This is a genomic window from Alphaproteobacteria bacterium (genome assembly GCA_019635875.1).
In the GTDB taxonomy this organism is placed as follows: domain Bacteria; phylum Pseudomonadota; class Alphaproteobacteria; order Reyranellales; family Reyranellaceae; genus JAFAZJ01.
Map to the genome: position 1 here is coordinate 57,672 of JAHBYP010000013.1, position 87,177 is coordinate 144,848.

The 87,177-nt window shown below is 68.9% G+C and carries 89 protein-coding genes and 1 pseudogene (1 of these 90 cut by a window edge); 44 read left to right on the plus strand and 46 right to left on the minus strand.

Annotated features, from left to right (window positions below; genetic code table 11):
- The 3 genes from KF889_29215 to KF889_29225 all read left to right on the plus strand — a co-directional run.
- Positions 1-456: the 3' portion of a class II aldolase/adducin family protein gene (locus KF889_29215; GenBank protein MBX3503541.1), read on the plus strand. The gene continues 294 nt to the left of window position 1, outside the view; 456 of the gene's 750 nt are visible here — the last part of the coding sequence; the start codon falls outside the window, past its left edge; it ends in the stop codon at positions 454-456.
- Positions 457-498: 42 nt separating this feature from the next.
- On the plus strand, positions 499-864 hold the full coding sequence (locus tag KF889_29220) for a hypothetical protein (GenBank protein ID MBX3503542.1): 366 nt from the start codon (positions 499-501) through the stop codon (positions 862-864).
- A gap of 68 nt (positions 865-932) precedes the next feature.
- Positions 933-1,145, plus strand: coding sequence for a dodecin domain-containing protein (locus KF889_29225; protein MBX3503543.1), 213 nt, complete (start codon positions 933-935; stop codon positions 1,143-1,145).
- On the opposite strand, the gene KF889_29230 is transcribed toward KF889_29225, so the two are convergent.
- Together KF889_29230 and KF889_29235 are read right to left on the minus strand one after the other, a co-directional pair.
- Positions 1,126-1,533, minus strand: coding sequence for a DUF126 domain-containing protein (locus KF889_29230; GenBank protein MBX3503544.1), 408 nt, complete (start codon positions 1,531-1,533; stop codon positions 1,126-1,128). The genes KF889_29225 and KF889_29230 overlap by 20 nt on opposite strands.
- A gap of 199 nt (positions 1,534-1,732) precedes the next feature.
- The gene (locus tag KF889_29235) at positions 1,733-2,986 is read right to left on the minus strand and encodes an aconitase X catalytic domain-containing protein (protein ID MBX3503545.1); all 1,254 of its coding nucleotides are present in this window, start codon (positions 2,984-2,986) and stop codon (positions 1,733-1,735) included.
- A gap of 61 nt (positions 2,987-3,047) precedes the next feature.
- On the opposite strand from KF889_29235, the gene KF889_29240 reads away from it, so the two are divergent.
- The gene (locus KF889_29240) at positions 3,048-4,169 is read left to right on the plus strand and encodes a CoA transferase (protein ID MBX3503546.1); all 1,122 of its coding nucleotides are present in this window, start codon (positions 3,048-3,050) and stop codon (positions 4,167-4,169) included.
- Positions 4,170-4,236: 67 nt separating this feature from the next.
- Complete coding sequence (locus KF889_29245; protein MBX3503547.1) at positions 4,237-5,388, plus strand: MFS transporter; 1,152 nt, start codon at positions 4,237-4,239, stop codon at positions 5,386-5,388.
- Here KF889_29245 and KF889_29250 read toward each other — a convergent pair.
- A complete protein-coding gene (locus KF889_29250; protein MBX3503548.1) occupies positions 5,330-5,977 on the minus strand; it encodes a TetR/AcrR family transcriptional regulator in 648 nt (215 codons plus the stop codon). The genes KF889_29245 and KF889_29250 overlap by 59 nt on opposite strands.
- 86 nt (positions 5,978-6,063) lie before the next feature.
- Between KF889_29250 and KF889_29255 the strand changes: the two genes are divergently transcribed.
- On the plus strand, positions 6,064-6,423 hold the full coding sequence (locus KF889_29255) for a nuclear transport factor 2 family protein (GenBank protein MBX3503549.1): 360 nt from the start codon (positions 6,064-6,066) through the stop codon (positions 6,421-6,423).
- Between the two features lie 15 nt (positions 6,424-6,438).
- Here the strand turns inward: KF889_29255 and KF889_29260 are convergent, their stop codons facing one another.
- Together KF889_29260 and KF889_29265 are read right to left on the minus strand one after the other, a co-directional pair.
- Positions 6,439-7,089 carry a glutathione S-transferase family protein gene (locus tag KF889_29260; protein MBX3503550.1) on the minus strand — a complete coding sequence of 217 codons (651 nt, stop codon included), beginning with the start codon at positions 7,087-7,089 and terminating at the stop codon, positions 6,439-6,441.
- Positions 7,090-7,114: 25 nt separating this feature from the next.
- Positions 7,115-8,266 (minus strand): DSD1 family PLP-dependent enzyme, encoded by a 1,152-nt coding sequence (locus tag KF889_29265; protein MBX3503551.1) that lies wholly within the window; start codon positions 8,264-8,266, stop codon positions 7,115-7,117.
- A 328-nt stretch (positions 8,267-8,594) separates the two neighbouring features.
- Here KF889_29265 and KF889_29270 point away from each other — a divergent pair, with 328 nt between their 5' ends.
- The 3 genes from KF889_29270 to KF889_29280 are packed head-to-tail and all read left to right on the plus strand — an operon-like array spanning position 8,595 to position 10,686.
- Positions 8,595-9,698, plus strand: a complete 1,104-nt coding sequence (locus tag KF889_29270; GenBank protein ID MBX3503552.1) for an LLM class flavin-dependent oxidoreductase — start codon at positions 8,595-8,597, stop codon at positions 9,696-9,698.
- Between the two features lie 3 nt (positions 9,699-9,701).
- A complete protein-coding gene (locus KF889_29275; GenBank protein MBX3503553.1) occupies positions 9,702-10,472 on the plus strand; it encodes an acetoacetate decarboxylase family protein in 771 nt (256 codons plus the stop codon).
- A gap of 37 nt (positions 10,473-10,509) precedes the next feature.
- Positions 10,510-10,686 carry a hypothetical protein gene (locus KF889_29280; GenBank protein MBX3503554.1) on the plus strand — a complete coding sequence of 59 codons (177 nt, stop codon included), beginning with the start codon at positions 10,510-10,512 and terminating at the stop codon, positions 10,684-10,686.
- 321 nt (positions 10,687-11,007) lie between these two features.
- Here KF889_29280 and KF889_29285 read toward each other — a convergent pair whose 3' ends face one another.
- Complete coding sequence (locus KF889_29285) at positions 11,008-12,888, minus strand: AMP-binding protein (protein ID MBX3503555.1); 1,881 nt, start codon at positions 12,886-12,888, stop codon at positions 11,008-11,010.
- Between the two features lie 104 nt (positions 12,889-12,992).
- On the opposite strand from KF889_29285, the gene KF889_29290 reads away from it, so the two are divergent.
- Positions 12,993-13,922 (plus strand): GNAT family N-acetyltransferase, encoded by a 930-nt coding sequence (locus KF889_29290; protein MBX3503556.1) that lies wholly within the window; start codon positions 12,993-12,995, stop codon positions 13,920-13,922.
- Between the two features lie 56 nt (positions 13,923-13,978).
- Positions 13,979-14,634 (plus strand): annotated as a pseudogene (locus KF889_29295) (DMT family transporter).
- Here KF889_29295 and KF889_29300 read toward each other — a convergent pair.
- Positions 14,624-15,118: a YbjN domain-containing protein gene (locus KF889_29300; GenBank protein MBX3503557.1), complete on the minus strand. Its 495-nt coding sequence runs from the start codon at positions 15,116-15,118 to the stop codon at positions 14,624-14,626. The pseudogene KF889_29295 and the gene KF889_29300 overlap by 11 nt on opposite strands.
- Positions 15,119-15,337: 219 nt before the next feature.
- Here KF889_29300 and KF889_29305 point away from each other — a divergent pair, with 219 nt between their 5' ends.
- Positions 15,338-16,561, plus strand: coding sequence for an acyl-CoA dehydrogenase family protein (locus KF889_29305; protein MBX3503558.1), 1,224 nt, complete (start codon positions 15,338-15,340; stop codon positions 16,559-16,561).
- Between the two features lie 246 nt (positions 16,562-16,807).
- On the opposite strand, the gene KF889_29310 is transcribed toward KF889_29305, so the two are convergent.
- The 8 genes from KF889_29310 to KF889_29345 all read right to left on the minus strand — a co-directional run bounded on the left by KF889_29310 (position 16,808) and on the right by KF889_29345 (position 23,648).
- Positions 16,808-17,239, minus strand: a complete 432-nt coding sequence (locus KF889_29310; protein MBX3503559.1) for a FixH family protein — start codon at positions 17,237-17,239, stop codon at positions 16,808-16,810.
- A 5-nt stretch (positions 17,240-17,244) separates the two neighbouring features.
- The gene (locus KF889_29315; GenBank protein MBX3503560.1) at positions 17,245-18,153 is read right to left on the minus strand and encodes a branched-chain amino acid ABC transporter permease; all 909 of its coding nucleotides are present in this window, start codon (positions 18,151-18,153) and stop codon (positions 17,245-17,247) included.
- A gap of 15 nt (positions 18,154-18,168) precedes the next feature.
- Positions 18,169-19,056: a branched-chain amino acid ABC transporter permease gene (locus KF889_29320; protein ID MBX3503561.1), complete on the minus strand. Its 888-nt coding sequence runs from the start codon at positions 19,054-19,056 to the stop codon at positions 18,169-18,171.
- Between the two features lie 19 nt (positions 19,057-19,075).
- Positions 19,076-19,795: an ABC transporter ATP-binding protein gene (locus KF889_29325; protein ID MBX3503562.1), complete on the minus strand. Its 720-nt coding sequence runs from the start codon at positions 19,793-19,795 to the stop codon at positions 19,076-19,078.
- 8 nt (positions 19,796-19,803) lie between these two features.
- Positions 19,804-20,610 carry an ABC transporter ATP-binding protein gene (locus KF889_29330; protein MBX3503563.1) on the minus strand — a complete coding sequence of 269 codons (807 nt, stop codon included), beginning with the start codon at positions 20,608-20,610 and terminating at the stop codon, positions 19,804-19,806.
- Entirely contained in the window at positions 20,546-21,457 is a 912-nt protein-coding gene (locus tag KF889_29335; GenBank protein MBX3503564.1) for a branched-chain amino acid ABC transporter permease, read from the minus strand. Before KF889_29335 ends, KF889_29330 begins: the two co-directional genes overlap by 65 nt.
- Before the next feature lie 16 nt (positions 21,458-21,473).
- Entirely contained in the window at positions 21,474-22,364 is an 891-nt protein-coding gene (locus KF889_29340) for a branched-chain amino acid ABC transporter permease (GenBank protein MBX3503565.1), read from the minus strand.
- Between the two features lie 87 nt (positions 22,365-22,451).
- Positions 22,452-23,648 carry an ABC transporter substrate-binding protein gene (locus KF889_29345; protein MBX3503566.1) on the minus strand — a complete coding sequence of 399 codons (1,197 nt, stop codon included), beginning with the start codon at positions 23,646-23,648 and terminating at the stop codon, positions 22,452-22,454.
- 200 nt (positions 23,649-23,848) lie between these two features.
- Here KF889_29345 and KF889_29350 point away from each other — a divergent pair, with 200 nt between their 5' ends.
- Positions 23,849-24,523 (plus strand): Crp/Fnr family transcriptional regulator, encoded by a 675-nt coding sequence (locus tag KF889_29350; protein ID MBX3503567.1) that lies wholly within the window; start codon positions 23,849-23,851, stop codon positions 24,521-24,523.
- Positions 24,524-24,827: 304 nt separating this feature from the next.
- On the plus strand, positions 24,828-26,582 hold the full coding sequence (locus KF889_29355) for a long-chain-fatty-acid--CoA ligase (GenBank protein ID MBX3503568.1): 1,755 nt from the start codon (positions 24,828-24,830) through the stop codon (positions 26,580-26,582).
- 13 nt (positions 26,583-26,595) lie between these two features.
- Here the strand turns inward: KF889_29355 and KF889_29360 are convergent, their stop codons facing one another.
- From KF889_29360 to KF889_29380, 5 genes are all read right to left on the minus strand, one after another.
- Positions 26,596-27,213, minus strand: a complete 618-nt coding sequence (locus KF889_29360; protein MBX3503569.1) for a hypothetical protein — start codon at positions 27,211-27,213, stop codon at positions 26,596-26,598.
- 99 nt (positions 27,214-27,312) lie between these two features.
- On the minus strand, positions 27,313-28,020 hold the full coding sequence (locus KF889_29365; GenBank protein MBX3503570.1) for a DUF2182 domain-containing protein: 708 nt from the start codon (positions 28,018-28,020) through the stop codon (positions 27,313-27,315).
- Positions 28,017-29,486, minus strand: a complete 1,470-nt coding sequence (locus KF889_29370) for a tyrosinase family protein (protein MBX3503571.1) — start codon at positions 29,484-29,486, stop codon at positions 28,017-28,019. Before KF889_29370 ends, KF889_29365 begins: the two co-directional genes overlap by 4 nt.
- Before the next feature lie 153 nt (positions 29,487-29,639).
- Complete coding sequence (locus KF889_29375) at positions 29,640-30,062, minus strand: cupin domain-containing protein (protein ID MBX3503572.1); 423 nt, start codon at positions 30,060-30,062, stop codon at positions 29,640-29,642.
- Positions 30,059-30,715 (minus strand): helix-turn-helix domain-containing protein, encoded by a 657-nt coding sequence (locus KF889_29380; GenBank protein MBX3503573.1) that lies wholly within the window; start codon positions 30,713-30,715, stop codon positions 30,059-30,061. The genes KF889_29375 and KF889_29380 overlap by 4 nt, the downstream gene beginning before the upstream one ends.
- A 92-nt stretch (positions 30,716-30,807) precedes the next feature.
- On the opposite strand from KF889_29380, the gene KF889_29385 reads away from it, so the two are divergent.
- On the plus strand, positions 30,808-32,082 hold the full coding sequence (locus KF889_29385) for an amidohydrolase/deacetylase family metallohydrolase (GenBank protein ID MBX3503574.1): 1,275 nt from the start codon (positions 30,808-30,810) through the stop codon (positions 32,080-32,082).
- Between the two features lie 203 nt (positions 32,083-32,285).
- Entirely contained in the window at positions 32,286-33,782 is a 1,497-nt protein-coding gene (locus KF889_29390; GenBank protein ID MBX3503575.1) for a CoA-acylating methylmalonate-semialdehyde dehydrogenase, read from the plus strand.
- Positions 33,783-33,964: 182 nt separating this feature from the next.
- Here the strand turns inward: KF889_29390 and KF889_29395 are convergent, their stop codons facing one another.
- The 3 genes from KF889_29395 to KF889_29405 form a co-directional block, all read right to left on the minus strand.
- The gene (locus KF889_29395) at positions 33,965-36,148 is read right to left on the minus strand and encodes a hypothetical protein (protein MBX3503576.1); all 2,184 of its coding nucleotides are present in this window, start codon (positions 36,146-36,148) and stop codon (positions 33,965-33,967) included.
- 231 nt (positions 36,149-36,379) lie between these two features.
- On the minus strand, positions 36,380-37,954 hold the full coding sequence (locus tag KF889_29400; protein ID MBX3503577.1) for an ABC transporter substrate-binding protein: 1,575 nt from the start codon (positions 37,952-37,954) through the stop codon (positions 36,380-36,382).
- 152 nt (positions 37,955-38,106) lie between these two features.
- Positions 38,107-38,925 (minus strand): mechanosensitive ion channel family protein, encoded by an 819-nt coding sequence (locus KF889_29405; protein ID MBX3503578.1) that lies wholly within the window; start codon positions 38,923-38,925, stop codon positions 38,107-38,109.
- 65 nt (positions 38,926-38,990) lie between these two features.
- Between KF889_29405 and KF889_29410 the strand changes: the two genes are divergently transcribed.
- Positions 38,991-40,154: an iron-containing alcohol dehydrogenase gene (locus tag KF889_29410; GenBank protein ID MBX3503579.1), complete on the plus strand. Its 1,164-nt coding sequence runs from the start codon at positions 38,991-38,993 to the stop codon at positions 40,152-40,154.
- A 4-nt stretch (positions 40,155-40,158) separates the two neighbouring features.
- Here KF889_29410 and KF889_29415 read toward each other — a convergent pair whose 3' ends face one another.
- The 3 genes from KF889_29415 to KF889_29425 form a co-directional block, all read right to left on the minus strand.
- Positions 40,159-40,470, minus strand: a complete 312-nt coding sequence (locus tag KF889_29415; GenBank protein MBX3503580.1) for a helix-turn-helix domain-containing protein — start codon at positions 40,468-40,470, stop codon at positions 40,159-40,161.
- Positions 40,471-40,547: 77 nt separating this feature from the next.
- Positions 40,548-40,739 carry a hypothetical protein gene (locus KF889_29420; protein ID MBX3503581.1) on the minus strand — a complete coding sequence of 64 codons (192 nt, stop codon included), beginning with the start codon at positions 40,737-40,739 and terminating at the stop codon, positions 40,548-40,550.
- A 7-nt stretch (positions 40,740-40,746) separates the two neighbouring features.
- Positions 40,747-41,013, minus strand: a complete 267-nt coding sequence (locus KF889_29425) for a hypothetical protein (protein MBX3503582.1) — start codon at positions 41,011-41,013, stop codon at positions 40,747-40,749.
- 282 nt (positions 41,014-41,295) lie between these two features.
- Between KF889_29425 and KF889_29430 the strand changes: the two genes are divergently transcribed.
- Positions 41,296-42,777, plus strand: coding sequence for a hypothetical protein (locus tag KF889_29430; protein MBX3503583.1), 1,482 nt, complete (start codon positions 41,296-41,298; stop codon positions 42,775-42,777).
- Here the strand turns inward: KF889_29430 and KF889_29435 are convergent.
- Positions 42,750-42,992 (minus strand): Lrp/AsnC ligand binding domain-containing protein, encoded by a 243-nt coding sequence (locus KF889_29435; protein ID MBX3503584.1) that lies wholly within the window; start codon positions 42,990-42,992, stop codon positions 42,750-42,752. The two genes, KF889_29430 and KF889_29435, sit on opposite strands and share 28 nt — an antisense overlap.
- Positions 42,992-44,767 (minus strand): DEAD/DEAH box helicase, encoded by a 1,776-nt coding sequence (locus KF889_29440; protein ID MBX3503585.1) that lies wholly within the window; start codon positions 44,765-44,767, stop codon positions 42,992-42,994. Before KF889_29440 ends, KF889_29435 begins: the two co-directional genes overlap by 1 nt.
- A 206-nt stretch (positions 44,768-44,973) precedes the next feature.
- Between KF889_29440 and KF889_29445 the strand changes: the two genes are divergently transcribed.
- The 8 genes from KF889_29445 (at position 44,974) to KF889_29480 (ending at position 51,884) form a co-directional block, all read left to right on the plus strand.
- The gene (locus KF889_29445; protein ID MBX3503586.1) at positions 44,974-45,642 is read left to right on the plus strand and encodes a haloacid dehalogenase type II; all 669 of its coding nucleotides are present in this window, start codon (positions 44,974-44,976) and stop codon (positions 45,640-45,642) included.
- Positions 45,639-46,913, plus strand: a complete 1,275-nt coding sequence (locus KF889_29450; protein ID MBX3503587.1) for an FAD-binding oxidoreductase — start codon at positions 45,639-45,641, stop codon at positions 46,911-46,913. The genes KF889_29445 and KF889_29450 overlap by 4 nt, the downstream gene beginning before the upstream one ends.
- A 51-nt stretch (positions 46,914-46,964) precedes the next feature.
- Complete coding sequence (locus KF889_29455; protein ID MBX3503588.1) at positions 46,965-47,420, plus strand: MaoC family dehydratase; 456 nt, start codon at positions 46,965-46,967, stop codon at positions 47,418-47,420.
- Between the two features lie 4 nt (positions 47,421-47,424).
- The gene (locus KF889_29460; GenBank protein MBX3503589.1) at positions 47,425-48,744 is read left to right on the plus strand and encodes a VOC family protein; all 1,320 of its coding nucleotides are present in this window, start codon (positions 47,425-47,427) and stop codon (positions 48,742-48,744) included.
- Positions 48,745-48,750: 6 nt separating this feature from the next.
- Positions 48,751-49,215 carry an acyl-CoA thioesterase gene (locus KF889_29465; GenBank protein ID MBX3503590.1) on the plus strand — a complete coding sequence of 155 codons (465 nt, stop codon included), beginning with the start codon at positions 48,751-48,753 and terminating at the stop codon, positions 49,213-49,215.
- Complete coding sequence (locus KF889_29470) at positions 49,212-49,658, plus strand: PaaI family thioesterase (GenBank protein ID MBX3503591.1); 447 nt, start codon at positions 49,212-49,214, stop codon at positions 49,656-49,658. Before KF889_29465 ends, KF889_29470 begins: the two co-directional genes overlap by 4 nt.
- The gene (locus KF889_29475; GenBank protein MBX3503592.1) at positions 49,655-50,563 is read left to right on the plus strand and encodes an aldo/keto reductase; all 909 of its coding nucleotides are present in this window, start codon (positions 49,655-49,657) and stop codon (positions 50,561-50,563) included. The genes KF889_29470 and KF889_29475 overlap by 4 nt, the downstream gene beginning before the upstream one ends.
- A gap of 112 nt (positions 50,564-50,675) precedes the next feature.
- Positions 50,676-51,884 carry a CoA transferase gene (locus KF889_29480; GenBank protein MBX3503593.1) on the plus strand — a complete coding sequence of 403 codons (1,209 nt, stop codon included), beginning with the start codon at positions 50,676-50,678 and terminating at the stop codon, positions 51,882-51,884.
- Here the strand turns inward: KF889_29480 and KF889_29485 are convergent.
- The 4 genes from KF889_29485 to KF889_29500 all read right to left on the minus strand — a co-directional run bounded on the left by KF889_29485 (position 51,873) and on the right by KF889_29500 (position 55,922).
- Positions 51,873-51,983, minus strand: coding sequence for a DUF2474 domain-containing protein (locus KF889_29485; protein ID MBX3503594.1), 111 nt, complete (start codon positions 51,981-51,983; stop codon positions 51,873-51,875). The genes KF889_29480 and KF889_29485 overlap by 12 nt on opposite strands.
- A gap of 142 nt (positions 51,984-52,125) precedes the next feature.
- Positions 52,126-53,133, minus strand: coding sequence for a cytochrome d ubiquinol oxidase subunit II (gene cydB / locus KF889_29490; GenBank protein ID MBX3503595.1), 1,008 nt, complete (start codon positions 53,131-53,133; stop codon positions 52,126-52,128).
- Entirely contained in the window at positions 53,130-54,533 is a 1,404-nt protein-coding gene (locus KF889_29495) for a cytochrome ubiquinol oxidase subunit I (GenBank protein MBX3503596.1), read from the minus strand. The genes cydB and KF889_29495 overlap by 4 nt, the downstream gene beginning before the upstream one ends.
- A gap of 210 nt (positions 54,534-54,743) precedes the next feature.
- Positions 54,744-55,922 carry an FAD-dependent monooxygenase gene (locus tag KF889_29500; GenBank protein ID MBX3503597.1) on the minus strand — a complete coding sequence of 393 codons (1,179 nt, stop codon included), beginning with the start codon at positions 55,920-55,922 and terminating at the stop codon, positions 54,744-54,746.
- A gap of 179 nt (positions 55,923-56,101) precedes the next feature.
- Here KF889_29500 and KF889_29505 point away from each other — a divergent pair, with 179 nt between their 5' ends.
- From KF889_29505 to KF889_29515, 3 genes are all read left to right on the plus strand, one after another.
- On the plus strand, positions 56,102-57,301 hold the full coding sequence (locus KF889_29505) for an acyl-CoA dehydrogenase family protein (protein ID MBX3503598.1): 1,200 nt from the start codon (positions 56,102-56,104) through the stop codon (positions 57,299-57,301).
- Between the two features lie 149 nt (positions 57,302-57,450).
- On the plus strand, positions 57,451-58,650 hold the full coding sequence (locus tag KF889_29510) for an acyl-CoA dehydrogenase family protein (protein ID MBX3503599.1): 1,200 nt from the start codon (positions 57,451-57,453) through the stop codon (positions 58,648-58,650).
- Between the two features lie 44 nt (positions 58,651-58,694).
- Positions 58,695-59,837, plus strand: a complete 1,143-nt coding sequence (locus KF889_29515; protein MBX3503600.1) for an acyl-CoA dehydrogenase family protein — start codon at positions 58,695-58,697, stop codon at positions 59,835-59,837.
- 143 nt (positions 59,838-59,980) lie between these two features.
- Here the strand turns inward: KF889_29515 and KF889_29520 are convergent, their stop codons facing one another.
- The 3 genes from KF889_29520 to KF889_29530 form a co-directional block, all read right to left on the minus strand.
- On the minus strand, positions 59,981-60,943 hold the full coding sequence (locus KF889_29520) for a hypothetical protein (GenBank protein ID MBX3503601.1): 963 nt from the start codon (positions 60,941-60,943) through the stop codon (positions 59,981-59,983).
- 110 nt (positions 60,944-61,053) lie between these two features.
- Complete coding sequence (locus KF889_29525; GenBank protein MBX3503602.1) at positions 61,054-61,353, minus strand: HigA family addiction module antidote protein; 300 nt, start codon at positions 61,351-61,353, stop codon at positions 61,054-61,056.
- A 23-nt stretch (positions 61,354-61,376) separates the two neighbouring features.
- On the minus strand, positions 61,377-61,655 hold the full coding sequence (locus tag KF889_29530; GenBank protein MBX3503603.1) for a type II toxin-antitoxin system RelE/ParE family toxin: 279 nt from the start codon (positions 61,653-61,655) through the stop codon (positions 61,377-61,379).
- 277 nt (positions 61,656-61,932) lie between these two features.
- Between KF889_29530 and KF889_29535 the strand changes: the two genes are divergently transcribed.
- The 5 genes from KF889_29535 to KF889_29555 all read left to right on the plus strand — a co-directional run bounded on the left by KF889_29535 (position 61,933) and on the right by KF889_29555 (position 66,645).
- Positions 61,933-63,375 (plus strand): hydroxymethylglutaryl-CoA synthase family protein, encoded by a 1,443-nt coding sequence (locus KF889_29535; GenBank protein ID MBX3503604.1) that lies wholly within the window; start codon positions 61,933-61,935, stop codon positions 63,373-63,375.
- Between the two features lie 60 nt (positions 63,376-63,435).
- Positions 63,436-64,635 carry an acetyl-CoA acetyltransferase gene (locus KF889_29540; GenBank protein MBX3503605.1) on the plus strand — a complete coding sequence of 400 codons (1,200 nt, stop codon included), beginning with the start codon at positions 63,436-63,438 and terminating at the stop codon, positions 64,633-64,635.
- 191 nt (positions 64,636-64,826) lie between these two features.
- Entirely contained in the window at positions 64,827-65,288 is a 462-nt protein-coding gene (locus KF889_29545; GenBank protein MBX3503606.1) for a MaoC family dehydratase N-terminal domain-containing protein, read from the plus strand.
- A gap of 10 nt (positions 65,289-65,298) precedes the next feature.
- Positions 65,299-65,721: a MaoC family dehydratase gene (locus KF889_29550; GenBank protein MBX3503607.1), complete on the plus strand. Its 423-nt coding sequence runs from the start codon at positions 65,299-65,301 to the stop codon at positions 65,719-65,721.
- A gap of 99 nt (positions 65,722-65,820) precedes the next feature.
- On the plus strand, positions 65,821-66,645 hold the full coding sequence (locus KF889_29555) for an SDR family oxidoreductase (GenBank protein MBX3503608.1): 825 nt from the start codon (positions 65,821-65,823) through the stop codon (positions 66,643-66,645).
- A 58-nt stretch (positions 66,646-66,703) separates the two neighbouring features.
- On the opposite strand, the gene KF889_29560 is transcribed toward KF889_29555, so the two are convergent.
- Entirely contained in the window at positions 66,704-67,939 is a 1,236-nt protein-coding gene (locus KF889_29560) for an MFS transporter (GenBank protein ID MBX3503609.1), read from the minus strand.
- A gap of 87 nt (positions 67,940-68,026) precedes the next feature.
- Between KF889_29560 and KF889_29565 the strand changes: the two genes are divergently transcribed.
- Positions 68,027-69,850, plus strand: coding sequence for a patatin-like phospholipase family protein (locus KF889_29565; GenBank protein ID MBX3503610.1), 1,824 nt, complete (start codon positions 68,027-68,029; stop codon positions 69,848-69,850).
- A 141-nt stretch (positions 69,851-69,991) separates the two neighbouring features.
- On the opposite strand, the gene KF889_29570 is transcribed toward KF889_29565, so the two are convergent.
- From KF889_29570 to KF889_29590, 5 genes are all read right to left on the minus strand, one after another.
- Positions 69,992-70,516, minus strand: a complete 525-nt coding sequence (locus KF889_29570; GenBank protein ID MBX3503611.1) for a hypothetical protein — start codon at positions 70,514-70,516, stop codon at positions 69,992-69,994.
- Positions 70,497-70,937 carry a hypothetical protein gene (locus KF889_29575; protein ID MBX3503612.1) on the minus strand — a complete coding sequence of 147 codons (441 nt, stop codon included), beginning with the start codon at positions 70,935-70,937 and terminating at the stop codon, positions 70,497-70,499. The genes KF889_29570 and KF889_29575 overlap by 20 nt, the downstream gene beginning before the upstream one ends.
- 113 nt (positions 70,938-71,050) lie before the next feature.
- The gene (locus tag KF889_29580) at positions 71,051-71,653 is read right to left on the minus strand and encodes a 2-hydroxychromene-2-carboxylate isomerase (protein MBX3503613.1); all 603 of its coding nucleotides are present in this window, start codon (positions 71,651-71,653) and stop codon (positions 71,051-71,053) included.
- 49 nt (positions 71,654-71,702) lie between these two features.
- Positions 71,703-74,798, minus strand: a complete 3,096-nt coding sequence (locus KF889_29585) for an efflux RND transporter permease subunit (GenBank protein ID MBX3503614.1) — start codon at positions 74,796-74,798, stop codon at positions 71,703-71,705.
- Positions 74,799-74,973: 175 nt separating this feature from the next.
- Positions 74,974-76,203, minus strand: coding sequence for an efflux RND transporter periplasmic adaptor subunit (locus tag KF889_29590; protein MBX3503615.1), 1,230 nt, complete (start codon positions 76,201-76,203; stop codon positions 74,974-74,976).
- Positions 76,204-76,542: 339 nt separating this feature from the next.
- On the opposite strand from KF889_29590, the gene KF889_29595 reads away from it, so the two are divergent.
- The 4 genes from KF889_29595 to KF889_29610 all read left to right on the plus strand — a co-directional run bounded on the left by KF889_29595 (position 76,543) and on the right by KF889_29610 (position 79,233).
- The gene (locus KF889_29595; protein MBX3503616.1) at positions 76,543-77,124 is read left to right on the plus strand and encodes a DedA family protein; all 582 of its coding nucleotides are present in this window, start codon (positions 76,543-76,545) and stop codon (positions 77,122-77,124) included.
- A gap of 2 nt (positions 77,125-77,126) precedes the next feature.
- The gene (locus KF889_29600; protein MBX3503617.1) at positions 77,127-77,957 is read left to right on the plus strand and encodes an MBL fold metallo-hydrolase; all 831 of its coding nucleotides are present in this window, start codon (positions 77,127-77,129) and stop codon (positions 77,955-77,957) included.
- Between the two features lie 114 nt (positions 77,958-78,071).
- Positions 78,072-78,524 carry a disulfide bond formation protein B gene (locus KF889_29605; protein MBX3503618.1) on the plus strand — a complete coding sequence of 151 codons (453 nt, stop codon included), beginning with the start codon at positions 78,072-78,074 and terminating at the stop codon, positions 78,522-78,524.
- Positions 78,525-78,663: 139 nt separating this feature from the next.
- Positions 78,664-79,233 (plus strand): demethoxyubiquinone hydroxylase family protein, encoded by a 570-nt coding sequence (locus KF889_29610; protein MBX3503619.1) that lies wholly within the window; start codon positions 78,664-78,666, stop codon positions 79,231-79,233.
- A 565-nt stretch (positions 79,234-79,798) separates the two neighbouring features.
- Here the strand turns inward: KF889_29610 and KF889_29615 are convergent.
- The 4 genes from KF889_29615 to KF889_29630 form a co-directional block, all read right to left on the minus strand.
- Positions 79,799-80,209, minus strand: a complete 411-nt coding sequence (locus KF889_29615) for a type II toxin-antitoxin system VapC family toxin (protein MBX3503620.1) — start codon at positions 80,207-80,209, stop codon at positions 79,799-79,801.
- Positions 80,206-80,454 (minus strand): plasmid stabilization protein, encoded by a 249-nt coding sequence (locus KF889_29620; GenBank protein MBX3503621.1) that lies wholly within the window; start codon positions 80,452-80,454, stop codon positions 80,206-80,208. Before KF889_29620 ends, KF889_29615 begins: the two co-directional genes overlap by 4 nt.
- 294 nt (positions 80,455-80,748) lie before the next feature.
- On the minus strand, positions 80,749-81,879 hold the full coding sequence (locus KF889_29625) for an AAA family ATPase (GenBank protein ID MBX3503622.1): 1,131 nt from the start codon (positions 81,877-81,879) through the stop codon (positions 80,749-80,751).
- The gene (locus KF889_29630; protein ID MBX3503623.1) at positions 81,876-82,751 is read right to left on the minus strand and encodes a toprim domain-containing protein; all 876 of its coding nucleotides are present in this window, start codon (positions 82,749-82,751) and stop codon (positions 81,876-81,878) included. The genes KF889_29625 and KF889_29630 overlap by 4 nt, the downstream gene beginning before the upstream one ends.
- A gap of 281 nt (positions 82,752-83,032) precedes the next feature.
- Here KF889_29630 and KF889_29635 point away from each other — a divergent pair, with 281 nt between their 5' ends.
- Positions 83,033-83,509, plus strand: a complete 477-nt coding sequence (locus KF889_29635) for a hypothetical protein (GenBank protein MBX3503624.1) — start codon at positions 83,033-83,035, stop codon at positions 83,507-83,509.
- Positions 83,510-83,695: 186 nt separating this feature from the next.
- Positions 83,696-84,166 (plus strand): response regulator, encoded by a 471-nt coding sequence (locus KF889_29640; protein ID MBX3503625.1) that lies wholly within the window; start codon positions 83,696-83,698, stop codon positions 84,164-84,166.
- Between the two features lie 22 nt (positions 84,167-84,188).
- Here KF889_29640 and KF889_29645 read toward each other — a convergent pair whose 3' ends face one another.
- Positions 84,189-84,593 (minus strand): hypothetical protein, encoded by a 405-nt coding sequence (locus KF889_29645; protein MBX3503626.1) that lies wholly within the window; start codon positions 84,591-84,593, stop codon positions 84,189-84,191.
- A 691-nt stretch (positions 84,594-85,284) separates the two neighbouring features.
- Between KF889_29645 and KF889_29650 the strand changes: the two genes are divergently transcribed.
- From KF889_29650 to KF889_29660, 3 genes are all read left to right on the plus strand, one after another.
- Complete coding sequence (locus KF889_29650) at positions 85,285-85,581, plus strand: antibiotic biosynthesis monooxygenase (GenBank protein MBX3503627.1); 297 nt, start codon at positions 85,285-85,287, stop codon at positions 85,579-85,581.
- A gap of 36 nt (positions 85,582-85,617) precedes the next feature.
- The gene (locus KF889_29655) at positions 85,618-86,448 is read left to right on the plus strand and encodes a hypothetical protein (GenBank protein ID MBX3503628.1); all 831 of its coding nucleotides are present in this window, start codon (positions 85,618-85,620) and stop codon (positions 86,446-86,448) included.
- A gap of 75 nt (positions 86,449-86,523) precedes the next feature.
- Positions 86,524-87,057: a hypothetical protein gene (locus KF889_29660; GenBank protein MBX3503629.1), complete on the plus strand. Its 534-nt coding sequence runs from the start codon at positions 86,524-86,526 to the stop codon at positions 87,055-87,057.
- Positions 87,058-87,177 lie beyond the last annotated feature (120 nt).

The following is an 87,177-nucleotide window of genomic DNA, read 5'->3' on the forward strand; positions in this document are numbered from 1 at the left end:
CGCGTGGTGATGCACACGCACACCCGCGCCGGCATGGCGGTGTGCGCGCTGAAGGACGGTCTGCTGCCGATCTCGATGGTCTCGACCGCCTTCCACGGCAGGCTGTCGCAGCACGACTACGAGGGCCCCAGCCTCGATCTCGACGAGCGCGGCCGCTTGCTCAAGAACCTTGGCGACAACCAGGCGATGATGCTGCGCAACCACGGCCTGCTGGTCACCGGCCGCTCGGTGCCTGAGGCCTTCCTGCGGCTCTATCGCCTGGAGCGCGCCTGCCAGATCCAGATCGACGCCGCGGCCGCCGGCGCGCTCAACGTCATGGGCGACAACCTCGCCGCCAAGTCGGGCGCCGACATGGATTCGTTCTCCGAGCGCGAGAGCGCCAACGGCGTCGGCGATCTCGAGTTCGCCGCGCTGATCCGCAAGCTCGACAAGACCGATCCCGGCTGGCGGCACTGACGGATGGCGAGCATGCGGATGCTCCTCGGCGGATTCGCAACGATGGTCTGGCTGGCCGCCACCGCGGCGTCCGGCCAGACCCTGGACGCGCTCTCGACGCTGAACGGGAGGTGGTTCTCGGAGGGCGCCCATTGCGCCAAGGGAAGCACGGAGCTGCGGGTCGCCGCCGATCGTCGAACGATGGCGTCCGATGGAACGTACGAGGGCAAGGCGTACAGGAGCACATACCTGATCCTCGCCGTCGAAGCGCGGCGCGTGCTGACCTTCATCCAGGGCGAAGCCCGCCTGACGGCCACCGGCGACCCGGTGATCTGGTGGGCGATGATCCTTGGCCCGGATCGCTTCGCGTGGCGTCGGTATGACTGGCCCCGCGACAGCATGACGCCGGCGCGGGTGCGCCGCTGCTGAGCGCGATCCCGCTTCTTCATCGCTGCGCGTCGCGTTGAGCACCGCGTTGGCTCGCGAAGGAGGCAACCATGGCGGACAGCGTCTACAAGGTGATCGAGGTCATCGGCACCAGCACCGAATCCTGGGAGAAGGCGGCCAACGCCGCCGTCACGCGCGCCAGCAAGACGCTGCGCGACCTGCGCGTCGCCGAGGTCGTCGAGCTCGACATGGCGATCGAGAAAGGCAAGGTCTCGGCTTACCGGGCCAAGGTGAAGCTGTCGTTCAAGTTCGAAGGCGACTGATCGCGCCCGCGGCGTCGATGCCGATCTCGGCGCCGTCATCGATCGCGGCCATCTCCCGCGGCGCCAGCTCGTAGAGCGGGATCGCGGGCCAGCCCATCTCGCGCGCCACGACGATGCCCAGGCCGAGGATGGCGTCGACGCGGCCCAGCACGATGGCCGATGGCGCCTGCCCGTTGCGCAGCAACTCGAGCATGACCGCGCTCGAGGACGAGGACCCGCGCGGCTCGGCGACGAGCAGCACGCGGCCGGCGATGCGTTCGCCGTGATGGGCGATCGCCGGATCGGTGAGCGCGCCGGTATCGGGATCGACGCCGCCCCAGAAGCTCAGCGCCGCGACCTTCAGCGCGCGGCCCGAGGCAGTGCCCGGCAGGATGACGCGCGCGCGCATCACGGTGTCTCTCCGCCGCTTCCCTTGTGGGGGAGGGCGAACGCAAATGGTGCTTTCCTCCCTCTCCCCGCGAGCGGGGAGAGGGTCGGGGTGAGGAGTGGTTTCAGGTTGGGCACTGCCGTGGTGCGCCACCTGCGGCAGCCCCTCACCCCAACCCTCTCCCCGCTCGCGGGGAGAGGGAGCATGAGCGAGCGGCGGGTCATCGCCACAACGACGTATCACGCACGAGGCGGCCGGCGGCGGCGGATTCCGCCACGTCGCTCAGCGAGCCGAACACCACGTCGTAGCCGGTGTTGGGCCGCGTGTAGTGCGCGAACTTGCCGGAATTGGTGAGCAGCGTGGCGCCTTCGATGTCGGGCAGGATCGGCGCGACGACGACGCAGGTGTCGGCGACCAGCGTGATGTTGGCATCGGTGAGCGCGCCGAACAGACCTTCGCGCTGCAGCGCGGCGAGCGTGTGGCGACCCGTGCAGGCGTAGAACGGCAGGCGGCTGGGCCGGCCCCTGAGCAGCGCCAGCAGGCGGCGTATCTCGTCGAGCGAGAGATGCGGGCTGCCGATGGCAATGGCGTCCAGCCTCGCGCCTGATGTCGTCGAGAGCCGATCGTAGCTCTCGTGCAGCATCGCGCCGCTGAGCGTGATCATCTCGGCCGGCGGTACGCCGCCGAAGGCAGCCGCGATGTCGGGTGCTTCCGGCGTGACGCCGACGACGTGGAACAGGCCGATGGCGCCGCTGGACGCGGCGGCGGCGCCCAGCGCTTTCAGGCGATCTTCGGATGTGTCGCGCGGCAGGCCGGCGAAGGCGGCGATGCGGCCACCGGCCATGCGGCCGAGCCAGGCGCCGAGCACGGGGTAAAGCGCGTCCTCCGCCAGCAGGCGCGGATCGAGGCCGCCGCACTCGACCAGCAAGGTGGCGCGGCGGTTGGCGTCGCGATGCAGGCCGTAGTCCGGCGCGCGTGCGGCGATCGCGGCGCAGATGTCAAGCAGGTCGCCGTAGCGTTCGGTGCGCGCGCCCAGCACCGAATTGCAGAAGGCGACGGCGTTGCTTTCGCCCCAGGCGACATGCGCGCCGGCGCGCGGCCGGTGGCCGGCCTGGTAGGGCGCGCAGGTCCAGGTCGGCTGGCAGCCGAGCGCGACATAGGCCTCCATCATGCGCCGCGCCATGGCCGCCTTGTGCGCGTCGAGCTTCACGCGGCCGGCATGCAGCAGGTCGAGCGCGCCGACATTGAGCGTCGCGGGCACGCCAGTCCGGCCGCCGCCTTCGACCAGCTTCTCCGCGAACAGGGTGCCGGAATCACCGTGATAGAGGCAGCCGTCGATATGCGCGGATTCGATGGCTACCAGACCGCCGGCACCCATCATGCGCGCGGCCTCCGACACCACGCGCATCGCCAGCGCGGCGGCCGGCCCGTCGCGACCATCGAGCGCGGCGCGTTCGTCCATGGAAAGCTGCATGGCCGCACCATAGCATGTATGGTGCGCCGCTTTCAGGCAGGACAGGACAAGAGGAACGGGCATGCCCGGCGCGCTCGACGGCATTCTGGTGGTCTCGGTGGAGCAGGCGGTGGCCGCCCCCTATTGCGCGGCGCGGCTGGCCGATTCCGGCGCGCGGGTGATCAAGGTCGAACGGCCGGAGGGCGATTTCGCGCGCGGCTACGACACGCATATCAGGGGCGACAGCGCCTATTTCGTCTTCCTCAATCGCGGCAAGCAGTCGGTGACGCTCGACTTCAAGAAGCCGGAGGACCTGGCGCTGCTGCATCGCATGATCGGCAAGGCCGACGTGCTGATCCAGAACCTGGCGCCCGGCGCCGCCCGGCGCGCCGGCTTCGGCGCCGAGGACATGCGCAGGCTCAACCCGCGCCTGATTACCGTCGACATCTCGGGCTACGGCGATTTCGGTCCCTACAAGGACCGGCGCGCCTATGACCTGCTGGTGCAGGCCGAATCGGGCTTGGCCTCGATCACCGGCTCGCACCATGCGCCGGGCCGCGTCGGCATCTCCGCCACCGATATCGGCACCGGCATGTTCGCGCATGCCGCGGTGCTCGAGGCGCTGATCGCGCGTGGCCGCGACGGCAAGGGCCGCCACATCGAGCTCTCGCTGTTCTCGGCCATGGCCGAGTGGATGGCGATCCCGCTGATGTCGTGGGAGTACAACGGCTACGACTGGCCGCGGCTGGGGCTGACGCATCCCTTCATCGCGCCCTACGGCGTCTATCCCACCGGTGACGACGTGCCGGTGCTGATCTCGATCCAGAACGACAACGAGTGGCGAAGGCTGTGCAATGGCGTGCTCGGGCGGCCCGACATGCCCGACGATCCGCGCTTCGCCTCGGGCGTCGCGCGCAACGCGGTCCGCGACGAGACCAACGCCATCGTCTCGGAGGTCTTCAGGCGCCACACCTGGGACAGCATCACCGCGAAGCTGGAGAAGGCACAGATCGCCTATGCCCGCGTCAGCTCGGTGAAGGACCTCGGCGGCCATCCGCAGGTGCGTCGTACGACCATCGCCACCGACAAGGGCGATGTCTCCCTGCCGGCGCTGGCCGCGACCTTCGACTGGGAAGTCCGGCCCCTGGGCAAGGTGCCGGCGCTGGGCGAGCACAGCGACGCGATCCGCGCCGAGTTCAAGTGAGGTCTTCCTTGGGACCGCCGGCGTCCCGCCGGCCTCATGGTGCCAGCGGGACACCGGCGGTCCCAGCATGATTCCAGCTCGCCTTGCGTACTTCTTCGCCGCCTACTTCTTCGCCGGCGGCGCGGCGCTGAGCTACTGGGCGGTATGGCTGCGCGACCGCGGCGTGGGCGATGCCGAGATCGGCACGATCTACATGGCGCGCCAGTTCGTCACCGTGGCGGCGACCATCGCCGTCGGCTGGATCGCCCAGCGTCTCGCCGGCACCCGCGGGCTGATGCTGGCGCTGCTGGCCGGCGCGCTCGCCATGGCCGTCGCCTACGAATTTTCCTACGGCTTCTGGCCCAACCTGATCGTCACCATGATCTGGGGCGCGATGTGGCACCCGCTGCTGTCGCTGGGCGACGGCAACGCCGTGGCCGTGACACGCGAGCGCGGCATCGACTACGCGCGCGTGCGCGTCTGGGGTTCGGTCACCTTCATCGGCGGCGCGCTGGCCGCCGGCATCGCCGTCGATCGCTGGGGCCCGCCCTGGGTGCTCTACCTGCTGGGCATCGGCGTGGTGCTGACGATCCCGGCCGCGCTGTGGCTGCCGATGCCGGCCGCGCGCGGCGCGCCGGCCGATCGCGGCACGGCGCGCGCCGGCGAGCTGCTGCGCAACCCATCCTTCGTGCTGTTCCTGGTCGCCTGCGGCTTCTGCCAGGCGAGCCATGCCGTGCTCTACAGCTTCGGCACCCTGTCGTGGCGCGGCGCCGGCATCGACGACGTGGTGATCAGCCTGCTGTGGGGCGAGAGCGTGCTGGTCGAGATCGGCCTGTTCATGATCGGCGGCGCGCTCACGGCGCGCTTCGGGCCGGTGGGCATGCTGGCGCTGGGCGCCGGCGGCGCATTGATCCGCTGGGCGGCGATGCCCTGGCTCGGCACCGATGTCGCCGCGCTGGTCTTCCTCCAGGCGCTGCACGCGCTCACCTTCGGCGCCACGCATCTGGGCGCCATGGCCTTCCTGCGCCAGGCGATCCCCACGCATGCGATGGCGCTGGCGCAAAGCCTGTACTACGGGCTGGCGAGCGGCCTGGTGATCGCCGTGGTCTTCCAGGTCTCCGGCACGCTCTACGCCCGCTTCGCCGGCAACGCCTTCTTCGCCATGGCGGTGCTGGCGGGCATCAGCCTGCTCGCGACGATCGCCCTTTCGCGCCGCTGGAAGGGCGAGTCGTTGCTGTAGCCGGCTCCGCGAGCAGCCGGTCGATCAGCCGATGCAGCGACAGGCGCGCCGACTGCGCAGCGGTCGAGGGCCTGTCGGCGCGCGCCACGACCAACGCCAGCTCCATCATCGAGGCCAGCAGCACGTGCGACAGCGGCTCGACCATCGCGGCGTCGAGGCGGCCGGCCTTGCACAGGTTCTTCAGCCCGGCCTTGATCAGGCCGAAACCGAAACGCGCGTCGATCTCCCGCCATTTCTGCCAGCCCAGCACCGAAGGCGCGTCGATCAGCACGATCTGCCTTACCGCGGGATCGCGGCTGAGCTTGAGCCAGGCGTCGCCGCCGGCGCGCATGGCCGCGACGGGATCGCCGATGCCGAGCGACGCCGCGCGCAGCGTGCGGGCGATGTCCGCTTCGATCGCCTCGAGCACCGCCTCGAACAGGGCCGCCTTGTCCGCGAAGTGGTGATAGAGCGCGCCGCGGCTGATGGCGCTCTTCGCCAGCACGGTCTCGATCGAGGTGGCGTCGTATCCGGCGCCGGCGAACAGGCCGGTGGCGATCTCGACGATCCGCGCCCGCGTCGCGCGTCCCTTGGCGTACTTGCCGTCCACAGCATCCTTCCATCGGCGCTTGACAGACTGTCAGTCGGTTTTTACAGACTATCAGTCTGTTTTACCGACCCGCAGGGGAGGAGACAATGTCGAAGGCCGACCACGAGGCGCTGGCGGCGCTGAACGACGACTACATCCGCTCGGTGCAGCATTGCGACGTGAAGCGCTTCGACGAGATTCTGGCGCAGGATTTCCGCTGCTCGAATCCCGACGGCTCGCTGCTCGACCGCGCCGGCTTCCTCGTCCAGACCGCCAAGCCGGTGACGATCAGCGGCCTGCGCACCGAGGACGTCGAGATCCGTCTGATGGGCGACTTCGCCATCATCCACGCGCGCACACTCTACACCCTGGCCGATGGCCGGCCGGGCCGCGGGCGCTACACCGATGTGTGGGCGAAGCAGGGCGGCAGGTGGCTCTGCGTCTCCGCCCACGTCACCCGGAACTAAGGGCGAGGACGCCCTTCAGTCCGAGCTCTTTACCGTTCTCTTCTGATCGGCCGCCTCGAAGAATCCGATCTGGTCGGCGCGGGCCTTCCTGAATGCGGGGCGATCGGTCGCACGGCTTACATAGGCCTCGCTCGCCGGCCGGTGGCCGAAAGCGCGGACCTTCGGAACCCGCAGCACATCCGCCATCAGCAGGTCGGCGACAGTGAAGCGGTTTGCCACGAGCCACTCTCGCTCGTTCAGGACCTTCTCGAGCTGGTCGAGGCGCTTGCCCATCCATCCGGTGAGTTGATTGTCCTCGTCGCCGGAGATTGCCAGGAACCACCACGGCACGCTGACCATCTCGATCGAGTTCAGCGCGGCGATCACCCATTGCAGCGTTTGCGCCTGTCCAGCCGGATCCGGCGGCATCAGCCTGTCGCTCTTGCGCGCCAGATGCAGCAGCCCGGCGCCGCTTTCGAATATCTCCAGCCCTCCGTCGTCGAGGAACGGAATCTGGCCAAACGGCTGGCGCGCAAGATGGTTGGTCTCGCGATCGTCGAATGGGATCGTTCGGACGGCGTAGTCAAGACCGGCTTCCTCGCACGCCCATCTCAGCCTCAGGTCACGCACAAAGCCACGCGGGCCTTTAGGCACCCAGTCGTAGGTCCAGATGGTCAGTTCGCTCATCGCGGCGAGCCTGTGCTGGTCTGGATCAGCGCGAGCGGCCGCGGCCGGCGATCGTCCAGATGTCGACCAGCGTCTCGCCTTTGACGATGTGATAGGCGTCGTAGAGGTTCACGGTCGGATCGCAGTGCGGCGGCACCAGCACGACGCGCGCGCCCAACGCTGGCGCCTCCTGGCCCTCCGGCGCGATCACGGCGCAATGCTCGTCGCCCATGAAGCGCGTCGTGCTGCCGTCCACCGCACCGGACAGGATCTTCGGCGGTCCCGCCTCGGTGGCCATCGACTTCAGGCCCGAATCCATCGTCGCCATGCCCTGGGTGTTGCGGCTGACCACCCGCGCGTCGATCTGCAGCGACTGCTCGAAGGTCGGCCGGTTCTCGCCGCGCAGGTCGCAGATGTTGTACTGGTGGTCCATGAAGACGTAGCTGCCGACCTGCAGCTCGGTGAAGACGCCCAGCTCGGCGTCGATCTGGTGCGTGCCGGTGCCCGAGCCGGTGATGATGCCAGGCTTCAGATTGGCCTTGGCCAGCAGGTCGAGGATGCCCTTGAGATATTCCGTGCGCTCGATGATCTGCTTGCGGCGTTCGGCGTAGTCCTCGATGTGCTGATGCCGGCCGCAATAGAACTGCACGCCGGCGTAGCGCAGCGAGGGCAGGCCGGCGATCTTCTTCGCCAGAGCCACGACGGCCTCGGGTGAGGCGACGCCGGTGCGGTGGATGCCCGGATCGATGTCGATGATCACCGTCAGCACCTGCTTCGCCGCCTTGGCCGCGTTGGCCAGCGCGTCGACATTGTCGGGATGATCGACGCAGACCATCAACCCTCTGGCCCGCGCGTTGAGCGTCACCAGCCGCTCGATCGCCGGCTGGGTGACGACCGGCGACGTGATCAGCAGCCCGTCGATGCCGCCATCGGTCAGCGCCTCGGCCTCGCCCAGCTTGGCGCAGCAATTGCCCAGCGCGCCGGCTTCGATCTGGCAGCGCGAGATCTCCGGGCATTTGTGCGTCTTGGAGTGCGGGCGCAGCGAGACGTTGTGCGCCTTGGCGAACGCCGCCATGGAAGCGATGTTGCGCTCCAGCATTTCCAGATCGAGCGACAGCGCCGGCGTGTTGAGCAGGCCGCGCGAGCCCTGCTGGCCGATCAGGTGGGCGTGCAAGCGGTGCGAATCGGTGGGATGCATTGAACTCTCTTCGGGCCGCGCCGCTCCAGCGGCGCTCTTCAGGTTACCCTAGTACGGAATCATAGGTGAGTGACACGCCCCCATTGTCACCCGAGCGTAGCGAGGGATCTTTCCTGCGGCCTCAAGGACCCCTCGCTGCGCTCGGGGTGACAGCCGTGAGTCACCCTTCAGCAATAGTCGGTATTAGCATGAGCGCCGCTGGAGCGGCGCGGCCCGAAGATGTCTGCCACGCGAAAGTTGGTGGCCGGTCCCGGTTGCCGGGGCGGCGCCGGGGTGCCTATCGTGGACGGCAGAACGAGTGTTCGATTGTTCGATTGCGGAGGACGCCATGAAGTTCGGCCTCTTCTATGAAATCTCCATTCCCCGGCCGTGGACGCCCGAACGCGAGCGCGAGGTCTACAACAACTGCCTGGAGCAGGTGAAGCTGGCCGACCAGCTGGGCTTTTCCAACGTCTGGGCGGTCGAGCACCACTTCCTCGAGGAGTACTCGCACTGCTCGGCGCCGGAGCTGTTCCTCACCGCCTGCGCCATGGTCACGAAGAACATCCGCGTCGGCCACGGAATCGTGGTGTGCGTGCCGGAGTTCAACCACCCGATCAAGATCGCCGAGAAGACGGCGACGCTCGACCTGCTGTCGGGCGGCCGGCTCGAGGTCGGCACCGGCCGCTCGGCGACGTGGACGGAGCTGGGCGGCTTCCGCGCCAACCCCGACACGACGAAGAAGAGCTGGGACGAGTTCGTGCGCTGCCTGCCGAAGATGTGGACGCAGGAGACCTTCGCCTACCAGGGCGAGTTCTGGTCGATGCCTGAGCGCACCATCCTGCCCAAGCCCTACCAGAAGCCGCACCCGCCGATGTGGGTCGCGGTGACCAGCCCGGGCACCGAGATCGACGCCGCCGATCGCGGCCTGGGCAGTCTCGGCCTCTCCTTCGCCGGCTTCGAGGAGCAGGAGAAGAAGATCAAGGAGTACCGCCGGCGCATCCAGCTCTGCGAGCCGGTCGGCGCCTTCGTCAACGAGCAGGTGGCGACCACCAACTTCCTGTTCTGCCACGAGGACGAGAAGATCGGTGTCGAGACCGGCAAGCGGCTGGGCAACACCTTCAACTATCTCGCCACGCAGCTGATCTCGACGCGCGAGGTGTTCTCCTCGCCGTCCTACCAGTCGCTCGGCCTGCTGCCGGCGCTGCGCCGCGCCGCCACCGGTCCCGATGCCTCGGAGCAGCAGACCGAGGGCATGGCCTACGGCGATCCCGCGCGCATCATCCGTGCGGTCAAGCACTGGGAGTCGCTGGGCGTCGACTGCATCAACTTTATCCTCAACGCCAACGAGACGATCCCGCAGGAGCAGGTGATGGCGAGCCTTCGCCTGTTCGCCAGGGAAGTCATGCCAGTCTTCGCCCAGAAGCCGGCCAATGTCGCCGCGGCGGAGTAGGCCATGCCCCTCTACGGAACGCTCGACATCACGCAGGACCCCAGGCGCCTGCCCACGGTCGCCAACCTCGATACCGAGGCGTGGAGCCTGCCCAAGGCCGAGATGATGCAATTGCTGATCGAGGTGCCGCGCAGCTCGACCGACGGTCTGCTGCCCAAGGCGATGCATCCGGCGCTGCCGTCCTACGTCATCGCCGCCTTCACACGCTATCCCGAGAGCCCGGTCGGCGCCTTCAACCTCGCGGTACTGCGCCTGGGCAGCCGCGCCGGCGCGCATCCGCGCGGCTTCCTGCTGGGTGCGCTGGCCAGCACTGAGGCGGCGGCGAAGGAGCTGCGCAGCCGCTGGGGCTTTCCGGGCGAGCACGGCGAGGTGAAGTTCACGCGCCGGCACGATCGCGTCATGGGCACGGCGAAGAAGGACGGCAAGACGGTGCTCGAGTGCGCGCTGGTCGACCCGCAGCCCGTCGCCGGCTCCGACGTGCAGTACATCAACTGGGTGACCGCGGCCAACGCACCGCTCGACGGCCAGACCGCGCCGCTGCTGATCCAGGTCGATCCGAAGTACACCTTCTACAAGGCCGAGCGCGGCAAGCCGCAGGTCTCGGCCTTCGACGCCGCGGCGTGGAACGCCGGCGGTATCACGCTCGCCGATCCGATCGTCGGCACCTGCTGCACCGTCGACACCGACCTGCCGCGCATCCGCTTCGTGATGGATCCGCTCAAGCCGGTGTTCCAGGGAACCCGGCGCATTCGCGAGTCGCGGGTGGAGGAGTAGCCGGCAGCCGAGTGACCGGCATCTTCGGGGGGACGTCGTGACGCTGAACAACGCCAAGGACATTCATCTGGTCCTTCACGCGGTCCACAAGCAGCGGCGCCTGCATGGTGGTGCCGGTGAGTTCCTCTGGTCCACCGAGGCACGCAGCGAGGGCGAGTTCGCCGCGTGCCGCCTCCCAGGTTTGGGAGACGACGCGCGGCTGCATCCGTCTTAAGAACCTCGATCTGGAACGCCTGGCGAAGGTGCTCGACTACACGACGCACATGGGCGGCGCTGCACTGCTTAACCGTGGACTGGACGCTCGGTCCTGGCGCCCAGGCAGTTTGAACCACATCTCCACCCTGCCCTGGGTGACGCCACGGCAGGTCAACGCCGCGCCTGGAAAGAAGGCGCCGAGCCGCTGATCGACGCCAGAGCAACGAGCGACAAGTCAAACGCACCTGTCATCCCGAGCGCAGCGAGGGATCCAGGGAAGCTGCCTGGATCCCTCGCTGCGCTCGGGATGACAGGTGACTTCAAGACTGGGCTCGCTGCTCTAGTCGATGACGATCACGTCCGGATCCGGTGGATCGGCATAGAGCTTGTCGACCAGCGCCTTGCGCCGCGCCAGCGTGGCGCGCTGGTTGATGTAGCCCTTGTCGGTCAGTTCGTGGCCGTCGACCGAGGGCGGCTCGATCATCAGGAGTGCGCGCTTGACCTGCATCGAGGAGCCGCGCGCGTCCCGGTTCATCGCGGCGATGCCGTCCTTCAGGCGGGCGATGACCGCGGGATGGCGCAGCAGGCCGGCGAGCGGCAGCTTGCCCTCGCTGTCGCCGGCGAGCAGGCGGCAGGCGGCGATGTTGGGGAAGCCGAGGATGGCGACATAGCCCTTGTCCTGCCCGGCGATCACCGCGTCCTGCAGCACCGGCGTGGCGGCGGCGATCACCGTGGTGCGCAGCGTGCCGACCAGCACGAAGGTGCCGGACATCAGCTTGAAATCCTCGACCACGCGGCCGTCGAAGACCAGGCCCTGCGCTGGATCGTCGGGATCGACGAAGCGGCCGGCATCGCCGATGCGGTAGAAGCCCTCCTCGTCGAGCATCGTGGCGGTGAGCTCGGGCTGCCGGTGATAGCCCGGCGTGACGATGATGCCGCGCAGGCGCAGCTCGTAGCGACCGTCCTCGCCGGCCGGGATCATCTTCAGCTCGACGCCGGGGAAGGGCAGGCCGATCAGCCCGACGCGTTCGCTTGCCCAGTGCACGCTGGTCGCCGTCGGCGCCGTCTCGGTGCAGCCCCAGCCGGTGACGAAGGGGATGCGATAGCCGGTATGGCGCACCGCCAGCGCCTGCATGCGGTCGTATAGATCGTCGGGCAGGGTGGCGCCGCCATAGGCCAGCACCTTGAGGTCGCGGAAGAAGGTGCGCGCCAGTTCGTCGTCGCGTTCCAGCGCGGTGGCCAGCATGGCGAAGCCCGCCGGCACGTTGGCGAAATACGTCGTGGGCACCTCGCGCAGGTTGCGCAGCGTCTCCTCGAACAGGCCCGGCACCGGCCGGCCGTCGTCGATATAGGTCGTGCCGCCATCGGCGAGGTTGGCCTGGAAGGTCGCGTTGCCGCCCATGGTGTGGTTCCACGGCAGCCAGTCGAGCATCACGCCCGGCGGCTCGTCCGGCTGGCGCACGCGCGACATCTGCCCCATGGCGATGTTGGCGCACATCATCTCCTGGGTGTTGACCACGGCCTTGGGCATGCCGGTCGAGCCCGAGGTGAACAGGAACTTGCCCACCGTCTTGCCGTCGATCGCTTCGAGCGAGCGGGCCACCGCGTCGGTCGGCGTCGTCGCCTCGAGCGCCGCGAAGGGCGTTGATTGCAGGCCCGGCGGCGCCTCGGCGACATGCACCAGGGTCACGCCTTCGAGCAGGCCGGCGGCGTCGAGCGAGGCGAGTGCACGGGCGAACATCGCACCGTTCTGCACGAAGATCATCGCCGGGCGGATCAGCCTCACGATGTAGGCCAGCTTGGCGTGATCCTGGCTCATGAGCGAATAGGCCGGCGAGGCCGGCGCCAGCGGCGCGCGCGCCTGCATCGCCGCCATGGTCAGGAGCGCGAACTCGATCGAGTTGCCGCTGATCGGCATGATCGGGCCGTCGGGCCCCAAGCCGCGGTCGAGCAGGGCCTGGGTCAGCGCATCGACGCGGCGCCTGGCCTCGGCGTAGGTGACCTTGAGCCAGGCGCGATCCGGCCCGCGACGCTGCGCCAGCCAGACGCGGTCCGGCGCCTCGTGTGCCCATTTCGCCAGGAACTCCGGCACGTGGCGCCGGTAGGGGATCAGCCGGTGGCGCGAGCGCAGCACCATGCTGCCGTCGGCGCGACGGTCGAGCTCGACGTCGCGGCTCAGGAACTCGATCGGCCGGAACGGCGCCTTCACCTGGGTATCCAAGGACGTTTCTCCACCACGCGTGTTCGTTGTTGCAGGCGGTGTAGCGGCGGCGGGCGGCGGCGGCAATGATTGACTAAAGCAACTAACTGGTTGACGATCGTCGGATGAGCGACACCGAACTGGACCGCCGCGTGCGCGCCATGCGCCGCTTCAGCCGCTTCTACACCGCGCGCATCGGCGCCCTGCGCGAGGGGCTGAACGACGGGCCCTTCGGCCTGACCGAGGGGCGCGTGATGTACGAGCTGGTGCATCGCGACGGGCTGGCGGCCAGCGACCTGGTGCGCGAGCTCGGGCTCGATGCCGGCTATCTCAGCCGCATCCTGTCGAAGCTGGTCCGCCAGGGCGTGGTCGAGCGTCTGCGCTCGGTCGAGGATGGGCGGCGCCAGGTGCTGGCCGTGACGCGCGCCGGCCGCCGGGTCTTCGCGCCCGTCGAGCGCGCCTCGCAGAACGAGCTGCGGGCGATGCTGGGCCAGGTGGCCGAGCCGGACCAGCGCCGGCTGCTCGAGGCGATGGACACGATCGAGCGCGTGCTGGGAGGCAACCGCGAGCCCGCCGCCTACGTCCTGCGCCCGCATCGCATCGGCGACATGGGCTGGGTGGTGAGCCGCCATGGCACGCTCTACGCCGAGGAGTTCGGCTGGAACCACGAGTTCGAGGGCCTTGTGGCGGAGATCGCCTCGAAGTTCATCCGCGAGTTCGATCCGGCGCACGAGCGCTCGGTGATCGCCGAGAAGGACGGCAGGCCGGTGGGCTGCGCCTTCGTCGTGCGCGACAGCGCCCGAGTGGCGCGGCTGCGCCTGGTGCTGGTCGAGCCGCAGACGCGCGGCAGCGGGCTGGGCCGCATGCTGGTCCGCGAATGCGAGCGGTTCGCGCGCGAGAAGGGCTATCGCAAGATGACCCTGTGGACGCACGACGTGCTGGTCGCGGCGCGCGCGATCTACGCCTCCGAGGGCTATCGCCTGGTCGAGGAGGAGCGCTACCACAAGTTCGGCAAGGACCTGATCGGCGAGACCTGGGAAAAGGCGCTGGTGTGAGCCCGGCGCTGCCGATCCTCGCCGCGGCGACCAACGGCGTGCTGATCGGCGCGGCGATGGTCGCCAGCCGCTTGGCGCTCGAGCAGATGCCGCCGGCGACCCTGGCGCTGCTGCGCTACAGCGGCGGCGCGCTCTGCCTGCTGCCGCCGCTGCTGCTGATCCGCCGGGTGCGCTTCGAGCGGCGTGACCTGGTGCCGGTGGCGCTGCTCGGCATCGTGCAGTTCGGCGTCCTGGTGGCGCTGCTGAACTGGGGCCTGCAGCGCATGCCCGCGGCGCGCGCGGCCCTGATTTTTGCCACGTTCCCGCTGCTCACCATGCTGCTGGCCGCCGTCATGCGGCTGGAGCGGCTGAGCCTGGCGAAGGCGGCGGGCGTGCTGCTGACCTTCGCCGGCGTGGCGCTGGCGCTGGGCGAGAAGGCGCTGGGCGCCGAGGCCGGCTGGTGGGGCGAGGCCGCGGTCTTCGCGGCGGCGCTCAGCGGTGCGGTTTGCAGGTGCTGTTCGTCGGCCTGGCCAGCGCCGCGGCCTATTTCCTCTGGCTCTGGGCGCTGGCCCATACCAGCCCGACCAAGGTGACGGTCTTCGTCTCGATCAGCCCGCCGACCGCGGCGCTGCTCGGCTGGGCGCTGCTGGGCGAGGCCTTGTCACCGCTGTTCCTCACCGCGGTGGCCTGCCTCGCCGGCGGGCTGTGGCTGGCACATCGAACTACTTCCTGAAGCCGATGTGCTGCATGTACTCCTTCAGCGCCAGGTTCCACCAGTCCATGTAGGCGCGGAAGCTGACGTCGATGTCGGCGCCCTTGGGGTTGACGTTCATCTTGAGGCGATAGCGGCCCTCGCCGTCGGTCGAGGCCTGCGCCAGCCGCTTGGTCTCGTTCCAGCGATTGATCTGCTCCAGCGTCGGCTGCGGGTTGAGGTCGTGGAAGCTGGCCCAGAACTGGTAGCTGCGGCAGCGCACCGGCTGCGCCTGCTTCTGGCAATTGTAGAAGAAGATCACGAAATTGATGTTCTGCGTGCGGGCCTCGATCTCCGGCTCGCCGTCCTTGTCTATGCTCAGCTTCGCCGTGTTGCCCAGCACCTGCAGGACGCGCACCAGATCCGCCGGGTCGACCTCGCCGCTGGTCGGCGCCGTGATCTGCGCGGCGGCCAGGGTCGGCACCAGGGCCACGAGCGCTGCGGCGAATATCGATCGAAGAAACATGACGGTCTCCGGCGTGGAATTTCCGCTCGCATCGTAGTCGATCCGATGCGGTTCCGCGAAGCGGAGGCTGGTGGTGGCGTGCGGGAAAATGGCCGTTCATTTCACCGTCGATTTGCGCCAGAGTCCGGCCATCCCAACGATGACAGCCCGGCCGGTCGGCCGCCGGGCAGATGGCGCGATCGGCGCGCCGCGGGAAGCGCCGCACGAGGAGAGGCAACGATGGATTTCGAATACTCCGACCGCACCAAGGACCTGCTGGAGCGGATGCACAAGTTCATGGACGAGGTGATCTACCCGGCCGAGGAGGTCTACGAGCAGCAGATGGAAAGCGCGAAGGACCGCTGGTCGCTGCCGCCCGTCATGGAGGAGTGCAAGGCCGAGGCGAAGAAGCGCGGCCTGTGGAACATGTTCCTGCCCAAGGACCGCGACAGCGGCGACACGCACGGCACGATGGGCCTGTCGAACCTGGAATACGCGCCGATCTGCGAGGTGCTCGGCCGCTCCAGCATCGCCTCGGAGGCGACCAACTGCTCGGCGCCCGACACCGGCAACATGGAAGTCTTCGCGCGCTACGCCTCGCCCGAGCTGAAGAAGAAGTGGCTCACGCCGCTGCTCAACGGCGAGATCCGTTCCTGCTTCGCCATGACGGAGCCCGCGGTCGCCTCGTCGGACGCCAAGAACATCGAGAGCCGCATCGAGAGCGATGGAGATCACTACGTGATCAACGGCCGCAAGTGGTGGTCCTCGGGCATGGGCGACCCGCGCTGCAAGGTCATCGTCTTCATGGGCAAGAGCGATCCCAACGCGCCGGCCTACCGCCAGCAGTCGATGATCATCGTCCCGCGCGACACGCCCGGCATCAAGATCGTCAAGATGCTGCACGTCTTCGGCTATGACGACGCGCCGCACGGCCACGCCGAGGTGATCTACGACAACGTGCGCGTGCCCAAGGAGAACATGCTGCTGGGCGAGGGTCGCGGCTTCGAGATCGCGCAGGGCCGCCTCGGGCCGGGCCGCATCCATCACTGCATGCGCGCCATCGGTGTGGCGGAACGCGCGCTGGAGATGGCGATCAAGCGCGCCAAGAGCCGTGTCGCCTTCGGCCAGCGGGTGTCGGAGATGGGCGTGACCAAGGCGCATGTCGCCGACATGCGCATGGAGATCGACATGGCCCGCCTGCTGGTGCTCAAGGCGGCCTGGGCGATGGACAAGTTCGGCAACAAGGAAGCGCGCCAGCAGATCGCCATGATCAAGGTCGCGGTGCCCAACATCACCTCGAAGGTCGTCGACCGCTGCCTGCAGCTGCATGGCGCCGGCGGCGTCTCGCAGGTCTTCAAGCTGGCCAGCATGTACGCGCACCAGCGCACTCTGCGCCTGGCCGACGGTCCGGACGAGGTCCATCGCGACCAGGTCGGCCGCATGGAGATCGCCAAGCACAATTGAGGCTGTCCGCAGCATCAGCGAAAGGCCGCCGAAAGGCGGCCTTTCTGCTGGTGGTCGATCGTTCCATCCCGGCGACGGGGAGGGCGATCGCATATGGTGTTCTCCTCCCTCTCCCCGCTTGCGGGGAGAGGGTCGGGGTGGGGTCGTTTCAGGTTGGGCACTGCGGTGGTGCGACACTTGATGCAGCCCCTCACCCCAACCCTCTCCCCGCAAGCGGGGAGAGGGAGTAACTGCGGCGACGGGAGTCTATGGCTTGCGGCGTGCCGGCGGCTGGGGCTCCACCGGGCGGGTCGCCCGGTCGGGCTCGAAGCGAATGGGTGTCACGATGCGATCACGCAGCGGCCCGGACAGGTTGAGCTGCAGCATCCAGTCGCCGTGCATCTCGAGCACGAGGGTGAGCTGGTAGCGGCCTGGTTCCTCCGTTGGCGCCGCTTTCACGGGCCGCACGTTGTGCATCATCGGCATCGACGGCATGTCGGCGCCGACGGTGAGCGTAATGCCGCTCAACGGCGCGTTGGTCCGCGCGTTCGTCAGCGTGACGGTGCAATCGTAGTGCAGCGCCGTGAGCGTCGGGCGGCAGGCGATCTCGGCCTTGGCTCGCACCTGGGCGATGGCGATCGTGGGCGAGCAGGCCGCCACTGCCGCGGCGAGGGCGAACGCCAGGTTGGTGGCCGTCATGCCAGCTACCTCCTCCCGTCCACGCCGGCGGGCCGGGAGCGGACAAGCCAGCGTGCGATGCGGTGGACGAGCCTCTCGTCGAGCAGGCCGCGCGGACGCACGATCAGCAACAGCGCGACGATGCCACCGAAGATGATCATGCGGTAGCCGGCCAGCGGCCTGATCGACTCGAGCAGGCCGATATCGATCAGGACGCCGAGCAGCGGACCGAGCGCCGTGCCGAGCCCGCCGATCAGGCCGTAGGCAAGGCTGTGGACTCCCAGCATCACGTCGAAGACGCGCGGCTCCACGTAGGTCGTCAGATGGGCGTAGAGGCCGCCGCCGACGCCGGCCAGCGCGCCGGCGATCCCGGCGGCGAGGATCTTGTGCCCGGCGACCGGGATTCCCTGCAGTCCGGCGAGGGTCTCGTCCTCGCCGATCATGCGAAAGGCCACGCCCGTCCGCGACCGCTCGAGCAGGAAGAACCCCAGCAAGGCCGCTGCCAACAGAGCGTAGATCAGCAGCAGGAACTGAACGGCGTCGATGTTGTGGTCGAAGATGTAGCGGATGGCGCGGAATCCCTCTGCGCCGTTGGGCCCCACCAGCTCGCCGTCGATCTCGACCTGATAGCGGAACAGCTCGAACAGGATCCGGACCATCTCGGCGAACGCGAGCGTGGCGATCGAGAAATACAGCCCGTGCAGTCGCAGGGTCGGGATGCCGACCAGCACCGCGGCACCGCCGCCGCTCACGGCGCCCCAGGCGAGGGCCAGTGCCAGCGGCCAGCCCCACAGGGCAGTGGCAATTCCCGCGGCGTAGGCGCCAATCGCGAAGAAGGCCTGCTGGCCGAACGAGATCTCGCCCGTCAGCAGCAGCAGATAGGCCGACAGGGCGACGAACGAGACGACGCCGATGTTTGACAGCACGCCGATCATGTAGTCGTCCATGGCTCACGCCTTCTGCGTCGGGGCTTCGGTCAGTCTGCCGACCAGCCCGCGCGGGCGGATTGCCAGGAACGCGAACAGCACGAAGTAGGCCACCAGGTCGCGGACCTGCGGCCCGAAATACCACTGGCTTTGCATCTCAATGACGCCGAGAAGCAGCCCGCCCAGGATCGCGCCGGGAACCGAGCCGAGGCCGCCGATCATCATCGCGATCAGGCCCTTCAGGGTCGCCCACATCCCGAACATCGGCGTGACCTGCTGGTCGACCGCCAGCACGAGGAAGCCCGCGACCCCGCCGACCGCGGAGGCGCCGGCGAAGGCCAGCGGCATCACCATCCTGACGTCGACACCGACGAGATGTGCGGCGAGCGGATTGCCGATGATGGCGCGCAGTGCGAGACCGAACCGCGTGCGGTAGAGCACGAGCTGAACGGCCGCCGCCAGAGCGAGCGCGCTGCACAGCATGACGAGATGGTCGCCGCGGATCGCGAAAGGCCCGAGCTCGAGCGGCGCGCCGGTGGCGAGCGGCGGAAAGCCATAGGTGTGTCGCGGCAGGACAAGGATCGCCGCCTGCTCGAGCTGCATCCAGATCGCGAAGCTCGACACCATCGAAGCGATGGCCGCGCCGGCCTTCATCGGCGCGAAGCACAGCCTTTCGACATAGATGCCGGCCACTGCCGCGCCAACCACCACCGCCAGGGCGACGGTCAGCGGACCGGCGCCAAACTGCAGGTAGACGACCGTTCCGAAATAGCCGCCGATCATGATCGACGGTCCGTAGGACAGGTTGAGCCTGCGCATCACGCCGAAGATGAGGGTGAAGCCTAGCGCCAGCAGTCCGTAGGACGAGCCGATCATCAGGCCATCGATCGTGTTCTGGACGAGGTCGATCATCGCCCCTCCATTGCCCGCGTCAGCCCTCGGTGCGTCGGGTGCCGAGATAGGCTCGCTGGATGACCTCGTCTTCCGCCAGTTGCCCCGGCGTGCCGCTGAACGTGATGCGCCCCTGCTCCATCAGGAAGAACTGGTGGGCGACCTTCAGCGCCATGTGAGCGTTCTGCTCGACGAGGAAGATGGTGGTCCCGTCGCGATTGAGCTCGGTGATGATATCGAAGATCTCGGCGACGATCAGCGGCGCCAGCCCGAGCGAGGGCTCGTCCATCAGCAGGAGGCGCGGCCGCGACATGAGCGCGCGCGCGACCGCGAGCATCTGCTGCTCGCCGCCCGAGAGCGTGCCTGCCATCTGCTCGCGCCGCTCCTTCAATCGCGGGAAGCGGCCGTACATCCGCTCGATGTCGGACGCGATGCCGGCCCGGTCGTGGCGCTGATAGGCGCCGGCCAGCAGGTTCTCGCGAACGTTCATGTCCGGGAAGACCAGCCGGTTCTCCGGCACCAGCGCCACGCCGCGCGAGACGATGCGCGCCGGCGAAAGGCCGGCGAGTTCCGTTCCCTCGAGGCGGATCGAGCCACGCCGCGGCTGCAGGATGCCGGCGATCGTCATCATCAGCGTCGTCTTGCCGGCGCCGTTGGGCCCGAGCAGGCAGGTGATCTTGCCGCTCTCGACCTTCAGCGAGACGCCTTTCAGCGCCTCGATCTGGCCGTACGCCGCGACGATGTCGGTGACCTCGAACATGCCCACCTTCACGCGGCTTCGGGAGCGCCGAGATAGGCCTCCCGCACCAGCGGATCGGCCTGGACCTCGGCCGGCGTTCCCTCGGCGATCTTGCGTCCGAAGTTGAGCACGGCGATGCGGTCGGCGATCGCCATCACCAGCTCCATGTGGTGCTCGATCAGCAGGACCGTGACGCCGTCGTCGCGAACCTTGCGGATGCGGTTGTCGAGCTGATCGATCTCCTCGGCGTTCATGCCGGCGGCGGGCTCGTCGAGCAACAGCAGCGCGGGCCTCGCCGACAGCGCGCGGGCGAACTCGAGGCGGCGTTGCTCGCCGAATGCCAGGTTCGCCGCCAGCTCATTGGACTTGTGCGCGAGGTCGAAGAACTCGAGCGTGCGCTCGATCTCGTTGCGGGCGCCGCGCGAGCCGCCGAACCAGCGCCGGCCGAAGTTCTGCCGGCGCTGCTCGCCTGAGTTCTGCGCGACCCAGAGGTTCTGCCAGACCGTCAGCTGCCCGAACAGCCGGATGTTCTGGAAGGTCCGCGCCACGCCCGCGGCCACGCGCGCGTGCATCGGCATGCTGGAAATGTCGGTGCCATTCAGCGCGATGCGGCCGGCCGTGAGCGGAAACAGGCCGCAGATGAGGTTGACGATGGTGCTCTTGCCGGAGCCGTTGGGACCGATGAGGGCGAGAATCTCGCCGCGAGCGACAGTCAGGTCGACGCCATCGACCGCGCGGACGCCGCCGAAATGCTTGCTGATGCCCTTGAGCTCAAGCACCGGACTGCTCCCTGCCCGGTGAGAACAGCCGCTTGAGTGCCCGCGTCGTGCCGGCATCGAGCAGGCCGCGCGGGCGGACGTTCATCGCCAGCACGATCAGGCCGCCGAACAGCAGGTTGCGCCAGTCGCCCATGAAGCGCAGGCCCTCGATCAGGAAGCCCTGGATGAAGATCACCGCGAGCAGCGTGCCGAACACGTTGGATAGGCCGCCGAGGATCGGATAGGCGATGGCAAAGGTCGCCAGCACGACGCCGAACTGGGCATGCTCGATGTGCGTGGTGTAGTGGGCGAAGATGCCGCCGCCGATGCCGGCGATGAAGCCGCCCACCGTCATGGCCGAGACCTTCACGGCCGTGATGTTGATGCCGACGCTCTGCGCGGCGAGCTCGTCCTCGCCGACCGCGCGCAGCACGGCGCCGACGCGCGAGCGATCGAGCCACCACAGCCCGGCCATGACCAGGGCGACCACGACCCAGATGAACAGCACGACGTCGAGGGTCGACCAGCCGTTTTCGGGAAAGTATCGGATCTGGCGGAAGCCTTCGGCGCCGTGCGGCCCGAGATGGAGGGCGCCGGCCTGGATCTGATAGGTGAAGTTGAAGAAGAACAGTCGCACGGCTTCGCCGAAGGCCACCGTCGCCACCACCAGCATCAGGCCCTTGACCCGCAGCGCGGGGAAGCCGATGGCGCAGGCGACGGCGGCGGAAACCACGCCGGCCAAGGCAAGGGCCGGGATCAGCGGCCATTGCGCGAGGACGGTCAGCATGCCGGCGAGGTAGGCGCCGATCGCGAAGAAGCCGGCCTGGGCGAGGCTGACCTGGCCGGTCAAAAGCACGCAGTAGGCCGACAGGCCCAGCAGCGTGTGGACGCCGATGATCTGGATGAGCCCGAGATAGAAGTCCATTGCGCTGCGTCCCCCGTCAGTCGCGGCCCGCCGGCCTGGCGAAGATGCCGCCCGGCCGGAACACGAGGAACGCGAACAGAAGCAGCATGATGTAGAGGTCGCGCTCCGACACGCCGCGGAAGAACTGGAAGGCGTTCTCCAGCCCGCCGACGATGAGGCCGGCGACTATGGCGCCGGGAATGCTGCCGAGCCCGCCGATCACCGTGACGATCAGCCCCTTCACGGTGAGCGGCAGCGAGAGCAGCGGCGAGAGCATGCCGATGGCCGCCCCGGTCATGGCGCCGGCGATGCCGCCGAGCACGCCGGTGATCACGAAGGTGAGGACGTTCACCCGCGTCGTGCTGATGCCGCAAAGCAGCGACGCCGTCGGCTGCTGCGAGACCGCGCGCGTGGCAAGCCCCAGCCTGCTGCGATAGAGCAGCAGCAGCAGCAGCACCATGCAGATGCAGCCCAGCGCAAAGACGAACATCAGGTCGCCGCGCAGGCCGAACGGCCCGACGTGGACGATAACGTCGGAGAACAGGGCCGGATAGTTGAGCGGAACGCCATCCGTCATGTGCACGATGATCTCGTCGATCAGCAGCAGAAGGCCGACCGTCGACATCAGCGTGGCCAGCGGGTTGGCGAGCGGGATGAATCTGAAGCCGATGAGATAGACGAGGCCGCCGATCACGCCACCGGCCGCCGCCGCCGCCACGTAGGCCAGCACGGGCGGCACCGGCAGGACGGCCATGACCAGCAGGCTCGCATAGGCCGCACCGATCGACGCCGCGGCATAGGAGAGGTTGATCTTGTGCATCACGCCGAAGATCATCGTGAAGCCGATGCCGAGCAGGGCGTAGGTGGCGCCGAACAGCACGCCATCGGCCACCGATTGCACGGCGTCGATCAGGTCGAGGAGGTCCACGTCAGGATCCGGTATGCGGCGATGGCAGGGAAACGGCGGCGACCGGCGGCGGGCCGCCGATGCGGTCCGCCGCCTTGCGCAAGGCCACTAGAGCGCGGGCCTGTGCAGGACCTGCCAGCTGCCGTCCTTGGCATGGACGTAGAGGTAGGGCTTGATCGCCTCGCGATCGGCCGTGCGGCCGACCTTGCCGAGCAGGCCCTTGGTCTCCGTCAGCGCCGCGAGGCCCTTGCGCATCTTCTCGCGATCCGCCTGCACGGTGTCGGGCTTGGCCATGATCTTCTGGCTCTCGATCACATCCTTGAGGATGAACATGATCTCGTAGGCCGCCGCGCTGTGCAGGTCGGCGCTGCCGCCGAACTTGGCGACCTGATCGGCCGCCGCCTTGGCCTCGGGCGTCACCGGCGCGAAGCTGGTCGGGATGATGATGCCTTCAGCCTGCCTGGCGCAGCCCTGCAGCGTCTCGATGCTCGACGAGCTGGTCAGCCCGATCAGCAGTTTCGGCTTGACGCCCTGGCGGGCCATTTCCTTCAGCACGCCACAGGTCGTGAAGGGATGCGCCGAGATCGCCACGATGTCGGCGTTGGCGCGCTTCATGTCGCGCACCTGGGTCGAGAAGGACGTGTCGTTGAGCAGCCACTCGGCGGTTCCGAGCACCTGCAGGCCGGCGCCCTCGGCCTGGCCCTTCATCACGCCATAGGTCGCGTTCGAGTGGGCGAAGTCCTTCTCGACGCCGCCGTACATCGTCTTCAGGCCGGGATGTTCCTTCCTGACCCAGGCGATCAGCGACTTGTACATCTCGAATTCGCTGGGCACGTTGCGGAACGCCCACTCGGAGATCTTCGCCAGGCCGCCCTTGGCCGCGACGTCGGCGAAGATGGGGAACTGCAGGCCGCTGTCGGAGGCGTCGCCGACCTTCTTCTGCAGGATGCCGAACAGCGACTCCGCGACGTTGGAACAGGTCGGGCCGACCGCGACGAAGGCGTCGGTCGACGCGATGCGGCGTACCACCGAGATGCCTTCCTCGGCGTTGCAGCGATCGTCGAGGAACTCGACGACAAGCTTCGCCTTGGTGTTGTCGCCCAGGGTGACGCCGCCCTTCTTGTTGATCTCCTCGGCGGCGGCCTTCATGGCCGCCTCGCTGTTGATGCCGAACACGCGGACCACGCCGGACTTGGCGCCGAAGCCCGTGATCTTGACCGTGCGCTCCTGGGCCGCGAGGCTCCCGGGCAGGGACAGCATCGAACCTGCGAGGAGTACGGCCAGCGCGGAATGCAGACGTCTCATGGAGTCCTCCCTCAGTATGGCAGTGCTTGTTCTTGGTCTTGCGACGCGGGAAGCATAGCATGCCCTGTTCCGCGTAGCATTGCGGCCGGCGGGCCGAACCACCATGCCTCCTCGATGATAGGATATCGTGGTGACCTAGAATGTCATCGAACCAACATTCGGGCCAAGCCGTTCCGGGCCCAGTCATCCCCGGCCAGGTCATGCGCTCGCTCGATGCCATGCTGGAGAGAAACCGCTGGGCGCGCGACCTCGCCGCCGATCAGCTCCAGCGCGTGCGCGCCGCCATCGTCGTGCGCGACCTGGAGCCGGGCGGCCATGTCTGTCACCGGGGCGACCCGGCGGACGCATGGCTCGGCGTGGTCGACGGCCTGGTCAAGCTGGGCAACGTGTCGCCCGAGGGCAAGTCGGTGACGTTCGCCGCGGTGCCGAGCGGTTCGTGGTTCGGCGAGGGCTCCGTGCTCAAGCGCGAGGCCCGCAAGTACGATGTCGTGGCCCTGCGCCCGTCGCGCGTCGCGTTCATGCCGGAGGCGACCTTCTTCCAGCTTCTCGACACCAGCATCGCCTTCAATCGCTTCATTCTGATGCAGCTCAACGAGCGATTGGGCCAGTTCATGGCCGCGTTCGAGCACGACCGACTGCTCGAGCCGGAGGCGCGCGTGGCCCACGCGCTGGCCAACATGTGCCATCCTGTCCTCTATCCGGGCCACGAACGCTCGATCGAGCTGTCGCAGGACGAGCTCGGCCGCCTCGTGGGAGCGTCGCGGCAACGCATCAGCCAGGCGCTCGGCGTGCTGCAGAAGGCCGGGCTGATCAAGGTCGAGTACAGGATGATCATGGTCCTCGACATCGACGGTTTGCGCCGCTTCGGCGCCTGAGCCGATCCCGGCGGCAACCGGGGTCTTGCCTTCCCCCGGAGGGGGAAGGTGCCCGAAGGGCGGAAGGGGGATGTCGAAGACGGACAGCGGCGTCGTTGAGACATCCCCCTTCCATCGCGCTGCGCGCGCCACCTTCCCCCTCCGGGGGAAGAGAAGTGCGAAATCCATAGCGATCGCCCCTGCGGCGGCGACCGGAAATGTCGTCAGCGGGACACTTCGGCCGACCGGCCTCTGCTAGCATCAGCCGAACAAGGCAGATCCCGCCGGCGTCGTGCGGACGGGACCATTCCGGAGGAGGAGAGACATGGCCAGAGCGAAAGCCATTCCGGGACGGCGAGCCGCCCGCAAGGCCGCGAAGCCCGCGGCGAAGCGGGCAGGGAGCTCCCGCAAGGCGGGCAGCATTTTCGCTAGCCTGCGGCCTGGCCGGGCGAACTTCGCCCCGCTCACGCCGGTCTCGTTCCTGGCGCGAACCGCCGCCATCCATCCCGACCGCTTGGCCGTCGTGCACGGCGCGCAGCGCTTCAGCTATCGCCAGCTCGAGGAGCGCGCCCGGCGGCTCGCCTCGGCGCTGGCCCGGCACGGCGTGCGCCCCGGCGATACCGTCTCGGCGATGCTGCCGAACGTGCCGGCGATGCTGGAGGCGCATTTCGGCGTCCCGATGGCCGGCGCCGTGCTCAACGCCATCAACACGCGGCTCGATGCCGCGACCGTGGCCTATATCCTGGAACACGGCGAGGCCAAGGTGCTGATCACCGACCGCGAATATGCCGCCCAGGTCGGCCCGGCGCTCGCCCGCCTCAAGCGGCCGCCGCTGGTCGTCGACGTCGACGACCCGCTCTACAGCGGGCCCGGCAATCGGCTCGGACGGATCGAGTACGAGGACTTCATCGCGTCCGGCGATCCGGCCTTCGTCGACCGGCCGGTGCTCGATGAATCGGGCCCGCTGGCGCTCAACTACACGTCCGGCACCACCGGCAATCCCAAGGGCGTGGTCTACCACCACCGCGGCACGTTCCTCGAGGCGGTCGGCAACACGATGGCGTGGCCGCTGCCGCCGAAGCCGGTCTATCTGTGGACCCTGCCGATGTTCCACTGCAACGGCTGGTGCTTCCCGTGGTCGGTGACCGCCATGGGCGGCACGCATGTCTGCCTGCGCCGGGTCGATCCCGCCCTGATCTTCGCGATGATCGTCGAGCACGGCGTGACGCATATGTGCGGCGCGCCGACCGTGCTCGGCATGCTGGTGGGCGCGCCCGCCGAGCAGCGCCGCCGCTTCGACCACATCGTCGACATCCAGACCGGCGGCTCGCCGCCGCCCGCCAAGGTCATCAAGGCGATGGAGGAGCTCGGCTTCCGCGTCACCCACATCTACGGCATGACCGAGCTGCAGGGTCCGTCGACGCTCTGCGTGCCGCAGGACCGCTGGGCCGATCTGCCGCTTGAGGAGCGCGCCGCGTTCAGCGCCCGGCAGGGCGTGCGCTATCCGGTCGTCGAGGCGCAGATGGTGGCCGACCCCAAGACGCTCGAGCCCGTGGCGCGCGACGGTGCGAGCGTCGGCGAGATCATGGTGCGCGGCAACACCGTGATGCTCGGCTATCTCAAGCAGCCCAAGGCGACCGCCGAGGCGTTCCGCGGCGGCTGGATGCACACCGGCGATCTCGCCGTCGAGCATCCGGACGGCTACGTCGAGATCAAGGATCGCGCCAAGGACATCATCATCTCCGGCGGCGAGAACATCTCGAGCGTGGAAGTCGAGATCGCGCTCTACAAGCACCCCGCGGTGGCGCTCGCCGCCGTGGTCGCCAAGCCCGACGAGAAGTGGGGCGAGACGCCGTGCGCTTTCGTCCAGCTCAAGCCCGGCGCCGAGGCGAGCGCCGCGGAGATCATCGCGTTCTGCCGCGATCAGCTGGCGCACTACAAGGCGCCGAAATCGGTGGTGTTCGGCACCCTGCCGACCACCGCCACCGGCAAGATCCAGAAGTTCGTGCTGCGCGAGCAGGTGCGCGCCGCCGCAAGGCCCGCCGGTGGCATGCGGGCCGCGGCTGGTCCTGCCCGATGAGGTGAGGGGGCATTCAGCGACGCAGCTTCCAGTCGGCGATCAGGCCGTCGCCTTCGACCTCGGCGCCCATCTCGCGCAGCCAGCCGGCGAGGACGCGGTTCGAGCTGTGCGCTTCCGTGTAGGGCACCGGGTGCGGAAAGAAGTCGAGATCGACATTCCGGTTGGTGAGCATGCGGGCGCGGCCGGCCTCGGCGATGCCGTCGAGCTTGTCGACCAGACGCTGCGCCGCCGCGGCGTCGACCTCGAGCAGCAGCATGTCCTCGATCGTCACGCGGACCTGCCGGCGCAGCGTCTCCGCCGTGAGCGGCCCGGCCATCACCCGACGGCCGAGCGCGGCTGGCGTCTCCCGGAACAGCGCCGCATAGCCCCCGGCCGCACCCGTCATGCCTTCCGCGTACCAGCGCCAATCGCCATAGGCGTAGCGCACCATGCGGCCGTCGGGCAGGCCGACGACGAGGCTGGAGTGGCGGCCGTGGTCGAGGACCGCCACCGGCGCGCGGGCCGCCGCAGGCACGAGCGGCGGCGGCGCCACGACATAGGTGGTGGCGCAGGCGGCGAGCATGGTTAGAGCCGCCAGCGCTACGACCTGCCGGAGACGTCCCAGCCGGGCAAGGATCAGGCGTGGTGACACGGCTCGCATCGATCGCCCTGGGATTGACCTTCCGCCGCTGTCTTGCGCCCTGCACACAAGTGAATCAAGGGTGCCGGGAGCCGTGGGAGGACAATCGTTTCAGGCCAGGTGCAGTGTCGCCAGTGCCAGTGGCACGCAGCCGGCCGCGGCGTGCGGCAGTCGCGGCCAGAACCGCTCCGCCAGCGTGACCAGCGCGACGAGGAGCATGGCGGCGGGATGATGGCCGGCGAGCACGAGCGCGACCATCAGCGGACCGCATGTCATGACGCAGGCGCGGCCGTGGAAGAGGCCGAAGGCGAGGCACGATCGACGGCCTGCGTGTCCGCCGGGCGCCACGGGCAGAATGCGGTGGCATCGACGCAGCGTCGCGCGTCGCGCCGGTGTCCAGTGCCACGCCGCCGCGATGAGGAAGGCCACCATCGCTGCAGGTCGCGAGTCCTCGGCCAGCCATGCGAGCGCGCCGCAGGCCACGCCGGCGACCAGCCACGGCGCGAGATAGCCCAGGGCGAACCAGCCCATGGCGCGGTGCCGTTCGGGCCACAGGCTGCGCCAGGCGACATGGCGCGCCATCGGCAGGGCCAGCGGCAGCATCATCGCCGCGATCATCGCCAGCCAATGCGCGAGGAAGCCAAGCCCGGCGATGAATCGGCTGTCGTCGGACGCGCCCATCGCCCGGCACAGCGCGGCGAACCCGCCGGGCGTCGCCGTCAGCACGACCGCCCAGCCGGCAATGGCGAACGCGGCCAGCCACCATTGCGGATGGCGCCACGTCAGCTCGCGCGGGCGCAATGGGACCAGCGCGCTCACTCGTAGTGGACGCTGACGCTGCCGACCTGCAGACCGACATCGGCGCCGAGATGGTCGCGCGCGACGAACGACAGGTCGAGCCGCGCCGGATTCCAGCGTCCCTCGGCCTTCAGCCGCTCGACCAGGGCGCTGATGTCGAGCACGTAGGACAGGCCGGAGCCGCCATGCGCCGATTCCTCGACGCTGGCGCTCTCGACGCCGAACATCGGCAGGGTGCCGGCGAGGTCCTCCTCGCGCGGCTCGCCGGCGGCGGTGCCGAGATAGACCTTGATGCGCGCCGCCGGGCGCTTGGCCGTGATGTTGGAGAGGTTGAGATAGACGCGCTGCGGGCCGGCGCGCATCGACTCCAGCGCCGGCCCGGCGGGCCGCGCCAGCTCGATGCCGACCTGCGTCTTAGCCGACGACAGGGGAATGGGGGCCTTGGTGGCCCCGACCAGCTCGGCCATGGCGCTCTCTCTCGTCCTGAGCGACTCAAACTCGCGGCCCGTCGGCCCGGCGACGATCACCGGCAGCGGATCGGCGACGCTGTCGTAGGCGTAGTGGAAGGGCTCCGCCCTGCTGTCCAGCACGTCGGCCGGCGCATATGTCTTCTCCGCGCCGGTGTGGTCGCGGAACTGGAAGCGTGCGCCCGTGGCGTTGAGCCAGTCAAGGCTGGTCGGATTGCCCGCGCTGGCGGCGCGGCCGAGCCAGACCTCCCACAGCCGGTCGATATTGGCGTGGTGCATCCAGAACACCGGATCGAGCCCGGCGGTCTCGAACTGGCTCATCAGCCCGGCGCCGCTGGCGTCGAAGCCGCCGACCGCGACATGGACGTTGCCGTGCGGCGTGCGCTCCAGGCTGCCGGTGGGGCCGCCGCCATGGTTGAACAGCGTGCTCGGCCCGCCGAAGGCCGGCGCGCCGGAGGCCGGGTCGAGCGTGAAGCTGGCGTCGCGCAGGCAGTCGAGGCTGACGTCGGAATCGTCGAGGCCGACGCTGCCGTCGGGCGCGACGCCCATGCGGAAGCGCTGGTCGAGGCGCAGCGGATTGGCCGCGCCGTCGGGCAGCGTAGCGGCCATGAACGCCGGCGGCAGGCTGCGCGCGTCGGGGTTGCTGGCGTCGCTGTAGTTCCAGTAGGGCAGCGCCCAGTCGGCCGGGCCGCCGAGCTGCCCGATCGCGTCGATCAGCATGCGCTCCCAGATGCCGAGATAGACGCGATGCCACGGCAGGAAGAACCAGCTGCTGTGCTGGCACTGGTTCCAGTAGCGCCTCATCTCGGCGTTGGACGGCAGCGCCTCGCCCGGCTGGCGGTAGGGGTCGACGCTGGGATGATAGCCGTGGATCGCCGCCTGGTAGCGCCAGCCCAGCGGATCGGTGATCGGCCGCGCCTGCATCGCTGTGATGCCGCGGGCGTACCATTCGAGCACCGGATCCCAGGGCTGCTGCAGCGACCAGACATCGCGCCGCGTGCGCACGGTACCGTTGCCCATCGTGCTCTCCCCTGCAAAGGCCGCGGCAGCACTATCGTCAAAATGGCGCAACCTGTCGACGCTGCAGACATTGCGCGGGGGGTGCAGTTGTTCCGTCATCCCGAGCGTAGCGAGGGAAGACAGGTGCGTTTGCTTGGCCGCGCGTCGCTGCCGTCAGAGGTCCGTGCGCTCCTGCTCGACCGCCTTGCGCTCGGCCATGTTGAAGCGCTTGTCGTAGATCGGCCGGCCGCCGGTGGTCGGGCCGGGATACTGCACGATCAGCATCGTGCCGCCGGTCGCGGTGCGCAGCTCCTCCTCGTAGTGCGGATCGGGATGCCAGATCATCGTGCCCGGCCCGTAATCCCTGCCGCCGATATGGAAGGTGCCGTCGAGCACGTACCAGACCTGCGCGAAGTCGTGGCGATGCAGCGGATGCCAGCCGCCCGGCTCGAGCTTCAGCAGGCCAGCGTTGGGCTCGGTGGGATTGTCCGGCCGGGGATGGAACAGCATCTTGCCGGTCTCGCCGGGCCAGCGGATCGTCTCCCACTCGATGTCGTCGACATGCCGCGCGATGGGCGCCTGATGGGTCTCGCTCATGCTCTCCTCCTCGCCGACAGGTTGGTCGCGGGCCTGATGTCGCGCAGCGCGCGGAACGCCGGCGGCGCCTGCGTCGCGGCGCCGCTCAAGGTGTGCACCATCAAGAGATGCGCCGGCGCGTTGCCCAGCGCGCGACCCATATGCGGGATCGCGGCGTCGAAATGCAGCGTGTCGCCCGGCGCCATCTCCAGAAGCTCGCGGCCGAGATGGAACTCGAGCCGGCCCTGCGTGAGCTCGAGGAACTCCTCGCCCTCGTGCGACACCAGCTCGATCGCCTTGCGCGGGCTGGCGGGAAAGACCAGCTCGAAGGCATCCAGCCGCGCGCCGCGCAGATCGCCGCCCAGCCGACGCCAGGCATAGCCGGCCGGGCTGCGCAGCCAATTCGCAGCCGGGTCGGCGGCACGGCGCAGCACGTAGCGCGGCGTCTCGGCGCCGATATCCTCGAACAGGGCGGCGAGCGGCTGACCCAGCGCGCTCGCCAGGCCGATCAGGTTGCCGATCGAGGCGTTGGCCGCGCCGCGTTCCAGCCGCGACAGGAAGGCGACCGACAGGCCGGCCGCCGCGGCGACATGCTCGAGCGTGCGGCCCTGCCGCTGCCGCGCGCCGCGCAGGCGCGCGCCGATGGTTAGGGCGAGTTCGGTATCCGATGGCATGACGCGGAGGCTAATCCAGGATTGTCCACAATGCAAACTAGTTTGCACAGTGTGCAAACGCACGATGGTGCGCCGTTTGCATGGTTTCGGGGATGAGCGATGCCCCTTACGACCTCATCCTGCGCGGCGGTCACGTCGTCGATCCCGCCACCGGCCGCGACGGCATGGCCGATGTGGCGATCCGCGATGGCCGCATCGCGGCGGTGCAGGCCAACCTGCCGAGCACCGCGCGTGCGGTCGCCGATGTGCGCGGCCGCATCGTGCTGCCGGGCATGATCGACACCCACGCGCACGTCTATACCCACGTCTCCGGCCGCTTCGGCCTGCCGGCCGACATGGTGGGCGTGCAAAGCGGCGTGACCACGCTGGTCGACCAGGGCGGCCCGTCCTGCATGACCTTCCCCGGCTTCCGCCACTTCATCGCCCAGCCGGCCGCGAGCCGCGTGCTGGCGTTCATCTCCGCCTATGTCGTCGGCGGGCTGGAAGGCCATTTCTACCCGAACCTCTACGGCCCCGACGGCGTCGACGTCGACGCCACGGTGAGGGCGACCCATGCCAATCGCGATCTCGTGCGCGGCATCAAGGCCCATGCCGAGATCGGCGGCTTCGCGCGCTGGGGCATCGAGGTGATGCGCAAGGCGGCCGAGATCGGCCGCCAGGCGGACCTGCCGATCTACATCCATTTCGGCCAGCTCTGGCCGCTGCCGGAAAGCGGCGCCAACGGCGTCGATCCCGACGGCATCCTGCCTGACATCGTCGAACTGATGCGGCCGGGCGACATCCTCGCCCATCCCTTCACGCGCCATCCCGGCGGCTTCATCGACAGGGACGGCCGCGTGCATCCGATCGTCGAGGCGGCGATCGCGCGCGGCTTGAAGATCGATGTCGGCCACGGCAGCCATTTCAGCTTCCGCATGGCGCGGCTGGCGCTGGAGGCCGGCATTCTGCCCGACACGTTGGGTGCGGACATGCACGGCTACAACACCAGGGTGCCGCCGCCACCGGGCACGCCCGCGACGCACCCCGACGAGGCGGAGGCGCATCCCTTCGCCGGCTCGGCGCGCTTCAGCCTCAGCTACGCCATGACCGAATTGCTGGCGCTGGGCCTGACGCTGAAGCAGGTCGTGCCGATGGTCACGACCAACGCCGCGGCGATGCTCGGCATGGCGGACGAGATCGGGACCCTGCGGCCGGGTGCGATCGCCGATGTCTCGGTCCTGGCCGACGATCGCGGCCGCTTCCGGCTGTCGGACAACGAGGGCACCGAGGTCATCGCCGACCGCATGCTCAGCCCGCTCTTCTGCCTGCGCGCCGGCAAGCGCCACGACGCGGCGGCGCCCATCCTGCCGCAGGCGGTCGCGGCGTAAGGGAGAATTATCTTCCCCCGGAGGGGGAAGGTGGCGCGCAGCGCCGGAAGGGGGATGTCGAAGCCGGACACCGACGTCGTTGAGGCATCCCCCATCCGCCCTTCGGGCACCTTCCCCCTCCGGGGGAAGGTAGGAGGTCCTGCCGCTTTGCCCCCGGGGTCTCGGATGCTAGAACGCGCCGAAATCCAGACACGAGGGACAAGATGGTCGCGCAGATCGGGCACTACATCGGCGGCAAGGTCGTCAACGGCAGCAGCGGGCGCACCGGCGACATCACCAATCCGGCGACCGGCGAGGTCACGGCCAGGGTGGCGTTCGCGTCGGTGGGCGAGATCGACGCCGCGGTGCAGGTGGCGAAGAAGGCGCAGCTTGCCTGGGCCAATACGCCGCCGCTGCGCCGCCAGCGCGTGATGTTCAATCTCAAGGGCCTGATCGAGAAGCGGCTCGACGATCTGGCGCGCCACCTCTCGCTCGAGCACGGCAAGACCTTCGACGACGCCAAGGGCGAGGTCGGCCGCGGCCTGGAGGTGGTGGAGTTCGCCTGCGGCATCGCCCATCACATGAAGGGCGATTTCACCGAGCAGGTGGCGTCCGACATGGACACCTGGTCGATCCGCCAGCCGCTGGGCGTGGTCGCCGGCATCACGCCGTTCAACTTCCCGATCATGATCCCGTGCTGGATGGGCGCCATGGCGGTGGCCTGCGGCAACGCCTTCATCCTCAAGCCGTCGGAGAAGGATCCCAGCGCGCCGATGCTGCTGGCCGAGCTCTATGCCGAGGCCGGCGCGCCGGCCGGCATCTTCCAGGTGCTCAACGGCGACAAGGTCGCGGTCGACGCGCTGCTCGAGCATCCCGACGTGCCGGCGATCTCCTTCGTCGGCTCGACCGCGATCGGCGAATACGTCTATCACAAGGGCACGTCGATGAATAAGCGCGTGCAGGCGCTGTGCGGTGCCAAGAACCACATGGTGATCATGCCCGACGCCGATCTCGACCAAGCGACCGACGCGCTGATCGGCGCCGGTTACGGTGCGGCCGGCGAGCGCTGCATGGCGATCTCGGTGGCGGTGGCGGTCGGCGGCATCGGCGACAAGCTGATCGAGAAGCTGGCGCCGCGCGTCTCGGCGCTGAAGGTCGGGCCGGGCCTCGATCCGCAATCGGAGATGGGCCCGCTGGTGACGCGCCAGCACCGCGACAAGGTGATGGGCTATGTCGACCAGGGCGTGAAGGAAGGCGCGAAGCTCGTCGTCGACGGCCGCGGGCTGAAGCTGCAGGGCTACGAGAACGGCAACTTCATGGGCGGCTGCCTGTTCGACCAGGTGAAGCCCGACATGACCATCTACAAGGACGAGATCTTCGGCCCGGTGCTCTCGGTGGTGCGCACCGACGGCTTCGACGAGGCGATCAAGCTGGTCAACGACCACGCCTACGGCAACGGCACGGCGATCTTCACCCGCGACGGCGATGCCGCGCGCACCTTCGCCAGCAACGTCAAGATCGGCATGGTCGGCATCAACGTGCCGATCCCGGTGCCGGTCGCCTATCACAGCTTCGGCGGCTGGAAGGCCTCGGTGTTCGGCGACCACGGCATCTACGGCATGGAAGGCGTGCGCTTCTACACCAAGCTGAAGACCATCACCGCGCGCTGGCCCACCGGCATCCGCGCCGGCGCCGAGTTCAACTTCCGGGCACGGACGTAGCACTTCTCCCTCTCCCCGCTCGCGGGGAGAGGGTCGGGGTGAGGGGTCGTTTCAGGTTGGGCACAGCCGTGGTGCGTCACTTGCGGCAGCCCCTCACCCCAACCCTCTCCCCGCAAGCGGGGAGAGGGAGCAGAAGGCCAACCCATATGCGATAGCCCTGCCCATCCGGCGGAAGGCAGATCCTAATTCTTCCCGCGTCGGCGATTGGCGCGGCGTTCGGCGGCTTCGAGTTCGGCGCGCACCGCGATCACGTCGGGCATGCGCGCGCCCAGCCGCTCGGCCTCGATGACGGCCTTCTCCGCGTCGTCGAGATCGTTGCGCGCGATCAGGGCGCGCGCCTGGATCACCAGCGCGCGCACCCGCAGCACGATTTGCGGATCGGGCTTGGGCTCGGCTTGGCCGGGCGGCTTGGCCGCCGCGTCGCGCCGCGCGTCGGCGATGCGGCGGGCGAGCGTGTCCCAGCCGCCGTGCTGCGGATAGCGGCGCCTGCCGTCGGCCAGCAGGCGCTCGGCATTGTCGAGCTGGCCACGCGCGATGGCGGCGTCGATCGAGGCCAGGGTGGCGCGCAGCTCGGCTTCCTGGCGCTGGCGGTCGGCGCGCTGGCGCTCGACATCGGCGCGCGCGACGGCGATGTCGGGCAGGCCCGGCGCCAGTTCCTGCGCCTCGTTGAGCAGCGCCAGCGCGCGGGCGTAGTCGCCCCGCCCGGCGGCCTGGCGCGCCTGGGCAACGATCGCCTGCGCCCGCTCGCGCCGCTCGCGCTGCTCGCGCACCTGGCGGTCGTCGCCGCCGCGCGCCGCGGCCAGCCGGCGGCGATGCTCGGCCCAGTCCGGCCGGTCGGGATAGCGCCGCGCGCCGTCTGCCAGCAGCCGGTCGGCCTCCTCGAAGCGCCGGCCGAGGATCGCTGCCTCGAAGGCCGCCAGCAGCAAGCGGAACTGTTCGCCTTCGGCCTGGGCGCGCACGCGCGCGCGGCCGAGATCGGCGCGCAGCTGATTGGCCTCGGGCAGGCCCGGCGTCAGGTCGTCGGCGATCGCCAGCTGCCGCTCGGTCTCGCCGAACTCGTTGCGGTCGAGTGCGCGGCGGCCGACGGTGACGGCGACGCGCGCCTGCGCCAGGCGGTTGAGCCAGTCGCTGGTCTGGCGGATCTGCGCCAGGCGGTTGGCGTCGGCACGGAACTCCGGATCGGTGGGGAAGCGGCGCAGCGCCTCGGTGATCAGCCGCTCGGCCTCCCACAACGCATAGGTCGAGAGCGCCCGGTCGATCGCGGCGTTGAGCTGATAGCGCTCGCGATGGCGCCCGTCGCGCTCGATGCGCAGGGCGGCGATGTCGGTGCGCGCCTTGGCGGTCTCGGCGAAATTCGGCGAGGTACGGTCGGCCTCCTGCAGCAGGCGCTCGGCGCCGGCGAAGTCGCCGAAGCTGGCGAGGCGACGCGCCTCGGCGATCAGGCGGCGGGCTTCCTCGATCTTCGCCGCGCGCGCCTGGTTGGCCTTGATGTTGGCCAGTCGCTGCTGGAACGGGCCCCAGGTCGCCATGTGGTTGGGGTAGCGCCTGACGGCGTCGGCGATCATCGGCTCGGCGCGCAGCACGTCGTCGGCCAGCAGGGCGCGGTTGATCGCCGCCGCCAGGGTGAGGCGATCAGCCTCGGTGTTGGTCGGCGGCGGGGGCGGCGGGGGAGAGGGTGGCGGCGCGCCGGGGAAATCGCCCAGGTTCAGCGCGGTGCGCTCGCATTCCAGCCGGTCGGTGACGTCGAGCTCGGGCTGCACGCAGGATATGACCGTGCCGTCGCGATCGCGCAGCCAGGCGCGCTCGCGGCCCTCGTGGCTGGCGCTGCCCATGAAGGCCAGCCGGTACTCGCTGTCGCGCGTCAGCGGAAGCTCGGCGCAGGTCTCGGCGCACCACAGGATCTGCGAGCGCCCGTCGCGATCGTCGAGCCTGCGCAGGATGGCGCTGCGCAAGGCGACCTGATCGCCCTGGCGCACGCTGAAGGTGCCGAGATGCGCGGCCTCGCCGGTGCGCGAGTCGATCCGGGTGCATTGATCGTCGCGGCAGCCCAGCACCACCGGCCGGCCCTTGTCGTGGCTCGGGTGCTGGAAGGAGAGGTGGTAGCGCCGCTCGGCGAAGCCCAGCGGCTGGAGGGTGGCGCCCGCCAGGTCGCGTTCGGCGATGCCCTCGATGCGGATCGGCTTGCAGAAGGACTGGGCGGCGCAGATCCAGGGCATGCCCGAGAGGCGGAAGACATGGACCGCGGGCTCGCGGTTGAACAGCAGCGGCGCGTAGCCGGCGGGCGGGAAGTCCTGCGCCACGGCGCCGGATGCCGGCAGCGCGCCCAGCAACGCACAGAGCGCGAGGCGGCGGGAGATGGCGTTCATGGTCTTGGCTCCGCAGAGGGCGGGGAAAAAAACGGCATCGCGCTCGCGCGGTTCCCGCCGCCACGCAAAGCGCACAATGATGCCCAACATTCAGCTCCCTCTCCCCGCTTGCGGGGAGAGGGTCGGGGTGAGGGGCTGCCGCAAGCCGCGCACCACGGCTGTGCCCAACCTGAAACGACCCCTCACCCCAACCCTCTCCCCGCAAGCGGGGAGAGGGCGTGATGAAACGCCCTACTTCTTCTTCTCGATGTTCCAGAACACCGTCACCGCCGATTCGATGTTGCCGCTGACCGAGGTGCGGCGCGCGATCGGCTGGTTCCACTGGCCGAGGAAGATGTGCGTCGGATATTCGACGATGCGCAGCTGGATCTCCTCGACGATCGCCTTCTGCCTGGCGAGGTCGGTCGCCCGCGCGAAGTCGGCGCGCAACTCGACCAGCTTCGGATCGCAGGCCCAGCCGAACCAGGCGCCGTCGCAGGCGGCATTGGTCATCGAGTTGACCAGCGGGTTGACGATGTCGACCGAGGCGGCGGCGGTCAGCAGCGCGTTCCAGCCGACCGGCGGCGGCTCCTTCTTGGCACGGCGCGCCACCAGGGTCGACCAGTCCATCTGCTGCATGTCGACCTTCAGGCCGATGCGCTCCATCTGCGCCTTGGCGACCGGCGCGAGGTTGTTGAGCACGTAGAGATCCGTCGTGCCCAGCAGGACGACGGGCGTGCCGTCGTAGCCGGCTTCGCGCACCAGCGCGCGCGCCTTCTCGATGTTCGAGTTGAGCTTGTCGTCCCAGCCCTTGGTCGAGGCCAGCGGCGTGTCGCACATGAACATCGCCTTGCAGGAGCGGTAATACTTTGGATCGCCGATCACCGCCTTCAGGTAGTCCTCCTGGTTGAAGCCGTAGAGCAGCGCCTGGCGGATCTTCGGGTTGTCGAACGGCTTGTGCAGCACGTTGAAGCGGAAGAGGTACTGCAGGCCGAGCGGATTGGCGGCGAACAGCTCGATATTCTTGTCCTTGGCGAAGAGCGGGAACAGGTCGAACTGCGGCGACTCGATCATGTCGATCTCGCCGTTGATCAGCGCGTTGACCACGGTCTGCTGGTCGGACATCGCCACCCATTCGACGCGATCGACCTTGGCGACCTTGCCGCCGGCCAGGCCCGAGGGCGGCTCGCTGCGCGGCTTGTACTTGGGATTCTTGACGTAGACGGTCTTGTCGCCGGGCTTCCACTCGTCCTTCTTGAAGATGAACGGGCCTGAGCCGGTCGTGTCCGAGAGCTGCGTGAAGGGATCGGTCTCGGCCACCCGCTTGGGCATGATGAAGAGCGCGCCCGATGGCTTGGAGAAGCCCATCATCAAGAGCGGCGACGGCTCGCTCAGCACGACGCGGAAGCTCCTGGCGTCGATCGCGGCGATGTCCTTGACAATCTTCATCATCAGCTGGCCAAGCGGATCGCGCGTGGCCCAGCGCTTGATCGAGGGGATGACGTCGGCCGTGGTGACCGGCTGGCCGTCGTGCCACTCCAGCCCGTCGCGCAGCTTGAAGGTGTAGGTCAGCTTGTCGTCGGACAGCGACCAGGTGTCGACCATCTGCGGCTGGACCTGCAGCTTGCCGTCCAGCGCGAAGAGGGTGTCGTAGATCATGTAGCCGTGGTTGCGCACGATGTAGGCCGTCGTCCAGATCGGGTCGATGACCTTGAGATCGGAATGGTTGACCACGCGCAACGTGGTCTGCGCGCCGGCGGTGCCGACGGCGACGCCCAGGGCCGAAGCGAACGCCAACGCGGTAGCCAACAAGCGGATCGATCGCATGCTGAAATCCTCCCGGTTCGTCCTGCACGCGGCTGGCCGCCGCTGTTCGTGGAGGGGGATACAGCGCGGGTATCGTGGGCCTGTTGGGCGGGACTGGGCAAGGACCGTTTCAGCTTCTGTCGCCCGGCCCCGTCGGGGAGAAGGACGAAGCCTTACGCGGCGCTGGCGGGCTTGTGCTGGCGCTCCGTCTCGCGCTGCTGAAGCGCTTCGCGCAGGCGGCGATTGAGGTCGAACTGCACGGGCTGGAAGTCCTCGACACGCACCCAGGGCTGGGCCAGCACGACGAAGCCATTGTCGTTGAGCGACTCGACGCCGACCACGGGCTCGCCCCGCACCCGCCGGTCGCTTCCGATCAGGTCGCGCACGAAGGCGATCGCGTTGCCGATGTTCTCGTGGCGCGGCATCTGCACGCGCAGGTCCAGGCGCCGGTGGTCGCCGCGTGTGTGCACGCGCACGATGTCGCCCCACAGCTTGCCGTTGGGCAGCACGACGCGCGAGCCATCGACCGTCTCGACCTCGGTGTAGAACAGGTTGATCACGCGGATGGCGCCGACCTGTCCGCCGGTCTCTATCACGTCGCCGATCCGGAAGGGGCGGAACAGCACTAGCATGATGCCGGCGGCAAGCTGGCTCAGCGTGCCTTGCAGCGCCAGGCCGATGGTCAGGCCCAGCGCGCCCAGCACCGCCACGAAGCTCGCCGTCGCGACGCCGAAGGTGGTGAGCACGCCGACGAAGGTCAGTACGATGACGGCATAGCGGGCGCCATTGGCGATGAACAGCGCCACCGTGGGATCGAAACGGCGGGCGCGGCTGAACAGGCGCGATACCGTCCTGAAGGCGAATCGCGACGCCCACCAGCCCAGCAGCAGGACGAGAATGGCACCCACGACGCGCATGCCGTAGACGGCGATCAGGCCGATCACCACGTTGCCCGGCTCGCCCCATCTCACGTCGAGATCCATGGTGTTCAAACGGGATTTCGGCGGATGCGTTCCCTGCTAGACTCGGTGGCGAGATCCGCCCGAGGAGCGCCCGCATGAGCATTGCCACCATCCTGACGCCGCGCGTCATCGTCATCGGCGGCGGCGCCGTGGCGCAGGTCGCCGACACCTTGAGGCAGGTCGGCGGCTCGCGCCCGCTGGTGGTCACCGACAAGTTCATGGTGAGCAGCGGCAAGCTCGCGGCCTGCACCGACGCGCTGACCAAGGCGGGCGTCGAGTTCGATGTCTTCTCCGACACCGTCGAGGATCCCACCACCGACGTGATCGAGGCCGGCGTGGCGGCGCTGAAGGCCGGCAATTACGACAGCCTGGTGGCCTTCGGCGGCGGCTCGCCGATCGACACGGCGAAGGCGATGAGCGTGCTGGCGGCGAATGGCGGCAAGATGCGCCAGTACAAGGTGCCCAACCCGATCCCGAAACAGGGCCTGCCGCTGGTGGCGATCCCGACCACCGCCGGCACCGGCTCGGAGGTGACCCGCTTCACCGTGATCACCGACACCGAGACCGACGAGAAGATGCTGATCGCCGGCGTGCCCTGCATGGCCGCCGCCGCCATCGTCGACTACGAGCTGACCCTGACCAAGCCGTACCGGCTGACCGCCGACACCGGCATCGATTCGCTGACCCACGCCATCGAGGCCTATGTCAGCAAGCGCGCCAGCCCGCACGCCGACAGCCTGGCGAAATCGGCGATGCGGCTGATCCACGACAACATCCGCACCGTCTGCGACCAGCCCGACAACCGCGCCGCGCGCGAGAAGATGATGCTGGCCGCGACCCAGGCCGGCATGGCGTTCTCGAATTCATCGGTGGCGCTGGTGCACGGCATGAGCCGGCCGATCGGCGCGTTTTTCCACGTGCCGCACGGCCTCTCCAACGCCATGCTGCTGCCGGCGATCACCGCCTTCTCGGCCAACGCCGCGCTCGACCGCTACGCCGATTGCGCGCGCGCCATGGGCGTGGCCGGCGACGAGGTCTCCGACCAGACCGCGGTGGCGCTGCTGCTCGATTCGCTCTCGAAGCTGAACACCGACCTCAAGGTGCCGACGCCCAAGGCCTACGGCATCGACGAGTCGAAATACGTCTCGCTGATGCCGACCATGGCCGAGCAGGCCCTGGCCTCCGGCTCGCCCAACAACAACCCGCGCGTGCCGACGAAAGACGAGATCGTCGAGCTGTACAAGAAGGTGTGGGCGTAGGCCTTCAGGCCGCGGCGCGATCCTCGGTGTCGATCAGGCAGTCGGCCGGGATGTTCCATTCCCGGCTGAGCTTGCGGATCATCGCCAGCGTCAGCGGACGCTTGCGGCTCAGCACTTCCGACGCGCGCGAGCGTGAGCCGAGCAGGCGAGCGAGATCGCCCTGGGTATAGCCCGCGGCCTCCATGCGATAGAGGATGGCGTCGACCGGCGAGGGCTTGTCGATCGGCCAGCGCTTGGGCTCGTAGGCCTCGATCAGGGTCGCAAGCACGTCGAAGCGGTCGGAGTCGGCTTTCGTCCGGACTGGCTTGATCTTCATGGAGGGGTCTCCGCGTCGAGCGGAGTCTAGTACACGGTGGTGTTCTTCGGCCGGATTCGTCGGCGGATGGCCTGTGTTCAGGCCAGGATCACCAGCGGGTCGAAGGCGAAGCCGGCGTTGGCGAGCAGGTTGCGCACGACGGTCTCGGCGCTGTCGAGCGTCTCGTTGACGGTGCGGCCTCTGGCGACGAGGCCCGGCAGGTCGGCGCTGGCGCCGAGATAGGTGCCCTCGGGCTGCAGCTCGACGTGGAGTCGGACGATGCGTTCCATGGGGGGCTCAGTGGACCGCCTTGGCGGTCGCCAGCTCGTTCCAGGTCTTGTCGGCGTCGAGCAGGCCGGCGGGCGGCTCGCGACGGTCGAGCTGCTTGTAGCTGAAGGTGCCGCAGCTGCTTTCGGGCATGCCCTGGCGGGCGGTGAACAGCTCGACGCGGTCGCGCTTGCCGACGGCCAGCAGGATGCCGGGCTCGTACCAGAGGCCATCGCAGCGCGCGAGATGACCGGGCTTGAGGAAGAACGTCTTGCACATGCTGGAGCCACCCCTCATGTCGGTATCGCCGGTGTGCAGCCTTGGGTTGTTACCGCAGCCGCACTGAAGCTGCGGGAACTTCTATGACCGGCCGGCGCGATTGTCGCGCAGGCAATGAACCAAAATGGATGAACCTCTCTGGAGTGGCAATTTCCACCTCTACGGCGGTCGTGTCTGTTCCCCGGGGCACCGCAGCTGTGATCAACCGGTGACGTCGGGCAGGGTCGCTCCGCCGAGGGAACCTCCATCCCGAGGGCCCGTTGCCGATCCCGGTAAGCGGTGGCGTATGGAGGCGCGGGCATGCCAGCCGAGCTTGGCCGGATGGCCGCGCAGTCGCGCGACTGGCATCTGCCGGCGCTTCTCGTTCTCTTCGTCACGGCGAGGCTCATTGCGCTGGCCGTCGGCGTCGCGCCGCCGGCGCAGCTTCCCGATCACTGGCAGTTCCAGAGCCCGCAGATCCTGCGCGACGATCTCATCGCCGGCGTGTGGTACATGCACAGCCAGCCGCCGCTGTGGAACCTGCTCTATGGCGTGTCGCTGAAGCTGCTTGGCGATGCGAGCCTGCTCTACGCCACCGCCATCGGCTCGAACCTGCTGTCGAGCGTGCTGATCTATCGCCTGATCACCCGGTTGAGCGGCGCGGTCGGCGTCGCCTTCGTCGCGGCGGCGATCTTCGCGGTGATGCCGGCGGCGCTGCTCTACGAGAACTTCCCGCTGTCGACCAGCTTCGTCGCCGCCATGGTGCTGCTGGGCACGTGGTGCGCGATCGAGCTCGATGGCCCGCAGCGCCGCGCCGCCTTCCTCGGCTTCGTGCTGGCGATGTGGACGCTGACGCTCAGCCGCCCGACCTTCCATATCGCCATGGTGCCGCTGGCCTGCGCATTGGCCTGCCTGCCCTGGCGCGGCGCCCGGCTGCGCCGCTTCCTGCCCCTGCTGGCGGCATCGGCCTCGTTGCCGCTGCTGGTCTACGCCAAGAACTGGGCGCTGTTCGACAGCTTCGCCGCCAGCTCCTGGGGGCCGATGAACGCGGCGCGCATGGTGACCGTGGACGTGCCGCGTCCGGCGCTGCGCGAGACGATGCAGCGCGGCGGCTGCGATCCGATCGTCGAGCTCGGCGCCTTCGCCTGGACCGATTCCTATCGGCCCTACGTGCAGCACGACGCCAGGTTCATCGCCGCCAGCCGGCGCCTGGACGAGGCGAAGCACTATCTGCGCGACTACAACTCGCTGGAAATCCTCACCGCCGCCGGCCGCTTCTCAAAGGCGGTGCCGTGCATGATCGCGGCGTCGCCCGGCACCTATCTCGAGAACGTCCGTCGCGCCGTGCGCATTTTCCTCAGCGCCAGCCACCACTACATCTATCTCGGCAGCGGCCACGACGGACCGCCGCCGGAAGGCGACAACGTCGAGCGGCTGCGGCCCTACATCGCGGTGTTCGACCGCGCCCTGTGGCTGCCGATCGGCGGCGGGCCGCAGAAATCCCACGCGCCGTCGCTGCCGGTGGTGCTGGTGGTCGCGATCTGGCTCACCGCGTGGCTGTTCGCGCGCGGCTGGATGTCGTGGCACACCGAGAGCGACGCGCTGCGCTCAACCGCCTTCGTCGTCGGTTCGCTGTTCTTCGCCGTCGAGCTGGCGACCTGCCTGGTCGAGGTGCTGGAGAACAACCGCTTCCGCCACGAGGTCGAGCCGCTGATGTTCGTCTTCGCCGCCGTCGTCACGGCGCTGGCGGCGCGCAGCCTCGCGCCGCCCAGGCCTCAGGAGAAGGCCTTGAAGGTGATGTAGGTGTAGGTGTCCTTGATGCCGGGCAGGGTCTGCACGCGGCTGGTGACGAAGTGGCCGATATCGGTGGCGTCGTCGAGATAGCACTTCATCAGCAGATCGTAGGAGCCGGAGATCGAGTGGACCTCCGACACCTGCTCGACGTTCTGCACGGCGTCGTCGGCGACCGCATAGGCCTTGCCGAGCTCGCACTTCACCAGGATGAAGATCGTCTGCATCAGCCGCCCGCGCCGTCGGCGTCGATCGCCTCGCTGGCCGACGGCGTCGAGGCCGCGGCCGTCCGGCGCCGGCGCGGCGCCACCGGCTTGGCCAGGAAGGCCGGCACCGAATCGCCGAAGCCGACCACCGACGGGCCATCGTCGCGATCGCGCCCGCGTCCGCGGCGGCGCTCGCGGCGATCGTCGTCCGGACGCATCGCCTCGTGTCGCTGCTCATCGCGGCGCTGCTCATCGCGCCGCGGCTCGCGCTCGCGGCGGCGCTCGCGCGGCGCCTCGTCGTGCGGGCGATCCTCGCGGCCGGCGCGCGCGCGCGTCGGGCCCTCGTAGCCGCCGGTCTCGGTCACGCCGCCGTCACGCGGGCGGTCGCGATCACGATCGCGACCGCGGCGACGCTCCCGCCGCTCGCGTGGCGGGCGCTCGCCCTCGGGCCGTGCCGCCTCGGCTTCGGCGGCCGGCGGATCGGCCACCACGTCCATCGGTGCCGGCGGCTGCAGATCGTCGATGCCGTCGCGATCCTGATCGCGCCGCGACCGGCGCTCGTCGCGGCCCCTGCCTTCACCACCACGACCGCGACCGCGCGGCTCGGGACGGCCGCGTCCGCGACCCCGGCCGCGCCGACGCCCGTCGCCGCCTTCGGGATCGAAGTCCACGGCGTCGAAGCCGGGCACCTCGACGCGCGGAATCGGCTTGCCGATCAGCTTCTCGATGTTCTCGACCAGGCCGCCGTCATCTGGGGTCGCCAGCGTGTAGGCGATTCCGGCCTTGCCGGCGCGGCCGGTGCGGCCGATGCGATGGACGTAGTCGTCGGGATGGAACGGCGCGTCGAAATTGAAGACATGGCTGAGATCGTCGATGTCCAGGCCGCGCGCGGCGACGTCGGAGGCGACCAGCAGGCGGATCTCGCCGAGCTTGAAGCGCTCCAGCGTCTCCATGCGCACCGCCTGGCTCATGTCGCCGTGCAGCGCGCCGACGCTGAAGCCGTGCTTGCGCAGCGACTGGAAGAGGATGTCGACGTCCTTCTTGCGATTGCAGAAGATCAGCGCGTTCTTGACGTCCTCGTTGCGGATCAGCCGGCGCAGCGCCTCGCGCTTGTCCTCGCCCGGCACGATCGCCAGGCCCTGCTGCACGGTCGAGGCCGTGGTCGCCGGACGCGCCACCGTGACTTCCTTGGGGTTCATCAGGAAGGCGTCGGCCAGCTTGCGGATCTCCGGCGGCATGGTGGCCGAGAAGAACAGCGTCTGGCGGATGGTCGGCATCAGCGAGACGATGCGCTCGACGTCGGGGATGAAGCCCATGTCGAGCATGCGGTCGGCCTCGTCGATGACCAGGATCCGGACGTCGTTGAGCAGCACCTTGCCGCGCTCGAAATGGTCGAGCAGGCGGCCCGGCGTGGCGATCAGCACGTCGACGCCGCGGTCGAGGATCTTCTCCTGGTCGTCGAACGACATGCCGCCGATGAGCAGGGCCATCGAGAGCTTGTTGTACTTGCCGTAGACCTCGAACGATTCGGCCACCTGGGCGGCGAGCTCGCGGGTCGGCTCGAGGATCAGCGAGCGCGGCATGCGGGCCCGGGCCCGGCCGGCGGCCAGGATGTCGATCATCGGCAGGGTGAAGCCGGCCGTCTTGCCGGTGCCGGTCTGGGCGCAGCCCAGAACGTCGCGTCCCATGAGGACGTAGGGGATGGCCTGTTCCTGGATCGGCGTGGGCGTGGTGTAGCCCGTCTCGGCCACCGCCTTGAGAACTTCGGGGCTCAGCCCCAACGCGTCGAAAGTCATTGATATTCCGGAATAATCCGCCGTCAGCGGGCGCCTTGCCCGGGCTCGGCGGCAGGGACGGGACCGTCTCTTGCGGACGCATCCGGCCCATGGTTCTGAACAACGCGCATCATAGGGTGCGCGTTTCGCCTGTCAACGCGCATGCTGCGTCGCAAAACGGTCATGCTCGGTTGCGCGACGAGGGCCTGGCGCGCCATGGTGTGGCCATGAGCGACTTCCGGCCCAAATACATCACCTTCGACTGCTACGGCACGCTGACCCACTTCCAGATGGCCGAGTCGGCGCGCGACCTGTTCGGGCAGCGATTCGACGAGGCCGGGATGGCGCACTTCATCCGCGACTTCGCCGCCTACCGGCTCGACGAGATCCTGGGCGACTGGAAGCCCTATGCCGAAGTCATCCACAACGCCGTCGAGCGCACCTGCCGGCGCCACGGCGTGGCCTTCCGTCCCGAGGACGCGCAGGCGATCTACGAGCGGGTGCCGACCTGGGGGCCGCATCCCGACGTGCCGGCGGGGCTGGCGAAAGTGGCGCGGGAGATCCCGCTGGTGATCTTGTCGAATGCCATGAACGCGCAGATCGGCTCGAACGTGGCGAAGCTGGGCGCGCCGTTCCACGCCGTCTTCACCGCCGAGCAGGCGGGCGCCTACAAGCCGCGCCTTCGTGCCTTCGAGTACATGCTCGACCAGCTGGGCTGCGGGCCGGAGGACGTGCTGCATTGCTCGTCGTCGTTCCGCTACGATCTGATGTCGGCGCACGATCTGGGTATCCGCCACAAGGTCTGGGTCAATCGCGGGCACGAGCCGGCCAATCCCTATTACGGCTACGTCGAGATCAAGGACATCTCCGGCCTGCCCGCCGTCGTCGGGCTGTGAAGCTCGAATCCTATTGGCATGACACGGCGCCGCGCTTTGTCGACGGCGCCGAGGGCGATGTCGGGGGCGACTGGGATGTCGCGGTGATCGGCGGCGGCTTCACCGGCCTGGCGGCGGCGCGCCGGCTGGCCCAGGGTGGCGCGCGCGTGGCGGTGCTCGAGGCAGATCGCGTCGGCTGCGGCGCCTCGGGCCGCAATGGCGGGCATCTCAACAACGGGCTGGCGCACAGCTTCCTCGCCGCCAAGGCGGAGCTGGGCGCCGAGCGCGCCATCGCGCTCTATCGCGCGCTCGACGACTCGATCGACACCATCGAGCGGATCGTCGCCGAGGAGGGCATCGACTGCGACTTCCGCCGCGTCGGCAAGCTCAAGCTGGCCTCGAAGCCGGCGCATTTCGCGGCGCTGGCGGGCAATTTCGAGGCGGTGCATCGCGAGGTCGATGCCGATACCGCGCTGCTGGGCGCAGCCGAGCTCGACGGCGAGATTCGCGCACCGTTCCACGGCGCCATGCTCTCGCGCAAGAGCGCCGTGATGCACATGGGGCGATACCTGGCGGGCCTCGCGACGGCCGCGGTGCGCCACGGCGCGGTGATCCACGAGGGCGCGCCGGTCGTCGGCCGTGCGCTGGTCGATGGCCGGCACCAGCTGACGACGCCGCGCGGCACGCTGCGCGCCAAGCAGGTGCTGCTGGCCACCGGCGCCTATACCTCGGGCCCGTTCGGCCATTTCCGCCGGCGCATCGTGCCTGTCGGCAGCTTCCTGATCGCGACGCGGCCGCTGAGCGAGGCGGAGATCGAAGCGAGCGTGCCGGGTCGGCGCACCTACGTCACGTCGATGAACATCGGCAATTACTTCCGGCTGTCGCCGGACAACCGGCTGATCTTCGGCGGCCGCGCGCGCTTCTCGGCGCGCTCCGACCAGCGCTCGGATGCGGCAAGCGGCGCCATCCTGCGCGCCGGCCTGGCGGCGATCTTCCCGCATCTGGCCGGGATCGAGATCGACTATTGCTGGGGCGGGCTGGTCGACATGACGCGCGATCGCTATCCGCGCGCTGGCCGCGCCGACGGCGTGTGGTACGCCATGGGCTATTCCGGCCATGGCGCGCAGCTCTCGACCCATCTCGGCATGATCATGGCCGACGCCATGCTGGGCCGCGCCGATCGCAATCCGCTGAAGGACCTGGCGTGGCCGGCGGTGCCCGGCCATCTCGGCCAGCCGTGGTTCCTGCCGTTGGTCGGCCTCTACTACCGGGCGCTGGATCGGCTGCGATAGCGCTGTACCTCGCCTCTGCTATGGTCCGGGCCCCATGACGATGGATCCATGATGCCGCCGCTGCGCTATTGGGAAGATATCGAGATCGGCCATACCTACGCGCTGGGCAGCGCGACGCTCTCCGAGGAGGCGATTGTTGCCTTTGCGCTCGAGTTCGATCCGCAGCCCTTCCACATTGATCGCGCCGCGGCCGAGGCCTCGATGTTCGGCGGCATCATCGCCAGCGGCTGGCACACCTGCTCGGCGGCGATGCGCCTGCTGGCCGACAATTTTCTGCATCCCGAGACCAGCCTTGGCTCGCCCGGCATCGACGAGGTGCGCTGGCCCAGGCCGGTGCGCGCCGGCGACACGATCAGCGCCTCGCTCAGCGTGACCGGCAAGCGCGCCTCGGCGAGCAAGCCGTTCATGGGCCTGGTGTTCTACGACTGGACCGCCGTCAACCAGCGCGGCGAGACCGTCGTGACCATGAAAGGCACCAACCTCATCCGCCGGCGGCCAGCGAACTGATCGCATGCCCGGTCCGCTGCGCTATTGGGAGGAGCTGGAGCTCGGTCGCGTCTATCCGATCGGCGTCCACGAGTTCACCGAGGCGGCGATCGTCGAGTTCGCCAGGCGGTTCGACCCGCAATCCTTCCATGTCGACCATGACGCCGCGCAGGCCTCGATGTTCGGCGGGCTGATCGCCAGCGGCTGGCACATCTGCTCGGCGATGATGCGCCTGCTGGTCGACAATTTCAGCCATCCCGATGCCAGCATGGGCGGCGCCGGGCTGCACGACATACGCTGGCACCGTCCGGTGCGGCCGGGCGACCGGTTGACCGCGAGTGTCAGGATCGTGGAGAAGAGGCCCCTGTCGAGCCGCGACGACGTCGGCCTCGTGTTCAAGGACTACGAGGCCTTCAACCAGCGTGGCGAGCTGGCGCTGACCATGCAGGGCCGCGAGTTCATCCGCCGGCGTCCATCAGGTGAGGGAGTGCGTTCCATGGCTGAGGCGGTGAAGGGCATCGACCACGCGGTCGTCGTGGTCGACGACATCGACCAGGCCGAGCGCGCATGGGCGCGGCTGGGCTTCGCGCTGCAGCCGCGCGGCTTCCATACGCGGCTGGGCACCGCCAACCACCTGATGATCTTCGGCGACAATTACTTCGAGCTGCTGGGCGTGGTCGAGCCCAACGAGTTCAACGCCGAGCGCCGGGAAATGCTGAAGAGCAAGGGCGAGGGGCTGGCCAACGCCGCGCTGCGCACCGACGGCGCCGACCTCGCGCACAAGGCGTGGACCGAAGCCGGGCTGCAGCCCGATGCTGTGCTGGAGTTCGACCGCGAGGTCGAGATCTCCGGCCGCAAGGAGCGCGCCGCCTTCCGTACCGTGCGCCTGGGCACGAAGCGCGCCAAGCTGCTGGGCTACTTCGTCTGCGAGCACCGCACGCCGCAATTCGTCTACCGCCCGGAATGGGCGCGCCATCCCAACGGCGCGAAGGCGCTGGCCGGCGCCGTCGTCGTTGCCGAGGATCCGTTCCTCGACGAGGACTACGTCACGCGCGTCTTCGGCGTGGGCTCGGTCAAGCGTGACGACGGCGACCTGCTGGTCGACAGCGGCGGCACGCCGATCCGCTTCATGACGCGCGCGCGCTTCGAGGCGGCGCATCCCGGCGTGCGGCTGGTGCGCAAGGACGACCACCCGGCGCTGCTGCGCTTCGCTGTCGCCGATCCGATGGCGACGGCGGCGCTGCTGTCGGCCAACGGGCTCGCCTATGCGCGGCCGGCCGATGGCCGCATCATCGTCTCGGCGAAGGACGCGACCGGCGTCTGCGTCGAGTTCGTGCGGGGCTGAACGCCGATGAACATCGCGGTGCCGCCGGCGATCGATCTCGCCGATATCAGGTCCTTCGGCTTCCTGACCACCGAGCATCTGCGCTTCGCCGATGTCGACGCCAACGGCCACATCAACAACGTGGCCTTCCTGGTGTTCTTCGAGAACGCGCGCATCCGCTACCTGAAGGATCAGCTCAAGGGCCTGCGCGCGCTGACCGGCCTGGACGTCGTGGTGGCGCATATCGACATCGACCTGAAGCGCCAGATGTTCTACCCGGGAACGATCCGCGCCGGCGCGCGCATCACCGAGATCCGCCGCTCCTCGATCGTCATCGGCCAGGCGATCTTCGACCAGGACGGCCACTGCGCCGCCACCGGCCACGTGATCCTGGTGTCGATCGACAAGGCGAGCGGCCGCGCCGCGGCGATCGGCGAGGAGGCGCGCGCCTCGCTGCAGCGGCTGATGGACGCGACCGGAGGCGTGCTGTGAACGCCATCCCCGAGGGCTTCGTCGAGATCCCGATTCCCGACCGCTTCGTGCAGCTCGCCGGTCCGCTGCTGATGAAGCCCGAGGCCGACGGCGCGCGCGTCGGCCTGATGCTCGACGAGCGCCACGGCAATCCCATGGGCATCGCGCATGGCGGGTTGCTGGTCACCGTCGCCGACATGGTGATGGGCCTGGGCAGCGGCTTGGCCACCGGCATAAGATGGCCGCACCCGACGATCACGCTGAACTGCGATTTCGTGCGTGGCGCCAGGCTCGGTCACTGGCTGGAGGGCAAGGCGGTGGTGACGCGCCGCACGATCAATTTCTGCTTCTGCCGCACCGAGCTGGTCTGCGACGGCGCGGTCGTGCTCAACGCCTCGGGCGTCTTCCGGGTGCCCGACCTGGAGCGCGTGCCCGAGCAGTTCCGGCCGCCGCGATCGTCATGAGCCTGTCGCGCGCCAGCCTGCTGCGAGCGGCGGCCGGCGGCGCGCTGTCCCTGGCGCTGGGCGGCCGCGCCTCGGCGCAGGCGGCCATGGCGAAGCGGCGCATCCCCTCGAGCGGCGAGATGCTCCCGGTGATCGGCGTCGGCACCTGGCTGACCTTCGACCATCCGCCGGAGCGCCGCGCGCCGCTCGGCGAGGTGCTGCGCGTGCTGTTCGACAATGGCGGCTCGGTGATCGACAGCTCGCCGATGTACGGCCAGTCGGAAGCCGCGGTCGGCGCGCTGCTGGCGGCGGCGAACGCACGCGAGAAGGCCTTCATCGCCACCAAGGTGTGGACGCAGGGCCGGCAGGCCGGCATCGAGCAGATGCGCCGCTCGATGGAGCTGCTGCGCACCGGCCCGCGCATCGAGCTGATGCAGGTGCACAACCTGGTCGACTGGCGCACGCACCTGGCGACCCTGCGCGCCTGGAAGGCCGAGGGTCGCGTGCGCTATCTCGGCGTCACGCATTACCAGGTCTCGGCGCATGACGAGCTCGAGGCGGTGATGCGCGCCCAGCCGCTCGACTTCGTGCAGCTCAACTACGCGCTCAACGACCGCGCCGCCGAGCGCCGCCTCCTGCCGCTGGCGGCCGAGCGCGGCATCGCCGTCATCGTCAACCAGCCCCTCGGCGGCGGCGGGCTGATCCGCCGAATGATGCAGAAGCCGCTGCCCGGCTGGGCGGCGGAGATCGGCTGCACCAGCTGGGCGCAGATCCTGCTGAAATTCGTGCTCGGCCATCCCGCGGTGACCTGCGCCATTCCCGGCACCAGCCGGCCCGACCACATGCGCGACAACGTGCGCGCAGGCTTCGGCGCACTGCCCGATGCCGCGATGCGGACCCGCATGATCGAAGCCCTCGACGGCTGAGGAGAGGGCAGGGCGGCCCTGCGCCGCCCGCGCTTGTGCACGGGCGGCCGCTGTTCGTACATCATCTCCCTTCCCCCGGAGGGGGAAGGCAAAGAACGCATCAGGAGGAAACATGCCGGGGCCGCTGCACGGGGTGAGGATCGTCGACATGACGGCCGTTCTGCTCGGGCCGTTCGCGACGCAGCATCTCGCCGACATGGGCGCCGACGTGATCAAGATCGAGCCGCCGGAGGGCGACCTGCTGCGGCTGTCGGGCAAGGGCCGCTCGCCCGACATGGGGCCGATCTACATGGCGGCGGGCCGCAACAAGCGCTCGATCTGCCTCGACCTCAAGAAGCCCGCCGCGATCGCGGTCGTGAAGAAGATGATCGAGAGCGCCGACATCTTCATCCACAACAGCCGGCCGCAGGCGATCGAGCGTCTCGGCCTGGGCTACGAGGACCTGAAGAAGATCAACCCGAAGATCATCTATGCCTACTCGCTGGGCTACAAGCGCAAGGGACCCTACGGCCACAAGCCGGCCTTCGACGATCTGGTGCAGGGCGCCAGTGGTGCGGCCTCGCTGCAGGCGCGCATCGACGGCCAGCGGCCGAAATTCCTGCCCAGCCTGATCGCCGACAAGACCACCGGCCTGCATCTCGCCGTCGCCGTGCTGGGCGCGCTCTATCACCGCGCGCAAAGCGGCGAGGGCCAGATGATCGAGGTGCCGATGCTGGAGACGCTGGCCTCGTTCTTCCTCACCGACCATCTCTTCGGCCGCACCTTCCATCCGCCGATCGGCACGATGGGCTACAACCGCATCATCAACAAATACCGCCATCCCTTCCCGACCAAGGACGGTTACATCTGCGCGCTGCCCTACACGACGCGGCACTGGGAGCGCTTCTTCGTGCTCGCCGACCGGCCGGATCTCGCCAAGGAGACGCGCTTCACCGACAAGGCCCAGCGTGGCGCGCATTTCGACGAGCTCTACCAGATCCTCGACGAGCTCCTGCGCAACAAGACCACCAAGGAGTGGCTCAAGCTGTTCGACGAGGCCGACATCCCGGCCATGCCGGTGAACACCCTGGAGCAGGTGATGGAGGACGAGCACCTCAACGCCACCGGCTTCTTCACCGAGCGCGAGCATCCTACCGAGGGCAGGATCACCACCTTCGCCTCGCCGCTGGATTTCGAGAAGACCAAGACCGAGTACCGCCGCCACGCCCCGCGCATCGGCGCCGACGGCCTCGAGGTGATGAAGGAGTTCGGCTACAGCGAGGCCGACATCGCCAAGCTCGAGGACGAGAAGGCGCTGCTCTTCCCCGCCTCAGCCGCGTAGAGCGAGCCTGATCGCGAAGGCGACGACGCCCAGCGCCGCCACGCTGGCGCACCACAGGCCGGCGAACCAGATCAGGCGTTTCCAGGATTGACGTCGCATTACCTTCCCCCGGAGGGGGAAGGTGGCGCGCAGCGCCGGAAGGGGGATGCCGAAGACGGACTCCACCGTTCGGCTTCGACATCCCCCTTCCGCCCTTCGGGCACCTTCCCCCTCCGGGGGAAGGCAATGGCGCTCCTTCCACTCAATGGTAGTGGCCTCCTTTGGCGTTCACCTTGCCGCGGAAGACCCAGTAGGAATAGGCGGTGTAGGCGAGGATCAGCGGCAGCAGCGCCAGCGCGCCGATCAGCAGGAAGCCGAGGCTGGCGTCGGGGCCGGCGGCGTCCCAGATCGTCACCGAGTGCGGCACGATGTAGGGATAGAAGCCGATGCCCAGCCCGACGAAGCACAGCACGAAGAGCGCCAGCGACGCCAGGAAGGGCGAGAGCTCGCGCTTCTCGCGCAGGCTCTTGAGCAGCACGAACGTCGTCGCCGCCACCAGCAGCGGCACCGGCGCGGTGTAGAGGATCTGCGGCCAGGCCAGCCAGCGCTGCATGTAGATGTCGCGCAGGAAGGGCGTCCACAGGCTCACCGCGCCGATCAGCGCCACGGTGCCGATGGCCGCCAGCATGGCGAAGCGATAGGCGCGCGCCTGCACCTCGCCTTCGGCCTTGTAGACCAGCCAGGTCGCGCCGAGCAGCGCATAGCCCACGACCAGCGCCACGCCGGTGAGCAGGCTGAACGGCGTCAGCCAGTCCCACCAGCCGCCGGCATAGGCGCGGTCGGCGACCGGGATGCCCTGCACCAGCGCGCCCAGCGCGATGCCCTGGGCGAAGGCCGCGAGCGTCGAGCCGCCGGCGAAGGCCCAGTCCCACAGGAAGCGGCCGCGCTCGGTCTTCCAGCGGAACTCGAAGGCGACGCCGCGGAAGATCAGCCCGAGCAGCATGACGATCAGCGGCGCGTAGAGCGCCGGCATGATCACCGCGTAGGCCAGCGGGAAGACGGCGAACAGCCCGCCGCCGCCCAGCACCAGCCAGGTCTCGTTGCCGTCCCACACCGGCGCCACCGAGTTCATCATCTCGTCGCGATGCTTCCTGTGTGGCATGAATGGGAAGAGGATGCCGACGCCCAGATCGAAGCCGTCGAGGATGACGTAGGCGAGCACCGCGAAGGCGATCAGGGCGGCCCAGATGAAGGGGAGGTCCAAGGTCATGGCGCACCTCCAGCTTCGCGCATGACGGGCGCCGGCGTGATGCCGGCGGCGCGGATCGGCTCGTCGCGCGGCAGCTCGTCGGCGCCCGCGGCCACCTGCTTGTACATCAGGCGCAGCAGGTAGAAGGTGCCGGCGCCGAACAGCGCGAAATAGACGACGATGAAGGCGACCAGCGAGGTGCCGACGGCCGCCGCGTCGATCGGCGAGACCGACTGCGCCGTGGTCAGCAGGCCGTAGACCGTCCAGGGCTGCCGCCCGACCTCGGTGGTGATCCAGCCCGCCAGCACCGCGACGAAGCCCGACGGGCCCATCAGCAGGGCGGCGCGCCAGGTCCACGGCGCGTCGTAGAGCGTGCGCCGCCAGCGCAGCAGCAGGGTCCACAGGCCGAGCGCGATCATCAGCAGGCCGGCGCCGACCATGATGCGGAAGCTCCAGAAGACGATGCGCGAGGGCGGGCGCTGCTCGCGCGGCCATTCCTTCAGGCCGCGCACCTTGCCGCTCCAGTCGTGCGTGAGGATGAACGAGCCAAGCCTGGGGATCTCGACCTTGTAGTCGACGCGCTCCTCGCGATCGTTGGGGATGCCGAACAGGATCAGCGGCGCGCCCTCGTAGGTGTCGAAATGGCCTTCCATCGCCGCGATCTTGGCCGGCTGGTGCTTGAGCGTGTTGAGCCCGTGCATGTCGCCGACGACGGCCTGGATCGGCGCCACGATCGCCGCCATCCACATCGCCATCGAGAACATGATGCGCGCCGCCGGGTCGGCGCGATCGCGCAGCAGGTGCAGCGCACCGGTGGCGCCGACGACCAGGGCCGTCGTGATGTAGGCCGCCAGAAGCATGTGCGCGAGGCGATAGGGGAAGGAGGGATTGAAGATCACCTGCCACCAGTCCACGGGGATGAACTGGCCGGCCTCGTTGATGGCGTGGCCCTGCGGCGTGTGCATCCAGCTGTTGGCCGAGAGGATCCAGAACGCCGACAGGAAGGTGCCGAACGCCACCATCAGGGTGGCGAAGAAGTGCAGGCGCGGGCCGACGCGGTTGAGGCCGAACAGCATGATGCCGAGGAAGCCGGCCTCGAGGAAGAACGCCGACAGCACCTCGTAGCCCATCAGCGGGCCGATCACCGGCCCGACCTTGTCGGAGAACACGCTCCAGTTGGTGCCGAACTGGTAGCTCATGACGATGCCCGACACGACGCCCATGCCGAAGGCGACAGCGAAGATCTTCTTCCAGTAATTGAACAGGTCGAGGAAGACGCGACGGCCGGTCCACAGCCACAGGCCCTCGAGCGTCGCGAGGTAGCTCGCGAGGCCGATCGAGAAGGCGGGAAAGATGATGTGGAAGCTGACCGTGAAGGCGAACTGTATGCGCGCCAGCAGCAACGCGTCGGAGAAATCCATCGCACCCCTCCGGGCCTTTGCCTTCCCCCGGAGGGGAAGGGACGATAGCACGCACGCTCATCATGTGGTGAAGCGTGCCGCGATTACAGCGCGACGCGTGCGCCGTGCGCGCCCGCGCCGCAGCTTGAGTCGTCAGGGGGCCGCGCCGCTCCAGCGGCGCTCATGATGCGTCGCCGGAGCGACGCGGCCCGAACGGCGATGAACGCAGCCTCAGACCAGCGGCAATTCCGGCAGGCCGTCGCCGGCGATCGGGAAGGTCGCGAACCAGTCGCGCCGTGTGCCTGAGAGCATGGTGAGCATCGCGCGGCGCGTCGGCGGGAAGGCGCAGGCCGGGCCGAAGGTGAGATCGCGCAGCCAGCCGACCGGCCGCGCAGCGCCCTGGTAGAACGGCGTGAGCCAGCGGCTGACGAAGCCGTAGATCGCCAGGGTGCGCCGGCGCGTGGTCTCGAACAGGGCCAGCGCCGCGTCGAGCGAGGATGCGTGCGCCAGGGCGCCGGCCAGGGTTGCGGCGTCGGCCAGCGCCAGGTTGGCACCCATGCCGAGCTGCGGCGACATGCCGTGCGCGCAATCGCCGAGGAACAGGATGCGCTCGCGGCGGAAGCCCGACATCACCACGTCGCGATAGGTCGCCTCGGCGAACTGGTCGAACGAGGTCAGCCGCTCCAGCAGCGGCGCCAGCTCGGGCCAGATGTCGAGCAGCTCGGCCTTGAGAGGGCCGAGCCCACCGGCGCGCACGGCCTGCATCTCCGCGACGCGCAGGCTCCAGAACAGGGTGATGACGTCGTTGCCGTCGCCGCCCGGGGCGGCGCCGACCGGCAGCACGCCGGTCATGCGGCGGTTGCCGCGGAAGCGCTGGTGCAGCAGCCCGGCGAAGCGCCTGTCGGGGTCGGGCAGGGTCGCCCAGAAGCAGCCCCACGGATAGATCGTCGCGCTGTGCCTGGGCGCCAGGCGCTCGCGCAGCCGCGAATGCGCACCGTCGCAGACCAGCACGAGGTCGAACGGGCCGGCGCTGCGGCCGTCGGCGGTGGCGAGCGTGGTGCCGGCGATCGACGTCACCTCGAAGCCGGTGGTCAGCGTCGCCGGCGCGCGCTTGAGCCGCTCGAACAGCAGCGAGAACAGCGCGCCGCGATGCAGGCCCAGACCGTGCAGGCGAGGATCGAGATCACCGTAGCGCAGGTCGAGCACGCAGTGCCCGAGATCGGAGCGGCCGTCGATGCCCGTGATGCGCGCGCCCGATCGCAGCGCCCGTTCGTGCAGGCCCAGGCGCTGCAGCACGCGCAGGCCGGTAGGCTGGATCAGCAGCCCGGCGCCCAGCGGCTGCGGCTGCTCGAAGCGCTCCAGCAGCGCGACGTCGTGGCCGGCTTCCGACAGCAGGACAGCCGCCGTCATGCCGGCGACGCCGCAACCGACTATTCCGATGTGCACGGGATTATTCCGTATCGCGAACATGAGTTCCGCGCACGACTTGCCGAGCGCGGCTTGCCGGATAGTATGCCGGCAATTCAATGAACGGGGCGTCATTTCCACCGCCGGCGTGCGGTGACACGCCCACATGCGGAGGACGACCGATGGATCTGGCGTTCACCAAAGACGACCTCGCGTTTCGCGACGAGGTCCGCGATTTCGTCGCCAGGAACCTGCCCAGGGACATCGCCGACAAGGTGGCCGGCGGCAAGCATCTGGAGCGCGACGACTACATGCGCTGGCAGCAGGCGCTCGGGCGCCAGGGCTGGCTGGTCTACACCTGGCCGAAGAAGCATGGCGGGCCGGGCTGGACCGTCACGCAGCGCTACATCTTCGAGAACACCTGCGCCGAGATGAACGCGCCGGGCATCATCCCGTTCGGCAGCAAGATGGTCGGGCCGGTGATCTACACCTTCGGCAACGACGAGCAGAAGCAGCGTTTCCTGCCGGGCATCCGCGAATCGAGCGTCTGGTGGTGCCAGGGCTATTCCGAGCCCGGCTCGGGCTCCGACCTCGCCTCGCTGCGCACCAAGGCCGTGCGCGAGGGCGACCACTACATCGTCAACGGCTCGAAGACCTGGAACACCATGGGCCACTGGGCCGACTGGATCTTCTGCCTGGTGCGCACCGATGCGCAGGCCAAGCCGCAGGAGGGCATCTCCTTCCTGCTGATCGACATGAGGAGCCCGGGCATCACCGTGAAGCCGATCATCGTGGCCGACGGTGGCCACGAGGTGAACGAGGTGTTCTTCGACAACGTGAAGGTGCCGGTCGAGAACCTCGTGGGCAAGGAAGGCGAGGGCTGGACCTACGCCAAGTTCCTGCTCGCCAACGAGCGCCTGGGCATCGCCGCGATCCCGCAATCCAAGCGCGGCGTCGAGGGCCTCAAGCAGATGGCCAAGTCGGAGAATGACGGCGCCGGCCGCAAGCTGATCGACGATGCCTCCTTCCGGGAGAAGATCGCCGATCTGGAGATCCAGGTGACGGCGCTGGAGTACACCGAGCTGCGCGCGCTTTCGGCGATGGCCGCCGGCGGCGCGCCCGGACCGGAGGTCTCGTTCCTCAAGATCCGCGGCTCGGAAATCCAGCAGCGCATCACCGAGCTCGCCGTCGAGGCGGTCGGCTATTACGCGATGCCGTACCAGCCGGCGCTGTTGTGGCACGGCGCGAACGAGGAGCCGATCGGCCCCGACACCGCGCACCTGGCCGCACCGCGCTATTTCAACGTGCGGAAGACCACCATTTACGGCGGCTCGAACGAGATCCAGAAGAACGTCATCTCCAAGATGGTGCTGGGACTTTAGGAGAGTCTCCCTTCCCCCGGAGGGGGAAGGTGCCCAAAGGGCGGAAGGGGGATGTCGAAGACGAACGCAGGAGTCCGTCTTCGACATCCCCCATCCGGCGCTCCGCGCCACCTTCCCCCTCCGGGGGAAGGTAATAGAAAGAGGGAACAATGGATCTGGCTCTGACCGCCGAGGATCGTGCCTTCGCCGACGAGGTGCGGGCGTTCGCGCGCGAGAACCTCGCGCCGGCGACGATCGAGAAGACCCGGCGCGGCCGGCACTACGATCGCGACGACCACCTCGCCTGGCAGCGCGCGCTCGGCAGGCGCGGCTGGCATGTCTACACCTGGCCGAAGAAGTACGGCGGGCCGGGCTGGAGCGTGACGCAGCGCTTCCTGTTCGAGAACGTGCTGGCCGAGGAGGGCGCGCCGCGCATCCTGCCGTTCGGCCCGAAGATGGTCGGCCCGGTGATCTACACCTTCGGCAACGACGAGCAGAAAGAGCGCTTCCTGCCCGACATCGCGTCGTCGAACGTGCTGTGGTGCCAGGGCTATTCCGAGCCGGGCTCGGGCTCCGACCTCGCCTCGCTGCGCACCCGCGCGGTGCGCGAGGGCGATCACTACATCGTCAACGGCCAGAAGACCTGGACCTCGGTGGCGCACTGGGCCGACTGGATCTTCTGCCTGGTGCGCACCAACCCGGATGCCAAGCAGCAGGAGGGCATCTCCTTCCTGCTGATCGACATGAAAACGCCCGGCATCACCGTGAAGCCGATCGTCATGCTCGACGGCGCGCATCACGTGAACGACGTGTTCTTCGACAATGTGCGCGTGCCGGTGGCCAACCGCATCGGCAAGGAAGGCGAGGGCTGGACCTGCGCCAAGTTCCTGCTCGCCAACGAGCGGCTGGGCATCGCCGAGGTCGCGGCCTCGAAGCGCGGCGTGCAGGGCCTGCGCGAGATCGCCCGCGCCGAGCTGGCCGACGACGGCGGCAGGCTGGTCGACGATCAGGGCTTCCGCGAGAAGATCGCCGATCTCGACCTGCAGCTCTCGGCGCTGGAGATGAGCGAGCTGCGCGCGCTGTCGACCATGCAGCTGGGCGGCGCGCCGGGGCCGGAGGTCTCGATCCTCAAGATCCGCGGCTCGGAAATCCAGCAGCGCATCGCCGAGCTGGCCTGCGAGGCGGTGGGCAACTACGCCATGCCGTACCAGCCCGAGCTGCTGTTCCGCGACAGCAATGAATCGCCGATCGGCCCGGCCCACGCCGTGCCCGCCGCGCCGCGCTATTTCAACATGCGCAAGACCTCGATCTATGGCGGCTCGAACGAGATCCAGAAGAACGTGATTTCCAAGATGGTGCTGGGGCTGTAAGCAGCAGGCAACGCGCGACGCCGCGGCCGGAGGGAGCTGAGACTATGGACCTGTCGTATTCCGACGAGCAGAAGCAGATCAAGGAAGGCGTCGAGCGCTTCGTGCGCGAGCAGTACGCGTTCGAGACCCGGCGCAAGATCGCCGCGAGCGAGAAGGGCTGGCTGCCCGAGAACTGGGCGAAGTTCGCCGAGCTCGGCTGGCTGGGCATGAGCTTCTCCGAGGCCGATGGCGGCTTCGGCGGCGGCGCGATCGAGACCATGATCGCCATGGAAGCTTTCGGCTCAGGCCTGGTGCTCGAGCCCTATCTGCCGACCGTGGTGATGGGCGGTGGCCTGCTGGCCGCCGGCGGTTCCGCGGCGCAGAAGGAAGCGCTGCTGGCGCCGATGATCGCGGGCGAGAAGCAGTTCGCCGTCGCCTATGTCGAGAAGCAGGCGCGCTTCAACCTCGCCGACGTCGCCGTCACGGCGAAAAAGGATGGCGCCGGCTTCGCCATCAGTGGCCACAAGGGCGTGGTCTACAACGCCGCCTCGGCCGACACGATCTTCGTCACCGCGCGCACCTCGGGTGGCCAGCGCGACGAGAAGGGCATCACGGTGTTCGCCGTCGACGCCAAGGCCCAGGGCATCAGCCGCCGCGACTATCCCACCCAGGACGCGCTGCGCGCCTCGGAGCTCACCTTCGACAACGTCAAGGTCGGCGCCGACGCCGTGGTCGGCAAGCTCGACGACGGCTACGCGCTGTTCGAGGGCGTGGTCGATCGTTCGATCGTGGCGCTGTGCGCCGAGGCGGTGGGCTGCATGGACGCCATCAACAAGGCGACGCTCGAGTACATCAAGACCCGCAAGCAGTTCGGCGTGCCGATCGGCAAGTTCCAGGTGCTGCAGCACCGCATGGTCGACTGCTTCACCAACGCCCAGGAAGCGCGCTCGATGACCCTGATGGCGGCGCTGAAGATCGACGACGCCGACGCCACGGTGCGCAAGAAGGCGGCCTCGGGCGCCAAGGTGCAGATCGGCAAGTCGGGCAGGTTCTGCGGCCAGAGCGCGGTGCAGATGCACGGCGGCATGGGCGTCACCGACGAGCTCTCGGTCAGCCACTACTTCAAGCGCCTGACCATGATCGAGACGCTGTTCGGCAACCAGCAGCACCACCTCACCCGCTACGCCAACCTCTCGGTCGCGGCGTAACAAGGGTCTTACCTTCCCCCGGAGGGGGAAGGTGGCGCGCAGCGACGGATGGGGGATGTTGAAGACGGACTCCTGCGTTCGTCTTCGACATCCCCCTTCCGCCTTCGGCACCTTCCCCCTCCGGGGGAAGGTAAGACATGCAGCTACTCGTTGCCGTTGGGGCCGATGTTGAGTGCGCGGCCCTTCAGCGTGGGATAGCGCTTCTCGACCCAGGGCCGGATCCACTTGTGCTCGCTCTCCGGCTGCTTCTTGTACTCGGCGATGAAGTCGCGGTAGTCGGCGGCGAGGTTGGTGTTGGCGCCCGGCTGGTTGCTGTTGCCGAAGCTCAGGCAGCCCAGCCCGTCGCCCAACGCGTAGAGGTCGGTGCCGGCGTAGATGTATCCCTGGATCGGCCGCGCCTCGACGCCGAAGCTGGGCATGAAGCGTGCGTTGCGGCGCGAGCATGCGAAGATCGCCGCCAGCACACGCTTGGCCCGCATCATGCCGCCGTAGTCCTGCGCGCCCAGCCCGGAGGCGCGGAAGGTGGTCAGCAGGCTGGTCGTGGTCAGCCAGCCGCGCGCCACGCGCACCATCTTGTCGGTCGGCCGGCCGCTGGCGTCGCGCAGGCCGCCATAGTTGTGCAGCAGCTTCTCGAGGTTGGCGTTGGGGTGGCGCTTGCGCTGGTGGATCAGCGCGTGCCAGCACAGGTGGATGGCGCGGCGATCGTCGCCCAGCACCATCTCGTCGACGTCGCGCCACCAGCCGCCCGGCAGCTTGTCGATCGGACCGGCGAGCGGCGTGCCGTCGAAGAAGCCCTTGAGCGCGCCCGTCGTCGTCGCCTGGGACTTGATCAGGATGAGGGTCTCGCGCTCGACCTGGCCGAAGCCGATGGCGTGGTTGCCCTTGCCCTGCTCGGCGCCGGGGCCCTTCAGCCAGCTCTCGTGGCTGAAGCCCTTCTGGCGCGTGTTGGTGAACTGCGTCTCCTCCCAGAAGATCGCCGCCACCGTCTCCCACGGCACCGAGCTAGTGACGTCAGTGTCGTAGCACTCGTCGCGATAGTGCTTCTGGATCAGGCCGGCCATGGCGAAATAGTCCTGCTGCTTGGTTTCAGGATCGCCGATGGCCATGGGCCCCTCCGTTGGTGAGTGTGCGCTCGCATTCTTTTGCCAAACGCATGTCGCGTCAATCCGGCAGATTCGCGGCCGGCTGCTGCAATTCCCGGAGGGCGTTTGTTGTTTCAGGCGGCGCGCAGCGGCTTGATCGCGCTGACGCGTTTGTCGCCGAGGGAACGCTGGGCGAGCTTCAGGTCGTAGCGGGTCTGCAGATTCATCCAGAACTCCGGCGTCGTGCTCCAGAATGCCGCGAGCCGCACCGCGGTGTCCGCACTGATGCCGCGTCGGCCGCGCACGATGTCGCTGATCCGCGCCACGTTGACGCCGATCTCGCGAGCCAGGCGGTTCTGGCTGACAAGCGTCGGCTTCATGAACTCCTCCTGGAGAACTTCGCCGGGATGGATCGGGTTCAGTCTCTTGGCCATGCTTCTGCTCACTTCGTGCCGGTTCAGAGATAGTCGACGATCTCGACATCGAATACGTCGCCATCCGACCAACGAAAGCACAGGCGCCATTGATCGTTGATCCGGATGCTGTGCTGTCCAGCGCGGTCGCCGCGCAGCGCTTCAAGCCGGTTGCCCGGCGGGCTGCGCAGATCGTCCAATGCGTTGGCGGCCGCCAGCAGCTCCAGCTTGCGCCGTGCGATGCGCTCGATGAACGCAAAGCGACGGCTGAGCTGGTCATTGAAGAGCTTCTCGGTTTCCTTGCAGCGGAAGCTCCGGATCATGATCGTACCATATACCGGAAATCGGTATAGCGCCAGGGTGACTCCAACTGCCGCCGCCGAGCGCGGCGGCACTTACGACCACGTTCGGAGGGGGAAGGCATGAATGCATTCTGTTTTCGGAACGCGGTTTCCGCGCGTCGAGGGCGCGATTTCGGCGGCCGGAATGCGCGGGCCGCAGGGCCATCGGCGTGTGCAAATGGCTATCGCGCGGCCCCCTTGATGGCGCTAGTCTGAACCAACGTTCACCTAACAAGCGTTCGAGAAGAGGGAACTCCGCATGGTCGGCATCACCGGGTATGGCGCCTATGTCCCGCGGCTGCGACTCAGCCGCCAGGCCGTCTACGATGCCAACAAGTGGTTCGCGCCGGGCCTGCGCGGTCAGGCCAAGGGCGAGCGCGCGATGGCCAACTGGGACGAGGATTCCATCACCATGGGCGTCGAGGCGGCGCGCGACTGCCTCAACGGCACCGACCCGAAATCGCTGCGCAACCTGTACTTCGCCTCGACCACCCTGCCGTTCAAGGATCGCCAGAACGCCGGCGTGATCGGCACGGCGCTGACCGTCGAGGACGGCCTGATGGCCGCCGACGTCGCCGGCTCGCAGAAGGCCGGCACCTCGGCGCTGATCGCCGGGCTGACCGCCGCCAAGTCCGGCGCGCCGACCATGGTCGTGGCCGCCGAGAAGCGCTCCACGCGCGTGGCCTCGGCCAACGAGCTGCAGTTCGGCGACGGCGCGGCGGCGATGCTGTGCGGGACAGACAAGGTGATCGCCAGGCTGCTGGCGCATCACTCCGTGTCGATGGATTTCGTCGATCACTTCCGCGGCGATGAGTCGGATTTCGACTACACCTGGGAGGAGCGCTGGATCCGCGACGAGGGCTACGTGAAGATCGTGCCGCCGGCGATCAAGGCGGCGCTCGCGACCGCCAACCTCAAGGGCGCCGACATCACGCACTTCATCATGCCCGCGCTGATGGCGGCGATCCCCAGGCAGATGGCCAAGATGGCGGGCGTCGCCGAGACGGCGGTGCGCGACAACCTCGGCGCCAACCTGGGCGACACCGGCTCGGCGCATGCGCTTGTCGTGCTGGCGCATACGCTGGAGAGCGCCAAGCCGGGCGAGCGCATCATGGTCGTGGCCTTCGGGCAGGGCCTCGACGTCATCATCCTCGAGGTCACGGCGGAGATCGCCAACCTCAGCAAGCGGCTGGGCGTGTCGGGCTGGCTGGCGCGCGGCAAGGTCGAGACGAACTACATGAAGTTCCTCGCCTTCAACGACATGCTGCCGATCGACAAGGGCATGCGCGCGGAGTTCGACAAGAAGACCGCGCTCAGTGTGCTGTGGCGCAAGCGCGACATGATCTACGGCCTGGTCGGCGGCAAGTGCAAGGTCTGCGGCACGGTGCAGTTCCCCAAGACCCAGGTCTGCGTCAATCCCAACTGCCACGCGATGGACAGCCAGGAGCCCTATCCGATGCAGGGGCTGCAGGCCTCGGTGATGTCGTTCACCGCCGATTCGCTGACCTATTCGCCCGATCCGCCGGCCTATTACGGCATGATCACCTTCCCCGAGGGCGGCCGCTTCATGGCCGACTTCACCGACTCGGACAAGGACCAGGTCAAGGTCGGCGCCAAGATGCGCATGACCTTCCGCATCCGCGAGGTCGATCAGATGCGCGGCGGCTTCAAGCGCTATTTCTGGAAGGCGGCGCCGGCCTGATCGGCGCCGACGGCTCAAGCGGTTAAAGGGTAAGAGCACGACAACCACAGGAGACGTGCCATGGCCAAGGGTATCAAGGACAAGGTCGCCATTCTCGGCATGGGCTGCTCCAAGTTCGGCGAGCGCTGGGAAAGCGGCGCCGAGGAGCTGATGCTGGAAGCGTTCAAGGAGTGCGTCTCCGACGCCGGCATCGACATGAAGCAGCTCCAGGCGGCGTGGTTCTCCACGGCGATCGACGAGGTGCATGTCGGCAAGTCGGGCATCCCGCTCAGCACCACGCTGCGCCTGCCCAACATCCCGGTGACGCATGTCGAGAACATGTGCGCCTCGGGCACCGAGGCCTTCCGCGGCGCCTGCTACGCGGTGGCGTCGGGCGCGGTCGACTTCGCCCTGGCGCTGGGCGTCGAGAAGCTCAAGGACACCGGCTATGGCGGCCTGCCGGGCGGCCGCGGCGGCCCGCTGCAGGCGCTGTGGAGCGCCAACGGCACGGCGCCGGGCAATTTCGCCCAGCTCGCCACCGCCTACCAGACGGCGCATGGCGTGGCCGCCGAGGACCTCAAGAAGGCGATCGGCCACGTGTCGTGGAAGAGCCACCAGAACGGTGCGAAGAACCCCAAGGCCCACCTGCAGAAGGCGGTGGACATGGACACCATCCTCAACGCGCCGATGATCGCCTCGCCCTTGGGCCTGTTCGACTGCTGCGGCGTGTCGGATGGCGCGGCGGCGGCGATCGTGACCACGCCTGAGATCGCCAGGTCGCTGGGCAAGCACGACATCGTCAGCGTCAAGGCGCTGCAGCTCTCCGTCTCCAACGGCTCGGAGTCGGGCCACAATTCGTGGGACGGCAGCTACTTCCATACCACGCGCATCGCCTCGAAGAAGGCCTACGAGGAGGCCGGCATCAAGGATCCGCGCAAGGAAGTCTCGATGTTCGAGGTCCATGACTGCTTCTCGGTCACCGAGCTGGTGACCATGGAGGACCTGCACATCTCCGAGACCGGCAAGGGCTGGAAGGACGTGCTCGACGGCTTCTACGACGCCGACGGCAAGATCCCCTGCCAGATCGACGGCGGCCTGAAGTGCTTCGGCCATCCGATCGGCGCCTCGGGCCTGCGCATGCTCTACGAGATGTACCTGCAGTTCCAGGGCCGCGCCGGCGCGCGCCAGCTCAAGGACCCGAAGGTCGGCATGACGCACAATCTGGGCGGCGCGCCGCGCGAGAACGTCTCGTCGATCGCCATCGTCGGCCGCTACGAATAGGCATCGAGGGAAGACGCGAGCTTACCTTCCCCCGGAGGGGGAAGGTGGCAGCGCGTAGCGCTGACGGATGGGGGATGTCCAAGACGGACTCCTCGGTTCGTCTTCGACATCCCCATCCGCCCTTCGGGCACCTACCCCCTCCGGGGGAAGGCAAGCGCCAGTTTCGATTTTTTCAGGAGGGGACGCGAGGCATGCTCGACAAGAAGCACATCGGCCACAAGTTCAACGCCTTCACCACCACGGTCGAGGCCGGCAAGATCCGCCTCTTCTGCAAGGCGATCGGCGAGGATGACCCGATCTACAGCGACGAGAAGGCCGCGAAAGCCGCCGGCTACCGCGCCATCCCGGCGCCGCCGACCTTCCTCACCGCCGTCACCAACGACGACCCCGACAAGGGCGGCCTGTTGCGCCTGCTCAACGTCGATATCGGCCTGATCCTGCACGGCGAGCAGCACTACGAGTATTTGGCGCCGGTGCATGTCGGCGACCGCATCACCTGCCAGAGCCAGGTGATGGACATCTACGACAAGAAGGGCGGCGCGCTGTGGTTCGTCGTCTCGGAGACCGAGCTGAAGGACGAGGCGTCGGGCAAGCCGGTCGCCAAGGCGCGCGGCGTGACCGTCGTGCGCAACCCGAACGCCGGCAAGGCTTGAGGAGGGGACGATGGCCAACGCGCCGAAATTCGCCGACGTGAAGGTGGGCGACGAGATCCCCAAGCTCGTCCTGCCGCCGATCAGCCGCCACCAGCTCGCGCTCTATTGCGGCGGCTCGGGCGATCACAACCCGATCCATGTCGACATCGACTTCGCCAAGAAGTTCGGCTTCAAGGACGTCTTCGCCCACGGCATGCTGTCGATGGCCTTCCTCGGCCGCGTGGTGACCGGCTGGGTGCCGCAGAAGCAGGTGCGCGGGCTGGGCACGCGCTTCACCTCGATCACCTGGGTCGGCGACGTGATCACCGTCAGCGGCAAGGTCACCGGCAAGCGCGAGGCCAATGGCGAGACGCTGGTCGACCTCGAGGTCAAATGCACCAACCAGAACGGCCAGGACACGCTGCAGGGCCACGCGACGGTCGCGCTGGCATAGCGCACGCCACCCCTGTCATCCCGAGCGCAGCGAGGGATCCAGGGTCTCGACTAGATCCCTCGCTGCGCTCGGGATGACAGAAGAAGAGGATAGTGAATCATGGGTCAGCTTGACGGGCGCGTCGCCATCGTCACGGGTTCGGGCCGCGGCATCGGCCAGCAGATCGCGCTGCGCCTGGTGCGCGACGGCGCCTCGGTCGTGGTCAACGATCTCGACGAGGGTCCGGCCAAGGAGACCGTGGCGCTGATCGAGAAGCTCGGCGGCAAGGCCGTCGCCTGCAACGGCGACGTCTCGGCCAAGGATTTCGGCGACCGCATCGTCAAGACCGCGGTCGACGCCTTCGGCGACTGCCATATCGTGGTGAACAACGCCGGCTACACCTGGGACAACGTCATCCAGAAGATGACCGACGAGCAGTGGTACGCCATCCTCGACGTGCATCTGACCGCGCCGTTCCGCGTGCTGCGCGCCTTCCAGCAGCATTTCCGCACCGCCGTCGACAAGGAGCGCACCGACGGCAAGCGCGTCGTGCGCAAGGTGGTCAACATCTCCTCGACCTCGGGCGTCAACGGCAATGCCGGCCAGTCCAACTACTCCGCCGGCAAGGCGGGCATCGTCGGCCTGACCAAGACGCTCGCCAAGGAGTTCGGCCGCTACGACGTGACGGTCAACGCCGTGGCCTTCGGCTACATCCAGACGCGCCTGACCAAGCCGCTGGCCGCCGGCGAGGACGGCACCATCGAGGTGCAGGGCCGCCAGGTGAAGGTCGGCGTGCAGGGCGGCCGCATCGCCGCCATGAACCAGATGATCCCGCTGGGCCGCGGCGGGCTGCCCGAGGAGGCGGCCGGCTCGGTCTACCTCTTCTGCAGCCCCGACAGCGACTACGTCAGCGGCCAGTGCCTGGTGGTGAACGGCGGCCTCTGAGCCATCGTCTCAGCCCCACGACAGATCGACGCGCGGGCGGCCCGCGGGCCGCCCGTTGTCATATGGATGCCTCTTCCGACCGCGCCGGCACAAGGCTCTGGATCGCGATCGCCGACAGGACCGACACCGCGGCGGCGACCGCCAATGTCAGCGGCAGCGAGTACGTCACCAGCATGCCGCCCAGCGCCGCGCCGATCGGCAGGCCGCACATGTTCAGGCTCATCGACACCGCGAGCGCGCGGCCGAGCCACGCCGGATCGGTGCGCCGCTGTCGCAAGGTCAGGACGCCGACATCGATCGGGTCGGCCAGCAGGCCGATGATCGCCAGCCCGAGTCCCAGGCCGAGCAGGCCGAGACAGGCACCCAGCGGATAGATCGCGGCGGCGGTGGCGAGCGTGCCCAAGGCGATGAACCAGCGCTCCCGGTCGATGACCTTGACGTGCCCGGCGTAGAGCGCGCCCAGGCTGCCTGCGATGCCCGACAGCGCCCACATCAGGCCGACGATCGTGTCGGCGGTGCTGCGGGTTTCGATCTCGCGCGTGACGGCGACCGGCACCACGACCAGCAGGATGCCGAAGCTCATCTGGTAGAGCGAGTACGAGGCCGCCAGCCCGCGCAGCGAGCGATGGCGCAGCACGTAGACAAGGCCCGCCACCGCCTCGTCGATCAGCCTGCCGGATTGCCTGACGGCGGGCACGGGTTCCCGGCCGATCACCGGCAGCAGGCTCAGCGCCGCCGCGACATACAGCACGACGATCGCCAGCAGGGCAACGCTCGCGCCGGCGAAACCGAACAGCAGACCGGCCAGGACCGGACCCAGGACATCGACGAGGGCATAGGAGCTGGTGTCGAGCGCGTTCGCCCGGTCGCGCGCGGGTTCCGGTACCAGGCGGGGAATCAGCGTGCGGATGCCGGCCGAGCCCAGTGGCCTTGTGAGCGAGTAGCAGGCAACCAGCGCCAGCAGCAGCGCGGGTGTGAGCGAGTCCGCCATGTGGACGAGCACCAGGCCCGTGAGCACGGCCGCACCAACCACCAGGTCGATGGTGATCGCCCGGGCGGCGCCCATCCGATCCAGCACGGCGCCCGCCAGCGGGCTGACGAGCATGCCCGGCGCCATCGACGTGAACGACACCCATCCGGCGAGAACCGGGGAGTCGAAGCGCCCCAGCGTATAGAGGATGATCGCCAGCGAGAACATGCCGCCGGCCAGCCGCGACCAGCACGCCGCCAGCAGCAGATTGGCGACGCCGGGAAGGCTCAGGACCTGGCGATAAGAAGGGCTCGGATCGGACATGGCGCGCGGACGCTATCAGATCGGGGGCGGCCCGCAACGCCGCAGCCTTGTTCCCGCAACCGGGCGATGCGAGGATGGTGGCTGCCTATGTCCATCGCAACCTTTCCGTTCGACGGCGCGCAGGATCTGCGTCTGGAGATCCTGCGTCGCGCGCCGCTGTTCTCCGGCCTCGACGACACGACCCTGATGGCCGTGCTCGACCGCATGGAATCGGTGATGGTCGAGGGCGGCAAGCCGCTGATCAACGCCGGCGATCCGGGCGATGCGCTCTACGTCGTGGCCAGCGGCTATCTCGCGGTGTTCGACCCGCCGGGCCCCGACGGCGTGCCGCGCATCATCGCCGAGATCCCCGCCGGCGACATCGTCGGCGAGCTCTCGCTGATCGGCCACCGCCGGCGCTCGCACACCGTGGCGGCGATCCGCGACAGCGAGGCGCTCAGGCTGAGCCGCGCCGATTTCGAGCGCCTGATCAGCGCCCATCCCGAGGCGCTGGTCGGCCTGGTGCACAAGCTGGTCGAGCGCTACGGCTCGCCGCCGCGCGTGGTGAAGCGTCCGCCGCGCACCATCGCGCTGATCCCGCACGGGCTCAACGCGCCCTGCGAGCGCTTCGCCAAGGAGCTGTCGGAGGCGCTCGGCCGGCTGAGCGGCGCGCCCAAGGTCGAGATCATCGGGCCGGAGGCCGCCGGCGCGCCGCTCGACCGCCTGCAGCGCGCCGAGGCCGAGGCGACCTTCGTCGTCTACCGCGCCGAGGCGACCGAGACCGACTGGACCCATCGCTGCCTGCGCCAGGCCGACCTGATGCTGGCGATCGCCGCGTCGGGCCCGCCGCCCGAGGAGCCGCAGCTGATCGACCGGCTCAACGCCTCCGGCGTCCTGCGCGAAGGCCCCTACCGTCCGCGGCGCGAGCTGGTGCTGGTGCGCGAGAAGCCGCTGATCCGCCCCGGCACGACCTCGCCCTGGCTCGGCCACAACGACTACGCGCTGCATCACCACGTGCGCCTGGGCTCGGTGCAGGAGTTCGACCGCCTGGCCCGCGTCGTCGTCAACCGCGCCGTCGGCATCGTCATGGCCGGCGGCGGCGCGCGCGGCTTCGCCCATATCGGCGTGGTGCGCGCGCTGCGCGAGGCCGGCGTGCCGATCGACATGGCCGGCGGCTGCAGCATGGGCGCGATCGTCGCCGCCGCCACCGCGGCGGGCTGGGACTACCGCGAGATGAACGCGCGCTTCCGCCGCGCCTTCGTCGAGAAGAACCCGCTGGGCGACTACACCGTGCCGTTTGTTTCGCTCTACGCCGGCAAGCGCGTCGACAACCTGCTGCACCTCGCCTTCGGCTCGATCGACATCGAGGATCTGCCCTCGCCGTTCTACGCCGTCACCGCCAACCTCACCCTGCAGGGCCGCGACGTGCAGCGTCGCGGGCCGCTGGCGCACTGGCTGCGCGCCTCGGTGTCGATCCCCGGCGTGCTGCCGCCGGTCGTGCATCGCGGCGAGGTGCATGTCGACGGCGGCGTGATCGACAACTTCCCGGTCGCGCCGATGCGCACCATGGGCCGCGGCCCGGTGATCGGCATCGACATCGACACCGGCGGCGCGATGTCGGCCGGCGAGCGCGTGGGCGATTCGTGGTCGGCCTGGGAGTTCACGCGGCGCCTGATCTGGAAGCGCGGCGAGACCCTGCCGATCCCCTCGATCGTGCGCATCCTGCTGCGCTCGGCCCTGGTCGGCAGCACCGAGCGCTCGCTGCTCGACCGCGAGCGCGTCGACCTGCTGGTCATGCCGCCGATGACCGATTTCGACCTGCTCGACTGGACCGGCTTCGAGCGCGCCGTCGAGATCGGCTATCGCCACACCCAGGCCATGCTCGACAAGATCGAGGGCGGCCATCTGCGCGACCGGCTGCTGGCGGCTTAGTTCCCTTCCCCCGGAGGGGGAAGGTGCCCGAAGGGCGGAAGGGGGATGTCTCAACGACTCCCGAGTCCGTCTTCGACATCCCCCATCCGTCGCTACGCGCCACCTTCCCCCTCCGGGGGAAGGTAGAAATACGTCGGCCGGCTATGGCGCGAAGTCGGCGATGATGTCGGCGCGCACGCGTTCGCGCAGCGCGGCGGTCAGCGCCGTGCGATCGAGCAGGGCCAGCAGCCGCTCGCGCGACAGCAGGCCCCGGCGGGCCAGCGCGCGGGTGAAGGCAAGATCCTTGTCGCGCCGCGCGACATACTTGGCGATCGCCAGGTCGTGCGGATCCAGGCACAGCCCCTTGACGCCATCCGTGTCGCCCGGCGGCAGATGCACCAGCCGTCCCTTCCAGCCCCTGGGCAGGATCGCTGTCGCGATGTCGACCGGATCGGCGTAGTAGCCGAAGCTCTGGTGAAAGGGCGAATCGACGCCGATCTCGTTCAGGAGCTCGGTGCGGTCCGGTCGCCCGGTGGCGATCAGGTCGACCTCGGGCGAGCGGACGATCTCGTCGGCGAGGTCGGGATGCCTGCCGTGCAGCGACTGGCTGCCGATGATCACGAACTGCTTCTCGCCCGTGATCCGGCCGGCTGCGCGCAGCACGTGGTCAACCTGCCGCTTCTTCATGCAGCCGCCTCACTTCCGCCTGCGGCAACAGGCCGACGAACGGCATCGACTGGCGCAGCCGCGTCGCCTCCTCGTCGTGTCCCAGCATGGCCGCGAACAGCTCGCCGTCGTCGCCGCGCCGGGCGATGGCGCGCCATTCGTCGTAGGCCGAAACCCAGGTGCCCTGCTTCTTCCAGCGATGCAGGTTGGCGAGGATCTGCGCGCGGATCTCGCGCGGCTCGCAGCGCCGCACGACGGCCAGCGCGATCGCGCGCTTGAGCGCGTCGAGCGCCTGGTGCGAGAGGCCGGGGCGCGTGGCGGGCCGGATGGCCCGCTCCGTCAGCTCGAGCGCGTCGCCCTCGCCCACGCCCCACGCCTCGAGCGCCGCCTTGGGAACGATGACGCCCAGCGAGTTGCCGATGCGCCGCAGGGGCAGTTTCATAGCCGAAGTTATAACATGTTATAACAACGAGGTGGAAACGCCGAATCGGGACACCGGTTCCGTCGAGGCATCCCCCTTCCGCCCTTCGGGCACCTTCCCCCCGGGGGAAGGAATTAGAGCCAGGGGGCCCTGGCCCAGTCCAGGGCCTGCTCCAGGCGGTCGTGGCCCCAGAAGAGCTCGTCGCCCACCGTGAAAGCGGGGGCGCCGTAGATGCCGCGGGCGATGGCGTCGTCGGTCTGCGACTTGAGGCGCGCCTTGTTCTCGGGCGCCGCCGCGCGCTCCAGCACGGAAGCCGGCAGGCCCAGGCGCTGCACGATGTCGGCGACCACCGCCGGATCGCCGATGTCGCGGTCCTCGACGAAATTGGCGCGGAAGACGGCGCGCGAGAAATTGGCGATCCAGCCCTCGTCGGCGCCGATCAGGGCGACGCGCGCGGCGTGCAGGCCGTTGCGCGGCAGGACGCTGGGCCGCTTCCACAGCAGCAGGTACTTCGCCGCCTGGCGTTCCATGTCGCGCCACATGTTGGCGCCCTTGGCCGGGTAGAGGTTGAAGGGCGAGGTCGCCCAGCCCTGGGCGGCGAAGATCGGCCCGAGCAGGAACGGGCGCCAGCGCACGCCGACGCCGGCGACCCGCGCGGCGCCCTCGATGCGCTCGGCGGCGAGATAGGAATAGGTGCTGGCGAACTCGTACCAGAAATCCACCGCCGGCGCGGTCATCGCACAAAAACTCCTCAGCTTGTTTCCTTCCCTCCGGGGGAGGGGAAGATTACTCCGCCGGATGCGGCGCGTGGGACGCGGCCGGATCGGCGTGCGCCGTGCGGGTGCGGGCGAGGTAGGTGTAGGCGGTGGGCACGACGAAGAGCGTGAACAGCGTGCCGAAGGTCAGCCCGCCGACGATCACCCAGCCGATCGCCTGGCGGCTCTCGCCGCCGGCGCCCGTCGCATAGGCCAGCGGCAGCGCGCCCAGCACCATGGCGCCGGTGGTCATCAGGATCGGGCGCAGGCGCAGGGTCGAGGCTTCCTTGACCGCCTCGATCTTGGCCATGCCGCGTTCCTGCAGCTGGTTGGAGAACTCGACGATGAGAATCCCGTGCTTGGTGATCAGGCCTATGAGCGTGACCAGCCCGATCTGGCTGTAGACGTTGAGCGTGTTGCCGGTGAGGTACAGCGCGAGCAGCGCGCCGGTCATGGTCAGCGGCACGGTGAGCATGATGATCAGCGGATCGATGAAGCTCTCGAACTGCGCCGCCAGCACCAGGAAGATGAACACCAGCGCCATCAGGAAGGTCTCGTACAGACCACGCGAGGACTGCCTGAACTCGCGGCTCTGGCCGTTGTAGTCGATGCGGATGGTGCCCGGCAGCTGCCTGGCCGCCTCGTCCATGAACTTCAGCGCGTCGCCCAGCGCGCAGCCGCCGACCAGGTTGGCCGACACCGTCGAGGCGCGCAGCTTGTTGAAGTGGTTGAGCTCCTTGGGCGCCACCGTCTCGGTGTAGGTGATCAGGGTCGACAGCGGGATCATCTGGCCCGAGCGCGCGCGCACGAAGATCTCGTTGAGCTGGCTGGGCGTCACGCGGTCGGCATCGGCGACCTGCACCATAACGTCGTACTGCTTGCCCTCGCGCTTGAAGCGCGTGACCTGGCGGCCGCCCATCATGGTCTCGAGCGTGCGCCCGATGGTCTCGACCTCGACGCCGAGCAGCGCGGCCTTCTCGCGATCGGGCCGCACCCGCAGGTCGGGCTTGTTGAGCTTCAAATCGGTGTCGAGCGCGGTCAGGCACGAATTGGTGCGGGCGATCGCCATGATCTGGTTGGTCGCCTGGTCGAGCACGGCGTAGGGCTGCGAGGTCAGCAGCACGACCTGCACCGGCTTGTCCGAGGTGCGCAGGCCGAACGACGGCGGATTGATCGGGAAGGCGACGATGCCGGTGATGCGCTGCGCCAGCGGCCGCGCCATCTCGGTGATCGCCTGCTGCTTGACCGTGCGCTCCTCCCACGGCTTGAGGCGGGCGAAGGCGAGCAGGCGGGTGACGTCGGGGAAGCCGACGATGACCAGCAGCTTCTCGACGTTCTGGCTGATCTCCGGCCGGCCCAGCGCGGCGCTGCGCAGGTAGATGTCCTCGACGCGATGGCCGTAGCCCATGGTGAAATCGATGGTCGAGCCTTCCGGCGCGAAGCCGATGTTCGACACGAAGCCGCGATCCTCGCTGGGCGCCAGCTCCGAGGGCAGCAGCGTGAACAGGAAGCCCGCGGCGCCGGCCGCCGCCAGGCCGACGACGACGACCACGGGGCGCATGGCGAAGGTCAGCCCGAGCAGCCGGCGATAGCCGGCGTTCATCGCCTGCAGCACGCGCTCGCCGCCGCGCACGAACAGGTTGGGCCTGGCCTCGTGCTTGAGCAGCTTCGAGCACATCATCGGCGAGAGCGTCAGCGCCACGAAGCCCGAGACGATCACCGATCCGGCCAGCGTGAGCGCGAACTCGATGAACAGCCTGCCGGTGCGGCCGGTCTGGAAGGCGACCGGCGCATAGACCGCCGCCAGCGTGATGGTCATGGCGACGATGGCGAAGGCGATCTCGCGGCTGCCCTTGAGCGCCGCCTCGAACGGCTTCATGCCCTGCTCGACGTAGCGCGAGATGTTCTCGAGCATGACGATGGCGTCGTCGACCACCAGGCCGATCGCCAGCACCATGGCCAGCAGGGTCAGCGTGTTGATCGAGAAGCCGAACAGCAGCATCATGGTGAAGGTGCCGATCAGCGACACCGGGATGGTGACCAGCGGCACCAGCGTGGCGCGGAAGCTGCGCAGGAACAGGAAGATCACCAGCACGACGAGCACGACGGCTTCGCCGATCGTGATGAAGACGTTGTCGATCGAGCGCTCGATGAACACCGTGCTGTCGAAGGCGATGTCGGCCGAGATGCCCGGCGGCAGCTCGGCGAGGATGGCGGGCAGGCGCTTCTTGACCTCGTTGGCGACCGAGAGCGGATTGGCCGTCGACTGCTTGATGACGCCGACATTGACCGCCGGCCGGCCGTTGAAGCGGCTCAGGATGCGCTGGTCGCGCGGCCCGAGCGCGGCGCGGCCGACGTCGCGCAGCCGCACCAGGTAGCCGTCGTTGTCGCGCAGGATCAAATTCTCGAACTGCGCCGGCGTGCGCAGATCGGTCTCGGCCAGGATGGTGAACTCGCGCTCGGTGCTCTCGATGCGGCCCGAGGGGATCTCGACGTTCTGCCGTCTGAGCGCGTTCTCGACGTCCTGCGCGGTGACGCGGTAGGCCGCCATGCGCACGCGGTCGAGCCAGATGCGCATGGCGAAGGCGCGCTCGCCGAAGACGCGCAGCTGCGAGACGCCGTCGATGGTCTGCAGCTGGTCCTTGACGAAGCGGTCGATGTAGTCGGTGACCTCGAGCTGGCCGATCGTGTCGCTGCTGAAGGAGATGAAGACCACCGGGAAGGCGTCGGCCTCGACCTTGGCGATCACCGGCTCGTCGATCTCGGCCGGCAGGCGCGAGCGCACGCGGCTGACCCGGTCGCGCACGTCGGCGGCGGCCGAATCGACGTTGCGCGTGAGCCGGAACTTCACCGTGATCTGGCTGCGCTCGGCGCGGCTGAACGAGGTCATCAGCTCGATGCCCTCGATGCCGTAGAGCGATTCCTCGAGCGGCTGCGTGACCTGGCTCTCGACGATCTCGGCCGAGGCGCCGCGATAGGTCGTGTCGACCGTCAGCGTCGGCTCGTCGATGTTGGGATATTCGCGGATCGTCAGCCGCTGCCAGCTCACCAGCCCCAGCAGCACCAGGGTGAGGCTGAGCACCGTGGCGAACACCGGCCGCCGGATCGAGATGTCGGACAGCGTCATCGGGCGAACCCTGCCTCATGCCTCCCTCTCCCCGCTTGCGGGGAGAGGGTCGGGGTGAGGGGCCATTGCGGCCAGACCGTGATCGGCGGCGTGATCGACCGGCGACAGCCCCTCACCCCAACCCTCTCCCCGCAAGCGGGGAGAGGGAGTGAGGTGGTCATGGTCGCCAGCGCGCTCATCCGCCCTTGCCCGGCGGGTTGGGGTTGGTGGCGGTCGAGGGGGCGCCGGCGGGCAGGGGAACCGAGGCGCCGCTCGGCGGCTTCGCCGCACCGCCGGCGGGCGGCACGATGGTCACCGGGATGCCCGGACGCGGCAGCTTCAGATGGCCGGCGGTGATCACCACGTCGTTGGGCGTCAGCCCGTCGAGGATCTCGACCTGGCCTCGCTCGCGCTGGCCGGTGCGCACGAAGGTCGGCACCGACTTGCCGTCGACGATGCGATAGACCTGCATGCGATCGCCCACCGGCACGATCGACTGCTCGGGCACGAACATCGCGTTCTCGCGCGTGGCGAGCGTGACGGCGACACGGCCGAAGACGCCGGGCCGCAGCGTGTCCTGCGGATTGCCGACGAGGGCGCGGATGACGATCGAGCGGCCGGCCTCGTCGACCAGCGGATCGATGGCGTAGACCCTGCCGGTGAACTCGCGGCCGGCGAAGGCGTCGACGGTGACCGCGATCGGCTGGCCGACGCGCACCGCGGGCAGGAAGGATTCGGGGATGCGGAAATCGACCTTCAGCGGATCGATCTGCTCGAGGTTGACGATGTCGGCGCCGGCCACGAGGTAGCTGCCGACCGAGACGCGGCGCAGGCCGATGACGCCGTCGAAGGGCGCCACCAGCGTGTATTTCTCGACCCGCGCCTTGGCCAGCTGCACCGCGGCCTCGTCGCGGCGCAGCGCGGCGCGCGCCTCGTCGAGCGCCTTCTCGGTGCCGGCCTGGCGCGCCAGCAGCGAGGTCGCGCGCTCGTAATTGGCCTTCGACAGCACCAGCGCCGCCTCGGCCTGCGCCAGCACCGCCTCGTCGAGCGCCGCGTCGAGGCGCACCAGCACTTGGCCCTTGGCGACCTTCTGGCCCTCGTTGAAGTTGAATTCCTTCACCCGGCTGGCCAGCTCGGGCCTGATCATCACCGCTTCGTTGGAACGGAAGGTGCCGACGGCGAGCACGCTCTGGCGCGCCGTGCCGACCATGACCTTGACCGCCTCGACGCCGACGGCGCGCGGCGGCGCGGCCGGCCCGCCCGGCTTGGCGGCGCCCGGCTTGGCGGTGCCGGCCTTCGCCGGTGCCGGCGCCGATGCCGTGAGGTCGGGCGCCTTGGCGCCGGGGCCCTTGTTGTACCACCACCAGGCTCCACCGCCGGCGGCCACCAGCAGGATAGAGGCGGCGATCGCCACCCTGTGTCGCATCAGCCTGGTCTCTCCAGCCTCGCCGGCAGCCTCGCGTCTGGTGCGCGCCCGCGCCGGCAATAGTCCCCTGTCGTGGCGCGCATTTTACCGTCAATTCGCAGGTGGAGGGATGCGAAATCCGGACCACTCGGGCTTTTGGACGCATGGTCACACGCCGTTACAGAAGCCTGACCGGGCGTGGTAGAGGGGGGCGATGATCGACGCGCTCGCCTTTCCTTCCCCCGGAGGGGGAAGGTGCCCGAACGGCGGAAGGGGGATGTCGAAGCCGGACCTCTCCGTTCGTCTTCGACATCCCCCTTCCGGCGCTGCGCGCCACCTTCCCCCTCCGGGGGAAGGGACATGATCCGTCGGCTCTACGACTGGGTGATCGCCCTGGCCGGGCATCGCCGGGCGATCCCGGCGATGGGCGTGGTGTCCTTCGCCGAGAGCTCGTTCTTTCCCATCCCGCCCGACGTCATGCTGGTGCCCATGGTGCTGGCGCGGCGCGACAAGGCCTTCACCATCGCCACCGTCTGCACCGTGGCCTCGGTGCTGGGCGGCCTGCTGGGCTACGCCATCGGCTACTACCTGTTCGAGACCATCGGCGCCTGGGTGGTGCGGATCTACAGCCTGCAGGGCGCGCTCGAAAACTTCCGCGCCGGCTTCGACGAGTACGGCGTGTGGATCATCCTGATCAAGGGCCTGACGCCGATTCCCTACAAGCTGGTGACCATCGCCAGCGGCGCCGCCCATTTCGATCTCTTCACCTTCACCTGGGCCTCGATCGTCACCCGTGGCGCGCGCTTCTTCCTCGTGGCGTGGCTGCTGTGGCAATTCGGCGAGCCGATCCGCGCCTTCATCGAGAAGCGGCTCACCCTGCTGACCTGGCTGTTCCTGATCGCGCTGGTCGGCGGCTTCGTCGCCTTCCGCTATCTGTTCTGACCATGAAGGTCACGGCGCACCACGCCAACGCGCTGGGCTGCGTCTGCGGCGCCTGGCGCATATGGGCGCTGAGCGACGGCTATGCCGAGATGCCGGCAACGCTGCTGAAGGAGCCCGACGGGCGCGTGCACGCGCTGCCGTCCTCGCTCGAGCGGGCGGGCGCGATGCTGCGGCTGTCGGTGAACTGCTTCCTGCTGCAGGGCCCCAATGCTGACGGCATGCTGATCGACTGCGGTGCCGGCGGCAGCTGGGATCCGACCATGGGCCATCTCGAGGCGGCGTTGCGGGCGGCCGGCGTCGATGCCGCGTCGATCGCCACCGTGGCGCTCACCCACACCCACAGCGATCACATCAACGGCCTGCTGACGCCCGATGGCCGCGAGCTCTTCCCGAAGCTCGCGCGCATCGCGATCGCCAAGGACGCCGCGCCGAAATTCCGCGCCGAGAAGAACCTGCAGCGCTTCCAGCACCTGCTTGTGCCGATCGCCGGCGGCGATCGGCTCGCCGAGGGCGTGAGCGCGGTGGCGATGCCGGGCCACGCGATCGGCCACATGGGCTATCGGTTGAGCACCGGCGCCGGCGACATCCTGTTCTGCGGCGACGTGATCCACGTGCACGCCGCGCAGTTCGCGCGGCCGGAGCTCAGCTGGACCTACGACGACGACCAGGCGATCGCGCGCGCCACGCGCATCGGCCTGCTGCGCGACGCGGCGCAGTCCGGCTCCTGGCTCGCCGGCGCCCATGTCGACTTCCCCGGCATCGGCCGCATTGCCGCGCAGGGGCAGGGCTTTGCATTCGAGCCCCTGCCTCCCCCCGCTGGCGGGAGAAGGTAGGAAGCGCAGCCGTGCCGACCTTTGCCACAATCATGGTCTGACATCCGCCCCGCGATGACGATCAGCCAGACACTGCCGATGCCGACCGCCTATCTCGCCCCGCCGCGCGCGGCGATGCTGATCCTGCTGGGCAGCGGCGGGTTGCTGCTGGGCGCGCTGGCCTTCCAGTACCTCGGCGAGATGCCGCCCTGCGTGCTGTGCTACTGGCAGCGCTACGGCCATATCGCGGCGCTCGGCATCGCCTGGCTGGCGCTGTGGCCGATGCCGCGTGTGGTGCGGCTGGGCGTGCTGACGCTCGCCGGGCTGGCGCTGCTGGCGACCGCCGGCATCGCCGCCTATCACGTCGGCGTCGAATGGAAGTGGTGGCCCGGGCCGGACACCTGCACGCCCGGGCGCACCACCCTGGGGCTGAGCCTCGACGAGCTCAAGCGGCGCATCATGGGCACGCCGATGGTGCGCTGCGACACCGCGCCGTGGTCGATGCTCGGCCTGTCGATGGCCGGCTGGAACGGCGTCGCCTCGCTGCTGCTCGGCGTCGGCGCGCTGTCGTTGACGTGGCGGCGATGAGAGTGCCTTCCCCCGGAGGGGGAAGGTGCCCGAAGGGCGGAAGGGGGATGTCGAAGACGAACAGCGGAGTCCGTCTTCGACATCCCCCATCCGGCGCTGCGCGCCACCTTCCCCCTCCGGGGGAAGGTAAGGAGGGGCGATGAGCAAGCTCACCGGCGAGGGCGCGATGCCCGGCGATCCGACGGCGCGCGACATCGTCGAGCGCGCGATCCGCGTCGACCAGGCCGGCGAGTACGGCGCCGTGCGCATCTACGAGGGCCAGCTCGCCGCGCTGCGCGCCACCGGCCGCGCCAGCAGCGAGGCGGCGCGCAAGATCGAGCACATGCTGCGCCAGGAGCGCCAGCACAACGCCGTCTTCGACCGGCTCCTCGTCGAGCGCCGCGTGCGGCCCACGGCGCTGCAGCCGCTGTGGTCGGTGGCCGGCTTCGCGCTCGGTGCCGCCACCGCGCTGCTGGGCGAGAAGGCGGCGATGGCCTGCACCGTGGCGGTCGAGGAGACGATCGACCGGCACTACGCCGCGCAGCGCGAGCAGCTCGGCGACGACGAGGCGGCGCTGCGCGACACGGTCGAGACCTTCCGCAAGGCGGAGCTGGCGCATCGCGACGAGGCGCTCGCCGCCGGTGCCGAGCAGGCCCCGGCCTACGAGCCGCTGACCGCCGCCATCCGTGCCGGCTCGCGCCTCGCTATCTGGCTGAGCACGCGGATCTGAATCTTTCCTTCCCCCGGAGGGGGAAGGTGGCGCGCAGCGCCGGATGGGGGATGTCGAGGACGAACAGCGGAGTCCGTCTTCGACATCCCCCATCCGCCCTTCGGGCACCTTCCCCCTCCAGGGGAAGGGAGGATCATGCGCTGACCGCCGCGATCCGTGCCGGCTCGCGGCTCGCTATCTGGCTGAGCATGCGGATCTGAATCTTTCCTTCCCCCGGAGGGGGAAGGTGGCGCGCAGCGCCGGATGGGGGATGTCGAAGACGGACAGCGGAGTCCGTCTTCGACATCCCCCTTCCGCCCTTCGGGCACCTTCCCCCTCCGGGGGAAGGGAGGATCATGCGCTGACCGCCGCGATCCGCGCCGGCTCGCGCCTCGCCATCTGGCTCGGCACGCGGATCTGAATCTTTCCTTCCCCCGGAGGGGGAAGGTGGCGCGCAGCGCCGGATGGGGGATGTCAAAGACGAACAGCGCAGTCCGTCTTCGACATCCCCCTTCCGCCCTTCGGGCACCTTCCCCCTCCGGGGGAAGGAAAGATCAGGCGCGGGTCGAAGCGGAGTCGGCGGACATCAGCTCCAGGGATCGACCGGCGACAGGCCGGTGGTCCGGAAATCCGCGACGTTGCGGGTCGCCAGGCGGCCGCCATGCACGCGCGCGATCGCGGCGATCATGCCGTCGGGCACCGACATGATCACCCCCTGGCGGGCGGCCTCGCCCATCAGCTCGCCGTAGGCCAGCGCCGCCTCCTCGTCGAAGGCGTAGATGCGATCGGCGAACCTGCGGCGCCATTCGTTCAGCCCTTCCATCAGGCGGCGGCCGCGCTGGCTGGGCCGGATCTTGTGGATGCCATAGGCGATTTCCGCGATGGTCACCGTCGGCAGCGCGAGCTCGGCGTCGTGCTCGATCAGCCATTCGACGACGCGATCGTCCGGTCGCTTGCGCAACGTCTCGGACACCACGTTGGTGTCGAGGAAGATCACAGATCCAGCCCGCGATGGGGCCGGCGGTGCGCCCGCAGCTCGCGCTCGAGATCGACCTCCGCGCCGTAGCGCCGCGACAGCCGGCTGAAGAACGCGCGGGCCGTCTCCCTGCCCGATCGTCCGGCCTCGTAGGCCTCGAGCGCGCGCTCGACGACAGCCGCCACGGAGCGGCGCTCCTGCCGCGCCAGGCGATGGGCGAGCGCGCGCGCCTTGGCGCTGCGCACCGAGAGCTGGGGTTCGGCCATCGCTGGAAGCTAGGGGTCGACCGTGGTGCCGTCAAGATGGCAGCTGCCATCCTGCCGGCACGACGCCTTGCGCAGAGGGGCAAGGCGCGGAGCATCAGCGCAGCGTCTTGCCCTATAGCTTCCCCCACCCCCCTTAAAGGGGTGGGGGAAGCTGGGGGGGATGGCAGGGGGATCGCCGGGGGATCGCCGGCCATCGGAGCCGGGGATCGCCGGGGGGATGGCAGGCGATGGCTGGGGATCGCCGGGGGATCGGCGAGGGGATCGGATCGCGGATGGAAGGTACGGCACCGGCGCTCACTCCTCGGCGCTTCCGACGCTGACTTCGCCCGGCAGGCGCGTGTCATGCGGCCGTACATAGAGCCGGCGCTTGCTGGCCGAGCCCAACTCCACCTTGACGATCCTGCCCGCCGCGACCAGGCGCTCCTGCGCGGCGATCAGCGAATGCCAGTTCCAGCGCCGGCACGCGGCCTGCGCGCGCAGGCGCACCGCCAGCCCGTTGCGGGCATGGCTGTCGGCCGGCACCAGCACGCCGTCGCCCACCAGCTTGCGCAGGCCGGCGAGCACGGCGTTGTCGATTTCCAGGCGGTCGACGGTGTCGGTGCGCGCGCGCGGCGCCTCGCTCTGCGGCACGAAGACATGCTCGCGCCAGGTGAGCTTCAGCGCGCTGCCCGACGGGCCGTAGTTGTTCTTCATCAGCTTCAGGATCCGGGCATCGTTGCTCTCCTCTTCGCTGCCGTCGATGGCGGGGGCGTGCGTCAGGTACAGGCGGCCGCGCACGGTGTTGTGCCAGGCGGTGCTGCCGCTCAGCCCCGAGCCGCTGTTGAGCCCGGTGAGCGAGGGATGGCCGGTGAGCAGCACGGCGCCGTCGTTGATCAGCGCCAGCCGGCGCAGCGCGGTGAGGAACTGGCGCACCTGCGGGCGGATGATCTCGTTGCCCATGAAGGTGTCGGCCACGGTGTCGACGACGATCAGCTGCGCGCCGCTCTCGCGGATCCTGGTCTCGAGCTGGTGGTAGAGCGCGGTCTCCTCGCCGATGTCGTTGCGGCCGAAGACCATCAGCTCGTTGGCCATGGCGACGCGGCTGACCAGGGTGAGCGCGCCGAGATCGCGCATCTGGCAGCCGTACCGGGCGTTGATGCGGTCCTGGCGGAAATGCAGCTCGTCGCCGTCGTCCTCGCAGAACAGCGCCAGCACCGGCACCGGCGCCGGCTGCGTCGGGATGCCGAGGAAGGGCCGGCCCAGCGCCAGCGAGGTGGCGAGCTGCTGCGCCAGCAGCGACTTGCCGACGCCGCCGTCGCCGCTCAGCAGGGTGACGTTGCCGCGCACCAGCATGTCGGGCACCAGCCAGCGCCGGGGCGGCACCGGCCTGTCCTGCCAGGCGGTCGGATCGATGGTGTCGAAGCGTGCGAGATTGCTGAGTTTCATGGTTTGGCCCTTGCCCAGTCGTTGAAATCGCCGAAGCCCCGCGGCGGGCGCTCGATGCGCACCGTGCGGCCCTGCCGGCCGAGCAGCCGCGCCGCCTGGCGCGCCTGCTTCAGCCCGGTGGCGCCGTCGTCGGCGAAGATCACGACGGCGCGGCAGATCTCGGGCAGCCTGACCTGGCCCAGCCGGTGGGCGCCGAGCGTCGCCCACACCGGCAGGCTGTAGAGCTCGGCCGCCGACAGCGCCGTCTCGACGCCCTCGGCCAAGCCCATCAGGTCCGCCGGCGGCCGCAGGCGCACCGCGCCGTCGTCCATCGGCCCCAGCCCGGCCTTGGGCGGATCGAGCGCGGCCTTGCCGCGCCCGTCATCGCAGAGCCACGTGCGCTGGATGGCGATGACCGTGCCGGCAGGATCCTGCACGGCGGCGATCAGCGCCGGGTGCGCCGTGGGGCGGTGGATGTGATCGTGCCGGGCGAGGAAGCGCAGGCTGTCGGGCAGCGGCGCCCTGATCCGTCGGCTGCGCAGATAGACCTCGCCCAGCGTGCCGGCGACCGGCACCGCCGCCTGCCAGATCGACAGCGCCCGCCGGCGCTTGCGCAGCGCCGCCTGGTCCTCGGTCTCCGGCGTCAGCACGGGCTGCACCGGCGGCCGCTCGGCGCGCCCCGGCCACAGGCCACGCTGGCGCAGCGCCGCGATCACGTCGGTGCCCTTGCAGCCGGCGAAGCAATGCAGCAGCACCCGGCCTTCGGGCGTGCACGTCACCGACAGCGAGGGCGTGCCGTCCTGATGCGCCGGACACCGGCACATGCCGTGATTCGCCGCCCATCGCCCGCCCAGGGCGGCGACGATGCGGGAGGCGGAGGCAGCGGCGCGCATGCGGCGGATGTTGCCGCATCGTTCTCATCTTGTAAATTTCTAATTTTGGCAATACAACACTCCGTGCGGCCCAACGGAGCGCACAGCGATGCCTACCAGATGCAGGGTATCTCAGAGGTCCAGGCACTCAACACCGTGTGCGAGTTGCCAAAATGTTCCGGGAGGGATTTCCTCCGGCAATGTCGCGCTCCCACAATCGTCCACCATCGTCGGGGCAATCCCCCACCGGTCCAGCCTATCGGGACGATCCCGACGCCCGGATGCGCCATATCCTGCGAAGCATGATCGTCGACGGCGACGCGCGGCGGGTCGTGCAGGCCTATCTGCGGGCGATGCGCGCCGGCGAGAACGCCGATCAGGTCGCCGTCACCCTGATCGCCGGGTTGCGGCCCGGCCTGACCCTCGCCGAACCTGCCGAGATGCTCGAGCGCATGCTTGCCTGGATCGCGGCCGAGCACGGCGAGTGGTGGCGCAGGGCACTGCAGCGACCGCCGCCGCTTCACAGCCTCCGCCTGCGCGAGCTCTACCGCCGCGGCTGGATCATCCAGGCCAGCTGCGGCCGGCACAGCGAGCCGACGATCAACTTCTCCGTCATTCTGGCCGAGCACCTGATGAACCGGATCGACCCGCCGGTGGACGAAGCGCTTGCCAGGCTGCGGTGCCCGAAGTGCCAAATGCGCGTCGACGGTGCCAGGGTGACCAGGCTGCCGGCGTTCGCCGAATCGTTCCTGGCGCGCGCGACGCGCCATCGCCGCTGAAGCGCCGGCCGATTCGTGCGACTGGGGAGGTGGCGGATGTTCCGGGCTGCAACAGCTGACTTTTCACCGTGCTGAGCCGCCGCCGGGCCCTGGCACAAAGCGAGCAGCCGCGGCAGATTGGAAGTGTTCACGCAACCTCTGCGAAGCGATGCCGTTAAATTCCTCACGATCAGGGGAGCGCAGCCAATGCGGGCGGCGATAGCGCGGATCTTGGCGGCCCCTGAAGCGGGACCACCCGATATCGACGCAGCAGACGGGTCGCCCGTGGCACGGAACGGCAAGGCGTCGGCTCCCGCAGTCCTGGTGGTCGAGGACGAAGTCATCATCCGGCTGGTCGCAGCCGACGTTCTGCGCGAGTGTGGCTATCGAGTCCTGGAAGCAAAGACCGGCGAAGAAGCTCAAGCCATCATGGGCGCCGGCGAGCAGGTCGACGTGCTGTTCACCGACATCGACCTCGGTCCCGGAATCAGCGGAATGGAACTCGCGAGTTGGGTGCGCGAGAATCACCCGAGCGTGCGCATCATTCTCACGTCGGGCGTCGGGCGTATGACGGACGTGGCGCATCTGTGCGATGCGCCGCCCATGCCCAAGCCCTACGACTACGGCGAGCTGATCCGCCAGGTGAAGAGCCTCATGAGCGCGGCGGAATCGATCTGACCCATATCGAGCAGCTGGTTGTCTACCGCTCTTGCAGGGTGAAGGCCTCGAACCTGGGATCCACGACGCCGAGAGCCGCATACGCCTCGCCAAGCGTGTGGACCAGCCGTGGGCTGTCGGAGTCTCGCTGCTCCTGGTAGGCCTTGTACAGCCGCGCCAGGCCGAAGATCTCCGATCCTCTGGGGACGACATAGATCCGTGGCATGCCGCCCATGATCGGGGGCCTGGTACCGCGGAGGGCGAATTCGCCGGTCGGCACGAGCACCTGGGCCACGTCGCTGAAGTCCACGATGCTCTTCAGCAACCCCTCGCGCTCAAGGACCGCCGCACCGAGGCGATCGTGCATCCTGAGGTCGTCCGGCGTGATGCTGTCCCAGAAGCGAACGGAAACGAGCCGGTTGGTGCGGTCCACACGAAAGGTGAGCATGTCGTCCCCGTTTGCGCCCGAGTCTGCCGGCGCCGGCCCCGTCCGATCCACGGGTCTGCAGGCCGGCGGGTGAATGCTACCCGACTGGATCGCATTGTTCGCGCAGCCATCACAGGTCGGCAACGGGACTTCCCAGGTCCGTCGGCCAGATTGTCATCGATGCTTCGCCGACGACATCCTGCCGGTCCGTTCGCCGAGCAGCGGCATCGGACGCTACATGAATAGACCGCGAGGCATGCGCGTGGTCCTTTGCGTCGGCGCCGGCCGCCTGGCCGGTCCAGCCTTCGCGCCTTGAAGCGCCGCTTGCAGACCGGCCGCGCTGACATCGATCCTGCCGCCTACACACCGCAACCAGCCGCGACGCTGCAGCGCGACCAGCGCCCGTCCTGTGGCAACACCGCTGCACCCGCGCTCGTGCATGCGCAGCTCGAACTCGTGGACGGGCAACTGACGTGGGGAGGTCGCTGCGATGACCTCCAGTCCGATGGTCGCATAGGAAGGCAGCCGCCGTTTGCGCATGCCCGGGAACGCGGTGCCTCCGCCAAGGTTTCCTGGTCGTTGGCGCGCGCAACAGGGTTCACCTCGCGGCACGACGTGCGCGCCGCCAATCATGCCGATTCGAGGCCGCCAGGACGTCGGCATGTGTCATGATGCCGGGGGGCTGTCGAGGTCGCTTTGGGGGGAGCAGGTCGTGACCGTGTTCAACGTCGTTCGTTTCAAGGTCAAGCCGGGCATGGACGGGGCGTTTCTCGACGCCCACAAGTCGATCGCCGAGACCTGGTCGGGGCTGCGCCACGCCAGCATCATCAGGACCGGCGACGGCCGCTACTGCCTGATCGCGGAGTGGGAAAGCGCCGAGGCGCTGGCCGCCGGGCGGCCGCCGATGATCGCCACCCTCAACAGCTTCCGCCACACCCTCGACGAGCTGGGCGGCGGGCTGGGCGTCACCGACGCGGTCTCGGGACCGGTCGTGCTGTCGGCGAAGTGAGAGCCCGGCGCGGCTGAGCGCGTCCGTCGCGACGCCATGGGCGCTTTACGCCGCAGAGCCTGGTACTGGCTGGCGTTCGGACTGGTCGGCGGCGGTGTCGCGCTGGCGGCCGCCTTGGGCGGCGAGCGGATCGGCGACGGGCTGGACGTGGCGATCGCCACGGTCGCTGCCACCTGCGCCGCGCTTGGCCTGTCGGTCGCCCTCGTCGCGCTGCTCGCCGCGCGGGGCCAGGACCGGCTGCTTGCCGGCCGCGGCGTGATCGCGCGCTGGCAGGTCACGCCGGCTGAGTGGGATCGCTTCCGAGCCTTCGACGCCAGCCGCGCCACGCAGCATCCGGCGCTGATCAACGATCTGCCGATGCGCGGCGGCACGCCCGGGCGCGCCGTCGAGGTGATCGTCGGCCGCGCGGAGCTTCTCGTCGACGGCACGTACCACACGTTGAGACCGCGCGGCCTGCCCGAGCTGCGCGCGGTCGGGTGGCTGGCCGCGCCGGCCGATCCCGAATGCCTGGAGTTCGCGCTGCTCTATCCGGGCGACCGGTTCGGCACCGCCAGGCGACGCAGCCTGCGCGTGCCGGTGGCGCCTTCGGCGCGCGAAGACGGCGTGCGCGTCTACCATCATTTCCGCGCGCTCATTCCCGTGCGCCGGCCGGGCCTCGCCTATCGCCGGCCGGGGCTGGTCATCGGTGGCGGTCTCGGCCTCGTGCTCGCCTGCCTGGCGGCGAGCGGCGTCGGCTGGCTGCTCGACGCGCGCGGCGTGGGCGGCGAGCTGCCGGCGATTCTCATGCAGCTGGGCCTGGTGGTCGCCCTCTTTCCGCTGCTCGTCACCGCGATCGTCGTGCTGATAACGCAGCCGTGGAAGCCATAGCGTCTTGCATTCCCTAGAAGTGAGTGTATAATCACTCACTTCTATGATGCATGACGCAGGGGAGCGCCGGGGGCAATGACCAAGACGACCAAGGTCAAGGACTCGAAGAACCGCGAGTTCAGGATCGTGCGGCAGAAGACCCAGGTGACCTGCGGGCCGGCCTGCTGCCTGATCATGTGGGCCAATGCCTACGATTCCGATCCGCAAGCCGACGAGGGCGGCGTGATCGCGCTCAGCAAGGCCTATCCCAAGGCGTGGAACGCGCAGACCGGGGCGGAGATCAACAACCTCTCCAGCGTGCTGCGCCAGATGGCGGTGCGCACCAAGGTCGAGACCTTCACCGGCACCACCGGCCTGAAGACGGCGCTGGCGACCAAGGTGAAGCCCAAGAAGCCGGCCCTGGTGTTCGTCGAATGGGAGACGGCGGCGATCACCAAGGGCCACTTCGTGGTCGTCGGCGCCGCCTCCTCGTCGGACGACAAGTACACCATCCTCGATCCGTTCTACGGCCTGCAGGAGATGTCGGGCCTGCCGTTCTACTACCCCGACACCGACGAGGCCGACCCGCCATCGCTGAAATTCTCCGGCGCCGTGGCGTTCGTGGAGTAGGCGCTTCGTCTCCCTCTCCCCGCAGGCGGGGAGAGGGTTGGGGTGGGGGGTCGTTTCCGGTTGCGCACGGACAGCGGTGCGCCACCTGCTTCAGCCCCTCACCCCGACCCTCTCCCCGCC

Bases quoted from the DNA above. Each gene is read 5' to 3' on its own strand.
- KF889_29595 (MBX3503616.1), top strand. From the start codon at position 76,543: ATGATCCGTCGGCTCTACGACTGGGTGATCGCCCTGGCCGGGCATCGC.
- KF889_29380 (MBX3503573.1), bottom strand. From the start codon at position 30,715: ATGCCATCGGATACCGAACTCGCCCTAACCATCGGCGCGCGCCTGCGC.
- KF889_29355 (MBX3503568.1), top strand. From the start codon at position 24,828: ATGGCCAGAGCGAAAGCCATTCCGGGACGGCGAGCCGCCCGCAAGGCC.
- KF889_29410 (MBX3503579.1), top strand. From the start codon at position 38,991: ATGAGCATTGCCACCATCCTGACGCCGCGCGTCATCGTCATCGGCGGC.
- KF889_29420 (MBX3503581.1), bottom strand. From the start codon at position 40,739: ATGGAACGCATCGTCCGACTCCACGTCGAGCTGCAGCCCGAGGGCACC.
- KF889_29375 (MBX3503572.1), bottom strand. From the start codon at position 30,062: ATGAGCGAGACCCATCAGGCGCCCATCGCGCGGCATGTCGACGACATC.
- KF889_29485 (MBX3503594.1), bottom strand. From the start codon at position 51,983: ATGCGACGTCAATCCTGGAAACGCCTGATCTGGTTCGCCGGCCTGTGG.
- KF889_29235 (MBX3503545.1), bottom strand. From the start codon at position 2,986: ATGCAGCTTTCCATGGACGAACGCGCCGCGCTCGATGGTCGCGACGGG.
- KF889_29660 (MBX3503629.1), top strand. From the start codon at position 86,524: ATGACCAAGACGACCAAGGTCAAGGACTCGAAGAACCGCGAGTTCAGG.
- KF889_29225 (MBX3503543.1), top strand. From the start codon at position 933: ATGGCGGACAGCGTCTACAAGGTGATCGAGGTCATCGGCACCAGCACC.
- KF889_29390 (MBX3503575.1), top strand. From the start codon at position 32,286: ATGGTCGCGCAGATCGGGCACTACATCGGCGGCAAGGTCGTCAACGGC.
- KF889_29605 (MBX3503618.1), top strand. From the start codon at position 78,072: ATGCTGATCCTGCTGGGCAGCGGCGGGTTGCTGCTGGGCGCGCTGGCC.
- KF889_29320 (MBX3503561.1), bottom strand. From the start codon at position 19,056: ATGATCGACCTCGTCCAGAACACGATCGATGGCCTGATGATCGGCTCG.
- KF889_29435 (MBX3503584.1), bottom strand. From the start codon at position 42,992: ATGCAGACGATCTTCATCCTGGTGAAGTGCGAGCTCGGCAAGGCCTAT.
- KF889_29310 (MBX3503559.1), bottom strand. From the start codon at position 17,239: ATGACGGCCACCAACCTGGCGTTCGCCCTCGCCGCGGCAGTGGCGGCC.
- KF889_29655 (MBX3503628.1), top strand. From the start codon at position 85,618: ATGGGCGCTTTACGCCGCAGAGCCTGGTACTGGCTGGCGTTCGGACTG.
- KF889_29555 (MBX3503608.1), top strand. From the start codon at position 65,821: ATGGGTCAGCTTGACGGGCGCGTCGCCATCGTCACGGGTTCGGGCCGC.
- KF889_29395 (MBX3503576.1), bottom strand. From the start codon at position 36,148: ATGAACGCCATCTCCCGCCGCCTCGCGCTCTGTGCGTTGCTGGGCGCG.
- KF889_29500 (MBX3503597.1), bottom strand. From the start codon at position 55,922: ATGACGGCGGCTGTCCTGCTGTCGGAAGCCGGCCACGACGTCGCGCTG.
- KF889_29600 (MBX3503617.1), top strand. From the start codon at position 77,127: ATGAAGGTCACGGCGCACCACGCCAACGCGCTGGGCTGCGTCTGCGGC.
- KF889_29335 (MBX3503564.1), bottom strand. From the start codon at position 21,457: ATGGACTTCTATCTCGGGCTCATCCAGATCATCGGCGTCCACACGCTG.
- KF889_29440 (MBX3503585.1), bottom strand. From the start codon at position 44,767: ATGACTTTCGACGCGTTGGGGCTGAGCCCCGAAGTTCTCAAGGCGGTG.
- KF889_29580 (MBX3503613.1), bottom strand. From the start codon at position 71,653: ATGACCGCGCCGGCGGTGGATTTCTGGTACGAGTTCGCCAGCACCTAT.
- KF889_29430 (MBX3503583.1), top strand. From the start codon at position 41,296: ATGCCAGCCGAGCTTGGCCGGATGGCCGCGCAGTCGCGCGACTGGCAT.
- KF889_29330 (MBX3503563.1), bottom strand. From the start codon at position 20,610: ATGCCGGCACGACGCGGGCACTCAAGCGGCTGTTCTCACCGGGCAGGG.
- KF889_29565 (MBX3503610.1), top strand. From the start codon at position 68,027: ATGTCCATCGCAACCTTTCCGTTCGACGGCGCGCAGGATCTGCGTCTG.
- KF889_29570 (MBX3503611.1), bottom strand. From the start codon at position 70,516: ATGAAGAAGCGGCAGGTTGACCACGTGCTGCGCGCAGCCGGCCGGATC.
- KF889_29240 (MBX3503546.1), top strand. From the start codon at position 3,048: ATGCCCGGCGCGCTCGACGGCATTCTGGTGGTCTCGGTGGAGCAGGCG.
- KF889_29495 (MBX3503596.1), bottom strand. From the start codon at position 54,533: ATGGATTTCTCCGACGCGTTGCTGCTGGCGCGCATACAGTTCGCCTTC.
- KF889_29645 (MBX3503626.1), bottom strand. From the start codon at position 84,593: ATGCTCACCTTTCGTGTGGACCGCACCAACCGGCTCGTTTCCGTTCGC.
- KF889_29640 (MBX3503625.1), top strand. From the start codon at position 83,696: ATGCGGGCGGCGATAGCGCGGATCTTGGCGGCCCCTGAAGCGGGACCA.
- KF889_29545 (MBX3503606.1), top strand. From the start codon at position 64,827: ATGCTCGACAAGAAGCACATCGGCCACAAGTTCAACGCCTTCACCACC.
- KF889_29345 (MBX3503566.1), bottom strand. From the start codon at position 23,648: ATGAGACGTCTGCATTCCGCGCTGGCCGTACTCCTCGCAGGTTCGATG.
- KF889_29505 (MBX3503598.1), top strand. From the start codon at position 56,102: ATGGATCTGGCGTTCACCAAAGACGACCTCGCGTTTCGCGACGAGGTC.
- KF889_29620 (MBX3503621.1), bottom strand. From the start codon at position 80,454: ATGGCCGAACCCCAGCTCTCGGTGCGCAGCGCCAAGGCGCGCGCGCTC.
- KF889_29230 (MBX3503544.1), bottom strand. From the start codon at position 1,533: ATGCGCGCGCGCGTCATCCTGCCGGGCACTGCCTCGGGCCGCGCGCTG.
- KF889_29515 (MBX3503600.1), top strand. From the start codon at position 58,695: ATGGACCTGTCGTATTCCGACGAGCAGAAGCAGATCAAGGAAGGCGTC.
- KF889_29480 (MBX3503593.1), top strand. From the start codon at position 50,676: ATGCCGGGGCCGCTGCACGGGGTGAGGATCGTCGACATGACGGCCGTT.
- KF889_29275 (MBX3503553.1), top strand. From the start codon at position 9,702: ATGCCCCTCTACGGAACGCTCGACATCACGCAGGACCCCAGGCGCCTG.
- KF889_29245 (MBX3503547.1), top strand. From the start codon at position 4,237: ATGATTCCAGCTCGCCTTGCGTACTTCTTCGCCGCCTACTTCTTCGCC.
- KF889_29530 (MBX3503603.1), bottom strand. From the start codon at position 61,655: ATGATCCGGAGCTTCCGCTGCAAGGAAACCGAGAAGCTCTTCAATGAC.
- cydB (MBX3503595.1), bottom strand. From the start codon at position 53,133: ATGACCTTGGACCTCCCCTTCATCTGGGCCGCCCTGATCGCCTTCGCG.
- KF889_29460 (MBX3503589.1), top strand. From the start codon at position 47,425: ATGCCCGGTCCGCTGCGCTATTGGGAGGAGCTGGAGCTCGGTCGCGTC.
- KF889_29525 (MBX3503602.1), bottom strand. From the start codon at position 61,353: ATGGCCAAGAGACTGAACCCGATCCATCCCGGCGAAGTTCTCCAGGAG.
- KF889_29370 (MBX3503571.1), bottom strand. From the start codon at position 29,486: ATGGGCAACGGTACCGTGCGCACGCGGCGCGATGTCTGGTCGCTGCAG.
- KF889_29635 (MBX3503624.1), top strand. From the start codon at position 83,033: ATGATCGTCGACGGCGACGCGCGGCGGGTCGTGCAGGCCTATCTGCGG.
- KF889_29465 (MBX3503590.1), top strand. From the start codon at position 48,751: ATGAACATCGCGGTGCCGCCGGCGATCGATCTCGCCGATATCAGGTCC.
- KF889_29265 (MBX3503551.1), bottom strand. From the start codon at position 8,266: ATGCATCCCACCGATTCGCACCGCTTGCACGCCCACCTGATCGGCCAG.
- KF889_29540 (MBX3503605.1), top strand. From the start codon at position 63,436: ATGGCCAAGGGTATCAAGGACAAGGTCGCCATTCTCGGCATGGGCTGC.
- KF889_29550 (MBX3503607.1), top strand. From the start codon at position 65,299: ATGGCCAACGCGCCGAAATTCGCCGACGTGAAGGTGGGCGACGAGATC.
- KF889_29260 (MBX3503550.1), bottom strand. From the start codon at position 7,089: ATGAGCGAACTGACCATCTGGACCTACGACTGGGTGCCTAAAGGCCCG.
- KF889_29415 (MBX3503580.1), bottom strand. From the start codon at position 40,470: ATGAAGATCAAGCCAGTCCGGACGAAAGCCGACTCCGACCGCTTCGAC.
- KF889_29270 (MBX3503552.1), top strand. From the start codon at position 8,595: ATGAAGTTCGGCCTCTTCTATGAAATCTCCATTCCCCGGCCGTGGACG.
- KF889_29560 (MBX3503609.1), bottom strand. From the start codon at position 67,939: ATGTCCGATCCGAGCCCTTCTTATCGCCAGGTCCTGAGCCTTCCCGGC.
- KF889_29520 (MBX3503601.1), bottom strand. From the start codon at position 60,943: ATGGCCATCGGCGATCCTGAAACCAAGCAGCAGGACTATTTCGCCATG.
- KF889_29290 (MBX3503556.1), top strand. From the start codon at position 12,993: ATGAGCGACACCGAACTGGACCGCCGCGTGCGCGCCATGCGCCGCTTC.
- KF889_29610 (MBX3503619.1), top strand. From the start codon at position 78,664: ATGAGCAAGCTCACCGGCGAGGGCGCGATGCCCGGCGATCCGACGGCG.
- KF889_29475 (MBX3503592.1), top strand. From the start codon at position 49,655: ATGAGCCTGTCGCGCGCCAGCCTGCTGCGAGCGGCGGCCGGCGGCGCG.
- KF889_29305 (MBX3503558.1), top strand. From the start codon at position 15,338: ATGGATTTCGAATACTCCGACCGCACCAAGGACCTGCTGGAGCGGATG.
- KF889_29425 (MBX3503582.1), bottom strand. From the start codon at position 41,013: ATGAGGGGTGGCTCCAGCATGTGCAAGACGTTCTTCCTCAAGCCCGGT.
- KF889_29585 (MBX3503614.1), bottom strand. From the start codon at position 74,798: ATGACGCTGTCCGACATCTCGATCCGGCGGCCGGTGTTCGCCACGGTG.
- KF889_29590 (MBX3503615.1), bottom strand. From the start codon at position 76,203: ATGCGACACAGGGTGGCGATCGCCGCCTCTATCCTGCTGGTGGCCGCC.
- KF889_29400 (MBX3503577.1), bottom strand. From the start codon at position 37,954: ATGCGATCGATCCGCTTGTTGGCTACCGCGTTGGCGTTCGCTTCGGCC.
- KF889_29350 (MBX3503567.1), top strand. From the start codon at position 23,849: ATGCGCTCGCTCGATGCCATGCTGGAGAGAAACCGCTGGGCGCGCGAC.
- KF889_29455 (MBX3503588.1), top strand. From the start codon at position 46,965: ATGCCGCCGCTGCGCTATTGGGAAGATATCGAGATCGGCCATACCTAC.
- KF889_29510 (MBX3503599.1), top strand. From the start codon at position 57,451: ATGGATCTGGCTCTGACCGCCGAGGATCGTGCCTTCGCCGACGAGGTG.
- KF889_29255 (MBX3503549.1), top strand. From the start codon at position 6,064: ATGTCGAAGGCCGACCACGAGGCGCTGGCGGCGCTGAACGACGACTAC.
- KF889_29325 (MBX3503562.1), bottom strand. From the start codon at position 19,795: ATGTTCGAGGTCACCGACATCGTCGCGGCGTACGGCCAGATCGAGGCG.
- KF889_29315 (MBX3503560.1), bottom strand. From the start codon at position 18,153: ATGATCGGCGTGCTGTCAAACATCGGCGTCGTCTCGTTCGTCGCCCTG.
- KF889_29575 (MBX3503612.1), bottom strand. From the start codon at position 70,937: ATGAAACTGCCCCTGCGGCGCATCGGCAACTCGCTGGGCGTCATCGTT.
- KF889_29630 (MBX3503623.1), bottom strand. From the start codon at position 82,751: ATGCGCGCCGCTGCCTCCGCCTCCCGCATCGTCGCCGCCCTGGGCGGG.
- KF889_29385 (MBX3503574.1), top strand. From the start codon at position 30,808: ATGAGCGATGCCCCTTACGACCTCATCCTGCGCGGCGGTCACGTCGTC.
- KF889_29625 (MBX3503622.1), bottom strand. From the start codon at position 81,879: ATGAAACTCAGCAATCTCGCACGCTTCGACACCATCGATCCGACCGCC.
- KF889_29535 (MBX3503604.1), top strand. From the start codon at position 61,933: ATGGTCGGCATCACCGGGTATGGCGCCTATGTCCCGCGGCTGCGACTC.
- KF889_29445 (MBX3503586.1), top strand. From the start codon at position 44,974: ATGAGCGACTTCCGGCCCAAATACATCACCTTCGACTGCTACGGCACG.
- KF889_29300 (MBX3503557.1), bottom strand. From the start codon at position 15,118: ATGTTTCTTCGATCGATATTCGCCGCAGCGCTCGTGGCCCTGGTGCCG.
- KF889_29220 (MBX3503542.1), top strand. From the start codon at position 499: ATGGTCTGGCTGGCCGCCACCGCGGCGTCCGGCCAGACCCTGGACGCG.